This is a genomic window from Alteromonas sp. G5_S2_22_S1, from assembly GCF_054968525.1.
The window spans coordinates 1-115343 of record NZ_JBQKUJ010000009.1; the positions used below are offsets into that span (position 1 = coordinate 1).

102 protein-coding genes, 1 tRNA gene, 1 pseudogene and 1 riboswitch are annotated in these 115343 nt (G+C 44.6%); of the genes and pseudogenes, 41 read left to right on the top strand and 63 right to left on the bottom strand.

What is annotated here, in order from left to right; all coding sequences use genetic code 11:
* Positions 1–41: 41 nt before the first annotated feature.
* A complete protein-coding gene (locus ACTRWF_RS10985) occupies positions 42–230 on the top strand; it encodes a hypothetical protein (RefSeq protein WP_015067913.1) in 189 nt (62 codons plus the stop codon).
* A gap of 39 nt (positions 231–269) precedes the next feature.
* Here the strand turns inward: ACTRWF_RS10985 and ACTRWF_RS10990 are convergent, their stop codons facing one another.
* Positions 270–971 (bottom strand): UPF0149 family protein, encoded by a 702-nt coding sequence (locus ACTRWF_RS10990; protein WP_024016849.1) that lies wholly within the window; start codon positions 969–971, stop codon positions 270–272.
* A gap of 240 nt (positions 972–1211) precedes the next feature.
* Between ACTRWF_RS10990 and ACTRWF_RS10995 the strand changes: the two genes are divergently transcribed.
* Positions 1212–2408, top strand: a complete 1197-nt coding sequence (locus ACTRWF_RS10995; RefSeq protein ID WP_015067915.1) for an Nramp family divalent metal transporter — start codon at positions 1212–1214, stop codon at positions 2406–2408.
* A gap of 183 nt (positions 2409–2591) precedes the next feature.
* Here ACTRWF_RS10995 and ACTRWF_RS11000 read toward each other — a convergent pair whose 3' ends face one another.
* The 3 genes from ACTRWF_RS11000 to typA all read right to left on the bottom strand — a co-directional run bounded on the left by ACTRWF_RS11000 (position 2592) and on the right by typA (position 6356).
* Complete coding sequence (locus ACTRWF_RS11000; protein ID WP_012519615.1) at positions 2592–3767, bottom strand: MalY/PatB family protein; 1176 nt, start codon at positions 3765–3767, stop codon at positions 2592–2594.
* 141 nt (positions 3768–3908) lie between these two features.
* Complete coding sequence (locus ACTRWF_RS11005; RefSeq protein ID WP_012519616.1) at positions 3909–4286, bottom strand: response regulator; 378 nt, start codon at positions 4284–4286, stop codon at positions 3909–3911.
* Between the two features lie 237 nt (positions 4287–4523).
* A complete protein-coding gene (typA, locus tag ACTRWF_RS11010; protein ID WP_012519617.1) occupies positions 4524–6356 on the bottom strand; it encodes a translational GTPase TypA in 1833 nt (610 codons plus the stop codon).
* A gap of 458 nt (positions 6357–6814) precedes the next feature.
* Between typA and glnA the strand changes: the two genes are divergently transcribed.
* The 4 genes from glnA (at position 6815) to glnG (ending at position 11751) form a co-directional block, all read left to right on the top strand.
* Positions 6815–8224, top strand: a complete 1410-nt coding sequence (glnA, locus tag ACTRWF_RS11015; protein ID WP_015067919.1) for a glutamate--ammonia ligase — start codon at positions 6815–6817, stop codon at positions 8222–8224.
* A 284-nt stretch (positions 8225–8508) separates the two neighbouring features.
* Positions 8509–9135 carry a DUF4124 domain-containing protein gene (locus ACTRWF_RS11020; RefSeq protein WP_020744182.1) on the top strand — a complete coding sequence of 209 codons (627 nt, stop codon included), beginning with the start codon at positions 8509–8511 and terminating at the stop codon, positions 9133–9135.
* Positions 9136–9266: 131 nt separating this feature from the next.
* Positions 9267–10352, top strand: a complete 1086-nt coding sequence (gene glnL / locus ACTRWF_RS11025) for a nitrogen regulation protein NR(II) (protein WP_012519621.1) — start codon at positions 9267–9269, stop codon at positions 10350–10352.
* On the top strand, positions 10342–11751 hold the full coding sequence (gene glnG, locus ACTRWF_RS11030) for a nitrogen regulation protein NR(I) (protein WP_015067921.1): 1410 nt from the start codon (positions 10342–10344) through the stop codon (positions 11749–11751). Before glnL ends, glnG begins: the two co-directional genes overlap by 11 nt.
* 90 nt (positions 11752–11841) lie before the next feature.
* On the opposite strand, the gene ACTRWF_RS11035 is transcribed toward glnG, so the two are convergent.
* A complete protein-coding gene (locus tag ACTRWF_RS11035) occupies positions 11842–12981 on the bottom strand; it encodes an HD domain-containing phosphohydrolase (protein WP_462835549.1) in 1140 nt (379 codons plus the stop codon).
* Between the two features lie 205 nt (positions 12982–13186).
* Between ACTRWF_RS11035 and ACTRWF_RS11040 the strand changes: the two genes are divergently transcribed.
* The 5 genes from ACTRWF_RS11040 (at position 13187) to ACTRWF_RS11060 (ending at position 16821) form a co-directional block, all read left to right on the top strand.
* Complete coding sequence (locus ACTRWF_RS11040; RefSeq protein WP_015067923.1) at positions 13187–13912, top strand: 1-acylglycerol-3-phosphate O-acyltransferase; 726 nt, start codon at positions 13187–13189, stop codon at positions 13910–13912.
* A 32-nt stretch (positions 13913–13944) separates the two neighbouring features.
* The gene (rraB, locus tag ACTRWF_RS11045) at positions 13945–14343 is read left to right on the top strand and encodes a ribonuclease E inhibitor RraB (protein ID WP_287151914.1); all 399 of its coding nucleotides are present in this window, start codon (positions 13945–13947) and stop codon (positions 14341–14343) included.
* Between the two features lie 113 nt (positions 14344–14456).
* Entirely contained in the window at positions 14457–15269 is an 813-nt protein-coding gene (locus ACTRWF_RS11050; RefSeq protein ID WP_287151916.1) for a choice-of-anchor H family protein, read from the top strand.
* A 174-nt stretch (positions 15270–15443) separates the two neighbouring features.
* On the top strand, positions 15444–15680 hold the full coding sequence (locus tag ACTRWF_RS11055; RefSeq protein ID WP_052326910.1) for a PAS domain-containing protein: 237 nt from the start codon (positions 15444–15446) through the stop codon (positions 15678–15680).
* Complete coding sequence (locus tag ACTRWF_RS11060) at positions 15598–16821, top strand: diguanylate cyclase (protein WP_462835550.1); 1224 nt, start codon at positions 15598–15600, stop codon at positions 16819–16821. Before ACTRWF_RS11055 ends, ACTRWF_RS11060 begins: the two co-directional genes overlap by 83 nt.
* Positions 16822–16925: 104 nt before the next feature.
* On the opposite strand, the gene ACTRWF_RS11065 is transcribed toward ACTRWF_RS11060, so the two are convergent.
* Positions 16926–17147: a type II toxin-antitoxin system antitoxin gene (locus tag ACTRWF_RS11065; protein ID WP_012519628.1), complete on the bottom strand. Its 222-nt coding sequence runs from the start codon at positions 17145–17147 to the stop codon at positions 16926–16928.
* Positions 17148–17214: 67 nt separating this feature from the next.
* Positions 17215–18063, bottom strand: coding sequence for an SPFH domain-containing protein (locus tag ACTRWF_RS11070; protein WP_012519629.1), 849 nt, complete (start codon positions 18061–18063; stop codon positions 17215–17217).
* 186 nt (positions 18064–18249) lie between these two features.
* Here ACTRWF_RS11070 and ACTRWF_RS11075 point away from each other — a divergent pair, with 186 nt between their 5' ends.
* Together ACTRWF_RS11075 and ACTRWF_RS11080 are read left to right on the top strand one after the other, a co-directional pair.
* The gene (locus tag ACTRWF_RS11075; protein WP_462835551.1) at positions 18250–19533 is read left to right on the top strand and encodes an extracellular solute-binding protein; all 1284 of its coding nucleotides are present in this window, start codon (positions 18250–18252) and stop codon (positions 19531–19533) included.
* 50 nt (positions 19534–19583) lie between these two features.
* Complete coding sequence (locus tag ACTRWF_RS11080) at positions 19584–22259, top strand: response regulator (RefSeq protein WP_462835552.1); 2676 nt, start codon at positions 19584–19586, stop codon at positions 22257–22259.
* A gap of 144 nt (positions 22260–22403) precedes the next feature.
* Here the strand turns inward: ACTRWF_RS11080 and ACTRWF_RS11085 are convergent, their stop codons facing one another.
* The 3 genes from ACTRWF_RS11085 to pepA are packed head-to-tail and all read right to left on the bottom strand — an operon-like array spanning position 22404 to position 27148.
* Positions 22404–25178 (bottom strand): valine--tRNA ligase, encoded by a 2775-nt coding sequence (locus ACTRWF_RS11085; protein ID WP_462835553.1) that lies wholly within the window; start codon positions 25176–25178, stop codon positions 22404–22406.
* Between the two features lie 35 nt (positions 25179–25213).
* Positions 25214–25636 (bottom strand): DNA polymerase III subunit chi, encoded by a 423-nt coding sequence (locus tag ACTRWF_RS11090; RefSeq protein ID WP_020744188.1) that lies wholly within the window; start codon positions 25634–25636, stop codon positions 25214–25216.
* 6 nt (positions 25637–25642) lie between these two features.
* The gene (gene pepA, locus ACTRWF_RS11095; RefSeq protein WP_020744189.1) at positions 25643–27148 is read right to left on the bottom strand and encodes a leucyl aminopeptidase; all 1506 of its coding nucleotides are present in this window, start codon (positions 27146–27148) and stop codon (positions 25643–25645) included.
* Between the two features lie 263 nt (positions 27149–27411).
* Between pepA and lptF the strand changes: the two genes are divergently transcribed.
* Together lptF and lptG are read left to right on the top strand one after the other, a co-directional pair.
* Entirely contained in the window at positions 27412–28512 is a 1101-nt protein-coding gene (gene lptF / locus ACTRWF_RS11100; protein ID WP_278383878.1) for an LPS export ABC transporter permease LptF, read from the top strand.
* A complete protein-coding gene (lptG, locus tag ACTRWF_RS11105) occupies positions 28513–29574 on the top strand; it encodes an LPS export ABC transporter permease LptG (protein WP_020744191.1) in 1062 nt (353 codons plus the stop codon).
* Between the two features lie 110 nt (positions 29575–29684).
* On the opposite strand, the gene ACTRWF_RS11110 is transcribed toward lptG, so the two are convergent.
* Positions 29685–30269, bottom strand: coding sequence for an RDD family protein (locus tag ACTRWF_RS11110; protein ID WP_012519637.1), 585 nt, complete (start codon positions 30267–30269; stop codon positions 29685–29687).
* Between the two features lie 201 nt (positions 30270–30470).
* On the opposite strand from ACTRWF_RS11110, the gene ACTRWF_RS11115 reads away from it, so the two are divergent.
* From ACTRWF_RS11115 to ACTRWF_RS11150, 8 genes are all read left to right on the top strand, one after another.
* Positions 30471–32531, top strand: a complete 2061-nt coding sequence (locus ACTRWF_RS11115; protein WP_462835554.1) for a TonB-dependent receptor domain-containing protein — start codon at positions 30471–30473, stop codon at positions 32529–32531.
* Between the two features lie 169 nt (positions 32532–32700).
* Complete coding sequence (locus tag ACTRWF_RS11120) at positions 32701–33234, top strand: sigma-70 family RNA polymerase sigma factor (protein ID WP_012519639.1); 534 nt, start codon at positions 32701–32703, stop codon at positions 33232–33234.
* Entirely contained in the window at positions 33231–33965 is a 735-nt protein-coding gene (locus ACTRWF_RS11125; RefSeq protein WP_020744193.1) for an anti-sigma factor, read from the top strand. The genes ACTRWF_RS11120 and ACTRWF_RS11125 overlap by 4 nt, the downstream gene beginning before the upstream one ends.
* A 162-nt stretch (positions 33966–34127) precedes the next feature.
* Complete coding sequence (locus ACTRWF_RS11130; RefSeq protein ID WP_020744194.1) at positions 34128–35720, top strand: DUF4331 domain-containing protein; 1593 nt, start codon at positions 34128–34130, stop codon at positions 35718–35720.
* Between the two features lie 11 nt (positions 35721–35731).
* Positions 35732–36298 carry an Ig-like domain-containing protein gene (locus tag ACTRWF_RS11135; protein WP_020744195.1) on the top strand — a complete coding sequence of 189 codons (567 nt, stop codon included), beginning with the start codon at positions 35732–35734 and terminating at the stop codon, positions 36296–36298.
* Positions 36299–36395: 97 nt separating this feature from the next.
* Positions 36396–37460: a tetratricopeptide repeat protein gene (locus ACTRWF_RS11140; protein ID WP_462835555.1), complete on the top strand. Its 1065-nt coding sequence runs from the start codon at positions 36396–36398 to the stop codon at positions 37458–37460.
* Positions 37453–38586: a HupE/UreJ family protein gene (locus tag ACTRWF_RS11145; RefSeq protein WP_462835556.1), complete on the top strand. Its 1134-nt coding sequence runs from the start codon at positions 37453–37455 to the stop codon at positions 38584–38586. The genes ACTRWF_RS11140 and ACTRWF_RS11145 overlap by 8 nt, the downstream gene beginning before the upstream one ends.
* 330 nt (positions 38587–38916) lie before the next feature.
* A tRNA-Leu gene (locus ACTRWF_RS11150) sits at positions 38917–39003 on the top strand.
* A gap of 75 nt (positions 39004–39078) precedes the next feature.
* Here ACTRWF_RS11150 and ACTRWF_RS11155 read toward each other — a convergent pair.
* Genes ACTRWF_RS11155 through ACTRWF_RS11185 form a run of 7 tightly spaced genes read right to left on the bottom strand, consistent with a single transcriptional unit; the run spans position 39079 to position 48017 of the window.
* Positions 39079–39678: a hypothetical protein gene (locus ACTRWF_RS11155; protein ID WP_273071388.1), complete on the bottom strand. Its 600-nt coding sequence runs from the start codon at positions 39676–39678 to the stop codon at positions 39079–39081.
* Between the two features lie 5 nt (positions 39679–39683).
* Positions 39684–40631, bottom strand: a complete 948-nt coding sequence (locus ACTRWF_RS11160) for a DUF4747 family protein (RefSeq protein ID WP_069944849.1) — start codon at positions 40629–40631, stop codon at positions 39684–39686.
* A 31-nt stretch (positions 40632–40662) separates the two neighbouring features.
* On the bottom strand, positions 40663–41838 hold the full coding sequence (locus ACTRWF_RS11165) for a GIY-YIG nuclease family protein (protein WP_273071394.1): 1176 nt from the start codon (positions 41836–41838) through the stop codon (positions 40663–40665).
* A gap of 10 nt (positions 41839–41848) precedes the next feature.
* Entirely contained in the window at positions 41849–43858 is a 2010-nt protein-coding gene (locus ACTRWF_RS11170; protein WP_462835557.1) for a DEAD/DEAH box helicase, read from the bottom strand.
* Positions 43855–46545 (bottom strand): DNA methyltransferase, encoded by a 2691-nt coding sequence (locus ACTRWF_RS11175; protein ID WP_462835558.1) that lies wholly within the window; start codon positions 46543–46545, stop codon positions 43855–43857. Before ACTRWF_RS11175 ends, ACTRWF_RS11170 begins: the two co-directional genes overlap by 4 nt.
* 15 nt (positions 46546–46560) lie before the next feature.
* Complete coding sequence (locus ACTRWF_RS11180) at positions 46561–47127, bottom strand: DUF6933 domain-containing protein (protein ID WP_150141129.1); 567 nt, start codon at positions 47125–47127, stop codon at positions 46561–46563.
* Positions 47124–48017, bottom strand: a complete 894-nt coding sequence (locus ACTRWF_RS11185; protein ID WP_150141131.1) for a WYL domain-containing protein — start codon at positions 48015–48017, stop codon at positions 47124–47126. The genes ACTRWF_RS11180 and ACTRWF_RS11185 overlap by 4 nt, the downstream gene beginning before the upstream one ends.
* 267 nt (positions 48018–48284) lie before the next feature.
* Between ACTRWF_RS11185 and ACTRWF_RS11190 the strand changes: the two genes are divergently transcribed.
* Positions 48285–49394 (top strand): AAA family ATPase, encoded by a 1110-nt coding sequence (locus ACTRWF_RS11190; RefSeq protein WP_462835559.1) that lies wholly within the window; start codon positions 48285–48287, stop codon positions 49392–49394.
* A complete protein-coding gene (locus ACTRWF_RS11195) occupies positions 49387–50121 on the top strand; it encodes a hypothetical protein (protein WP_049588284.1) in 735 nt (244 codons plus the stop codon). The genes ACTRWF_RS11190 and ACTRWF_RS11195 overlap by 8 nt, the downstream gene beginning before the upstream one ends.
* 73 nt (positions 50122–50194) lie before the next feature.
* Here the strand turns inward: ACTRWF_RS11195 and ACTRWF_RS11200 are convergent, their stop codons facing one another.
* The 7 genes from ACTRWF_RS11200 to ACTRWF_RS11230 all read right to left on the bottom strand — a co-directional run bounded on the left by ACTRWF_RS11200 (position 50195) and on the right by ACTRWF_RS11230 (position 56330).
* Complete coding sequence (locus ACTRWF_RS11200; RefSeq protein WP_080986439.1) at positions 50195–50491, bottom strand: RNase H1/viroplasmin domain-containing protein; 297 nt, start codon at positions 50489–50491, stop codon at positions 50195–50197.
* A gap of 65 nt (positions 50492–50556) precedes the next feature.
* Positions 50557–50964 (bottom strand): DUF2787 family protein, encoded by a 408-nt coding sequence (locus ACTRWF_RS11205; protein ID WP_462835560.1) that lies wholly within the window; start codon positions 50962–50964, stop codon positions 50557–50559.
* A 200-nt stretch (positions 50965–51164) separates the two neighbouring features.
* Positions 51165–51611: a DUF6641 family protein gene (locus ACTRWF_RS11210; RefSeq protein ID WP_150141031.1), complete on the bottom strand. Its 447-nt coding sequence runs from the start codon at positions 51609–51611 to the stop codon at positions 51165–51167.
* Between the two features lie 18 nt (positions 51612–51629).
* Entirely contained in the window at positions 51630–53663 is a 2034-nt protein-coding gene (locus ACTRWF_RS11215; protein ID WP_462835561.1) for an AAA family ATPase, read from the bottom strand.
* 7 nt (positions 53664–53670) lie between these two features.
* Positions 53671–54567, bottom strand: coding sequence for a tyrosine-type recombinase/integrase (locus ACTRWF_RS11220; RefSeq protein WP_462835562.1), 897 nt, complete (start codon positions 54565–54567; stop codon positions 53671–53673).
* Between the two features lie 160 nt (positions 54568–54727).
* Positions 54728–55744, bottom strand: coding sequence for a hypothetical protein (locus ACTRWF_RS11225; RefSeq protein ID WP_049588296.1), 1017 nt, complete (start codon positions 55742–55744; stop codon positions 54728–54730).
* Position 55745: 1 nt separating this feature from the next.
* Positions 55746–56330 (bottom strand): hypothetical protein, encoded by a 585-nt coding sequence (locus tag ACTRWF_RS11230; protein ID WP_015067949.1) that lies wholly within the window; start codon positions 56328–56330, stop codon positions 55746–55748.
* A gap of 720 nt (positions 56331–57050) precedes the next feature.
* On the opposite strand from ACTRWF_RS11230, the gene ACTRWF_RS11235 reads away from it, so the two are divergent.
* Positions 57051–58121, top strand: a complete 1071-nt coding sequence (locus ACTRWF_RS11235) for a helix-turn-helix domain-containing protein (protein WP_150140716.1) — start codon at positions 57051–57053, stop codon at positions 58119–58121.
* On the top strand, positions 58105–58620 hold the full coding sequence (locus tag ACTRWF_RS11240) for a PIN domain-containing protein (protein WP_150140718.1): 516 nt from the start codon (positions 58105–58107) through the stop codon (positions 58618–58620). Before ACTRWF_RS11235 ends, ACTRWF_RS11240 begins: the two co-directional genes overlap by 17 nt.
* A 23-nt stretch (positions 58621–58643) precedes the next feature.
* On the opposite strand, the gene ACTRWF_RS11245 is transcribed toward ACTRWF_RS11240, so the two are convergent.
* The 18 genes from ACTRWF_RS11245 to ACTRWF_RS11330 all read right to left on the bottom strand — a co-directional run bounded on the left by ACTRWF_RS11245 (position 58644) and on the right by ACTRWF_RS11330 (position 78612).
* Positions 58644–59930 (bottom strand): site-specific integrase, encoded by a 1287-nt coding sequence (locus tag ACTRWF_RS11245; RefSeq protein WP_150140720.1) that lies wholly within the window; start codon positions 59928–59930, stop codon positions 58644–58646.
* Positions 59931–60584: 654 nt separating this feature from the next.
* Complete coding sequence (locus ACTRWF_RS11250; RefSeq protein ID WP_061095220.1) at positions 60585–61796, bottom strand: permease; 1212 nt, start codon at positions 61794–61796, stop codon at positions 60585–60587.
* Between the two features lie 203 nt (positions 61797–61999).
* On the bottom strand, positions 62000–62632 hold the full coding sequence (locus tag ACTRWF_RS11255; protein ID WP_150140722.1) for a cation diffusion facilitator family transporter: 633 nt from the start codon (positions 62630–62632) through the stop codon (positions 62000–62002).
* Positions 62633–64169: 1537 nt separating this feature from the next.
* Positions 64170–64991: an IclR family transcriptional regulator gene (locus ACTRWF_RS11260; RefSeq protein WP_069944862.1), complete on the bottom strand. Its 822-nt coding sequence runs from the start codon at positions 64989–64991 to the stop codon at positions 64170–64172.
* Between the two features lie 67 nt (positions 64992–65058).
* Complete coding sequence (locus tag ACTRWF_RS11265) at positions 65059–65772, bottom strand: ABC transporter ATP-binding protein (RefSeq protein ID WP_069944863.1); 714 nt, start codon at positions 65770–65772, stop codon at positions 65059–65061.
* 1 nt (position 65773) lies between these two features.
* Positions 65774–66532: an ABC transporter ATP-binding protein gene (locus tag ACTRWF_RS11270; RefSeq protein ID WP_069944864.1), complete on the bottom strand. Its 759-nt coding sequence runs from the start codon at positions 66530–66532 to the stop codon at positions 65774–65776.
* The gene (locus tag ACTRWF_RS11275; protein ID WP_069944865.1) at positions 66529–67497 is read right to left on the bottom strand and encodes a branched-chain amino acid ABC transporter permease; all 969 of its coding nucleotides are present in this window, start codon (positions 67495–67497) and stop codon (positions 66529–66531) included. Before ACTRWF_RS11275 ends, ACTRWF_RS11270 begins: the two co-directional genes overlap by 4 nt.
* 9 nt (positions 67498–67506) lie before the next feature.
* Positions 67507–68370 carry a branched-chain amino acid ABC transporter permease gene (locus ACTRWF_RS11280; RefSeq protein ID WP_069944866.1) on the bottom strand — a complete coding sequence of 288 codons (864 nt, stop codon included), beginning with the start codon at positions 68368–68370 and terminating at the stop codon, positions 67507–67509.
* A gap of 48 nt (positions 68371–68418) precedes the next feature.
* Positions 68419–69603 (bottom strand): ABC transporter substrate-binding protein, encoded by a 1185-nt coding sequence (locus ACTRWF_RS11285; RefSeq protein WP_462835563.1) that lies wholly within the window; start codon positions 69601–69603, stop codon positions 68419–68421.
* A gap of 31 nt (positions 69604–69634) precedes the next feature.
* The gene (locus tag ACTRWF_RS11290) at positions 69635–70804 is read right to left on the bottom strand and encodes a DcaP family trimeric outer membrane transporter (RefSeq protein ID WP_462835564.1); all 1170 of its coding nucleotides are present in this window, start codon (positions 70802–70804) and stop codon (positions 69635–69637) included.
* A 434-nt stretch (positions 70805–71238) separates the two neighbouring features.
* Positions 71239–72432, bottom strand: coding sequence for a benzoate/H(+) symporter BenE family transporter (locus ACTRWF_RS11295; RefSeq protein WP_371342391.1), 1194 nt, complete (start codon positions 72430–72432; stop codon positions 71239–71241).
* An 86-nt stretch (positions 72433–72518) separates the two neighbouring features.
* On the bottom strand, positions 72519–73298 hold the full coding sequence (locus tag ACTRWF_RS11300; protein ID WP_462835565.1) for a 1,6-dihydroxycyclohexa-2,4-diene-1-carboxylate dehydrogenase: 780 nt from the start codon (positions 73296–73298) through the stop codon (positions 72519–72521).
* Positions 73295–74317, bottom strand: coding sequence for a benzoate 1,2-dioxygenase electron transfer component BenC (benC, locus tag ACTRWF_RS11305; protein ID WP_462835566.1), 1023 nt, complete (start codon positions 74315–74317; stop codon positions 73295–73297). The genes ACTRWF_RS11300 and benC overlap by 4 nt, the downstream gene beginning before the upstream one ends.
* A 15-nt stretch (positions 74318–74332) precedes the next feature.
* On the bottom strand, positions 74333–74815 hold the full coding sequence (gene benB / locus ACTRWF_RS11310; RefSeq protein ID WP_202943168.1) for a benzoate 1,2-dioxygenase small subunit: 483 nt from the start codon (positions 74813–74815) through the stop codon (positions 74333–74335).
* Positions 74816–74827: 12 nt separating this feature from the next.
* The gene (locus ACTRWF_RS11315) at positions 74828–76195 is read right to left on the bottom strand and encodes an SRPBCC family protein (RefSeq protein WP_462835567.1); all 1368 of its coding nucleotides are present in this window, start codon (positions 76193–76195) and stop codon (positions 74828–74830) included.
* A gap of 25 nt (positions 76196–76220) precedes the next feature.
* Complete coding sequence (catA, locus tag ACTRWF_RS11320) at positions 76221–77159, bottom strand: catechol 1,2-dioxygenase (RefSeq protein WP_462835568.1); 939 nt, start codon at positions 77157–77159, stop codon at positions 76221–76223.
* A gap of 49 nt (positions 77160–77208) precedes the next feature.
* The gene (locus ACTRWF_RS11325) at positions 77209–77487 is read right to left on the bottom strand and encodes a muconolactone Delta-isomerase family protein (protein WP_014977317.1); all 279 of its coding nucleotides are present in this window, start codon (positions 77485–77487) and stop codon (positions 77209–77211) included.
* Positions 77488–77496: 9 nt separating this feature from the next.
* Positions 77497–78612, bottom strand: coding sequence for a muconate/chloromuconate family cycloisomerase (locus ACTRWF_RS11330; protein ID WP_168476881.1), 1116 nt, complete (start codon positions 78610–78612; stop codon positions 77497–77499).
* A 103-nt stretch (positions 78613–78715) separates the two neighbouring features.
* Between ACTRWF_RS11330 and ACTRWF_RS11335 the strand changes: the two genes are divergently transcribed.
* Positions 78716–79624 carry a LysR substrate-binding domain-containing protein gene (locus tag ACTRWF_RS11335; protein ID WP_462835569.1) on the top strand — a complete coding sequence of 303 codons (909 nt, stop codon included), beginning with the start codon at positions 78716–78718 and terminating at the stop codon, positions 79622–79624.
* Between the two features lie 6 nt (positions 79625–79630).
* Here ACTRWF_RS11335 and ACTRWF_RS11340 read toward each other — a convergent pair whose 3' ends face one another.
* Positions 79631–80410, bottom strand: a complete 780-nt coding sequence (locus tag ACTRWF_RS11340; RefSeq protein WP_014977320.1) for an IclR family transcriptional regulator domain-containing protein — start codon at positions 80408–80410, stop codon at positions 79631–79633.
* 196 nt (positions 80411–80606) lie between these two features.
* On the opposite strand from ACTRWF_RS11340, the gene ACTRWF_RS11345 reads away from it, so the two are divergent.
* The 4 genes from ACTRWF_RS11345 to ACTRWF_RS11360 are packed head-to-tail and all read left to right on the top strand — an operon-like array spanning position 80607 to position 84240.
* Positions 80607–81419: a CoA transferase subunit A gene (locus ACTRWF_RS11345; RefSeq protein ID WP_168476879.1), complete on the top strand. Its 813-nt coding sequence runs from the start codon at positions 80607–80609 to the stop codon at positions 81417–81419.
* A gap of 2 nt (positions 81420–81421) precedes the next feature.
* Positions 81422–82240, top strand: a complete 819-nt coding sequence (locus ACTRWF_RS11350; RefSeq protein WP_168476877.1) for a CoA-transferase subunit beta — start codon at positions 81422–81424, stop codon at positions 82238–82240.
* Positions 82240–83442 (top strand): 3-oxoadipyl-CoA thiolase, encoded by a 1203-nt coding sequence (gene pcaF, locus ACTRWF_RS11355; protein ID WP_462835570.1) that lies wholly within the window; start codon positions 82240–82242, stop codon positions 83440–83442. The genes ACTRWF_RS11350 and pcaF overlap by 1 nt, the downstream gene beginning before the upstream one ends.
* A gap of 9 nt (positions 83443–83451) precedes the next feature.
* Positions 83452–84240 carry an alpha/beta fold hydrolase gene (locus tag ACTRWF_RS11360; protein ID WP_462835571.1) on the top strand — a complete coding sequence of 263 codons (789 nt, stop codon included), beginning with the start codon at positions 83452–83454 and terminating at the stop codon, positions 84238–84240.
* Positions 84241–85024: 784 nt separating this feature from the next.
* Here ACTRWF_RS11360 and ACTRWF_RS11365 read toward each other — a convergent pair.
* The 4 genes from ACTRWF_RS11365 to ACTRWF_RS11380 form a co-directional block, all read right to left on the bottom strand.
* On the bottom strand, positions 85025–85318 hold the full coding sequence (locus tag ACTRWF_RS11365) for a type II toxin-antitoxin system RelE/ParE family toxin (RefSeq protein ID WP_012519645.1): 294 nt from the start codon (positions 85316–85318) through the stop codon (positions 85025–85027).
* On the bottom strand, positions 85305–85565 hold the full coding sequence (locus tag ACTRWF_RS11370; RefSeq protein ID WP_012519646.1) for a type II toxin-antitoxin system ParD family antitoxin: 261 nt from the start codon (positions 85563–85565) through the stop codon (positions 85305–85307). The genes ACTRWF_RS11365 and ACTRWF_RS11370 overlap by 14 nt, the downstream gene beginning before the upstream one ends.
* A 481-nt stretch (positions 85566–86046) precedes the next feature.
* The gene (locus ACTRWF_RS11375) at positions 86047–86403 is read right to left on the bottom strand and encodes a type II toxin-antitoxin system RelE/ParE family toxin (RefSeq protein WP_012519647.1); all 357 of its coding nucleotides are present in this window, start codon (positions 86401–86403) and stop codon (positions 86047–86049) included.
* Positions 86381–86584 carry a type II toxin-antitoxin system prevent-host-death family antitoxin gene (locus ACTRWF_RS11380; RefSeq protein ID WP_232362874.1) on the bottom strand — a complete coding sequence of 68 codons (204 nt, stop codon included), beginning with the start codon at positions 86582–86584 and terminating at the stop codon, positions 86381–86383. The genes ACTRWF_RS11375 and ACTRWF_RS11380 overlap by 23 nt, the downstream gene beginning before the upstream one ends.
* A gap of 243 nt (positions 86585–86827) precedes the next feature.
* Here ACTRWF_RS11380 and ACTRWF_RS11385 point away from each other — a divergent pair, with 243 nt between their 5' ends.
* From ACTRWF_RS11385 to ACTRWF_RS11395, 3 genes are all read left to right on the top strand, one after another.
* Entirely contained in the window at positions 86828–87184 is a 357-nt protein-coding gene (locus ACTRWF_RS11385; protein WP_020746550.1) for a RidA family protein, read from the top strand.
* Between the two features lie 197 nt (positions 87185–87381).
* Positions 87382–88170, top strand: a complete 789-nt coding sequence (locus ACTRWF_RS11390; protein ID WP_157316547.1) for a lipase family protein — start codon at positions 87382–87384, stop codon at positions 88168–88170.
* A 90-nt stretch (positions 88171–88260) separates the two neighbouring features.
* Positions 88261–89334, top strand: a complete 1074-nt coding sequence (locus tag ACTRWF_RS11395) for an ADP-ribosylglycohydrolase family protein (protein ID WP_462835572.1) — start codon at positions 88261–88263, stop codon at positions 89332–89334.
* A 113-nt stretch (positions 89335–89447) separates the two neighbouring features.
* Here the strand turns inward: ACTRWF_RS11395 and ACTRWF_RS11400 are convergent, their stop codons facing one another.
* The 3 genes from ACTRWF_RS11400 to ACTRWF_RS11410 form a co-directional block, all read right to left on the bottom strand.
* Positions 89448–90536: a Gfo/Idh/MocA family protein gene (locus tag ACTRWF_RS11400; RefSeq protein WP_015067977.1), complete on the bottom strand. Its 1089-nt coding sequence runs from the start codon at positions 90534–90536 to the stop codon at positions 89448–89450.
* Between the two features lie 134 nt (positions 90537–90670).
* The gene (locus ACTRWF_RS11405; protein WP_015067978.1) at positions 90671–91570 is read right to left on the bottom strand and encodes an ATP-binding response regulator; all 900 of its coding nucleotides are present in this window, start codon (positions 91568–91570) and stop codon (positions 90671–90673) included.
* A gap of 27 nt (positions 91571–91597) precedes the next feature.
* Complete coding sequence (locus ACTRWF_RS11410) at positions 91598–91747, bottom strand: histidine kinase dimerization/phospho-acceptor domain-containing protein (protein ID WP_232362979.1); 150 nt, start codon at positions 91745–91747, stop codon at positions 91598–91600.
* Positions 91748–92034: 287 nt separating this feature from the next.
* On the opposite strand from ACTRWF_RS11410, the gene ACTRWF_RS11415 reads away from it, so the two are divergent.
* Positions 92035–93198 (top strand): AI-2E family transporter, encoded by a 1164-nt coding sequence (locus ACTRWF_RS11415; protein WP_462835573.1) that lies wholly within the window; start codon positions 92035–92037, stop codon positions 93196–93198.
* Between the two features lie 202 nt (positions 93199–93400).
* Here the strand turns inward: ACTRWF_RS11415 and ACTRWF_RS11420 are convergent, their stop codons facing one another.
* From ACTRWF_RS11420 to ACTRWF_RS11450, 7 genes are all read right to left on the bottom strand, one after another.
* Positions 93401–93847: a Dabb family protein gene (locus ACTRWF_RS11420; protein ID WP_015067980.1), complete on the bottom strand. Its 447-nt coding sequence runs from the start codon at positions 93845–93847 to the stop codon at positions 93401–93403.
* Between the two features lie 191 nt (positions 93848–94038).
* Positions 94039–94770 carry a DUF2470 domain-containing protein gene (locus ACTRWF_RS11425; protein WP_462835574.1) on the bottom strand — a complete coding sequence of 244 codons (732 nt, stop codon included), beginning with the start codon at positions 94768–94770 and terminating at the stop codon, positions 94039–94041.
* Between the two features lie 37 nt (positions 94771–94807).
* Positions 94808–95638 (bottom strand): ATP-binding cassette domain-containing protein, encoded by an 831-nt coding sequence (locus ACTRWF_RS11430; RefSeq protein ID WP_462835575.1) that lies wholly within the window; start codon positions 95636–95638, stop codon positions 94808–94810.
* A gap of 5 nt (positions 95639–95643) precedes the next feature.
* Positions 95644–96804 carry an iron chelate uptake ABC transporter family permease subunit gene (locus ACTRWF_RS11435; RefSeq protein ID WP_462835576.1) on the bottom strand — a complete coding sequence of 387 codons (1161 nt, stop codon included), beginning with the start codon at positions 96802–96804 and terminating at the stop codon, positions 95644–95646.
* A gap of 2 nt (positions 96805–96806) precedes the next feature.
* Positions 96807–97763, bottom strand: a complete 957-nt coding sequence (locus ACTRWF_RS11440; RefSeq protein WP_462835577.1) for an ABC transporter substrate-binding protein — start codon at positions 97761–97763, stop codon at positions 96807–96809.
* A complete protein-coding gene (locus ACTRWF_RS11445) occupies positions 97764–98906 on the bottom strand; it encodes an HmuY family protein (RefSeq protein WP_462835578.1) in 1143 nt (380 codons plus the stop codon).
* Positions 98907–99133: 227 nt separating this feature from the next.
* Positions 99134–101077: a TonB-dependent receptor domain-containing protein gene (locus ACTRWF_RS11450; RefSeq protein ID WP_462835579.1), complete on the bottom strand. Its 1944-nt coding sequence runs from the start codon at positions 101075–101077 to the stop codon at positions 99134–99136.
* A 234-nt stretch (positions 101078–101311) separates the two neighbouring features.
* On the opposite strand from ACTRWF_RS11450, the gene ACTRWF_RS11455 reads away from it, so the two are divergent.
* The 3 genes from ACTRWF_RS11455 to ACTRWF_RS11465 all read left to right on the top strand — a co-directional run bounded on the left by ACTRWF_RS11455 (position 101312) and on the right by ACTRWF_RS11465 (position 103607).
* A complete protein-coding gene (locus tag ACTRWF_RS11455) occupies positions 101312–101503 on the top strand; it encodes a hypothetical protein (protein ID WP_015067986.1) in 192 nt (63 codons plus the stop codon).
* A 299-nt stretch (positions 101504–101802) separates the two neighbouring features.
* Positions 101803–102672, top strand: a complete 870-nt coding sequence (locus ACTRWF_RS11460) for an MIP/aquaporin family protein (protein ID WP_020744217.1) — start codon at positions 101803–101805, stop codon at positions 102670–102672.
* A gap of 71 nt (positions 102673–102743) precedes the next feature.
* Positions 102744–103607, top strand: a complete 864-nt coding sequence (locus ACTRWF_RS11465; RefSeq protein ID WP_012519674.1) for an EamA family transporter — start codon at positions 102744–102746, stop codon at positions 103605–103607.
* An 18-nt stretch (positions 103608–103625) separates the two neighbouring features.
* On the opposite strand, the gene ACTRWF_RS11470 is transcribed toward ACTRWF_RS11465, so the two are convergent.
* Together ACTRWF_RS11470 and ACTRWF_RS11475 are read right to left on the bottom strand one after the other, a co-directional pair.
* A complete protein-coding gene (locus tag ACTRWF_RS11470; RefSeq protein WP_020744218.1) occupies positions 103626–104108 on the bottom strand; it encodes a DUF6314 family protein in 483 nt (160 codons plus the stop codon).
* A 73-nt stretch (positions 104109–104181) separates the two neighbouring features.
* Positions 104182–106056: pseudogene (locus tag ACTRWF_RS11475) on the bottom strand (TonB-dependent receptor plug domain-containing protein).
* A gap of 286 nt (positions 106057–106342) precedes the next feature.
* Between ACTRWF_RS11475 and ACTRWF_RS11480 the strand changes: the two are divergent.
* On the top strand, positions 106343–108505 hold the full coding sequence (locus ACTRWF_RS11480; RefSeq protein WP_462835580.1) for a TonB-dependent siderophore receptor: 2163 nt from the start codon (positions 106343–106345) through the stop codon (positions 108503–108505).
* A 151-nt stretch (positions 108506–108656) separates the two neighbouring features.
* Here ACTRWF_RS11480 and ACTRWF_RS11485 read toward each other — a convergent pair whose 3' ends face one another.
* Positions 108657–111812, bottom strand: a complete 3156-nt coding sequence (locus ACTRWF_RS11485; protein WP_015067991.1) for a WD40/YVTN/BNR-like repeat-containing protein — start codon at positions 111810–111812, stop codon at positions 108657–108659.
* A gap of 215 nt (positions 111813–112027) precedes the next feature.
* The gene (locus ACTRWF_RS11490) at positions 112028–112585 is read right to left on the bottom strand and encodes a manganese efflux pump MntP (protein ID WP_015067992.1); all 558 of its coding nucleotides are present in this window, start codon (positions 112583–112585) and stop codon (positions 112028–112030) included.
* A gap of 40 nt (positions 112586–112625) precedes the next feature.
* A riboswitch (yybP-ykoY riboswitch) is annotated at positions 112626–112768 on the bottom strand.
* Between the two features lie 337 nt (positions 112769–113105).
* On the opposite strand from ACTRWF_RS11490, the gene ACTRWF_RS11495 reads away from it, so the two are divergent.
* On the top strand, positions 113106–113663 hold the full coding sequence (locus ACTRWF_RS11495) for a YceB family lipoprotein (protein WP_015067993.1): 558 nt from the start codon (positions 113106–113108) through the stop codon (positions 113661–113663).
* Between the two features lie 28 nt (positions 113664–113691).
* Here the strand turns inward: ACTRWF_RS11495 and ACTRWF_RS11500 are convergent, their stop codons facing one another.
* Positions 113692–115107 (bottom strand): MBL fold metallo-hydrolase RNA specificity domain-containing protein, encoded by a 1416-nt coding sequence (locus ACTRWF_RS11500; RefSeq protein WP_071952594.1) that lies wholly within the window; start codon positions 115105–115107, stop codon positions 113692–113694.
* Between the last annotated feature and the right edge of the window lie 236 nt (positions 115108–115343).

Below are 115343 nucleotides of genomic sequence, written 5' to 3' on the forward strand. Positions count from 1 at the left end.
CTTCTCGGTTTTAATGAATTGTTCAGATCGGAAGACTTACCATGGATGATAGTAATCAGCACCTTAAACATTTGCTAAAGCAAACCGACCTCGCCTTCAAGGCGCTTATGAGAGAGCCTGCTTCTAGCCTGCTTAACGAGCAATATGAAAAAGCGAAGCTAGAGCTAGACACCTATACCGCTTCGCTTAAGCACACGCTAAATCAACGTCAGCATCAACGGCAGCGTTAATTTACTGCAATCAGCTACAGCACCATATAATGCTTTTCATTAAGTTATTTTGGTATACATTTCAAATTGATTAGGTAAGGAACTTGCAAGCTCCCCTGAAAGGTTCGTGTAATCTGCGAGTACCGATGGCAACTGCTTTACAAGCAGCCCCATGTTGCCTTTGAGCTCCTTCGCTTGCTTCTCATTTCGATATGAAAGTGCTAATTCCACATTCGCCAGTGTAGAAAACAACTTTAAACACCGTGATAACCTTGCTTCCGCAGGCTCTGCCTGCTCAGATGAAGCCGGTTTATCGTCTGGAGGCACTTCTTTACTAGCAGTGCTGTTTTTCTCTAAGTGCTGCCATGCATCTTCCCACACCGGTTCTAACTGTTTATGCACCTGTAATAGTCCATTTAACCAATTTTCTAGTGCGGGGGATGGGTAGGCGCTACCTTCTATTTCTAACGTTTTTAGCAATTCGCAAGGAAGGGGAGACTTTTCTTGACGCATAAAGTCTAAATGCGCGCGCAGGCCGTTCATGAGAGCGTCGGCTAACTTATCTACATCTTTATCGACCAGTTGGCTGTTGCTAGACTGAATAAGCCAAGGCATCCATTGTTCCGGCATCGGAATTTCAGGCGCCGATGCCACAGCGAATATCATTCCATCAATATGATGGGGACTTGGCAGAACCTCTCTTAAGCTAGGTAATGAAACAATATCGCTGATTGTATTTATTGGAAACCCGTCATTCACCATTACAGTCCTATTTTAATTTGCGTTCTCTTTCATGAAACGGTAGTCTGCGCGGCCACTTTGCAAGGGGGCGTTTTTAAAGCCTTATATCATTCATATAAGGCATAAAGTAAAGCACGACACTTGCATTGGGCACGCGACAATAGGTTTAAAACCAATCTGTTACTGTATTGGTTTAGCGGTACTGTTGCGTGCTCGCCTACCTATTGTCATGATAGCAAAACTTAACTAAGAGTCGTTGCAATGGCAAAAGATAAATCAGGATATATCATCGCGGCCGCCTTTATAGGCCCTGGAACAGTAACTACAGCCAGTTTGGCGGGTGCAAACTTTGGTTTTCACCTGGTGTGGGCACTGCTATTTTCCATCTTCGCAACCATCGTACTGCAAGACATGGCCGCTCGATTAGGCGTGGCAAGTGGTCAGGGCTTAGCCAGCGCTATGAAAAATATGGCGTATAAACCTTGGCTTAAAAACGCATTTATTGTGTTAATTGTTAGCGCCATTGGTATTGGAAACGCCGCCTATGAATCAGGAAATTTAACCGGCGCGGCTATTGGCTTAGATGCCTTTATTAGTATCGGCATAGGTCCATGGGCCAGCATCCTCGGCACAATTGCCATTGTTTTGCTTTGGTCCGGAAGCTACAAATGGATTGAAACCGTGCTTGTTTACCTGGTATTTATCATGGCGGGCGTGTTTCTGGTTACGCTTTTAGTGGCCAAACCTGACATTGCAGCCATGTTTAGTCAGCTTCTTTCACCGCGCCTCGACGCAGACGCCATTACGACAGTACTTGCACTTATTGGCACCACTATTGTTCCTTACAATTTATTTCTACACGCCAGCCTTGTTGCCAAGTCATCTCGGGGCCAGAACAAACAGGACGCGGTAGTAGCCTGTCGCAATCAGTCGGCGAAAGCCATAAGCATGGGCGGGCTAATTACACTTATCGTAATGGCAACGGCTATGATGGCGTTTTTTAATCAAGCCGCCACTATGGATGCCTCGAATATGGGCGAGCAACTTAAGCCTGTACTAGGTGATAAAGCGCAGTGGTTCTTTGCGCTTGGGTTATTCGCAGCAGGCCTTACCAGTGCTATCACAGCACCATTGGCCGCAGCTTATGCCGTAACGGGGGCACTGGGGCTGTCTGACGACATGCAAAGCAAGAGCTTTAAAGCGGTATGGTTTATCATCATCGTGGTAGGCGTAAGTGTGGCAGCGCTGGGCTTTAAGCCCTTACCAGCAATCTTGTTTGCACAAGCTACTAATGCCCTTTTACTGCCTATTATTGCCATTTTCTTGTTGGTTGTTATGAATAAAAGCACCGCACTAGGCGAATTCAGGAATACGTGGAAGAGTAACCTAGCAGGCTTTGTTGTAGTGGGTACCGTTATTGGGCTAGGTTTGTATAAGCTCATTGGGGTGTTTAGCTAACGTCAAGAAAACAAGAAAGGGGCAGAGTAATTTAGCCCCTTTTTTGGGTTATCGTCGTGAGTAACCAAGGTAACTGTGAACCCATGTGACCGATAGCCTCGCTGCATATGAGAAGGGCCAAAGGCATACTTTGGCCCTTTTTAACAACGCTCATAAGTTAGAAAAGTACTCTTACCCCTTCTCTTAGCTGGCGAGGCGTTGAAGAATGTCTTGGAGCATGGATTTGCTGCAGCCAAAGTTAATTCTAAAGTGGTCGGCTTTATGGAAATCAATACCTGGAGATGGACCAACGCCCTTCTCTTGTGCCCATTGCTGAACATTTTCTACGCCTAACCCACTGGCATCTACCCAAGCTAAAAATGTCGCATCGGCTTTAAGCATACGCAGCCCGTCTATGCTGTTAATAGTGTTAAATACCATGTCTCTATTTTCGCGAAGGTATGCAATTTGCGCCTGGTGCCAGTCGTCACACTGGGTAAATGCCGCTTCAGTCGCTGCCAGTCCTAGCACAGTAACCCAGGGCACAATGCCCGCCGCCGCATTAGTAAATGACTGGCGCAGTTGCCTGTTAGGAATAATGGCGAATGACGTGCCCAAGCCTGCAATATTAAAGGTCTTACTTGCAGCCATCAGCGTAACGCTATTATCGGCAAGATTGACTTCACGCCCAGCGGGTATGTGCTGTTTGCCCTCTTCAAGAATTAGGTCACAGTGAATTTCATCTGAACAAAGCGTAACGTTATTTGCATTACAAATGTCGGCAATGCGATCTAACTCTTCTTTAGAAAGTACCGAACCCACAGGATTCATTGGGTTACACAGAATAAACAGCTTACATTTAGGGTCTGCCGCTTCTCGCTCTAGTGCATCAAAATCTAGTGTATAGCGCGCGCCTTCCACTTCGTTAATCGTCTCTGAGCTATCGCCGTTATCATGTTGAACCACCGTACCAATATCAACGCGCTCTAAGCCGTTTAGTTTAGGTGCAGCTAACAATGGCGGATAATTGGGGGTCTGGATAAGCACCTTATCCCCTGGCTCGCAGTAAGCCTTGCAGGCGACATTAAAGGCAGGAACTACACCTGGTGTCCACACAAGCCACTCAGGCTCGATTTCCCAATTGTGTTTATCTTTAAGCCACTTAACTACCGCCTGAATAGCGCCTTCGTGATGCGCGGGCAGTATGTATCCCATATTTCCGTGGTCTACATAGCTTGAGATGGCGTCTAGAATTGGCTGAGCACAACGAAATTCGGTATCAGCAACCCACGCAGGAATAATGTCTTTTCCTTTGTACTTTTGCCATTTAAACGAGAAGGTATCTTTTCGAGGGGGAGTATTATCGAATAACGTGCTCACTTTACATCCTGTTGCATAAAAACTTGTGGCACCAGTGTAGAAGTTTCCTGCGCTATAAACTAGGGGGAGTACGGTGAATTAACACAATTTTGCTATATCGAATTGAACTTAAATAGAGGCGAATCCATGTACCTCGTATAACTAACTCGCTTGTGATACTGCATCTTTGGACTTTTGAATTAACTCATCCATATTTAAAGGTTTAGCTAAAAATCCGGTCACTTGCAATTTACGGGCTTCCATCACTAATTCCTTATTAGGGTCTGCGGTAATGAGTAAAAAGGGCACGTCTAAGCCATACGCTTGACAAGTTTTTAATAAGCTTAACCCGTCATAGTCAGGCATTACCTGGTCGCTAATGATAAGGCTTATGGAATCTGTCGTTTGTTGGAGTAAAAAGTCTCTAGCGAACTTGCTGCGGGTAAACGGGTACACGGTAGCATCTAACTGCGTTTCCAACGCATCGGTGATAAGGTCGAGTGTAATAGGGTCATCTTCAACTACAGCTACTGAAAACACGTTTTTCCCCTTAAAAGTTAGTAGTTATTCACTATCATACAACGACTTAGATAATGAATTAAATCAATTGAACTTGCAGATGTAAGCATAGAAGTCATACGAGAGTTTGACCACTAACCTTTGGTCGATATTTGGGCCGTTGTGGCCGTATATAGCCCTAAATGCGAAATAGTAGCTCAACAAAAAATGCCAGCATAAGCTGGCATTTTAAAATGATATTTTTTGTCTTGTTTTATATTAAGACTTAGGCGCTCGTGACGCGCGCTTACGCTCGTTTTCAGTAAGAAGCTTCTTACGAATACGGATAGACTCAGGCGTAACTTCTACTAGTTCGTCATCGTCGATGAACTCAAGCGCTTGTTCAAGTGACATCTTGATTGGTGGAACTAGAGTTTGCGCTTCATCAGTACCCGATGCACGAACGTTCGTTAGCTGCTTACCTTTAAGTGCATTTACGGTAAGGTCGTTATCACGGCTGTGAATACCGATAACCATACCTTCGTAAACTTCTACACCGTGACCGATAAATAGGCGACCACGCTCTTGAAGGTTAAACAAGGCGTTGGTTAGTGCTTTACCGTTTGCGTTAGCAATTAGAACACCGTTCTTACGCTTACCAATGATACCGCCTTTGTACGGTCCGTAGTGATCGAACGTGTGGTAAAGCAGACCAGAACCCGACGTCATTGTCATGAATTCAGTTTGGAAACCAATTAGGCCGCGGCTTGGAATAACGAAGTCGATACGTACACGACCTTTGCCATCTGGAGACATGTCTGTCATTTCAGCTTTGCGAAGGCCAAGCTGTTCCATGATAGAGCCTTGGTGCTGCTCTTCACAGTCGATAGTCAGTGTTTCGTACGGCTCCTGCGTTTCGCCATCAACTTCTTTAAGGATTACTTCTGGACGAGATACAGCAAGTTCATAACCTTCACGACGCATATTCTCGATAAGAATACCTAAGTGAAGCTCACCACGACCAGACACGCGGAATTTATCAGGATCTGGCATTTCTTCTACGCGAAGCGCAACGTTGTGTACTAGCTCGTCTTTAAGACGCTCAAGAATGTTACGTGAAGTTACGTATTTACCTTCTTTACCAGCAAATGGTGAGGTGTTTACTTGGAACGTCATGGTTACGGTAGGCTCATCAACCGTTAATGGCGGAAGCGCTTCAACAGTGTTCACATCACAAATCGTGTCGGAGATCTTAAGTTCGCCTAGACCTGTAATGGCAATAATGTCACCCGCGTGAGCAGATTCAACTTCGTGGCGAGCTAGACCAAGATAACCGTAAACTAGACCAACTTTACCATTGCGTTTTTCACCTTCAGCAGTCACCACGGTTACTTGCTGGTTAGGCTTAACAGACCCACGCTTAACACGACCAACACCGATTACGCCAACGTATGAGTTGTAATCAAGTTGAGAAATCTGCATTTGGAAAGGACCGTCGATGTCTGCATCTGGAGCAGAAACTTGTTCAACGATGGTTTCAAATAACGCCGTCATATCTTCTTTTGGCTCATCAGCGTCATGTGACGCCCAACCGTTAAGCGCTGAAGCGTATACAACTTGGAAATCAAGCTGCTCGTCCGTTGCACCTAAGTTGTCGAACAGGTCGAACACTTGGTCCATAACCCAGTCAGGACGTGCGCCTGGCTTATCAATTTTGTTGATAACAACAATAGGCTTAAGGCCTTGAGCAAACGCTTTTTGAGTTACAAAACGGGTTTGAGGCATTGGACCTTCTTGTGCATCTACAAGTAGAAGTACAGAGTCGGCCATTGACATAACGCGCTCTACTTCACCACCGAAGTCAGCGTGTCCTGGAGTATCTACAATGTTGATACGGTAGTCGTTCCAGTTAATCGCTGTGTTCTTAGCTAGGATGGTAATGCCACGTTCTTTCTCGATGTCATTCGAGTCCATTACGCGCTCTTCTTGCTCGCCTCGTGATTCAAGGGTGCCAGACTGCTGTAACAGTTTGTCTACCAAGGTGGTTTTACCGTGGTCAACGTGGGCGATGATTGCGATATTACGCAATTTACTAATATCAGTGGTATTCATGCTTATATAGAGCCTGTGTAAATCGATGCCAACTTAATTCGGGAATCGAATAAGTCTGCATTAGATTTGTTGCAAAAAAATGCAGATAGAAAAATTTGCGCGGATTGTACAGAAAAACCACGACGTTTGCGCATCTTTTTTTAATTAGAAGCAAGTTTTATCACTTTAACCCACCCAGTTTAAAAAACGACCACCTCTATTGCACCGAATTGATCAGATTCGGTGGTGATGTGCTACAAACTAATCTAGGCTAAATGACGTACAAACCAGTACAAAGCACCAAAAAGAAGCATGATTGCACATTTTTGGTGCAAAAACTATCAAAAGGAAGTGATATATGCCTGTCTATGCCGCTGAAATCGGCATGCATATAGATGGCATGATAATCGCTTTCACTTTTTCCACTGTTGGAGTGAAGCTGATCATTCCGCATTTTTACATTAAACCTGGAGGACACGATGTCAGTAGATAAGGCATTAGAGCTGATTAAAGAAAGTGAAGCGAAGTTTGTAGATTTACGTTTTACCGATACTAAAGGTAAAGAACAACACGTATCTATCCCTGCGAGCGTTGTTGATGAAGAGTTTTTCGAAGAAGGTAAAATGTTCGACGGTTCTTCAATCGCTGGCTGGAAAGGCATCAACGAATCAGACATGGTTCTTCTTCCAGACGCAGACAGCTGCGTTGTAGACCCTTTCGCAGAAGAGACTCAGGTAAACATTCGCTGTGACATCGTTGAGCCTTCAACAATGGAAGGTTACGAGCGTGACCCACGTTCTGTTGCACGTCGCGCAGAAGAATACTTGAAATCAACAGGTATTGGCGACACATGTTTCTTCGGCCCAGAGCCAGAATTTTTCCTTTTCGACGATGTTCGCTTCCACACTGACATGGCAGGCTCGTTCTACAAGATCGATTCATCAGAAGCCAAGTGGAACTCAGGTGAAGAGTTTGAAGGCGGTAACATGGCGCACCGTCCAGGCGTTAAAGGCGGTTACTTCCCAGTACCACCAGTAGACTCTGCACACGACATTCGTGCTGCTATGTGTATGGTAATGGAAGAAATGGGCCTTGTGATTGAAGCTCACCACCACGAAGTAGCCACAGCGGGTCAAAACGAAATTGCTTGCGAATTCAACACGCTAGTTAAAAAAGCGGATGAAATTCAAGTTTATAAGTATGTTGTGCACAACGTAGCACACGCATATGGCCAAACTGCGACCTTCATGCCTAAGCCACTTGTTGGTGATAACGGTTCTGGTATGCACTGCCACCAGTCTATCTCTAAAGATGGCGTAAACATCTTCGCGGGTGACAAGTACGCTGGTCTTTCTGAAGAAGCACTTTACTACATTGGCGGTATTATTAAGCACGCACGTGCAATCAACGCCTTTGCTAACGCTTCAACTAACTCATACAAGCGTCTAGTTCCTGGGTTCGAAGCGCCGGTAATGCTTGCATACTCTGCACGTAACCGTTCTGCATCAATTCGTATTCCTCACGTAACTAGCGATAAAGCGCGTCGTATTGAAGTACGTTTCCCTGACCCAACAGCTAACCCTTACCTAGCGTTCTCTGCTATGCTAATGGCTGGCCTTGACGGTATCAAAAACAAGATCCACCCTGGCGACTCGATGGATAAAGACTTATACGACCTTCCACCAGAAGAAGCGGCTGAAATCCCAACTGTTGCAAGCTCGCTAGAAATGGCACTTGAAGCACTTGATAACGACCGTGACTTCCTTAAAGCGGGTGGCGTTATGACTGACGACATGATTGATGCATACATCGACCTTAAGTCTGAAGAAGTCACTAAACTTAACATGACAACTCACCCTGTTGAGTTCGACATGTACTACAGCGTGTAATTACACCCTGTATAGCAACTTATACTAAAGCCCGCTTTGCGGGCTTTTTTTATGGCTGCTAGTTATCAACTACGTTTTCGAGCCTGATATTTACTCAACGTTTTGCTGCACTATAAGATCAATTGACTGTATCAGCGCCTACGTAATTTACTTCTGCGTGTAGTAGCTATTGCACTCTAAGCTTGTTCACACTATGTTAGTTACTAGCCCACTGTCGTCATACTTAAGGCCTTCAGTGGAAATAAGGCTAAAACTTATGACTATCGCGAACAGGTAAACCACACGTGCGAAATAAAACGGGAAAGATATTCTTCATATTATTGCTATTAACCTCGGGCAATTTACCGTTTAACGTTTATTCTGCAGCGCAAAACCAAGCCAATGACCAGCAAGCGTCAGAACGACCCGATGACGAAATAAATTCCAGCGATTCCGCGACACCGTCAAACATGCCACCAAAAATCTACAAAGTGGTGGATGAGAACGGCGTTATTACCTTTACCGATAAACCTCAGCCAAACGCAGAGCCCCTATCATTTGATGGTCAAACACAGAATGTTGTAAAGGCAGCGAAGGTTCCACCTCCCCCGCCGGCGCCCCAGAAAGCCCCAAAGCCTAAGTATAAGGTGGTAATAAAAAGTCCGGCCCCCGAAGCGACCATCCGCAACAACCTAGGTGATCTCACCATTTCAGCGGCTCAAACTGGTGCACCTAAAGCCCCAATTTACCGATTAATTTTTGACGACGCCCCAATAGCTAGCAACAGTTCTGGCATTTTTAAGCTATCCGGTATCCATCGTGGGGCACATACTTATAAAGTTGAACTAACTAACAATACGGGCAAGACTCTTGCATCGTCTCCAGTACAAACCCTGTACCTTCATCAGGCATCAGCGTTAATTAATAACTAATAGCGTGCAATCACTGCTTTGTAAGCGCACCACAGAGGTTCAGTGACAATAATTCATTGACCTCTTTCATTCGCGCAACGCATCAATGCAAGCTACAATGCACAATAATGGTGCAAAGGAGACGAGCTCGGATGCATTCAACCGAGTTAGAGACACAACAGCTAATTAATAGCCTTAATACCGCGTTAGTGATGGTGGATAATAAGCTGACTATTGTTTACGCCAACCATGCTGGCGAAGCCTTGTTTGAAACGGGCTTAAAGCAACTTATCGGGCACCCTCTTCAAGATTTTTTTCTGCCAGGCACAATAGAAACAACGCGCCTAAAAGCCGCAATAAGAAAAGGCGAAGACTTTACAGAAAATGAAATTAAATTAGCATTCAGAGATAATCGCTATGTATCTGCCGACCTCACGGTGACGAACTTACATTTCGAAGACGGGCCTAGACTGCTTTTTGAAGTTAAAAAAATTGACCAACAAAAGCGTATCTCACGGGAAAACCTACAAAATGCACAGCATTATGCTGCTCGAGAGCTAGTGCGAGGACTGGCTCATGAAATTAAAAATCCGTTAGGCGGAATTCGTGGTGCAGCCCAGCTGTTAGAAAAAGAGCTATCAGAAGAGCATAAAGAATTTACCCGCATGATCATTGAGCAGTCTGATCGTTTGCGCAATTTGGTGGACCGTTTATTAGGGCCAAATTCACTTCCTAGATTTGAAGAAAGCAATGTACATCAAGCGTTAGAGAAAATACGTAGCTTGATGCGCTTTGACTCAGACAACCCGATTACTATTGTGCGCGATTACGACCCGAGTATCCCCCCGTTATTGCTTGATCCAGACATGATTCAACAAGCGGTTCTCAACATTGTTCGCAACAGTGTACAGGCGCTAAACGAAAGTCAAACACCACATCCAGAAATTAGGTTGGTTACACGTATTGAGCGCCAAATGACAATTCAAACCAAACGGTATGCACTTGTCGCGAAAATAAAAATTATTGATAACGGCCCAGGTATACCTCCCGAAATCAAAGACACGCTTTTCTACCCCATGGTCACAAGTAAACAAAATGGCTCTGGGCTGGGTTTGTCTATTTCACAAACCCTTATTAACCACCACGGCGGCAAAATAGATGTAGACAGCTACCCTGGTCACACTGAGTTCGTAATTTATCTACCAATAGATCGTAAGGAGACAGACGATGACGAATGAGTCTGTGTGGATTGTCGATGACGACAGTTCTATTCGTTGGGTGCTGCAAAAGGCCTTACAAGCAGCAGATATAAGCTGCTTAAGTTTTGAAAACCCTGAAGATTTATTGCTTCAACTTCAAAGCGGTCAAGCACCTGAAGTCATCATTTCAGATATTAGAATGCCACAAATGGACGGCATGACATTACTGAACGAAGTGCATACTTCGCACCCCATGCTGCCTGTTATCATTATGACGGCGCATTCGGATTTAGATAGCGCGGTTAACGCCTATCAAAAAGGCGCATTTGAATATTTGCCAAAGCCATTTGATATAGACGAGGCGGTAACGTTAACCCAGCGCGCGCTTGCTCATTCCAGAGAGCAATCCACGGTTTCCAAAGCGCAAGTCGAAGACGTGGTAACGGAAATTATTGGCGAAGCCCCTGCCATGCAGGAAGTGTTTCGTGCCATAGGTCGCCTGTCTCGCTCTTCAATCAGCGTGCTTATCAACGGTCAATCGGGTACGGGTAAAGAACTCGTCGCGCACGCTCTTCACAGGCACAGCCCCAGAGCCAGCAAACCCTTCATCGCCCTTAACATGGCCGCCATTCCAGCAGACCTTGTAGAGTCTGAGTTATTTGGCCACGAAAAAGGCGCGTTTACCGGCGCACAAGCCGCCCGCCAAGGCCGCTTTGAACAAGCCGACGGCGGTACATTATTTTTAGACGAAATTGGTGATATGCCCCTTGATGTGCAAACTCGCCTTTTGCGCGTGTTGGCCGATGGGCAGTTTTATCGCGTGGGTGGTCATCAGTCAGTAAGTGTGGACGTGCGCATAATCGCCGCCACACACCAAAACTTAGAACAAAGGGTTGCTGAAGGTAAATTCAGGGAAGATTTATTTCACCGCCTAAATGTTATTCGCGTGCATCTTCCATCACTCAACGAACGCCGCGAAGATATTCCGCTGTTAACACGCCACTTCCTGCGCCGCGCAGCCAAAGAACTTGATGTGGAAGCCAAGAGCATATCGAAAGACGCTGAGCGCGTAATGTCTCAACTACCTTGGCCCGGTAACGTACGGCAGCTAGAAAACGTATGCCGCTGGCTAACGGTTATGGCGAGTGGGCAAGAGGTCCTTCCCAGCGATCTACCTCCTGAAATCCACAGCGATAGCTCGATTGAAAAACCAAGTGCAGAATCAGGTGATTGGCCAGACTTATTAGCAAGTTGGACCGACAAACAGCTGCGCGACGGCCATCACAACATCTTAAACGATGCCATGCTTACCTTTGAACGCGTGATGCTTGAGCGCGCGCTACAGCATACCCACGGCCATAAACAAGACGCTGCTAAGCGGTTAGGTTGGGGGCGCAATACATTAACCAGAAAGCTTAAGGAGCTTGGCGTTAATTAACCATTTACTCCCTGAGCGTTTATATACCAAGCGCTAATGCACTTAATCATTATGCATTAGCGCTTACGTACACAGCGACCGCGAATTAGGCTACTGACCTTTGGTTAAAAGTGCCGTCATGCCCTGGTTAAACAATCTTACCCACTTCATACTGAACTGCCCTTTTGCGCTGCGGTTAATTTCAATCACTGCGTCTTTCTTAGATAGTACGTTATCTTCATTGTGCGCCCTTGGATGTGTCATTGCATCGTAGGTATCAACAATGGCAAGTAGTTTGGCGCCATCGCAGATATCGTCTTCCTTAAGGCCAAGGGGATAGCCAGTGCCGTCTGTGCGCTCGTGGTGTTGCATCACAATCTTGCGTGCCATGTCCCACTGGTCCAGGTGTTCCAATAGCCGAGCACTTTTGTAAACGTGAGAGCGCATAAGATTAAACTCAATCTCACTTAACGTGTCGCCTTTGTGCAGTAGTTTCAACGGCATAAAGGCCATGCCAAAATCATGGACATAGCTGGCAACAGCAAGCTGATCTTCATCAATGGGATTTTCAGCCACATCATTTATATACATCGCCAATTTCGCAATACGATCACCTCTACCAGCCCAATAGTCTGATCGACGCTCTATCGATTGCATTAGATCGCGAAAGAACAATATATCTTGTTTTTTCTCGCTACTGATATCTTTTGGAATACCTGTAGCCGCTAAGGTTGGTGGCTTTATTTGAACACGTTGCGGGTCGTCGTCGCTGCTTACAACATCAAGTGCGGGGTTAAGTAAAAGCACTGCTTCGGTAAGGCGCTTTTCATGATCAGCGGCATTATCAGGCGTGACTCGGCTAATTGCTAAGACGAGCTGATTATGAAGGCTATCATCATAGTCGGCTTTGCCATTGGCCATGACATTTTCAACGAAGGCTTTTACCCTATCCATCGTTAGCAGCACTAAGTCACTCATGGTGCTGGTATAGGCAACCTGCCCTTTGCGAAGGTAGTCTAGTAGGTCTTCAACATGCTGTAGAAGCGGGATCATAGGCGAGAAGTTAACTAACCCCAGATCGCCTTTAATGGTATGAATTGAACGGAAAAGCGCGCGCTGCAACTCGTTATCTTCAGGGCGAAGCTCTAACTCAATCAACGTTTGCTCACTTGATTCATAGAGTTCGTTAATTTCCTCCATTAGGTCAGTAAGAATATCCTCTTCTAGGTCATCTGGAGTAAATGTCTGCATATTGTTAATTACCGAGTTAGGTTCGCTTAAGCTTTCTATTATTGTAATCGGGTATCGGCAAAATTTCCTCATACTAAAGGTGATAAACACAACGACTTTTTCAACTTATGACCGAATGCATCAATAGACCTATAAAAACTCATCGGACAAGTGTACGCTGAAACTTCATCTATACTGCGCGCGTCAATTGTATCTAGGAGTTGTTTTGATCGCTTTATTCCGCATCCCCGCACTATTTATCGGATTCTTACTAATAAACATCGTGTTGCTGCTTGTTTGTATTGTAAGGCCATTTCATAAAGATAATGTGCATGCTGCAGGTAGCCTATATTCGCTAATGGCGAAAATCGTTGGGCTTAAGATTATTATTAGAAAAGATCCTGCCGTAAAAATTAACGAACCTTATGTATTTATTGCTAATCACCAAAATAGTTTTGACGTCATCACCATATGCAAAGCGGCCCTACCGGGTGTGGTAACAATAGGCAAAAAAAGCCTTAAGTGGATACCTATTTTTGGTCAAATTTACTGGCTATCGGGCAATATAATGATAGACAGAAAAAATTCAGGTAAAGCCCGAAATACGCTGGATATTGCAGCTAAACGTATTGCGAAAAAGAAGACGTCAGTGTGGTTATTTCCAGAAGGTACGCGCAGTTATGGCCGTGGAATACTGCCTTTCAAACAAGGGGCCTTCCGGTTAGCAAAAACCACTAACGAACCCGTAGTTATGGTTACTGCAAGCAACCTACATAAAAAAGTAAAATGGAATCGCTGGGATAATGGCATTGTGCTCATTGATATTGCAGCTCCTCAGCCGCTTACCGACGCGCATACCATTAAAGAATGGATGACCCATTTCAACGATGAAATGAAACAAAAGTTCGACGCGCTCAATACTCAGGTCGATGAACTGGAAAAAAGCAGGTAAACTTGCGTCAAAATTGCTAATGAGTATTTATTATGAATCAGTTCGATGAAAGAGAAGAGTGGTACGCGTTTAACCAAGAAACCATCGATGCCCTTCTAGAAGATGGCAGTCAAGCCGATGCCGACTATACCATTGAGCATCACTTCGCGAGTACCGACTTTGACGTGCTTGAAAAAGCCGCCGTCGACGCCTTCAAAGCGGGCTTTGAAGTCACTGATGCAGAAGAGTTAATGTTAGATGATGGCGAAACCATTTTTTGTTTCGATGCCGTGGTAGAAAGAAAGCTTGATATTGAAAAGCTCAATGCCGACGCTGACGCGCTGCTCAAAATTGCCGATAAGCACGACGTTACCTACGACGGCTGGGGAACCTATTTTGAACCTCGCGAAGAGGATGAGTATGAGGAAGAGGAACATCACCTGAACGATTAACCATCTTGGGTTACACCCGATTGCTGATTAAGCGTTAAGTTAGCCTTCAGCTTTTGTTCATCTTTTTCCGTCAACAATGACAGGGTCATTATCGATTGGAAAAGGATGGACAGATGAAGAATTTACTTTGTGCACTAACCACATACCCTGCTGTGGCGGCATTGCATCTAGCACTCGTTACACCTGTGCATGCAAGTACCGAACTTGAACCACAAACTAAGACCGTTGAATCGAAAGAGTATCGTTACGATAAGCCCTTTACTCCTTCAGCTTCTCTTGAGCCTAAAACCACAGGCATTGTAGAGAGCGACGAGGCAGTATCACAACGTGTTGATGAAGCCACACAACAAAGCACTCACTTAGTCAAAACCCAAACACATACGCAGCATCTCGGCGTAAATAAATCTTCTAGCGATATCGTGGTAAGCAGTATTAACGAGTTTTGGATTTATGAAAGCTGGGTAACGCTAAGTCAGGACATCGACTATGATGGCTATCATTCAACATTTTCCATCGAATTTGATGCCGATACGATTTTCACTCGAGCGCCAGTGTACGCCGTACTGTATTTAGGCAAGAATGATGTCTATGAAGCCATTCACGTCACTTCAGATTTCTACATCTACTCAGAAGACTCTACCGACACTTTTACCATAGAAAGTGCGTTAGTCTCTGGCTACCCGTCGGACGAGTACGATATTTTATTAGAGCTTTATGATGCGGACACTGAAATGCTTGTCGCCTTTACCGACCCTTATGATGACAGCGCACTGGCTTACCTTCCCCTTGAAAGTGAAAACCACGAATTTGTTCAAGAGGACACGATTGTCATCGTCGAGGAACATGGCGGTACTTGGACCTTTCTTACGTTGTGCTTGCTAAGCGGCATTGCACTTATCCGCAGAGCCCCAACAGCGCGTCTTTAATAAACCGCTACAAACGCGAATGTTTTTTTAAAAAGCTGTGCCAAGACACAGCTTTTGGCTATTTCTTACACTAAAGTCTGTTATATAAGTTAAACCTTCTTTATCAATTAACGTTGATTCGCCAATGTACCCATAAAAACAGTACATACTGACGCTTTCAATTGGTGTAATGCTATGAGCATCGACAATGTTAACTTGTTTAATCTTCTGGAAAATACGCACATTGGCGTGGTTATTCACAATGAATCAGGTGCCGTGGAGTACGCTAACCCTGCGGCGTTGGCACTTATTAACCTAAACATAGAGCAACTCAAAGAAAAAAGTTTGGATGTGGACGCTTGGGAGTTCACAGATATGCAAAATCGTACCGTACAGCGAACTTCCCATTTCCAAGGTATTAAACGCTGGTAGTGCTATTAATGAACAGATATTAGGTAAAACCCACCATGAAACGGGCCAGATTACATGGCTTAGCGTCAATGCCTACCCAGAGAAGTATGAAGTCAATGGCAAGACGCCGTCATTTGTAGTGGTTTACTTCGTCGATATTACGAAAAAAGTAAACAACTTTTCTTATAAAGATATCGTGCCAAACGCACAGGATATGATTTTAGTCACTGAAGCACTGTGCGGGCATACAGAATATACGCTTGAGGAATTAATTGGTGAAACGCCGCGAATATTTCAAGGCACACTTACCGACAAAGAGGCGACTCAGCGCATAAGGCAAGCGCTACTTGAGCACCGACCATGTACTGAAACACTGCTTAACTACACAAAAACAGGTAAGCCTTTTTGGGTTCAAATGAATATATTTCCACTCACAAATGACTATGGCGAAGTTACCCATTTCGCGGCGGTACAGCGCGATGTTAGCGAGACGAAGTTTCAAACCGAGCAATTAGATAAGCGAAACGCAGAACTTAAAAGAATTAAAGATAATTTAGAGCAGCTCGTTAATAACCGCACTAGGGAGCTGCGCTCTGCTAACCTGAAGCTAGAGAAATTAGCTTATGTTGACGCGCTAACACACATACCGAATAGAAGAGCATTTTTAGACAGCCTTAAAAAATTCCTACATCTTGCCTGCCGAAATAAACAGGCGATTTTAGTTGGTATTGCCGATGTCGATCATTTTAAATCGATCAATGATCAATTTGGCCATGCATTCGGTGATGATGTACTCGTTACTGTTGCACAAACTCTACAAAAGCTATTTCGTCAGGAAGATTGCATAGGACGAATTGGCGGAGAGGAGTTTGCATTCTGCATGTCGCTACCTACACCAAGGGCTGCCAACCAGTTGCTTGAAAGATTTCGCGAAACGATATGTCACCTTCATACCACCCAACCAATATTAAAAGGCCGAAACGTAACCGTGAGTATTGGCGCGGTGTATACGCAAAAAACGGAAAATACAGAGATAAAAGCATTACTTAAAGCCGCAGATGATGCGCTTTATAAAGCCAAAAATAGCGGTCGAAATGCTGTTGAATGTACGCTAGATGTAGATGTTTTGGTGACGCCCAAATTAGTAAAAGAATGTAATTAAGGGTACGAAATAACAAGCCCTACCTACTTTATAGAAAGCAAAGCCCCGCAAACGCTACGGTGAACAAGCATAAATGGGGCATGCAAAAGGTTTAGAGACTGTAACTAATTTTGTGTGCTGTCATCTGAGTGAATTGAAGTGTCCACGTCTTCTACTTCTACGACAACTTTTTCAACGAGTTTGACTCGCCCGTGACTGACTAATGCCTGCCTCAACACATACTCTATTTGCGCATTTACACTGCGTAAATCGTCGGCTGCCCACCGTTCCATGGCGGCAAGCACATTTTCATTTATCCTAAGTGGATACGCTTTTTTCTTTGCCAAAACAAAAACCTTATGCGCCGCAGTACGCTGCGGTACGCCACTGTGACGCGGTAGATACAAATGTGAATTAGTAAATTGTGCCTGTGTTAATCACAGGTTGCGTTGATTTATCGCCGCACAAGACGACTAAAAGGTTGCTTATCATTGTTGCTTTGCGCTCTTCATCAAGCTCAACTACGCCCTTTTCATTCAAACGTTGAAGAGCCATTTCTACGGTTCCTACCGCCCCATCAACAATTTGTTTTCGTGCAGCAACAATAGCCGATGCCTGTTGTCGTTGTAACATTGCACTGGCTATTTCTTGTGCGTAAGCAAGGTGACTAATACGAGACTCTAGAATAGTTATGCCCGCCTTGGCTAAACGAGCCTGTATTTCTTGCTGAAGGCGTTCTGATATTTCAAGTGGATGACTGCGAAGCGCCACTTCTGCTTGTTCGTCGTCTCGCGGATCATACGGAAAACTGCTCGCCATATTTCTAATAGCCGATTCACTTTGTATTCTTACAAAGCTTTCGTAATCATCAACATCAAATACCGCTTCAGCGGTATCTGTTACTTTCCACACCACTATGGATGCAATCTCGATAGGATTACCCTGATTGTCATTCACTTTAATTTTTGCGCTTTCAAAGTTACGAATGCGAAGTGAGATATTTACTTTGCGAAAAAATGGAATAGTCCAACGTAAACCCACATCCGACACCGTACCTACATAGCTGCCGAAAAAGGTCATCACTTTGGCCTGATTTGGCTGAACCATAAAGAAACCACTCCACAAGCTAGCTACTAATAGGCTTAGCACTCCACCGGCTTCTGCATTCCCTCCCACCGCATAGAAGAACGCAGCGCTTTGCGCCAGTAACAGTACGCCAATCATCAAATATCCATTTATTGAAAACCCATTCTTTTCTTGCATAGCTCTTACCTTTGATATCATTTTGATATCTTTATAATAGAAAAAAACGAATTTGACGAACAATGAAGTGTTTCCATATGTGTCAAAATAATTTCTATTTTTAACTTTCCATCAACATTTTTTGGTAACTCTATGAAATAGATGCCAGAATAAACACAGGTCATCGTTTATTATGGACGTACGCATATGCCTGAAAAATCTAATAGCGAAAACAGCGCTTCTCCTATTCGCCGAACCCTATTGAAAGGCGGTCTTGCCTTAGGTTTAACGGCAGGCGTTACGCCATTTGCCATCGGAAAAGCGAAACCCACCTTGCGGGTAATGGGTACCCACGTAACTCTTCAAGAGACTATTCGCCAGCGCGCTATGGAAGACTTAGGCATTAACATAGCGTTCGAACCCGGAGGCAGTGCTGCCGTCCTACAAAAAGCCTCCATGATCCCAACATCATTTGATTTATATGAGCAGTGGTCTAATAGCATAAACGTATTATGGCGAGCCCGTGCCATTCAGCCAATTGAAAAAAAGCGTCTTCAATATTGGGAAGAAATTAACGATTTAAGTAAAACCGGGAAACTAACCAAAAATGCGCGCATGGGCGCAGGCGATGCGCCTCATAAAATTTTAAACGTTCAAGATGATGGCACGTTAGGCGAAAACCACACTGATGGCATTAGCTTCCTACCCTACGTTCACAATGTAGACTCTTTCGGCTACGATACGTCGAATCTCCCTACCGAACTTCAAGGTCAAAAAGAAAGCTGGGGGTGGTTACTAGACAGCCGCTACTCTGGCAAAGTAGGCATTGTAAACGACCCAACCATTGGCTTGTTCGACTTGGCGTTAGCAGCCCAAGCTAAAGGCTTCATGCAGTTTCAAGATATAGGAGCTATGACTGAATACGAGCTCGATGACTTATTTAATCTCCTTATTGAGCTAACCCAGTTAAACCACTTTAATGGCTTTTGGACATCGGTGCCCGAATCTGTAGAATTTATGAAAAGTGGTCGTGTTGCCATAGAAAGTATGTTCTCGCCCGCAGTATCTGCACTAAACGGTCAAGATACCCCCGTTACATTCGCGGCACCGAAAGAAGGGTACCGCGGCTGGCACGGCGTAATGTGTTTATCCTCGGCAACGAATGGCAGAATGAAAGATGTTGCATATGAATACATGAACTGGTGGCTTTCTGGCTGGCCAGGCGCGTTTATCGCCAGACAGGGCTACTACATCTCAAATCCACAGCGCTCTGCGAAATATTTATCACTGGCAGAGTGGAACTATTGGTACGAAGGAAAGGTTGCCTCGGAAGCGTTAAAAGGAACCGATGGCAAGATAAGCGTTAAAAAGGGAGCACAGCGAACGGGGGGCAGCTATGAATCGCGACTCAGTAACGTTGCGGTTTGGAATACGGTTATGCCAACCTATGAATATAGCTTGCAGAAGTGGTACGAGTTTATTACCGCTTAAATCTACAAAATTGGCCATTCGCTAAATAAAATAAGGTCTCGACAGCTCACATGTTATCGTCAATTCGAATACAGCTTATCACGGTATTTCTTGCTTTGATCACCTTAATATTAGTGCAAGGTTTCATTGCGAGAAAAAACCAAGAGGTACTGAACGAGGGAATTTCTTTTGCCTCAAAAGCCGTTAACGACGTAGGTATAGTAAAAGAATTAGAGCGTGATGTGGTAGACCTTCAGCGCAACGTACTTATCTTTAAAGAAAATGCCAGCAAATCTGCAATAACGCGGTTTAGTCGGCTCATGGTTACCATTAACGCGAAACTCGATAAGCTGGCACAGGTTGATGAAACGGGCGAACTGCAAGATGGAAACTATATCCTTACGAGGATGAAAGAGCACCTTAATGCCTATCAACAAAACTTCACCCAGGTTGTCGACGCGCGCTCAGAACGAGACAACTTAGTTGCAAGGGGGACCCTTTCAGATATCACGGCGCTCGAGGCAACCCTGAACGACGCCCAAACCCAAGGAAAAGTGTCACCTGCAATGGTAGAAGAGGCAAAAATAACACTGGTTCGAGCCGAAAATGCCATGTTGAAATATATAATGAAGCCTGACATGCAGTACATAAAATCTTTCAACGAAGCTGCGGACTCACTAAAAGAATTAAACCTTTCCTCGGAACAGAAACTTACGCAAAGAATTGAACGCCTTACCGATAGAATAAAGAACGACTTTTTTAAGTTAACGCAAATAACCCAGGGGAATTTATTTCTCGTCAATGTTGTTATGGCCGGCTCTGCTAACGAGTTTCTTTATCTAAGTGGAGAACTCGCGAAGAAAGTCAGTACCGACTCTGAGGTAATAACTAAGCGAACCTATCAAACTGCCGAACAAACTCAGCGCAATGGCGAACTTTTTTCATTTATCGCTATTTTGCTCGCATTCGCTGCCGCACTCTTTTCCACATTTCGAATTCTTGAACCCATACGCTCTATTACAGAAGTGTTCAATAAGCTTTCTAAAGGCATTCAGATATCTAATATACCGGGAAGTAGACGCAAGGACGAAATAGGTAAGCTCGCCAAAGCAGCGCTTGTTTTCAGCGACAAAAACCGCCAGACCGAAAAGCTCTTAGATGAGTCGCGTAGCATGAACTCGCAGTTAGAGGGCTTAAATAAAGCGTTAACTGAATCAAAAATAAAAGCAGAGAAAGCGACTGCCTCAAAAAGCATATTCCTTGCGAACATGAGCCACGAAATTCGAACGCCCATGAATGGCATTATTGGGCTAATTGAACTTGCTCAGCAACAAGAGCTATCGCCCACTGTAAGGGGCTACCTTGATAAAGCGGCATACTCAGGGCAAATTCTTATTAGTGTAATTAACGACATACTCGATTTTTCCAAGATAGAGGCTGGTAAGCTGAAAATAGAAGAGGTGAGCTTCTCTTTACATTCACTGTTCGATAATTTGATAGCCGTGATTGCGCTGCGCGCAAAAGAAAAGAACTTATCGGTTCATTTTAACGTTAACCCTATGCTCCCGCCTCAGGTCATTGGTGATCCTCTGCGCATTGCACAAATCATTATGAATATTGGCAACAATGCAGTGAAATTTACCGAGCAAGGCCGCATTGAAATAGCCTTCGACGGGACGCTGAATGAAAAAGGCAACCGCCTTAACCTTACTATGCGTATTACCGACTCGGGTATCGGCATGAGTAAGTCTCAGTTAGACAGGATTTTCAAACCTTTCACTCAGGCTGATGGCTCTACCAACAGAAAATACGGCGGAACCGGTTTAGGGCTTGCGATTGTAAGTCAATTAACTGAACTGATGAACGGCCGAATTGATGCGTCATCGACAATGGGCAAAGGCAGCACCTTCGAGGTAAACCTTCCGCTTAGAGCATTTAAAAACCAGCCTGGCGTATTAGAACAAACGCCTCAACTTCCTGTTGGTAGCGTGTATGTGACTGATGCGCCCTTACTGCCCACCTCTTATTGTACGCAAATTCAGCTTTCGAGCGAGAATGTACTGACGCTTGAAGAGGCGCAAAACACTCCTTCTTTACCCGACTATATTATTGTGGATATCCATGAGTTTGGTGCCTTTAGACAGAACATTAGCTGGCTAAACAGTCTACTCGACACAGGTAAATCTGTGGGGCTTGTCATGGAAAGTGCAGGTAGCGCATTACAAGCTAAATACGATACGCTTTGGAAAGGCCCGTTAATCATGCATCCTTTTACGCCTGCGCAGTTTGAGCGCTTTGTGAACCAGGTTATCTCTAAAGATTCGAATTACGAGGGACAACACTTTAATGAGGAAGCTGAAGAAACCCCACTTGAAGGCCACATATTGCTAGTAGAGGACAATAATATAAACCAACTCGTTACGGGTGAAATGCTTACTAACCTAGGGCTTACTTTTGACATTGCCGAAGACGGGAAGCAAGCGGTACAAAAACTCGAAAATGCACCTCAATACGACCTCGTGCTAATGGACGTACAAATGCCGGTAATGGACGGATATGAAGCGACCCGTCAACTTCGAGAGAGAGGCTTTACTGATGTTCCGATTATTGGCCTATCAGCAAATGCCATGAAAGAAGACCGGCAAAGTGCTATGGATGCCGGTATGAACGACTACTTAACAAAGCCGATTAAGCAGAAATCGTTAATTGGCATGGTCAGGCGATACCTTGTGAAGACGGAAAGGTAGGTATTCACCGCTATTTTATGCAACATCGTTAAATAGCGAACTAAACGTTGTGCTGCTTTTTTTTTCAGCAGCTAGGAAAATAACAAAGCAAAAAAAGGTTGCCTTGGTTGGCAACCTTTTTCGCGTTTACTTCACTGTAATGGCTTACAGCGCTTTTATGGTGTCGAACTGCTCTTTAAGTTTGGCTAGGGCTTTTTCGCCCTCTTCTAACTTACCGCGTTCTTTTTCAATAACCGCTTCTGGCGCATTACTTACGAACTTCTCGTTACCTAATTTGCCACGAGTACGAGAAACATCTTTCTCGATTTTCTCCATGGCCTTAGTAATACGAGCAAGCTCTGCGTCTTTATCGATAAGCCCTGCCATTGGGATAAGAATTTCCATCTCGCCCACAAGCGCTGTGGCGCTGGCTGGTGCTTCTTCACCGTCTTTCAATATAGTTACGGTTTCAAGCTTAGAAAGCTTATCGAGGAACGCTTTAGCCGCATCAAGACGACGCGCGTCTTCATCGCTTACGTTTTTAAGTAGCGCGTTAAGCGGTTTGTTTGGCGAAATGTCCATTTCACCGCGGATATTACGAATACCCACGATAAACTTCTTCACCCACTCGATATCAGCAAGTACTTTGTCGTCTTGTTTTGCTGCATCAACCTCAGGGAATGCCTGAACCATAATGCTGGCGCCCTCTTCCACCTTAAGCGCACTTTGTGGCACAACGCGCTGCCAAATAGTGTCGGTGATAAATGGCATTAGCGGGTGCAACAAGCGAAGCAGGCTTTCAAGTACGTTAATAAGCGTATGACGTGTACCGCGCTTTTCAGCGTCGGTGCTGGCATCGTTGCTAAGCACAGGCTTAGTCAGCTCTAAGTACCAGTCGCAGAACTGGTTCCAGGTGAACTCGTAAACCGTTTGCGCAGCAATGTCGAAGCGGTAGTCTTCAAGGGCCTTTTCAAACTCAACCAGGGTTTGTTGGAACTTCGCCCAAATCCAGCGATCGGCCATGCTAAGTACCATTTCGCCACCGTCACGACCTGTGTCGTGCTCTTCAGTGTTCATCAATACGAAACGCGATGCATTCCAAATTTTGTTACAGAAGTTGCGGTAGCCTTCAACACGGGCCATATCAAAGTTGATATCGCGGCTGGTTGACGCCATGGCTGCAAACGTAAAGCGCAGTGCATCTGTACCGTATGCCTGAATACCGTCAGGGAACTGCTTACGCGTGCGCTTGGCAATCTTTTCAGCCAGCTGCGGCTGCATCATGCCTGCGGTACGCTTAGTGACTAGCGACTCAATATCAATACCATCAATCAAATCGATGGGGTCAAGCACGTTGCCCTTTGACTTTGACATTTTATCGCCGTTCTCATCGCGAATAAGACCAGTAATGTAGATGTCTTTAAACGGAATTTTGCCGGTGAACTTCTTGGTCATCATGATCATTCTGGCAACCCAGAAGAAGATGATGTCAAAGCCAGTTACTAGCACCGAAGATGGCACAAAGGTTTCAAGATCTGGCGTTTCTTCTGGCCAGCCCATGGTCGCGAACGGCCATAGTGCACTTGAGAACCAGGTATCTAATACATCATCGTCTTGTGAAAGGGTTACGTCACTGCCAAGGCCGTGCTTTTCACGCACTTCTTCTTCGGTGCGACCAACAAAAACCTTGCCGTTTTCGTCATACCACGCCGGAATGCGGTGTCCCCACCACAGCTGACGTGAAATACACCAGTCTTGAATGTTATGCATCCACTGATAGTAGGTTTTGTTCCAGTTCTCCGGCACAAAACGAATTTCGCCACTTTCTACCGCTTCAATAGCCGGCTTAGCAAGAGACTCAACCGCCACATACCATTGATCAGTTAGGTATGGTTCGATAACCGCACCCGTTCTGTCGCCACGTGGCACTTTAAGCTTGTGCGGCTCAATCTTAACCAACGAGCCTTGGGCTTCTAAATCAGCCACAATTTGCTTACGCGCGTCGAAACGGTCTAAACCACGGTACGTTTCTGGCGCATCATCGTTAATTTTCGCATCGTCGGTAAGAATATTGATCATAGGTAGGTTGTGACGCTTACCCATGTCGTAGTCGTTGAAGTCGTGAGCAGGCGTAATTTTAACGCAGCCTGTGCCGAATTCTTGGTCGACATAATCATCGGCAATCACAGGAATTAAACGGCCAGTAATCGGCAGCTTAATTTCTTTGCCGATAAAGTCTTGATAACGCTCGTCATCGGGGTGAACCGCAACCGCTGTATCACCTAGCATGGTTTCAGGGCGGGTAGTGGCTACCACTAGCTCACCGCTACCGTCAGCTAACGGGTAGCGCATGTGCCACATGTGGCCGTCTTCTTCTTCGTTCAGTACTTCTAGATCTGATACCGCCGTGTGAAGCACAGGGTCCCAGTTAACCAAACGCTTGCCGCGATAAATAAGGCCTTCTTCGTGTAGTTTCACGAACACTTCGGTTACGGCTTTAGATAGGTCTTCATCCATGGTGAACACTTCACGAGACCAGTCAGGAGAGGTACCTAAACGGCGCATTTGGCCGGTGATCGTTCCGCCGCTGTGCTCTTTCCATTCCCACACTTTTTTGATGAAGTCTTCGCGGCCTAAATCGTGGCGCGTCTTGCCTTGTGCGTTAAGCTTACGCTCTACCACCATTTGGGTAGCGATACCGGCGTGGTCAGTACCCACTTGCCATAGCGTATTATCGCCCTTCATGCGGTGATAACGGGTTAAGGCATCCATAATGGTTTGCTGGAAACCATGGCCCATGTGAAGGCTACCGGTAACGTTCGGCGGCGGAAGCAAAATACAATAAGGGTCGCCGCTGCCTGAAGCTTTAAATAAACCCGCCTCTTCCCATGACTTGTAGCATTGCTGCTCGATGGACTGCGGTTCGAAGGTTTTATCCATTACACACTCTCAAATTGAAGCTAAACGCGAATGAGTTATGCAGATTTAAACTGCATGTTGCATCCAGCTTGCTGATAGTTTTTGTATCTTACCCGCGCGGCCTGTTTGGCGTTCTCATCCACGGGTACAAAATCGATGATTTGACGATGTTGATTAGGTGAAGGCACCATACCGGAGCCCACATTCACCACCATTTGTCGTCTGGCTACCTGCTGCGGTTGCCAACAAATCTCTACCGGCGTGCCCGAATGCGGCCCTTCACCATAAAGGTTGTGAGGCACAAAGCGGTCAGCCGGCAGCTGCCACAACAATTCATCAACTTCTTCAGCTTGCGCCTGTGTATCACACAGCACGCTAATTTTTTGCTTGTTGGCAAACGCTGACGCAATGACTTCACTGGCGCGGCCAGCCACGCCATTGTCGCTATCAGTGAGTTGATAAAATATCACTTGTGGCATGGATGATTAATCCTCTAACTTGATATCAGCGCGGTTCATTAAGAACTGAGACAGCATAGGCACTGGACGGCCTGTAGCGCCTTTGTTCTTACCACTGCGCCATGCCGTACCGGCAATATCAAGGTGCGCCCAGTTATACTTCTTAGTGAAGCGCGACAAGTAGCAACCGGCAGTGATTGAGCCCGCTGGGCGGCCACCTAAGTTGGTCATGTCGGCAAACGGGCTTTCAAGCTGCTCTTGATAGTCGTCCCATAGCGGTAAACGCCATGCGCGATCTGAGCTTTGCTCTGATGCATTAAGTAGCTCGTGAGCAAGCGGATTGTGCGTGCTCATCACGGCTGTTGCATGGTGACCAAGAGCAATAATGGCCGCGCCAGTTAGTGTGGCTACGTCAATCACTAGCTCTGGGTCGAAGCGCTCTACGTAGGTTAGCGCATCGCACAATACCAAACGACCTTCCGCATCAGTGTTTAGCACTTCAACGGTTTGACCCGACATGGTAGTTAGAATGTCACCCGGACGGTACGCTTTGCCATCTGGCATGTTTTCACAGCCTGCTAATACGCCAATAACGTTAATTGGCAGGTTAAGCGCCGCGATAGTGTGCATAGTACCTAGCACACCTGCCGCACCACCCATGTCGTACTTCATTTCATCCATGGCTTCGCCAGGCTTTATTGAAATACCGCCCGAATCAAACGTAAGGCCTTTACCTACAAGTACAATTGGCGCTTGATCAGCAGGACCACCGCGATGATGCATAATACTCATCATGCTTTCGTTGTCTGAACCACGACCAACAGCTAAATACGCTTGCATACCAAGCTCGGCCATTTGGGTTTCATCCACCACTTCAGCGGTTACGCTATCGTATTGGCTAGCCAGTTCTTGCGCTTGCTGCCACAGGTACGCTGGGTTACAGATATTTGGCGGCATGTTCGCCACGTCTTTGGTTACTTTGGCACCACGAGCAACGGCCAGGCCATGCTCAACGGCACGTTCACCCACGGTAAGTTCACGGCGAGTAGGCACGTTAAATACAATTTTACGCAGCGGACGACGAGGCTCGCCTTTTTTCGTTTTAAGCTGCATAAAGGTGTACAGCGTGTCTTCAGTTGCTTCTACCGCTTGGCGCACTTTCCAATAGGTATCGCGACCTTTAACGTGAAGCTCGGTTAAGAAGCACACCGCTTCCATTGACCCTGTTTCGTTCAAAGTTTGGATAGTTTTCGCGATAATGTTTTTGTACTGGCGCTCGTCTAATTCGCGCTCTTTACCACAACCGACTAAAAGCACGCGTTCGCTGAGTACGTTCGGTACATTGTGTAGCAACAACATTTGGCCCGCTTTACCTTCTAAGTCGCCGCGGCGCAACAAGTTGCTGATATAACCTTCACTGATTTCGTCTAGTTGTTCTGCCACTGCCGTAAGGCGGCGCGGCTCAAAGACGCCCACAACAATACATGCACTGCGTTGCTTTTCTGGACTGCCACTTTTTACACTAAACTCCACGATATCACCTCGCTTTTCGTCGTTTATAGTTTGCACGATGACTAAAAAATCACGTAACGTTTCGCGCTGCTTTATGTTTTAATACGCAGCATAACTTTTTAGTTCGCTGCAATTTACGCTAACACCTATTGAATATAGGTTAAATTTGCGTCAAAACACCATGCAAACGGTTTATGATTGCAGGCAAAACTTGTAAAAACGGTAAGTTTAAACAAAATTGTGCTTTCTTTCACTAAAATTCCTAATTTTCCGGAAGGGCTGAGATGCTGATATTCCGCTATTTACTTAAGGAAACGCTGAAATCTCAGTTAGCGATTTTCTTTATCCTAATGGCCATTTTTGTCACCCTAAGATTTGTGCGCGTTTTAGGCGACGCATCAGACGGTGATATCCCTGCTGGCCTAGTACTTGGATTCCTAGGCTTATACGCCCCTATTCTCTCATCATTGGTACTGCCCATCAGCGCTTATTTGGGGATCATGTTGGCGCACGGTAGGCTGTACGTAGACAGTGAAATGACCGTGATGCGCGCCTGCGGCATTAGCGAATGGTATGTCACGCGAGTGATGCTGTTTCTGTCGCTACTTATTATGATTGTGACCGGCGCTATTACCCTGTACTTCGCGCCACTGGCTGCCGAGAACGAATATCAACTGCGCGAAAAAGCCCGTAACGAAGCGGGTATCTCCGCTCTTATGCCGGGTCGCTTCCAGCAAACGGGTAACGAAAAAGCGGTTATCTTTGTCCACGATGTAGACAAGAACGACAAGCTTCAACGGGTGTTTCTATCGCAAAATCAAACCAGCGATAGCGAAGGTGATGTGCGCGTAGTCTACGCCCAAACTGGCGAAGTGGCGAGCAACCCCGATGGCACCCGAAACCTTGTTTTGAAGCAAGGCGTGCAGTACGAGGGTAAACAATCTGAAAAGGCCTACCGCAAAGTTGAATTTGATGAATACCAAATTCAGATTGCCGATAAGCCTGCTGATGAAACCCGTCGTAAGGTAAGCGTGCTGCCCACCAGCGAACTGTGGGAAGACGACAGTATTGAAGCCAGAGCAGAGCTTCAATGGCGAATTGCTATTCCGCTGTCGATTCCATTTTTAATACTTATTGCGGTACCACTTAGCGCCGTCGACCCTCGACAGGGGCGATTTGGCAAGATGTTCCCCGCCATTTTGTTGTACCTAGGCTATTTCTTACTGTTGTTGGCCAGCAGACGTGTACTGGAAGACGGAAAGATGCCGCCCCAACTAGGACTGTGGTGGGTACATACCATTATGTTGATTATAGGCATTACGCTTATCGTGCGAGATAGGAAAACTGGCACGCAGTTACGCGCATGGATATTGGGGAAAAAATAAATGTTTAAGATCCTCGATTTATACATCGCTCGAACGTTATTAGGTACGATCACTGTCACGCTAAGCGTACTTATTGGCTTAAGCGCGTTAATCAAGTTCGTTGAACAGCTGCGTAAAATTGGTGAAGGCGATTACGACATGCTCGCCGCCTTTATCTACGTGTTATTAAGCCTTCCGCGAGACCTAGAACAATTCTTTCCCATGGCGACGTTGCTTGGCGGTCTTATTGGCATGGGCGTCTTGGCCAGCAATAGCGAACTGGTGGTAATGCAGGCTGCGGGCATGAGCCGCTGGAACATCATTAACTCGGCCATGAAGTCTACCCTTGTCATGATTTTAGCGGTCATGGCGGTGGGCGAATGGGTCACGCCGTTCAGCGAGACCAAAGCTAAACAACTACGCACTGAAGCGATTTCTGGGGGCAGTTTATTTTCATCTGACAAGCTTGTTTGGGCCAAAGACGGCGATAGGTTTGTGAGTATTGGTCAGGTTATCAGCCAAGACTCCCTTAAAGACGTGAGCATTTTTAACTTTAATTCAGACCTGTCACTACAAAGCATTACCTATGCAAAAAACAGCACATATGATGGCGATGGCTGGTGGTTAAGCAACGTAGAAGTCACACAGTTTACGGAAACGCAAGTCTCGGTTGATGACACCGACCGTATGCGCTGGAACTCAACGCTAACCCCAGATAAGTTAGGCATTGTAGCGGTTAAACCCGAGGCCTTATCCATTACTGGCCTGCTTGATTACGTAAATTACTTAGACAATAACGACCAAGACCCGTCTCGCTATGAATTGGCACTATGGCGAAAAATATTCCAGCCTATTTCAGTGGGCGTGATGTTGTTGATGGCGCTTTCGTTTATCTTCGGGCCGTTACGCAGCGTAACTATGGGAGCGCGCGTGATCATGGGCGTACTCACAGGCTTTGGTTTCTTTATTCTAAACGAGGTTTTCGGCCCAGTAAGTTTGGTTTACCAATTGCCGCCCTTCCTTGGCGCATTGCTACCAAGCCTACTGTTTGCTGCTGTCGCCGGTTTGATGCTTAGACGTTGATAAAGCTATCGGCGCTCGGCTAGTTAAACGGTCAAGTCCTATAAAAAGAGGCATGTTGACGCCTCTTTTTTTATGACTTTTTAGCATCCTTTAATGCTTACAATGCGTTATCACCAGCTCTTATGGTCGTTCGCTTCTTTAGTCAGCTTCAACACTTCTGTTTGTGCCAAGCGGTCTTGCAGCGATTGCTTGTTCTTGTAATCAAACAAAACAAGCAAAGTCCCTAAGCCGCCCAACGACGCAACAAGGCGTATGAACAAACGTGGCCAGGACATTGGCTCTTCTACGGTGCTGTAAATACGTAAACGCCATGCACGCATGCCCAGCGTTTGCCCGCCTCTTCGCCAAAACCACAAGAAGAAACCCGCTATCCATAAACCTACCCAGGTCTGAATAAGCAGTTTATAGCCTGAAGAAGCTTGAATTAAGTCGGCAGGTTCAGCATAACCTTGCAGATCAAGCGCACCATTTTTCAACATAACAACCAAGGTTATTATCATCACCATAGCCGCACACATTCCAACAGCTGTGGCCACTAGCGTATCGTAAATCATTGCCAATAAGCGTCTAACGAATCCAGCTCGCTGAAGCGCCGAGCTATCCGATCCCGCGCTGTTTGTGCTTAACTCATCCTTACTCTTTGGGCGGTTAGATGAGGAGGAGTTCTTCTTAGCTTTTTTATCGTGACGCGCCACAGGTTTCTCTTTACTTCAATAAATGACAATGCGTATTTTGACACAAGCCGCAGATAGCTTAAACAATATAAATGACACTTACTGGCTTTTAATAAAGTTGCAACTACCCGGTTTGCCCCAAGAAAATTTACTGCTTTTTGCATCTAAGTGTCATTGTTAAGCGTTATTACAATTACAAATGGATGACGGAAGTAGATTGCGGTGACGAATATAACTCTAGTAAAAACACTTATAGCAAGTTCAATTGCATTTAGCATTTCCCCTGCATTGGCACTAGATGACCTAGAAGGCGATATCGAGCACATTAGAGTGCGTGGTGATGCTTCCATTAAGGACGGAGAGTTTATTTCCGCTTCACAGGGATGGGTTTCAGGCGATACGCTTATCGAACGGCCAATGCTTCGCGCTGGTGAGATACTTGAGTTTATACCCGGCATGATGGTGACTCAGCACAGCGGTTCGGGAAAGGCCAATCAGTATTTCCTTCGCGGGTTTAATCTCGATCACGGAACCGACTTTACGGTAAGTGTTGACGGCATGCCTGTGAATATGCGAAGCCACGGTCACGGGCAGGGTTATAGCGACCTAAACTTCATCATTCCAGAATTTATAGACAACCTTAGCTACTTTAAAGGCACGTATTACGCCAACATTGGCGACTTTTCTAGCGCTGGCGGCGCGTTCTTCAACTTGCGAGACGCTCTTGAACAGAACCAGCTCTTTTTAGGCTTAGGTGAATATGGGTTCAAGCGCGCCGTTGCTTTGAATCAGTTTAACGCTGGTGAGAGTCGCGTTGTTACTGCTCTAGAGTATCAAAGCTATGATGGCCCTTGGACTGACATTGATGAAGATGTAAAAAAGAAAAACGCACATATCCGTTATATTACGCCCTTGCTAGACGGCCAACTCACAGTAACAGGCATGGCTTACGACAACAGCTGGAATGGCGCTGATCAAGTTCCTGAGCGCGCTATTCAAAGCGGCTTAATAGACCGGCTTGGCTCTATCGACACTCAAGTTGGCGGTGAATCCTCTCGCTATAGTTTATCTGCAAACTACACCAGCGACACTTGGAACGCCTCGTTTTATGCTATCGATACCGACCTCAGCCTTTTTTCAAACTTCACTTACTTTTTAGATAACCCTGCTCTAGGCGATCAATTTGAGCAAGCTGACGACAGGCAAATTTATGGTGGCGAACTATTTACCACCCTCCCCCTCGCTATTACCGAAGGCAGTAGCCTGACCTTAGGCGGCCAGTGGCGTTTTGATGATATTGATAACGTAGGCTTGTACCGCACGCAAAACCTTCAGCGTTTTGGCACGATTCGAGAAGATGCCATAGAAAGCAACAGCTATGCGTTATTTGCTCAGTCAAACATTGTATTAAGTGATGCACTTAGTCTGTCATTAGGTGGTCGTTATGACTACTTAGATGTAAACGTCAATAGCGATGTAAACGCAAACAGCGGTAGTGCTGACGATGGTATTTTTACGTTAAAAGCAGGCCTGAAATACTTGTTGTCTGAACAGCTCACCGCGTTTGCCAATATCGGTCAGGGCTACCACTCAAACGACGCTCGGGGTGCGACTATTACCGTAGATCCGGTAAGTGGGGATGCAACCGAACCTTCACCGCTATTAGTAAAGTCTCTTGGTTATGAAGCCGGAGTCAATTTTACCGATAACAAAACTTATAACGTATCAGCTGCATTGTGGCGACTAGAACTAGACAGTGAGCTGGTTTACGTCGGCGACGCAGGTTTTACCGAGGCGAGCCGCCCATCGGAAAGACATGGCATTGAAGTAAGTGCCTACTATTGGATTAGTCACCATGTTACAACTGATATTGAAGCCGCATGGACAAAAGCGAGGTTTAGCGACAGCGTAGAAGGCGAAGGCCGCCATATTGACGGTACAGTTCCGGGCGTTGTGAGCGCGGGCCTGACGTATTTTCAAAACAGCAACCAGCTTGGGTTTAGCTATACGCTGCGAGGTCGTTATTTAAGTTCTCGCACCGTTGAAAGCTTCGATAAAATTTCACCGCCATCAACGTTTTTAATGAATGCACAGGTCGCTTATCGTCAGCCTGAGTGGGACCTAACTTTAGAAGTGCTGAATGCCTTAGACAGTGACGACCATGACATCGACTACTTTTACGCATCAAGGCTGCCGGGCGAGCCAGACGAAGGCGTGGAAGATTTGCATTACCACCCTGTCGAACCAAGAAATGTTCGACTTACTTTTACCCTGAAATACTAACCAGATAATAGTATTCAATAGCCATAGCGGTGCTGGCACTCTCGAGTACCGTTATTTTTTATGTGATTGTTCAAAAAGAGTGCTAGTTTAAATACTTAGAGGCAAATACCTGTGTTAACAGCACGTCTCTTTGTGAAGACAGCCGTAACAATAAAAGGTAGGAGCAACGATGGAACATGAAACTTTGTTCCCTCTGCTGTGTAAAACGGCAGACGGCGACAAAAAAGCCTTCGCAGAGCTTTATAAGATAACCAGTCCGCAGCTTTATGCGGTTGCTTTAAAGCTGTTAAAGCGACCCGAGCTTGCCGATGAGGCCACACAAGATGCCTATATTAAAATCTGGCATAACGCAGGAAATTACCAGCGTGGAAAAGGCACAGTACTTACGTGGATGGTAAGCATTGCACGCTATCGCGCACTAGATTTAATTCGCTATCACAATGTGAGAAACGAAGTTGAGCTTCACGATGACGCGCCATCGGGCGTTGAAGCCACTCAAGCTGTTAAGCTAGGTGCTGAACAAGCAAAATTAGCGACCTGTTTAGATGAACTTGAGGGCCCCCAACGTCAAGCTATTCACTTGGCTTACGTGAATGGCATGTCGCATCAAGAAGTGGTGAATCACTTAGCATCACCACTTGGTACAATTAAAAGCTGGATAAGACGAGGCTTGCAAAGTTTGCAGAGGTGCCTATCACTATGAATTATTTGAAAGAAGAACGACTTAATGCACTAGCAGCGGAATACGTTGTTGGCACCCTTCGCGGTAAAGCGCGCACACGCTATCAAAAGTTGATGATGCAATACCAAGCGGTGAGCGATGCTACAGCACAGTGGGAGCAATATTTAACCGGCTTTGCAGAAACCCTTCCTCCGGTTACACCACCTGCCAATGTATGGGAGAGCATTCAAATAAAGCTTGGACACAAAGCGGCTAACGACGCTGGTATCGCTACTGGTGTAAATACGCCGAGTGATTCGGGTCAGGTGCTCGACTTTGAGAAAGAAAAACAAAAACGCTGGAAAAATCTATCGTTTCTTTCTACCGCTGCCACATTGGTGTTGGCAGTATTGCTTTTTGTTATGCAGCCTATACCTGCACCAGAGGTATCGCATATTGCCGTGGTCAACAATGCGGACAATACGCCTTTGTGGGTGATAGAGGTCTCTGACGAAACTATGAACGTAAAAGTGACAGACGCCTTTGTTGCACTTGCAGATAAAGATTATGAACTGTGGATGGTGCCAGCAAACGGTGAAGCCCCAATTTCGCTAGGCCTTATGCCTGAAGCTAATGGTGATACAAGAGTGACACCAGATATATTGCTTAGCCAAAGCATTGCAGCACTGGCCGTTAGCCTAGAGGCGCCAGGTGGCTCGGTAACGGGAGCTCCTACAGAAGTGCTTTATATCGCGCCTATTGTTTCAGTATAATTTTCAAGAAAAATCTTACACTTATAAAGGCCACGCAATGTGGCCTTTCTTGCTTTTAACCTTTTATAAAAACTTTTCTCTATTTTTTTAAACATTTTTGCATCCAATCTAAAACCTCGGTCGTTTGGTCTTTTGAACTCATAAAAAACAGAGAGACCCAACATGATTCAATTCAAACGCAAAACTTTGTCTGTAGCCGTCGCTGTGACTTGTGCTGCCATTACCGCTGGTGCTATGGCTTCTAGTCACAGAGAAGCGCCTAATATCACGCGCCACCCAGCACTGGACAGCACTGACTTCTATGCTTTTAATAGCTACGAAGAAGGCCGTGAAGGTTACGTAACCTTCATCGCAAATTATATTCCACTACAAGATGCCTACGGCGGCCCTAACTATTTTGCTATGGACCCTAACGCACATTACGCCATCCATATAGATAGCGACGGTGATGCGGTTGAAGATATCAGCTTTGTTTTTAACTTTAACAATACGCTTGCTGCTGACAATGAAGGTATTGCGCTACCGGTTGGCCCAGAAGGCGAGCAAAAAATGGTGAAAGTACCGCTTAAAAACGTAGGGAGTATTAGCGCTGATGATTCAAGCGCTGCAAATTTCTCTGAAATGTATAGCCTGACGATGGTTAGTGGCGATATGCAAACAGGCACACGCACCACGTTAACGCCAGCTATGGGCGATATGTTTAAAAAGCCGCTAGATTATATCGGTAACAAAACCTTCACGAGCGAAGCTGAATACGCCCGCTATGCCGAGAGCTTTATTTATTCATTCAACATTCCAGGTTGTGACGACATGGCTAAGGTGTTTGTTGGACAACGTAAAGACCCCTTCGTAGTTAACTTGGGTAAAACATTCGACCTTGTGAACTATGTACCTGTTGAAGGTGACAGCTCGCCTGGTGCTGGTGATGGCGAAGGGTTCCCGGGCGGTATTACACAAAGCCCGATGAACGATGATTTGGGTGACAAAAACGTGACCGCGCTTTCTATTGAAGTGCCCTCAGCGTGTGTAACTGGTGAAGGCAATGGCGTTATCGGCAGCTGGACAACAGCAAGCTTACCACAAGCGCGCATACTTAACCCAGATGCCACCTTTGAGAAGCCTGAAACGAATGGCGGTGCCATGACGCAAGTGTCTCGTTTAGGTAACCCACTGGTTAACGAACTCGTTATTGGCATTGGCGATAAAGACAAGTTCTCTACATCTCACCCAAGTGCTGACGGTCAGTTTGCTGATTATGTCACTCACCCTTCACTACCTGAATTGCTAAATATTCTGTTTAAAGATGCGGTGAATACTACGTTAGGTACTGATATCGAAACCCTTGCACCCACTAACTTCCCGCGTATGGACTTGGTTACTGCGTTTTTAACGGGCTTCCCGGGTGTGAACCAACAAGCTACCGTAACCGCGTCTGAAATGCTTCGTCTGAATACAGGTATTCCAGCAACGCCCGCTGAATCACAGTCTACATTTGGTGTAGCAGGTGATGACTTAGCTGGCTTCCCTAACGGTCGTCGTCCAGGTGATGACGTGGTAGATATCGCACTTCGCGTAGTGATGGGCCGCTTATGCTACCCCATTCCGGTTGCAGGTGAAGATACAGACCTAGGGCTTTGTGCCCCCGAAGATGCAAGTGTAGGTAACGTACCTTTCACTGATGGCGCACCTGTGGATGCAAGTATGATTGACAATTCATTCCCGTACCTTAAAACACCGCTTGCGGGTTCTGAATAGGGAGTACCATTATGCCCATTACAACGAGTTTTTTGAAAAATAGTGCTGATCAACGCCATTCAGTTAACCAAAGACACACACATCGATTGTGGATAGTTTCATCGTTGGTTCTTGCACTATCGGGCTGCTTTGATAGCGACGATGATGACGACTATCAAGCACCTGAAGAGAATGTAGCACCAGTAGCCGTTGATGAAATGTTGACGACTCAGGCTGATATTGCTTTTGACGGAACCTTAACGGCGACGGATGAAGACGGCGACCCGCTAACGTTTGGCTTAGGAGAAAATGGCAGCTTAGGCAACGCCGAAGTGAATGCTGACGGTAGCTTTACGTACACGCCTAATGCTCAGGTAACAGGTAGCGACAGCTTTACCTTTACCGTTTCTGATGGTGTAAACCCTGAGGTTACAGCTACAGTTTCTGTAACTATAGAAGCACAGCAAGTGTCGTTCTCAAGCTATACCCGAGACGCCTTTAACCAAGCGCCGACAGATGAACCTTTACCGATAAACGGCAGAGAGTTCACCCAAGATGCTGACGATTCTACATTCGATGACTTGTTGATTGATCAATAACAAGTACCGAATGCGTGGCATTCGCTAGCGGGTTACCAATAGCGAAGAACCCGTGTCAACCGTGAAGCCAGGGACGGCTTTTTTAAGGGAAACATTAATGAAGTTTATTAACACGTTTACTTTACGCTTTCTTATTGCTGGCTTAGGGCTCGTTTTACCGTCTGCAGGAAGTTACGCTAGCTCGCAAGATGAAGCCATGAGCTACGACACCGTTATTGCCACTTGGCAGCCGCGACATGAATCGATTGCGCACTTAAATGAAGCTGAAAAAATACTTACCTCAAGCCGATACTTAACGGCGGGTGGAGATGAAAGAGAACGCGTGACGCGTTTTACAAATAGGCTACGCAACAATTTCGACACATTGAACGCAGGCCAAAAAGAGCGCCTTATTATTCTAGAAGCCCGGCTTCTTCAAGGTGTACACAAGTTTGAGCAAGCCAAACAACACTTATCTCAAATAACACATTATCGCTCTCCTGCCGCGCAGTTGCTGCTGGCAGACATTAATATTCAACAGGGCAATACCGAACAAGCAAAGCACTATTGCGAACAGCTAGTGGGTCAAACCAGTTTTTTAATTGCCTTTACCTGCATGGTAAATGCCGATTTCTCGGAAAATAAAGACGCGAAGTTGCTCGAAAAACTCAACGCTTTCGAGACATACACAAGCGCAGCTATACCTAATGAAAAACAGTGGTTTTATGAAGTACTGGCAGACATGTCACTTCAACTCGGTAACGCCGAAGAGGCCATTCGCTACCTAAATCAAACGGCGTTTAACGCCCTCCCAATCAGCGCATTACTGGTTTGGGCTGAAGCTCATTTTAAGCTAGGCGAGTTTGACACCATTACGAACACTTTAGCGGCAGCAGTTTCTGATATATCAACGGTGGATGATGGTTTACTTTTAAAGTGGGCTAAGGCAGAACGTGCTCAAGGCATTACGTCTTCAAACGTGCAATCTCGCTTAGCGAAAAATATGGAAATACGCGTATGGCGCGAAGATAGTTCCCATGCTGCACAGGTCGCCACCTACTTCTTAGAGGTGCAACCTAACTACGCACTCGCCTTAAAATTTGCCAAGCTTAACTGGGAATACGCACAAACAAACAACGACAAACAATTGCTTGAACGCGCCCAAAAGGCAGTGGATGCCTAATCCAACTAACTATTTCAGTGACCGAACCATGATTAGACTTATCGCATTTTTCATTCTTACCGCTCTTAGCTTTCAAACGGTTTCTCATGAGTTAAGTAACGGTTACTTAACGCTTAAAAGCGTGTCTGAAGATACACTTTCAGGGGAGCTTTTGTTAAAGCCTGAAGACATCGGCCGTGTTGCAGGCTTAGACGTTAATAATGACGGGAGTTTGACATGGGGCGAGGTCAACAGAAACCATAATCTGGCAAGTCGCTATATTCAGAATAACGTCAAGGTAAGCAATAGTGGCACTTACTGCGCCATAAACGTTGCATCGCCAAGCATGCGAGATATATCTGCCGAGTCGCTTCTGGTATATCCATTAGAAGTGAGTTGCGCGTATTTAGAAGAGGTGAGAGTACAGTACACGGGTATTGTTACAGACTTCCCGACCCACAAGTTGCTCACCTCCATAACCATAAACGATCAATCCTTCGTATATGTGCTTGACAGTGAGCGCGCAGCCATTACTGTTTCAGCCCAAGACAGCGCCTGGGCCTCTCAGTTTGGTGAAATGGTATATCAAGGTATCTGGCATATTTTCATAGGGCTCGATCACATTCTCTTTTTAGTCGCTACACTGCTGACCGTAAACCTTTACAGAAAAAATAAGCGCTGGGTGAAAGAACAGAGCAAAAAGCTCATTTTTAAGAATACCGTAATTTTAGTAAGCACATTTACGCTGGCGCATTCAATCACCTTAACCGCTACGGCTCTTGACGTTATAACCCTTGATAGCCGTATTGTTGAACTAGGGATAGCTATTTCCGTCGCAATTACCGCACTAAACAATGTATACCCAATGATCATGCGGGTAGGCTTTATAACCTTTGGCTTTGGCCTGCTACATGGTATGGGCTTTGCCAGCGTATTTGGTGATTTAAATGCCCAGTCGGGGAGTTTAGTGATAAACGTGCTGGCCTTTAACTTAGGGGTTGAAATTGGTCAACTTGCCATTGTTGCTATACTTCTACCACTACTGTTAGCACTTCGAAATGTGAAGGTTTACGCCAAAGCGATAATGCCAATTGCATCATCTATCATTGCCGTTGTTGCACTTAATTGGACATTGCAAAGATGGTAAAAGTGAATTTCACACCGAACATTCAGCAAATAGCCAAGACAATATGCGGTATTGAACAATCTTTCGGCACTTAACGATAAAAACCATAAAAAGTAGTTGTATAGGCGCGCCGCATCGCTATAATGCCAAGCATTGATAGCATATCTATCTACGCCAGAGTGATGAAATTGGTAGACATGACGGATTCAAAACTAATCGCGTCTAACAATTATGATGTGGCAAGTCATTGAAAGGTATAGCACCTTTTGACTTTAACAAGCTAAAAATTGCTTGCAAAGATTTGCAAAGAAAATTAGAAGTAATTATGCTTTGCAAGGCATGGATACCAAAGCCAGAGTGGCGGAATTGGTAGACGCAGCGGATTCAAAATCCGCCGCCCGCGAGGGTGTGCCGGTTCAAGTCCGGCCTCTGGTACCATCCATCTAATCTTTGCACATGATAAGCCGACCTTTGAGTCGGTTTTTTTGTAGCTTGCTTAACCTTCAAACAAACCTATTCCTTTTTAATTCTATTTTTAAATGGTCTTCTTTGATTAGGCTTCCGCTTATACAAAGTTACCAATGCTATAGAAGACACATAAATGCCTCCCAATAGTTCTAAGACTAAAAGAAAGCCATAAGTGACCAGAAATAATTCTACGCCAAGCACAAACTTAATTTCTTCAAAAGGCGCTAAGAAAAAGCATGCAGCCCAACTAGAGGTAAGAACTACTAAAGGGTAAAACATTTCTGCTGCTATTATCTCAGGACCAAACCCGATAGCTTTCTTGTTTTTTTCTATAAGGGTTATGAGCCGTTCAGGTATCACAAAAAATAGCGCATAAACACCTATCGCAAACCCAAGTAAATCGGCGTATGAATCACGGATAAATGCACCAGGCCCTAACTTATCGAGAAGACCTGGAAAGAAAAAATACACAACGAGAGTTATAACAAAAGCTGCGCATAACTCTTTCAGTAACTTAAGGTAATTTTTTACGCGCGCAAAACGCACTAGCGCATAAGGTTCTCCATCTGCTACATATGCATTTAACGACTGTATCAATCGTCCTAAAAATGGAAGCTTACAAAGTCCTTTGAAGAAGCCAGACATGTTAATTACTCATTTTCTTCTATTTTATATTCATCAAGTAATTTCTTATTGGTTTCCTCTGCTGTCCTCGCTGTAAATTCTGCATTAGTTATTGAAGTGAAAATTTGGCTGTAGTAATCATCATCAGTCATTTTACTATCACGCCCAACCCGTTTTTTGACCGGATACTCCCGCATATGATACGTGATCTCCTTATTATCTTTCATATACGTTATGTCGGAGTTCCCTAACTTTGTTGAAAGTATAATAAGGGGCATTAGTACCATAGAGATAGCCTTACTACTCCTATCCTTTGGAGGCTTCTGCTCCGCTTTAATTGTGTGAATGTTGTTCTCTCTAGAGTTTTCATCTATTAGAGACAAAAGACCTCTCTCAAGTTTGTCAGAGTTCGAGAAAGTGACCTCAACTGATACTTTTTTATAGTAGTCAGCTTCATCAAGTACCTTTTCAAGACTAGATGCATCTGTGAGCTCGATGATTTTGATGTAGTGAGATGCATACTCATCTGTTACTGTTGAAGCAAGAAGCGAAAGAATTGATTCGATTAATACTTTTGTTGATGGGAGGCCTTGTTTTGCCTCTACTGCGAGTATGTGTTTTTTAAAGTCAAAAACGAAGTCAAACTCAACTCGTTTGCTACTCGCGATACTCTGTTCACTTTTATTTTCGTAAAGTTCGTCATTAGTGTATACCTCAACAAGCCTATCAATATGGTCAAACTTTATTAGTTTGCCTTGAGCGTATTGGTCTTTTATCTCGATTTTCTTAAATGAAAACTGCATGTCGTTCATCAGATCATGTGAAATAGTAGGCAGTTTTCTTTCCCTGAACGCTTTATTCACGACTTCACTGTAAGATGAAAATATTTTTTTGTATCCATCAGAGCCAATGAGGTTTTCTTCTTTACCGTCTAAAGGTAAAACTTGTAAGTTGTAATACTTGAATGTTGCCATTGATATCCCTTTTCTTTAGTTCCTGTTCTTATTATTTACGATCGACAATTCCAATTATTTGCGGGTCATATCTGCAATTGTTTATAGCGTTTTCCCTCAACAACTTAATTGCTTCTTTGATAATGTCTAAAGGCAAAAAGAACCACTCTTTAGGCTTTACCATGTTACCGAAACGATCAGGTATCTGGATGTCAGCTTGAGCCTCTCGAAAGAATGTGTGAAGTAACTTTTCAGTGGCCTGAAGGTTCATATTGTAGAGCGTAAACTCGGCAACGACTTCGACGTCCGCAAGGAGGTAAGTCGCGTCCTTAGCCGCGTTTGAAACTCTTTTCTTAACATCTGAGGTCGTCACTCCAATTTTATGGAGGTAATCACGATGTTTGGCTATTGAAGGTTCTTCAGATTTTGAGCGCAGCACGTAAACGATACCTGTTTTGTAAAGTGGAGAGTCCTCTTCAACAAATAGCGGCCCTGAATCTTTTGGTACAATTGCTCTGGCTGATTTATCTTTGTAAAGCGCAGCACCGAATGAACGTAGGAGCAAGTTACTCTCCATGCCGTTTGAATAAACTACTCGCATACGTGCGTTATGATGCCCTTTACGACGCTCGTGTTTTTCGCCCATTTCAGCCACATAAGCAATTAGGCCAGATAAGATAAATGCTTGGCCTTTTTGTATCTCAGCGATACCATTGATGCCCGTCGTCTCCAATGTACCTTCATCAAGTTCCTTTTGAATTCTCACAAACAAGGGCTTAAACGAGTCAAAGTCCATGCATTTTTTGCGAGTTGCCATGTCAGCACTTGCAGTCTGGCTTTTGGTTCCAACGGTCACATGCTTTAAATTGAAAATATCGTCATCATCGGCAAGTAAGTCACTCGACAGGACATCATCGATTGTTAATTCAGTTTTTTTTTCACCTAATGGCTCATTGCCTAATAAACCTTCCGTATCAAAAGGTGCCAGAGCCTCAAGAGCTTCTGGTGTTGAACGAAGCTTGGACAATCTTGCGGCGAGCTTTGCTTCATGAATGTTACTAGCTTCAATGTCCGGTTCACTACCATTGTTCTCAATAAAGCTCTTGAGCTCTTCAAATGTTTCATAGTAAATCGCGTAATGACTGAGCCTTTTCGACTTGGTCACTGAAACTTCAAGTAACCCCAATGGATCATCGTTAAATACGTCATCTAATGTCCGTTTAGCCATACTTATATCCTTAAGCTCTCATCTGTTCCCGTTTCTTATTCTTGAGCCACTCCAATGCTTCACCTAATCTACGTTCTAACGCGATATCACTCTCAAAGCTAGGTGGGCGACCATTGTCACGTGCGAACTCTTGAATTCTCGGCCACAAAGCTAGGGCCTCTTCTTCGGTCATCTTTATTTTTTGCGTTGAGGCAACACCATGAACTTTCTGAAGCAGTTCAGAAGTTAGTCCCTTACTAAGCACTTCATAGGCGTGACCGAATGGATTAACACTGTCAATTAGATCAACTGATAGGTCATTAATGTTTATAAACTTGCGAACAAGTCCAACGAAACTGCTACTCCCAGCCTGTTGCTCATCTTCATCATCGGAAGCATTCTCATTGTTTCCAACGGACGCCATCGCCATCGTTGCAGCTACCCGTTGCCTTATCGCTTCAACGTCTTCTTCAGATTCATTCGGATATTTTTCTTCGATTACCCGACGAACATAAACATCCTGAACGAGTTCTCCCGGCATATCTTCATTAGCCATGGCCTTAATGACATCAGAGTTTTGGCATACGGCTGCGACCAGCTCGTCCATTTCTTGCTCAATAATCTGCTTGGCGCTTTCTGACTTAGGTTCTTTTAGATCTTTCACACCAATGACAATTTCGCCTGTAGTCGGGTCTTGTTCACCTTTACCAACAGAATCATCATTCGACTTTGGAACGAACTTGAACTTAGGTGCAAGTGCCTGCTCCATTGCCAGAGACACAGAAATTGCTTTGAGCATTTGGTTGACTGCGTTCACTACCAACTCGTCGTCAGCTCGGGGCTCTGCTATTAAGTTTGTAAATGTTGCCGTTGGTTTGCCTTCATGGTCACGGGTGACTCGGCCTATGATTTGGATTATCTCGGTTAATGAACCTCTGTAACCCACGGTAATTGCATGTTCAGCGGGAGGCCAGTCGAATCCCTCTTTTGCCATACCCAGTGCAATGATTACGTCAACTCGCTCTTGTTGTGTTTTATCACGTAAAGACTCTTGCAGTTTACTTCTGAACTCTGGGTCATCCTCTACAAGGTTGGCAACAATTAATGTATGACCATCCTTTGTTACAACTGGATAGAAGTTTGTTTCTTCCTCAACGTCTTGCATATCTCCGATGATATCAATGATCGCATCGACTTCGTCATGTTTGCTGCCAGCCGTCTCGGGACTCATGCGGTGCGGAATATGAATGATTGTTTTCTTCGACAGGTCGAACACTTTTGGCAATGCCTGTAAGTAACTTCCATCCAGCGCACTGTAAAAACTGTAGTTGATCTTAAGCGTTTTAAGGTGCTTGTAGGCGGCCATCTGTTCCCAGTATGTATAAGACACATGGGTAAACCGCGCTTCGTCTTCAACAGACATGATAGCCATGTCATCGCCTCGGAAATAGCTCCCAGTCATAGCGATCACATGAGCTTTATCTCGCTGTAATACACAACGAAGCAACTCTCCCAACTTGCTTTCTTCACTGGAACTGGAGTGATGAAATTCGTCGATAGCAAGGACACAGTCGTCGAATACTTCTTCACCGGCTTCTTGGAATGCAAATCGTAACGTTGCATGAGTGCATACGAGAGCGACATCATCGCTCTCAAGAAAAACCAATAACTTCTTAACTTTGCTTCTGGCCCCAGCTCCATGGTCTGCACCTGGGCTACATAAATCCCATTCAGGTTTTACTGTCCAGTTCGCAAAAAAACCTTGACTGACTAAATCTGTATCAGCAAAGCTTGAGCCTATTGAAACTTCGGGAACGGCAACTATCACCTTGTTGCAGCCTTGGTTTTCCAGCTTGTCCAACCCAAGAAACATTAGTGCGCGCGACTTACCAGAAGCAGGAGGTGACTTTATAAGTAGGTATTGCGCTTCGCGCTTGTCGAATACTCTGCGCTGCATCGGGCGCATACCCATTGGGTCTGATTCAATCGGTTTACGGTTTGCTTCAAGGTCAATTCTTACAGCCGTGACATTCCCGGTCATTTTGTTCTCCCTTGCGTCATTTGAACATATCTATTAAAAAGGTGTTCTAGCCTTTCTTCATCAGTATCAAAAGGTTCTTCCCTATAAAATTTCTCAAGAAGGAGATCATTCGCATTGTGTGCAGATTTTAAATCAGCTGGCATACTCTCTTTATCGTAAAGATCTGCGATAGATTTTGGGAAATGCTTTTCACGAACAATTAAGATTTTTCTTGCTGACTCATTCAACTGTGACAACTGCTCTTCGTTTAAGGATGGGAACGGGAAAGTATTCCAGCCCAAGGTATTTGAATACCTAATTCGAGTTTCCAGTTGCCCGCACACAGTTCTAACCCATAAAGAATGTAAGGTCGAACAGATTATCGCTAAAACCCACTCGTCAGAATCATAAATACCAAAAGCAAGGTTGGATATGACGGTATCGTTTTGACGTAAATCAACAGGCAGGTATTCTCTATTTTCAGAGGATACGCTTGGTACCACAAACAAGTCCTTCTTTGCTTCTCTGAACTCTCTGAATTGATAAGGTACCTGAGCTAGTTTCCTTGCTCCAGAGTCTCGACTGTTAAGACGCATTTCTTTGCACGCCTCAATCCGGCATCGTACCTCAGGAATGGATGTAGCGAAATCCAATTGGGCTTCATCAATCCAAAGACAATAACGTTTAGTTCCTTTTATCAACTCGTTCGAGCCGATAAACTTCTTAATTATTTCTTTTGATTTCGGATACTTTTCTACGAGCTGATTTTTTTCCGCCTCACTAAGAATTAAGTTACCTCCATCAACTGGCTTATTACCATACTCCATTTCTGGAACTTTGCTTATTGGTTTGCCAGACTTTTTTATTACTATGTTAGGTGCATCTAATAGATAACCATTAATGTTTTCACAAGCTTTTCCTTCGAATTCGTCGAATAAAAATTTGGTCTTCGAGCTATCTTTTCCCAGTCCAAGAATTACGCATGTTACACCCGCGTTGTTGGCAGCATTGTTTTTCCATTTAAATGATTTATGAGCAAAAACAATGGAGATACCGATCGTGTCAAGAATCGGCCATAGGATAGGAACATGACTTCCTTGAACAACCGAGTTTGTTGAAACAAATGCCAAGAATGCCCCGTGCTGTGCGCAGTACTCGCTGCCTTTTATCAACCAACCACAAACATAGTCTAGAGTTTTGTAATTATTTGAATATGGCTTGAAAAGTCTTGCGATGTCCCCTTTTTGTTCAGCATCCATCCAAGTAGAGCCTAGATAAGGAGGATTACTCGCTAGAAAGACTTGTTTATCGTCAGTTGGGGAGCAAAATTCAGACCATTCAACCGCCAAAGAGTTCGCACAAAGGATTTTTCCAGAGTCTCTCAAAGGTAATGCTGGAATTTCAGTTCCAAACGCAGCTCTGAATCTTGCATTCTGTTGATATTCTGCAATCCACAAAGCCAATTTCGCTGTTTCAGCCGCGAAATCTGCGTACTCAATTCCATAGAAGTTTGACAGCGAAATCACCGAGCTAAATCCGAACGCTAATGACGCTCCGCCTTCCAAGTCTCTAAGCGCATCGAGAGCCTGCAGTTCTAACTTCCTCAGTTCGCGGTAGGCTATTACAAGAAAGTTGCCACTCCCGCAGGCGGGATCAAAAACGACAATCTTTGATAAACGCTCTAAGAAAGCATTAATCTGCTTTTTGGAATGTCTTGCCTTGAGCAATTCATCTCGAAGTTCGTTGAGAAATAGCGGCTCTAATGTTTTAAGAATATTGGGCACTGAAGTGTAGTGCATACCCAAATTGCCGCGCATCGTCGGGTCAACAATTGCTTGGATGCTTGATCCAAGAATATCGGGATTGATATGTTTCCAATCCAGCGCCGCAGTTTCCAAAAGGTATCGATATGCTTTCGAGGTAAATACTGGAACAAGAGCTTCCCCACTAAAAAGCCCACCGTTTACATACGGAAACTCAGCTAGCCAAGGGGCGATATCTTTACGATGAGGTTCATCTAAATCTAAAACGCCAAAGATTTCGGTAATAACTTGGGTTGCATGCTCTCCGTCACTACCCGCGCGGTTTTTCAGTGCTTTTGTAAAAATATCTTTCGGGAAAATACCGGTATCTTCTGCAAACAAACAGAAGATTATCTGCGTCATGAAGTGGTTAAGTGCATGGCGTTTATCACCTTCCAGCCACTCAGGATTCCTCTCAATAAGCGCATCGTAGACTTTAGCCAGTTTACCAGTAGCTTTGATGTCGACTTCACTTTCTACTTCTCGACGAAAGCCTTCTTGCCCGGCCAATGGCAAGAACAGTTGAGGTTCATCTTTAATCTTATCGATAGTGCAGTCTGTCAGCTCGTCATACTTTCTATCGTAAACAAGAATGTGAGAGCCATCGTTAGCTACCACCAGTCTTACTTTGGCTTTGAGTGTTTTATCGGACTTTTTAACCGCGTCAATAGTTGCGTTAAGTTGTCCTAGAGCGCATGGGACATAATGAATTTTCTCGCGCCACAACAGCCCATTTTCAAATTCAGATGTATTCGCCTTACTTGTACCCAATCGTTTAAGCGTTGCTGAAGAACTAAACAATGCAATGAGTTCTTTCCCATACTCTGCTGGTGATAAGTTTCTATTCGCTAGCTCTTCAAGCCCGTTTTCTATATCGACGATGTTTAGTTTTTTAACTGCTGACATACATCTCTTCCTTGTTTAGTGCAGTTGCTCTGCAGCATTGTTATTTTTTGTATCTAATGTTTTTAGAAGCTGGGCCATTTCTCTATCTGGCCAAATATAATCTTTCTTACCTTTTACGCCGCACGGCCTGTGGCTTAAATCTGCGCTGTATCTGTACGGGCAGATTTCCGCTACCGACGTGTTCTTGTAATACAACCCATAATCAATTTCCTGAGCTACCTGATTCATCGTACCTTGTACCGAACGATTACAGATTGTATCGAACGTAAGTGGTTGGTAGTTCGTCGCAGCGGCATTCACCAACTCAGGCGGCATATCACTTTTCAACAAGGTGTTAATAAACACATCGTTAAAATACCAATCAAGGTTTGCGAAGTCTTTCTTGGTTAAGCATGGAATGAACAGCGTAAAACGTGTGGCGTCATGCACCGCGATAACACATTGCCTGCGCTGAATAGTGATGAGGTTCGCATGCCAGTTGAGCCACTTCGCCTGAATGCCTATAGCAGTCGCAGGTTGCTCTGTGGCTTTCATCTTCTCTGGCAGCTTGGCGTAAAGCTTCTTGGTGCAATGGAGGATCACTTACTGCCTCCGCTTACTCTTTCTTTCGCTTCATACCCCGGTGCAATCGCCAAGTTTTGCACGTTGTTTAGCGTAAAACGGTTTTGAAGCCAAAGTTGATATTCTGGACCTTTCAACGTACCCAGCTCGGTACAGTCCACATTCCAACGTCTTAATAGGTAACCAGCCATTGCCGCTCGCACCTCGATAAGCAATTGCTTGTTGTCCATGCCGTAGTCCATTTCTATTGCGGTAGGATGTTCAACATTCTTGGGGTGCGGCACAAGCTGAAGCGGAATAAGGCGCTGCCATTCTGTATCTGCTTGGGCGCTTTCATCGTCATTAGGCGTGTCTTTAATTGTTACTTTACTAATGCGAGTTAACACGAAGTCTCGGAAGCTTTGACTCTTACGATCAAACGCACGAACGTGCCAGCGTAGGCCATTGTCGACTATGGAGTGCGGTACAAGCTCTCTGGCATTCGAACCGCTAGAAAGTGACGTGTAGATAACGCTAACCGCTTTGTTATTAAGAATGGCCTGAACAAGGCGCGCAACTATAAAGATGTCCGGTACATTCAGACTAGACGGTGCTTCTACTGGGAAATGAATATCGCCTATTGCATCAAACCCGTCGGAGATATCGTTGGCGAGTTTATTTAAGGTGCGTCTTGCGTCGTGTTCAAAAACAGGCTTGAACTGGGGTGTCTGGAAGTATCGCTTTTCTCGCGAATCGTAAGACAGGTTATCCGGCGCAAGCTCTTTGTAAATGCCGAAATCGCGTGAGCCTGCCGATAAGCCGACCTGAAAACGATTAATTAAGTCCTGACGATAAATCGCACCTTTGAATAACAGGCAAAAGTCGATGTAGGCAAGGCGTTGTTTTTGAGCAAAGCTGATAGAGTCGAGCATCGTCCCTGTGTACTTTTCTATACTTTAGTCCAGTGTGGTTTATTTTGAGACGGTTGTAAAGCAGATACATATTTAACTGCTCATGAATCGGCGCTTAAACTCCCTCTTCCTTTCTTCAAGTTCTACTTCTGTTGAGGCCAAGAAGGAGAGTAAATATCGTAGGGCGACTTATGAAACAACTAAAATTCAAAAGATAAAAACTGTACCGTAATTTTTTTACGGCACGATAAAGCTGTGCTATCTTGACACAGAATATTGGAGACTACGATGCTTACTTATTTTTCGGTGCAAGGATTTAGGAATTTTAAAGACAAACTAGAATTCGATCTGCGAAGCACTAACAAGTATGAATTTAATACACATGCTCTCAAAAACGGCACTGTAAACCATAGTGTCATCTATGGTGAGAACGGGAGTGGGAAATCAAATGTCGGTTTAGCGATATTAGATATCGTTTCACACGTCATACCTGATTCAACCGTGCAAATAAATACATTGAAAGATAACTTTCTCAATGCGGATACGGATGAGCAACACGCAAACTTTGAGTATGAGTTTGAGATCGAAGGACATGAGGTGGTATATCGCTATGGGAAAACTGACGATTTGAGCCTTGTGTATGAATCACTCCATATAGACAAGCAACTAGTTGCGGAAATAAACAGAGACGAAGGTCATAAAGCTTTCTTTGATTTAGATGGTAGTGAAAATCTGAAAACTGACATATCCAGAGCTGATATCTCCATCATTCGTTATCTCAGTATGTCTGTGCTAGATGAGACTAGACTTAACTATATTTTTGATAAGTTTATTGAATTTGTAGGCGGCATGGTGTTCTTTCGAAGCCTCAATCGAACTGAATATCAAGGGCAACGGATGAGCTCAAGTAAACTTTCAGACGAAATAATAGGAAAAGGAAAAGTCCAAGAATTCGAAAAATTTTTGAATGAAGTGGGTGTAAATTGCAATCTCGACGTACAGGGAGCATCAGACGACCAATATATTGTCTTTAAGTATCGGAACAAGACAATAGAATTTTCGAGAATAGCCAGTACGGGAACATTATCCTTGGGTATTTTTTATTATTGGTACTTGCAGTTGTGTGACAAAAAAATAAAGTTCGCGTTTATTGATGAGTTTGACGCTTTTTATCATTTTGAGCTGTCGAGAAAAATTGTAAACAAGCTCAGCGAACTAGAATGTCAGACTGTTTTAACAACTCATAACTTATCACTACTCGATAATGATCTTCTCAGGCCGGATTGTTATTTCGAGGTTAGCGACAACAAAATCGCTCCTTTCTCAAGCTTGGTTCATAAGGAACTACGGAAAGCTCATAATATAGAGAAAATATACAGAGGAATGAGGATTGAGTAGACACGTTTTACTGATTTTTGAGGGAGAAAAAACCGAGCTTAATTATTATCAAAGTCTGAAAAAAGCTTTTTTCGATCAAGACGAAACTGCGGTTTGCGTCTGTGTTTTTGGAAATGATGTTTACGAGCTTTCCGAAGAGCTTTTGGAGGACCCTGATCTAGACGTGGTTGAGTTATTACGGGAGTCGAAAACCCAACCAAAGAATCAGGAGGCCTTAGCTGGCATATCTCGACATAAATTCACAGAAATTTATTTGTTCTTCGATCTTGAATACAATGATGATAAATTTTCCTTTGAAACGCTAGAGACATTCATTAATCTTTATTCAGATGAGACTGATTTAGGATACGCTTTCATCAACTATCCTATGGTCGAAGCTACAAGGCATGTAAAAACTCCAGAATCATTTTTATCGAGCCAAATTAGCGTAAGTAGCTGTAGAGGCAAAATATACAAACGCCTTTCAGCTGAAGAGGGAACAAAAGAGTTAAGTGATGCGAGAAAGATAACTCATTCTGACTGGATACAATTAGCGTGTATAAATCATAAAAAAGCTTGTCTTATAACGAACGAAGAGCATGAAACACTTACCAGTCAACTGTCGATATTATTATCACAGAAAAGAAAGGTACAAACGTCAGAAATCATCTTCATTTTGGCAGGTTTACCTCTATTTCTCGTCCATCATTTTGGACTATCGCTCATAAACTCATTATCTACCGAATAACCGAGCGGTTGTAATATAGACGGCATGGAACGACAGAGGTTATCTGTACAGCTCCATGCACTTGACGTTCTAGCTAGTCCAAATTCCAAGGTGGAACGTCAACGCCGGTAATAACACCCGGCTTTGTCTTTTTAACTTTTTGGGGTTTGTTTTCTGATTCAGTCACTACCTTAGCCTCCTTGAGAAAGCATCTATAGGCACGCCTTGCCTCTAATAGTGACGGAAAACCTTTATAACGGTTTCCGCTGTAACCTTTGACTTGAGCTTCAGCTTCTTTCCACGTTTCGTACACTCCTGGCTCTCGACCCACAAAGACAGAATAGGCCGCTTTCTTACTGGTAACATTGAGATTGGAAACACATCTCGACACAATATTTATCCTCACTGTTTTTCAATGCTCCTTATCTGTTTACAGTTTTAAAAAAAGTGCCTAGTCTATTCTGAGATGTTTATCGAAAACGCTTCCAACTCAATCCAGTAATGCAGAAAATTACCCTCCCATATCTGATACATATCGGTTGCCTGTTCGATAGGAAAAACGCCGAAAAGGTTTTGAAATACGCCTGCTTGGAAATCAAAGTCGAGGTCTTTTGCTAACTCTGCATAAGGGCCACTCCCGACGTAAACGAAGTCTGTGATATAGCACAGGTGCCAAGTGTTATTTTGCCGTTCCAGTCTAATTTCGACAGGATGAAAACCTCCACTCTCAGCTGAGTAAGTCGGGTCACGAAAGTTAATAGTTACACTATTACCCGAAATGCCCTTTTCGTTCAGCATAACCGTTATTGCGTTAGTAAACTTGTGGGTAACAGGCAAAGCTAGCCCTTCGCTGTGAATGCGCATAATTTGGTTCCTTGATGTTAATTTGAAATAGGTCGGCTTTTTTGTCGAAGCGAGCCGCATAAAAAGCTAATTTAGTTGTATAGGCAGCGTTAAGTTGCTTGTTGAAATAAGGGTTGATTGTTCGTTATTTGATTTATTACTGCCGCATGATTGAAAGAGAAAGGGCGACACTGATTATCACCCTTTCAACGGCTCTACTTTTATTGACTTTTTGGCCCCGCCTTTTTAGGAACAACTGGTTTGAGTAGAGCACTATCAAGCTCACCTTTTTCAATCGCCTGTATAACGGTATCTATAATCTCGGGCAGCTTGGCTTTATCGCCAACATCTATCGCAGGTTTACCTTTTTGAAGTTCAATAGGTTTATTACCTACTTTTATTTCAAGATAGTAGTATTCGTCGCTATCGTAATACCACGGTCGAACAGTGGTGGGTCTGCGCTGAATGGTGATTTCACCTGTTTCAGGGTTCTTAACTTTCTTTTCCTTAAACGCCTCAAAACGTTTGTTATCGATAAGGCATTGCGCCATCTCTCTCTGTTGCTCTAGTCTCTCAATAAGCTTTAAACGCTTACCGATAACGGGAGGCTTAGGCTCAATTTTAGGGCGAGCGATGACCTTGAGCGAACTCAATACGGATGTAGACATAATGTTTACCTCTATGGGTTAGTGAGGGCGAATAAAGCCCGGTTGGGGTTTTGCTTGCTTACGTTGGTTTTCATCTGCCAATAAGTTGATGGCAAAATCTCGAATTGATGCGTTAGGGCTAAACTTAGTGCGGCGCGCTAAGATGGCAAAGTCACCTGGAGTTAGGTATTTCAGTTGAAGCAGCGTTGCACTTTCTGACTCGCTTAGCCTTTTAACTCTTGTTATTTGTTTATACAGCTCTAGCACTTGCACTGAAGTTAAGTACTGACAATCAAGCTTGAAGTCGAAACGACGTAACACCGCTTTATCTAGTTTGGTGACAAAGTTTGTAGCGGCAAATAAAGGTTGAGTGAAACACTCTATTTGCGTTAGAAACTCATTAACGAACTGAAGCTCATGTTGAGCACTTAGCCCTTCCCGAGCACTGAGCAAGCTGTCAACTTCATCAAGAAGGATAACCTGCTCCTCTGCGTGTGCGCGTTGGAAGAGTTCGGCAATTTTCTGTTCGCTTTCACCCACCCATTTACTTAATACGTCCGAGCATTTAACCCGCAAGAGCTTTCTATTGTTTAACTCAGCAAGATAATGCGCATAGGCGGTTTTACCTGTACCTGGCGGACCTGAAATTAACGTTCGACTAGGTAGGTTGTGTTTCAGCGCATAAGTAATATCATCAAGGTAGGCTCGTGGTTGTTTGATATTAAGGTAGCTTACTTTAAATGGGATTTCGCCTTTGTAGTTAAGCTTGTCTTGCCATTGCTCTGTCGCTCGGAGAGAGTACTCAACGACATCGTTTACCACTGCTTCTGCATCGCCGCTCTTTGCTTTAACTGTGTGCGCAATGTGAGTAGCATTTGCCACTATCGCAGGCGTGATATTCTCCACCTGACTGATTCGCTTTCGAACAGCAAGAGACAAACCCAAACCGCGATAGTAAGAGCGCGTAACGCTTTCTATCTCTTCGGGTTTCAATGACGGTACATGAACGGCGAGTTTGAACCTTCTGATAAAGCTGACTTCAAGACTCTGCACATAATTAGTTATCCAAATACAAGGGATGTCGTTTTGCTCGATGAAACGCTGCAGGTGCTCTTTACTGTACTGGCTATCAACATTTTCAAATAAGCCCTCACACTCGTCGACTAACAACATAGCGTTAGATTTATTAGTGAGTAATGAGTTAAGTAACGAAAGATAACGAAGCCTGTCCTTGTTAGGGAAACGGCTGTTAAATTCATCATCGGCATAGTTGCTTGCTAGCGCCGTAGAGCGGATTTCATAAAGCGTTCTGCCACAACGTTTCGCTAGTGCGCGAGATAATTCCGTTTTGCCAGTTCCAGAGTCACCGTACAGCAATACACTTGTACCCACGCTTCTGGCTTGCGTAGCAGCATTTAAGTATCGCGTTAAAAGCTCTGTATTGACATGCGGAAAATCCTTGAGCCCAAATGCAGCGTTAGGAGACGGGTGAAGCAGCGGCTCGACCAGCATCTCTCTAGAGGTTATTTTTTCAGTAAGTAACTTACGGATAAGCACCTTAGGCATTTCACCAATATCATATGATGAAAAATCCACATCCGGTAAGAAACCATATTGATTCAATCGCGCTGTAGCATGAGTAAACTGCTCGTCATTAACACCTGTAATGTCTTTAATAATTTCATTCAGAGACAAATGGCTAGCCTGTAAATGCACAGATGAAGCTAACGCCCTCAACCACTGATTTACTTGAGAAAGTAAAGCGAACTGAACAAGCGAATCGGTTTGTTTCGGTAAATCCATTAGGCTTCTAATGAAGCTACAGTTGTCTAGAAACGTTTTGGTAACCTTAGGTTGCCTATCACTTATAGTTAAGCATGCTTTATAGTTGACGCTTTCATTTCTGCCTTTGAAAAACGGTACGCTAGAAACACTGCTCCCGCGCAGATTAGACGCAAGACTTTTACTGAGTACATCGGTATCAACTGATGGCAAGTATCGAAGTAACCGCTTACCCCACTCACACGCAAGATAATGCAGCTCACCAGACTTTCTTAATACTTTATGAGACATATAAACCTCACAATTTATAGGAAAGTAAGAAGGCAGCTTGCTGCATGACCTTTTCACTACGTTTGTCATACATAATCGTGGTACTGATATCTGCATGCCCTGCCATCTGCCGAACGGTATTTAAATCGACATTCTGCTCGAGTAAACGTGTGATAAAAGTACGCCGGAGGTCGTGCGGTGACACCCCCTCAATGCCAATGGCGGACAATGATTTACGAATAAGTGAATAAACAGCACATGAAGACAAGTGAGTATCATGTTGAATATTCCCACCTCTCGCTACTCTATGAAACAAATAACCTTCTTGTTTACCACGTAGCACTAGCCATTCGTTTAAGGCGTGTCGCGCCCACTCCGGCAAGTGAACGGTACGGCTCTTGTTCCCCTTCCCTTTTCTCACGATAAGCGCCGAGCCTGCTGCATAGTCTTGAAGTAATAGCGCAACTAGCTCACTTCGCCGTAGCCCCGTTCCTAGAAGTATTGCCAATACAGCATAGTTGCGGATACCGAGTACGGACGTATTTTGTTTCAAATGTGCGAAAAGCGTTTGAACCTGCTTAACCGAAAGCGGCTTACCGCTATGCGCGCCGTGGGCGACTTTGCTGATAGCGCGGAGCTGAACTAATTGTATTTCAGGCGCAAGACCTGACATAACAGCCACGCTTACAATACTGCGTATTGCTGTCATTGCTCTGTTTATAGACCGTGCAGACCAGCCATTAGCGACAAGCAATGCTTTTATATGACTAGCCTGTTGAAAGTCTATTTGGTGATACATCATTTCGCGTTTATTTTCGGGCCAACTTAGCAAATCAGCGATACTATTGAGCTGTGAAGCAATAGAACGCTTACTATTGGGCGCAAGTCGACCTAAATACAGCGCATAGGGGCAAGCTGCATTCATAAAATGCTCCGATATTTAGTTTAAAAGTGTTGAAATAGAATGGGATTACTGTCAAAAGCTAAGTATATGATAGCGAGGGTTGGTGAGAGGTTATACGGCTGTTTTGTACCAGTATAGTGAAGCTAAGGTACGCAGGCACCTTAGCTTTAATGGTTTGTTGTTATTGCTTCAAGAAGGTTTCAACGAACTCCTTTTGGGTACATCGCCCCCTATTACTAACCCACTTACGAAAAGGGCTGCAAAAGTGCTTGAGGTACTTGATAGAAGGTCCATAATCCCAGCTGAATTCCCCGGAATGAATATCTATTCGATGACGAGCCATCAACCTTCTCAGCTTTCTCCGCTCATTATCACTTTGCTGAGCAGCAATAACTTGATGAGCACCTAAGTTCTTAATACAGTTTAGTAATCTGAAGTCTAACTGAGTCGATGTACATAACTTATCGAGGTCGTAGATAAACAAATTGTCGAGAGCTATATGCTTATCAACTAGTGAAATCAGCTCCTCCCAACAGGTTGCATTCTTCAGTTTTACTTTCTTCTCGATGCGGGTGCAAGGCTTGTTTAGACTGGGTGCACTCGGTCTGCCAGACCTCAAGAGTTTTTCGTTTCGGCTGTACGCTGTGACTCTAACTGTGGACCGCAAACTTCCGATACCTACTCCTGTTAGTGATCCATTTTCAACATAAAACGCACTTTTTTTGCTTCCGCGTAGCTCAACGCCAATTGACCCAAGCGGGCGAAAGAAATCAGTCGCTAGATGAAACATTGATATACTGAACAAGGGAGTAAAGCCTTGCCTCTTATTACATTTTCGGGTGAGATATTTAAACCAGAAACGAGCAACGTCATAGTGATATCTGGTTAGCGGAAAACCTTTCAACTGAATTAGAAGCTTTTCATCGATAGAGTATCTGTAACCAGTGCTTATAACTAAACAAGGTGTTTCAGTGTTTATCTTTCCATATTGAAATTCTTTGCACAGCGGCAGAATTACACTCTGCTGGTAACTTCTAGAGCGCTTCATGATGGCGTATGGTGAACAATGGTTCTTGAACGAAAGCTTTTCCACACATTTGAACAAAGATTGCTCAAATTGGGCCAAGTTTTCATTTGATAGCCCGGTCACTAAGATGTTTAGGGCGTCTATGTCTACATTGATTGTATTTCCGCGCATATTAAAGTTCCTCCTCTGATTCTTCCAGTTCTATGAGGCAATTCTCGAGGTCTTCAATTAGCGCTTGCACTAGCTCTTCGTCGTCAATTAGCGTAAATATTATTTTTGCAATTGCTTTTTCATCTTTGACCGTTAGCGCTTCTTTCAACCGAGAGAAGTCAACATCCTTAGTTGGCCCACTTTTGGGGGCATCAACAGTTTCGCTAATACATTGTTCAACAAATTTCTTTGTGACGCTTTCCGGTGAGGGCTTAGATTTTATTTTCAGATTTTCACAGACCTTACGCCATACTCGATACCTTACATCAACATGAAGTTTGCGCATTGCTAGTAGTGATGAATTGGAATACTTACCAACAGGTAGAGATAAGCTTAAAGCTATCTCACCTGCTTTTGCGTGTTCAAACAGCATTGAGTAACTTATACTCGGAAAGGTTTCAGTACAGAAACTCTTGAAGTTTGGGAAGCCAATAACACTATAAGCCTGATTGATGTAAAGGGTTGTAACACTTTCTGCAAAATCGCAGTGTGAATCATTTATAAGATCGATTAGGTCGTAAATTTTATCTTCATTTAATAAACTCATTATAATCTCCGTAACAAATTGACTGACTATCAGCGACACAAAATTGCCGCTCACGGAGGAATTAGAAAAAACGACAGCGATCTGCATAAAAAAATAAATAAAAAGCTAGAACAATTAGAAATAACAACAAATTAAATAAATATAAGTTTATTAATCATAACCTTACACCATTATTTAGAAGTAAATCCTGAGCTCAGGATTAGTAAGCACCCTTATAAATTTGAATTACACAACTACGCATTAATGATAATCGACTAAAAGTCACCTTGAACATCAATTCCATTATCAAAATGTACTCTATTAAGCACGCTGCACAGTCATATTAAGATTATTGTGGTCTATCACTCATAACGAAGCATTGGCTTGATTTACTTCTTTTAAGACAAAGTGATAAACGTATTTCTCAAAGTTATGTAACAAAGGATCTTAACTCTGATGTTCTGCCGTGCATGAACAGCCTTGCCTGGAATAGCAATTTTCTTTACTGGGGCACCACAGAAAGTCATATAAAGTATCAATTGGCCAAGTTAGATATATCTTTTCTCTTTAGCTCAAATAGCGATAAAAACCGATGGTGATAAGCCATAGAGTCGTAGGTCTCAGTAGAGGTACTAGCACAAGTTCACTAATTGCGGCCTAGTTAAAACATCGACATCGACTCACCCGTGGTTTATAATTTAGTGAGAATAATCAAATTTATAAACCCTTGGGAGATTGACTATGTTTTCAGAACGTTTGATGCGAGCTCGTAAAGCTGCAGGTATGTCTATGAACGCTCTGGGCATTGCAATTGGTGTATCTGCTAATGCTATTAAGAAGTACGAACATGGCGAAGCAATGCCGTCATCAGGGAAGCTTTATAAGCTCGCAAAGACTTTAGGAGTCCGCTCAGAATACTTTTTTCGACCAACAAAAGTGGCGTTGGGACATGTTGAGTACCGAAAACGTTCTAACACCCCACAGAAAACTCTCGACCGTATAAATGGCGATGTTCTAGATCAAGCCGAACTATGGACTGAATTGCTAGAACTTTTTCCAGATTCTGTCCGTCCGATAAGTAAATTTACTCTACCAAGTAATTTACCCGAGACAGTTGATTCTGAAGAAGCAATTGAATCTATTGCTGAACAAATGCGGAAAGAGTGGCAGTTAGGTCTTAACCCTATTCCTGATATGATCGACTGCCTTGAGTCTCGAGGTATTATGGTTATCTGTACCGATGTCAATGTAGGTAATAAGTTTGATGGATTAGCCGGCCAGATCAATGGGTCACCGGTTATTGTTGTATCAACAACACAACCTGGAGATCGACAGCGGTTTACACTAGCTCATGAGCTAGGTCACTTAGTGTTGCACGGTCGATTACCTGATACAATCGACGAAGAGAAAGCATGCAACCACTTTGCAGGTGCCTTTTTACTACCTTTGATAGCAATCAAACAACACCTTGGCACATATCGGCAGGCTCTTGAGCCGCGTGAGCTATTTATGCTTAAGCAAGAGTTTGGCATCAGTATGATGGGCATTTTGGTTCGTGCGGGTCAGGCAAACGTAATTTCATCATCTTTGCAAAAGCAATATTATATGAAATTCAATAAGCTCAAATGGCGTACACGAGAACCAGGCACGGCCTACCCTCAAGAAACAACATTTCTTTACAAACAGCTCGTCTATCGAGCGTTAGCGGAAGATTACATCACAGAATCAAAAGCTGCTGAATTTTTAAAAATGCCACTTTCAGCATTCCACAAAGAACGTAAGCTAGGAATGGCTGATGCAATTACTAATTAGTGACGCAAACATCCTAATTGATATGGAAGAAGGGGAACTGCTGCCACAAATGTTCCAACTTCCTTATAGCTTCTCCATCCCCGATATCTTGTTTTACGAAGAACTAGAGCAAGAACACAACCACTTAATTGAGCTGGGTTTGAGACTTGATGAACTTGAGGGTGAGTTAGTAAGTTATAGCTTAGCGCTTGTTGAGCAATATCGAAAACCTAGCCGCAATGATTGTTTTGCGCTTGCGTTGGCAAAACATCATCAGTGCCCACTTCTTACTGGAGACAAAGATTTACGAGCCGCAGCAGAAAATGAAGCTGTTGTTGTCATGGGCACAGTGTGGCTTTTAAAACAACTTGTAATACTACAGCTTATAACAGGAGACGAAGCGAGGAACTCATTAACTCTAATGAAAAATGCTGGCCGCAGGCTGCCATGGCGGAGAGCTGAAGAGTATATTTTAGAAGCAGAACAGCAAATATTGAACGAAGATACACTTGAGCCATGAGTATCAGGAACTATACCGTTGCTTTAAATACAACCACGCCTTCTGTACCCAGCCTCCCAAGCCTTGAAGCGCTGTGTAAGTAGCTCTTTGGTTTTTAAACCTCGTGCGAGCGCACGTTTGCTTTTTGCCCTTTCTTCTTTATTTTCGAACGTTACTCCGGATAGCTCCTGCTCAAACATACTAGGTACGACATGACTGTAGTGTTGCTCTATCATCGCAATGCTAGTACCGCATTGTCGAGCAAGTACATCAACCCTTAAAGTTCGGCTAAGTAATTGCCAAGTTATGTAAGTATGGCGCAGCGAATAGAGTGTTCTAAGTCCATCTGGGCTAGTCTTCAGTTCTGCTTCTTCTAATGCTGATACAAAGGTTCTACCTAGTTCGTTGGTACTCGATCCGTCAGCTAATACAAATATTTTGTCGGACGGTCGGCGATTAGGAAAACGATCCATTAAATTCATTAGAGGAAAGACAAACTCATCTTTGCACACGACAGTTCTCGTGCCAGTATGTTTCGTGGTCTTGCCTTTTCGTACTTTAATTTTAAAAATGACTTGGTGCTCTTGTCTCGTCATTGATATGTCAGCCCAAGTCAGTTCTTCCATTTCAGTGCCGGGTCGAATACCTGTATTGACGACTACGTCAGCATAATCTAGTAAGAGTTCCCTTATTTGCCTGGTCTTTTCCTTACGGCTGTTGTCTCTCATACTTTCGAGAGTTTCTACGACCTTCTCATATTCAACTTCGCTGAAAGCAGCACGTCTAGCCCCCTGCTCTCCTTTGTTACTTAATACTGGCACCTGAACTGGCAACATCCATTGGTTTTCAACCGCAGCTTTAAACACCATTTGTAGCGCAGCGTTATGATTTAGCAGAGTGGATTTGTTAAGAACCTTACCAGCCTTTTGTATTCGCCAAATGTCGAATTCTTTGAGCTTGTCTTGGTCAATAGAAGTGATATACGTGCGGTCAAAAAATGGAATATGATATTTTTTCAAAGCCCCTATGTAGTCTTTGTAGCTAACTTTTCCACCGCCGTGCGCAAGCTCATGTTCCATAGCTAGAATACTCTTCGCAGCTACATCGCGAAAACGCTTGCTTGTTGTGAGAGTTCCTGTTTCCGCTTTTATTTTCCACTCCATACGTAGCAATCTAGCCGCTGCTACAGCTTCTTCTTTATCAACTTGTTTAGTTGACTTGCAGTGCCATTTCCCGAAAAGCTGAAAACGGGCGTACCATTTTTTGCTGTTATCTTGCAGGAAAACGTAGAGCGTGTCGTCGATGTCGTGTCTTGCTAACTGCTTAGCCATAAATACTCATTTGCAAAGAAAAAATAATGCGCTTACTCCGAGTATATATGGCTTAGTGACAATAGCTACCTGTTTTATATGGATATTTTTAGGTTATGTTAATACACATTAACGTGACCTATTAGTCTGAATCTAGAAACCTGGTGGCGGTTCAAGTCCGCCCACTGGTACCATCTCTTTTCTTACCAATGAAAGAGATAACAATAAGCCGACGCAAGTCGGTTTTTGTGTCTGAAATTCGTTGAACGCTTTATTAACGCATAACCTTCGAATCTTCAGCGTTCGCTGCGACCGACTAAGCCATAGTTTCACTGTGAAAGTAAATAGGACAGTCACTTTCCCTAGCTATATTTGATAATGGCAGCTGATTTTATAAATCCCCCACACAGCCGAAGTTCTTAGCCTTTTAATATGAACAAAGATCTAATTGAGAAATGGGCTAACAATTAAAATGAAGAGCAGTCGCTATATTGAAGCTGAGGATATTATACTGTCACAATACCAGTGAAAGGCGTTCCAAGCGTCTTTCACTGGCTCCTTGTTTTAAATGAAAGAAACTTTGCTCGTTTATGGGACTGATTTGAAACTTAGAACAACTTCTAATATTAAAACTCAAAATGAAAGTTAACTAATTCATAAAGTTGCGCTTGTAAACTATAAAAATGGAAGCACAGCAATACCAATTGCAAGCCATACATACGCGATTATCGAAAGCGTCAGCAATACCCAATCGCCAAGGCTTTTACTGCCTGAGGTCGATTTCTCTTTTTTGGAGTAATGCCAAAAGATGAATGCGCCGGTTAATGTAAGAAAGGCCACATTCAAGAAAAAAGCGTAATCAATGTTGAAGAACTCCCGATCGGTCATCGACTGAAACCCGGAGGCATCTGGTAAGTGCCCCAAGAGATCGAGTCCGTAGTGCATGACGAGCGAGACTCCTACAAGGGCACATAGAAATACAATCAGTATATAGATAGCCATTTTCCAGCCATAGTACTGCGCCTGAATCCGCAACACTGGAAATACCACCAAATCACTAAAAATAAACGCCATTACTCCGGCGAAACTGACCCCCTGCCCGAATAACACCGCCGCTAGCGGAATGTTGCCCATTGAACCAATAAACGTAAAAAAAGCCGCGACTGGGCCTACGATTGTCTGTGCGAGAATTTGTAAAAAGGAATTCGACTCCTGTCCGGCCCCTATGAAGAGAGATTGAAAAAATTCAGTGGGAACGAATACCGCGATGATACCGGCAACCGTAAATCCAATGGTTACATCTTTCCATACCATCTTCCATTCCATTGTGTAACGGCTGGCAACTTGGTGCCATCCTGCTTTACTCATTATTTTATCTTTCCAGCCTTTTTCCTTACTATTTGCCTGGCTGTCGCCTCCCTCTGCTTTTTTCGCGTGTGATTGCGCTTTTTCCTCAAGCTCTTTTTTACACGTCAGTTTGACCAAAAGCCACACGGCCAGGATAAGCAGAATACCACCGACATATTCTCCTACAACGAACTGCCACCCAAGAAAAATAGAAATGATTATGCCTAATTCCACCACCAGGTTGGTGGACGCCAACATGAAAGCAAGCGAAGGAACTAAGCCTGCACCTTTTACAAATAGGGCACGCGTCGTCGATAACGCAGCGAAGGAACATGAACTGGAAATAAAACCAAAGAAAGTGCCCAATGCCACACTTTTAGGGCCGGCTTTTCCCATGGACTTTTGCATGCGCTCTTTGGTCACAAAAACTTGGATCATTGAGCTTATTAGGTAACCAAGCGCGAAAGCCCAAAAAGCCATCCAAAACAGACCCAAGGTAGTGTGAGCCGCCTCTTGCCATTGCGTTAAAAACTCACTCATTGTTCTCTCCTTTAAGACAATGTTAATCAATCGCCGATTCAATTAATGGCTTTATGGATTGCTGCGTATTTGTATCTCAACCATCGGTGCATGGAACATTACATTCTGTGCTGTATCATGATGCCTGAGCCTGAAGCACTTGGTTGATACGTGCCGAAACAAGTCAGTGCTAAGAGAATGAATTATTTAAGGTGATGCGGGTATTACTTCTCATCAATACTGATGTCTCTTGCTTTAGTGTAAGCTTCCCAACCTTCTTTTGCTGCATAAGGTACAATGAGCAATGCCGCCACAGGATCAGCCCACCACCAACCAAACCAATTTACCAATAGCAAACCGGCAAGGACAACGATCGTTTGGTATAAGCAGATAAAGGTATCTTTAGCATCGGCGAGTAACGCCGGGCTATCCAGCTTGCGGCCATATTTTCTTTTGAAATGAATCAAAATCGGGTTGATAAGCAAGGAAGTAACTAAAATGATTAACCCCATAGTGCTCCAGCTTGACGTTTGCTGACTAAGAAGTTTTGTAACGGAATCATAAGATATAAATATGCAGACCAAAGTAAATGATATGGCAATCACGTAGAGAGTGATTTTCTTCCGTCTATTTACTTGTTTTTTATCAATTCCCTTAAGTTCGCCGTGTAGACGCCAGCCTAGCGTGGTAGCGCTTAACACCTCTATTGTACTGTCCAATGCCCACCCTATGAGCGCTGAACTATTAGCAATTATTCCTGCGATTAAAGCTACTATGACTTCAATTGCATCATAGATGACATTTAATATTTGAAGCGTTCTGGCCTTTTTTAAATCACTTTTTCTTGTTGGTTCCATGTTTTACCTTTTATATATTCCATCCAATAAAATCTTCATATTTTTTCGCACTCGTTCTATACTTGTTTCTTTAGAAGTCAAGTAAGCTAATTACGCCATTTCCAAAACTTGCCTGAGTACAGATAAGCACTGCGTACATGGGGTCCATTGTGACCAGGTTTTATAAAAGGGGCCTACCACATTTTCCAGACAACATTTACTAAAAAGGAAAAGAAATGACATTTGCTTGCGGGCTTGCAGACAAATGTTTAATTCTATTCATCACGCGCTTTATCTGAACGTAAGTATTTCCACAACGCAGCCACTGCCCCGATTAGGACCATCACTACCAGTAGCCAGATCAAACCCATACCTATCATCATTTCAACCCCCATCGTCTCTCCCATACAATTCATCATGATTTATGTACTCCCTAATTGAACCACCCGCATTTATGTAAACCGGCAAAGCCATAATGACGTCAAATTGAACCATCATAGGCCTTAGAGTGCAGTACCCTTAGACTAGAGGTAGGCGGGCACTCTTGGCTCCAATTTTTCCATAGGTTTTTGCGTTCGCTTTTTGTTGACAAAGACTTGGCTCATTGAGCTTATTAGGTAGCCAAGCACGAAAACCTAAAAAGCCATATAAACAGTGCCAAGGTAGTATGAGCAGTCTCTTGCCATTGCGTTAAAAACTCACTCATTGTTCCCACGTTTTTGGCGATGTTAATCCATCCCTGATTCAATTAATGGCTTTATGGATTGTTGCGTATTTGTACTTTAACTATTGGTGCGGGGATCATTTGGCAAGGCCTGACTTTCCTAGACACTTTCTATGTCCTTAAAATACTGCCTGTCATATTCTGTTGGTGACGTGCTTCCGTTGGCAGGATGAGGTGTTCCGGAAGACTATTACATTTGATGATTTTTACTATTACAACCTGATAAGTAAGCGGAAGAGATTTCTTGACATTGTTCGTAGGAATGAGGCCTGACTTTGCAAAGAATTTGCAAAGCTTCTCAATGTAAACATATACCCATGATTTCAATAAAGTAATGTATGCGCATTTATTTCAAAATCCGTTGCTAGCGATAGCGTGGCGGTTCAAGTCCGCCCACTGGTACCATCTCTTCTTTTTGAAGTAGATACTGAAACCGGCTCTACCCCATAAACGGGGGATCAGCATTCATCTCACTCTGTTGATAACACCATCCCATCCACAATGGGTCATCACTCTTATTCGATAAACCGACCTTTGAGTCGGTTTTTCTTTTTTGATTTCACTAGTTTCAATGAATGATAATTTATCAAACTCATCTCATAACTGAACCCAAGTTTTAAGTCCCTTTATCTTTTTCGTTTGCATGCTCCTTTTGGCTCAGATATCTACCTTCTAGGACAAATGCTAATTTTAAGAGCGGTATTATTAGCGCATTGAATAAATGTAGTTGGAGTATTAGTGTACACCACTTCTACAAAGTCACACATGCATAACTTCATGTCTAAAAAAGCCAAGTTGGGAGTAAAGCCGTTTTTTTATCATTAAAGGCTGAACTTAAAAAGAGTAACATTCTGAGGTTGCTCTAAGCTGTCCAGATATCTTACGGGTAGCTTCATTACTAGCCTTTTTCACGGCTTGTACATATATACTTTTTGCATTAACTGGGGTTTCCTTGCTGTTGCCCACCAAGCTAATAACAGTGCTTACCGAACCATCTAAACTAAAAATAGGTGCACTTACAACATTAATGTCTGGCAAGAAATCTTCTTTAAAACAACACAAGTTGCTTTTTTTTATTTCTTCTAGCAATTCGTAGAACATCGCTTTTTTTATAGGCTTACCCATGTAGCGTGGCATAGGTGCAGGGGAATCGTAGTAGTGTTCAACTAGCGTCTTACATCGCAGTTTAGGTAGGTGGGATAAGAAAATACGCCCAGCGGCAGAGGTAAATGGCGACAACTCTGAGCCCAAACGAATATTCACCGCCAAAAAGTGACTAGAGTCTAACCACTTTATCACTAACGGTACATCACCATTCCAAATGGTTACAGTAATGGTTTTATCTAATTCTTGGTGTAGCTTGTCTGCATATTCAAAGGCCACTTGAACGGGGTTTGAATGTTTTAGTGCCGACATCCCCAAGCGAATACTGCTGTTTGAAAGCATGTATTTGGCATTGTCTAATTGCGACACATAGCCAAGCTTGGTCAAGCTAACCAAGTATTTATGAAGCCGACTGGGGCTCATTTTTGCCAGCTCAGATAACTTGGTTAGCGAGATAGGGCCGCTGTGCTCAGAGATTAACTCTAATACCTCAAGCCCTAGTTCAAGAGAGCCAATGCCTTTTCGGGTTGCAATTGCTTTGTCGTCATCCATTGTGTTGCTGCCTCTTCATCCAAGTGGGCGTCATGCTACCCCAGCTTTTCACCGTATTACAGCGCAATTAAACCGCAAGGCTTGTTTCAATAAATGCGCGATTTTCCTCAAGGGCTTGCGAGTCACCGTTAAATTGCACTTTCCCTTTCACAATAAGAATGTGCTGGTCGCACAGCGTCTGCAATACCTTAATGTTTTTATCCACAATAATGGTCGACACACCGGTTTCTTTAATTTTGCGAATAACATCCCAAATCTCTTTGCGAATAAGCGGTGCTAAGCCTTCCGTGGCTTCATCAAGTATCAGCAAATCTGGGTTGGTCAAAAGGGCCCTACCTATAGCTAGCATTTGCTGCTCACCGCCAGAGAGTTGAGTGCCTTTATTGGTCAAGCGCTCTTTTAAACGAGGGAATACCTCAAGCACCTTGGCATAAGTCCAGTGCGCTTCACCTCGCGAATTTTTGCGCGCAGCCATTTGCAAGTGCTCTTTCACTGTTAAGTTGTGAAACATGCCCCGCCCTTCTGGCACATAAGCAATGTCGTTGCGCATGCGTTTCCACGTGGGTAGTAAATCAATTTCTTTGCCCTTGTACAACACAGTGCCACTACGCGGCTTTACAAGACCTAAGATAGATTTCAACGCTGTGGACTTACCCATTCCGTTGCGGCCCATAATACTTACTGTCTGCCCTTTTTTAATGGCAAAAGATACCCCGTGCAGAATATGGCTTTCCCCGTATAAGGTATGAATGCCTTTTACCTCTAGAATGTTGTCTGTCACGTTAAAATACCTCGTCATCGTTGCCTAGATAGGCTTCTTGAACTAAAGGGTTTGCTCGAATGTTATCGACCACATCGGTAATCAAATGCTGCCCGTCCACCATCACAGTCATTAGGTCAGATAGCTCAAAAACGGCATCCATGTCGTGCTCTACCAGCACAATGCAATAGCGCTTTTTCAGCGACTTAAGCAGGTCAATAATGATCAGCGACTCTTCATGGCCCATGCCCGCCATTGGCTCATCGAGCAATAGCACTTGGGGGTCGGTCGCCAATACCATGGCTATTTCAAGCTGGCGCTGCTCACCATAACTAATGGCGCTGGCTTTGGTATTGGCTTGTTTCAATAGCCCTACCTGTTCAAGGGCATCTTCGGCAATCGCAGTTACATGCTTACTTGAATGCTTCGACTTAAACATATTGAAGCTGCTACCCACCCGTTGCTGTGCGGCAATGCAGCAGTTTTCCAAGCATGTGGCATCTTTGAAAATATTGGTTTTCTGAAAGCTTCGCCCTATGCCTTTGCGGCAGAACTGATGACTTTTAAGCCCCGTAATATTTTCACCGCGATACAAAATTACACCCTTAGTTGCCGGATACGTACCACACAATATATTCAGCATGGTACTTTTGCCCGCGCCATTAGGGCCCACAATGCTATGCAGTGACTTGTCGTAAAACTTAATATTAAATTCGTTGAGCGCCTTTAACCCGCCCCAGTGCTTTGAAAGGTTTTCAGCTTGTAAAATACATTCACTCATTTGCGCTTCCCTCCAACCAACTGTTCAATTAGTCCAGCAATACCACTTTTAAGTAGCAATACCATTAAGATGATGAGCGAGCCCATCCAGAACATCCAATACTGTGTCATGTGTTCAATGCTGTAGTGCAAGCTCTCGTAAACGAATACACCTAGAATTGCCCCAAAAATAGTGCCTAGACCACCTAAAATAGCCATTACTAATGCAGAGGCTGAGACTTCCCAACTCATCATGGTTGGATTTACAAAACCGTATTGAAGCGAGAACAAGTAGCCTGCATAAGCTGCTAGTGATGAAGACAATACATACGACACTAAACGGAAGTGAAAGATGTTGTAGCCAAGTGCAGTGGCACGCTCAGGGTTTTCTTTTATTGCGTCAATCACACGCCCAAACCGAGAATGCAAACTAACTTTACAAAACACGTAGCAGTTAAATAGCGATAGCAAGCACAGGTAATAGAAGTGCTTCTCGTTATCTAAATCTAAGAAATTCAAACCAAAAATGCTGGTTTCGGGTTTTAGATATATAAATAACCCGTCTAAGCCGCCGTATTCCGTTGAGTCGGCAAAGAAATAGAATGTCATTTGCGCCAATGCCAGCGTGATCATGATCATATAAATACCGCTGGTTCTGAGCACAATCAAACCAACAATAAGTGCGATAACACCGCTAGCGGCCATGACATAAAAGGTATACAACCAAAAGTTAACCACTTCGTATTCGGGGATCATAATGGCAAATAAGTATCCGCCTAATCCGTAGAACATGGCGTGACCAAGGGTGATAAGGCCAGTTCTTCCCACCAAGTAGTCCAAAGACATAACAAAAATAGACAAAATCAGCATGGTGGAGATTTTGTTTACGTAAAACGTGTTCTCATTGAAAAATAAGGGAATACCCAATGCAATAAAGAAAAACGCAAAAATAAATACTTTTTCAGCTTTGCTAGAAAATACAGACATCGTACAACCTTAACTTTTGAAAAGCCCTTGTGGTTTAAAAATAAGGATAAGTGCCATTAGCAAGTAAATTGTCATGCTCGACATGCCGGGCAACAGCACAGATGCGAACGTATCAACAATGCCTACTAGCAAGGCCGCCACAAAAGCCCCTTTTATTGAGCCCATTCCCCCAATAACCACCACAACAAAACATGAAATGAGTACGCGTTCGCCCATACCAGGTACTAAACTCACCACAGGCGCAGAAACAATACCGGCCAAGGCAGATAAGGTAACGCCAACGGCGAAAACGACGGTAAATAATGTGCCGATATTCACGCCCAAGTTCTCAACCATTTCACGGTTAGACTCACCGGCGCGGATCATCATGCCAAGCTTGGTATTGTTGATGACGTAATACATGCCTACGGCAATACCCACACACAATACCGACAGGAACAAGCGATAAACCGGATATTCAACAATATCGGTAATTTGAATAGACGATGACAGCAGCTCAGGTACATCAACCCCTAGAGGGTCGTTACCCCAAATGAAGCTTTGTGCGGCGTTAAAAATAAAGATTAAACCAACCGTTAGCAGCACCTGATCAAGGTGGTCGCGCTTGTATAAATGCACTATAAGAAAGCGCTCAATAATTACGCCTATGACCATAGCAATACTGCAAGCAATGACCACAGCTAACCAAAAGCTGTCTGTCATGGCGGCAAAGTAATACACCAAATAGGCGCCAATCATATACATAGAGCCATGAGCAAGGTTCAAGATACCCATAACGCCAAAAACTAATGTGAGACCTGATGCAACCAAAAACAGTAACAGCCCATACTGAATACCGTTTAGTAATTGCACGAGGAAAAGCGACATTTCCATTTTTATACCTCTATGGGGAAGCCCATGGGCTTCCCTACTTGCAATAACTTATAAACGACAACCACGTGCTGGGTCATTCAGGTTCGCTGCAGCGGTTTTAACCACCATGTTTTCTCCGTTCTCAACCTTTCTTAAATAGATGTTTTGAATTGGATTGTGCGCCTTAGAGAAATGGAAGCTGCCGCGCGGGCTATCAATTTCAACACCTTCCATTGCCTTTATCAGAGCTTTTTTGTCAGCGGTATTACCCTTGGTTGCTTCCACGGCTTGAATAATCAATTGACCGGCGTCATACCCTTGAACGGCATATAAGTCAGCAGGCTTGTTGTACAATGACAAATACTCGGCTCTGAACGCTTTGTTCTTAGGGTTATCCAAGGTATCGGCGTAGTGTAGTGTGGTGAATAGGCCGTCAGCGGCTTCACCTTGCGCTTCAATGGTGCCTTCTGTTAAGAAACCAGAACCAATAAGTGGAATTTTGCCTTTAAGCCCCATGGCGTCGTAGTCTTTAACAAACTTAACCGAGCCACCACCGGCAAAGAACACAAATACAGCATCTGGCTTTATTGAGGCAATTTCAGTTAGGTAAGACTGAAACTCTGTTTTTGGAAACGGTACGAAAATTTCCTTAACCACTTCGCCACCAGCAGCTTCAAATGATTCTGAAAACGCGGCAAGCGACTCTTTTCCAAACCCGTAGTTCCAACTTAGTGTCACCACCTTTTTATAGCCCATTTCAATGGCTTGATTACCCATTGGGTAAGCAGTTTGCCAAGACGAAAAAGATGTGCGGAACACATTCGGCTGACAGAATGCACCTGTTGCAGCGTTAGCACCTGCATTGGGAATGATCATGATAGAGTCTTTGTTTCTAACCGATTTGATCATGCCCATTGCTACCCCTGAGTGAACTGGGCCAATAATGAAATCGGCATCGTCTTTATCGGTCATTGCAGAGGTTAACTCTGGAGCGCGTGCTGGCTTTGCTTCAGTGTCGCTAATGATGAATTCAACAGGACGACCAGCAATGGTATTACCCTTTTCTTTTAAGGCTTGTTTTAGGCCGTTAGTAGCAGCCTCACCCAACCCGGCATAAACACCACTATATGGCAGCATTACGCCAATTTTTATGGGAGATTCGTCGGCATGTGCAGACATGCCTGACAACATACTTGTCGCCATCACACTACTGGCCAAGACGACTTTTCTGAACGTTTTATTTTTAAATATCATGGTAAGTTACTCGTTTTGTGGTAGGTGAATGTTAAAAAGCGTATTTCGCCATTGCTTGAATGCGGCTCATGTCACCGTCAAAACCGTCAGCGGTTTCACGCTTTGCGTAGGTATATTCCAAGCCAACCGATAGCGGCTTAGTAATGTTGTAGATGTAGTTAATGCGCGTGCTGTACACGTCATGTGTGCGCGAGCCCACCATGCCTTCAACGGTATCTACATCTAACGAGGAGAAAATAAGGTTGGTGCGACCGCGCTCGCTCCACAAGTGGCGGTAAGCTACAGTAACCGCGGTAGCATCGATGGCATCGAAGTTACCTTCATCGTCAAGGAAGGCACCATTGGCCGCATTTACGCCAACATAACGACCTAAGCCCGAACCACTTGCTACTTGAATGCGAATGTCATCGCCATTGCTTAAGTTAATGCGTGATGAAAGTGATAGCGCAATACCCGTGTCTGAGTAATCTTCGCCTTCGGTCTCATAAGCAAGCTGACGCAAAATACCGCCCACTTTCACATGACCCCAGCTGGCTTTCATCGTATAAGTACCAATGAGATCAGGTACAGAGTTATCATCAGTAGCAATTTGCGCGGTTGTGGTAGTGCCAACGGTTGTCTCGGGGTTTTCCAGCGCCACTTCAAAACCGTTATTTGAATAGCGAATTTGCGGCTGGCGGGTAAAAGCCACACCGTCTGTTGTACCAATAAAGTCTACTGACTCAACCAAAGCGCCCAAATCCATGATGGTTGACCAAGTTTGACCAATAAGCCAGTTGTTGTATTTCAAGTAAGCATGTCGCATACGAGGCGTATAGGAGTTGCTCACTCGCTCGTTACCACCAGATGTCAATAGAAAGTCAAATTCAAACACACCGGTAATGACGTCTTCACCGCCTACTGGCGTATTGGTAGTAAATCTGAAACGAGACTGTTTGGCGTGTGCATCAAATCGGCCGCCTAGCCCATCGTCGGTAGCGCCTGTTTGTACCAAAGACGGTACGTAAATATCACGACCAGGGCCGACACCTTCACCGTTTGAGTAGTCGCTATACATTGCGTCAACTTTGATATAACCAGAGAAATTCACCTCGGTGTCAGCTAGGTTGGCTGCTTCTGCGCCAGTAGCAAGCGCTAAACCAACCGACAGTGACGAGGCAAGTAGGGGCTTGATGAGTGTTTTTTGTTTTAAAGTATTCATTCAGTTCTCCGTTGTAAATGTGCCAAGCATGTGTGTGATAAACAGAAACAACTGACGTGAAGGCAACCCACCTTTGTAAATTTTGTGTTATGCAATTGTTTCTAAGCAAGGAACTTACTGTGAAGATAAATCACAAACCAATACCAAATGAGTGACTCGCAATACTTAACGGGTATGGCTTTGCGGTATATAGGTTGAACAACAATGCATTGAAAAACATATAAACCATTGTTATTAATTGATAATTACAAGCAGATTTGGAAGAGCATTGATAGCTCTTGTAGACAAAAATTACCCGTCACAACTTGTTTATTATTTATAAATTAATTCACCAATAATTAAAAATGAGCAAACATAAAGAAAAAAACAAGTAAAAAACCCGCCATTTGGCGGGTCAAAATTGCTTGGGAGCGGTGTTGCTTTTGTTGCTGGTGTTACTTTTTAAGATAGCGCTGAACAACAATGATAGTGCCGCCAATGACTAGCCCCCAAAACGCGGAGGAAAGCCCTAATAACGACAAATCCGATGCGGTAATAAGAAAGGTACACAACGCCGCTTCTCGGTCTGCAGGTTGGCTTAATGCTGTAGAAAGTGACCCTTCCAGCGCCCCCAAAAGTGCAATACCGGCCACCATTGCAATAAACGCAGCAGGAAACGCTTGAATCACACTCACTAGCGCGGCGCTAAATAGCCCAAACACAATGTACCACAGCATGGCGACAGCAGGGCCAAAATAGCGTTTTTTAGGGTCGGGGTTGGCATCTGGGCCGGTGCAAATGGCAGCGGTTATTGCAGATAAATTCACCCCATGACACGCCGTTGGAGCAAACAGAATACTCATAAGCCCACTACCTGCAACAATCTGATTTGACGGTGGTGAATACTTGTCTTGCCTTAGTATGGCGATACCAGTAATAAATTGGCCACTCACAGCAACTAGCATGAGCGGTATTGAAATACTAAATAATGCAGTGAGTGAGAAACTAGGCATGTACCAATGCGGTGTTGATATTTGCCAGTCAACTTGTTGAAATGACAAATCATAGTTTAAGGCCAGTACCCCTACCCCAAAAGCAACGGTAAGCATGATGGCGTAACGCGGCAGCAAGTGACGCAATAAGATATAGCCTGCGAACATCACCAGCCCCAGTAAAGGCGCTTGTGTCATCTTAGAAAAGAGATCGAGAGAAAAGTTAACCAATATTCCTGCCAACAGTGCCGCAGCTAAGGCCAAAGGCAATCGATTCACTAGCCGCTCAAATGCCCCTGTTACTCCTAATAACAACAAAATGCCACCAGACATAATGTACGCGCCTATCACATCGCTCCACGGCATACCCGGCACTAAGGTGACGAGCAAGGCAGAACCCGGTGCATTCCATGCAAAAAGCAAGGGCATGCGATAGCGCAAGCTAAACCAACCACATAGTAAACCGCTAGCAATAGACATCCCCCAAATCCAAGAAGTCAGTACCTCACTGCTCAAATTCGCCGATTCGGCAACTTGAAACAAGATAACCAGTGGACCTGCATAGCCCATTGTCGAAGCAAGGATCCCCGCTACTGCGGCAGACAACGACCAGTCTTTTAACGGTGGAAAAGAAATGAAAGTAGGCTGATTTTGCATAAGTCACTCCATTGGTTGCCGTGCTACCCGCAAGAAATTACCTGCGAATAGCACAGCTTGGGAACGCGGTATTCTATTTTTGTTACTTAACCACAATCTCCACCAGCAACAGGCAAAATAGTTCCTGTAATATAGCTGGCTTCATCTGAAGCTAAATACAAAATGGCAGATGCTTGTTCATCTAGCGTGCCGTAACGAGACATAAAACTGGTATCAATGGTCTGATCGACAATTTGCTGATACCAAATTTTTTCCTGCTCACTTTGTGTAGACTCGTTGCGCGGAATAATGCGCTGAGGCGCATCGGTTCCACCTGGTGCCGTGGCATTCACACGAATATTGTGCTGCGCGTATTCAAAGGCAAGTGACACTGTCAGTGCATTCACGCCCCCTTTTGCCGCGGCATAAGGCGCGCGGTTTACACCACGAGTAGCAACCGAAGATACGTTCACTATGGCGCCTTTTCCGTTGTCTAACATGGCAGGTAGTACAGCGCGACAACACCACAACGTGGGGAACAACGAGCGACGAACTTCTTTTTCAATTTCGTCAGCTTGATAATGCTCGTAGGGTTTGGCCCAAATGGTCCCCCCCACATTATTGATAAGCTTATCGATTCGCCCAAAATGCGCCGATGCCGTATTCATAGCATTAAGCGCACCTTCGTAGGTTTCTAAATCAGCCTCTACAGCAATAGCATCCACACCGTTTTCATTGAGTGACTGGGCAATCTGTTGAACATGCGCTGAGCGGTCCACCAATACCAACTTTGCTCCCTCAGTAGCAGCTCGTTGTGCAACGCGAAGGCCAATGCCTTGCGCTGCGCCGGTAACTACAATGACCTGCCCGTCGAAGCGCAAGCTCATGCGGCTTCCTCTTTAGGCTGGCTGGGGTTAAATTTTTCGTAGTGGAACGAATATGGGTTTGTGCCCGCATCTTTGAAGTATTGACGCACGGCATCAACCATTGGCGGAGGCCCACATAAATATGCATCGGCGTCAGCCAGTGCAAATGGAACACTTTCCATATGATCAGTAACAAAACCCAACTTCTCATGTGCGCTATCTGGGTTAACGACGACTGTAGCGTAGCTAAAGTTGTCCAATGCATCGGCATATTCTTGTAAGGCTTCAAGCTTCACCAAGTCATCCACATTGGTCACACCGTAGAGTAAATACACAGGTTGACTGGTTGGGTTCTGCACAAGCGACGCCAGCATAGAAAGAATAGGTGCAAGCCCTGTTCCGCCTGCTAGCATAAGTACTGGGCGCTCTACTGCGCGTAAGTAAAAACTACCGAGTGGACCGGTTACCGGAAGCACGTCTCCAGCACTTGCGTTTTTGCTTAAGTAAGTACTCATCAAGCCATTAGGCACATTGCGAATAAGGAAGCTTGCATCTTTGCTTCCCGGGCAAGAGCTAAATGAATACGCACGGGTCTCATCAGAGTTTGGCAGCCCCAAGTTAATGTACTGACCAGGCAAGAAATCAAGTGGCTCAGACAAAGCGACATTTAATTCAATGGTGGTGTCCGACAACGCATTTACACTGGTAATGGTGCTTGTAATGCTTTGCGGGCCTGATGCGCACAGCGATGAGGCCGCAGGAATAGAAACCACCACATCTGATTGAGGCAGCATCTGACAGGTAAGAATTAACCCATCTTCAGCTTCATCATCGGTTAACGCTTCATCGATGTATTCATCACCTAAGTCGTAACTACCTTGCTTGCAGCTACCTTTACAGGTTCCACAAACACCATCAGAGCAGTCCATTGGCAGTTTCACTTGATGGCGATAGGCAGCGTCGAGCACGGTCTCGCCATCATTACATTCGATAACGCGCGTTACGCCGTCTTCGAAATTAAGAGCTACTTTGAAAGACATAATAATTCTCCGTCTTTACAGGTGATATACATCAATAACTTGGTTGATATAATCGTTGTTCAACACCACTTTCTTGCGTGTAATTACAGGCGTTTCACCACTGATATCCAATGAGCAAAACACAGTTCCGAAGAAATGTGATGTCTCGCGATAGCGATGGCTAAGGGTGTTGAAGTTGTAGCGGATTTCCGCTGTTGTCTCGTCTTGGCTCAGTACTTCTAAATTACTGCACTGATGCGTGGTTCTCGGCTCTGGCATACTCGCACCCGAACGCTCAGTCTTGATGCGGTAAACCCTGTCTTCCAAGCCATTGCGATTGGGGTAATAAATGAGTGAGATTTCTTTTTGAGGATCGTTAGTTAACTGATCATCATCATCCCATGCTGGCATCCAGTATTCACATTTTGGGTGATAGCACGTCAGCCACTCATCCCATTGACGGTCGTCAAGTAAACGCGCTTCGCGAAATACAAACGCCTGAATTTCCTGATAAGTCATCACTGCCACCTCTTAATCTTTTTGCACAACAGGAATATGACTGGCTCTTTCTAGCTCAATCGCATTTAGCATTTCTTCAACCCAATGCTTGTGGTGATGAACGTATAGGCCTTCATCTTCTGGTTTGATACCTGACGCAACTGTGTCCATACCAACACCTTTAGCATAATCATCTGGGCCTTCCATCCAGTGCGCTGCACCTCGGCTCATATCGTTCCAACGCATATCACGCGCTTCGTAGCCTTGCTGACAACCTCTGAATTCTTCTAGGTCATCCGGTGTTCCCATACCAGATACGTTAAAGAAATCTTCGTACTGACGAAGGCGCTTTTGACGATTTTCAGCAGACTCGCTCTTAGGCGCAAAGCAGTAAATAGACACTTCAGTTTTATTCACAGAAATAGGGCGAAGTACGCGAATTTGTGTTGAGAATTGGTCCATCACGTAAACGTTAGGGTACAAACACAAGTTACGCGTTTGGTTTACAATGGTGTCAGCGCGCGCTTCACCCACTTCCTGCTGAAGGCGTTCTAGTTGGCTGTAAATAGGACGTGCAGCTGGGTTTGTTAAACGTGTCCACAACATCATGTGACCGTTTTCAAATGAATAGAAACCACCCTCACCCGACCAGCTTTTCGCATCAACCGCTTCTGTACCGCCTTCTTCGTAATTGCGGTGGCTCATCGTTGATAAGTAGTTCCAGTGAACAGTTCCAACGTGGTAGCCATCGGCACCGTTTTCTGCAGTTAGCTTCCAGTTACCTTCGTAGGTGTAGGTTGAAGTACCACGAATAACTTCGATACCTTCTGGATCTTGATCCACAATGTTGTCGATAACCTTGGTGGTTTCACCTAAATATTGCTCTATCGGTAATACATCGGCATTCAAACTCCCGAACAAAAAGCCGCGATACGATTCAAAACGAGCAATATGCTTAAGGTCATGAGAGCCATCTGTGTTGAACGACTCAGGGTAACCACCTTTTTTCTGATCACGCGCTTTTAAAAGTTTGCCCGAGTTGTTAAATGTCCAACCGTGGAAGGGGCAAGTAAAAGACGTTTTGTTACCGCGTTTACGACGACATAGTGTGGCACCGCGGTGCGAGCACGTATTTAAAATGGCATTTAGGTCGCCGTCTTTGTTACGCGTAATAACCACCGGCTGTCGGCCAATAGTGGTAGTGTAATAATCACCGATTTCGGGAATTTGGCTTTCATGTGCCAAAAATACCCAGTTACCTTCAAAAATGTGCTTAATTTCTAAATCGAATAAATCTTGATCGGTAAAGATCCCACGGTCACAGCGGTAATGACCCGTCTCGTCGTCGGCCTCAACGGCACCACGGATCTTCTGTTCTAGTTGATTCAATGTTGCTGACATAATTTATCTCCCGAAGGTAGCAGGCTTACGCCTGCTCCACAGTTGCGCGGGCACGAGCATGCTTGTCTTGCTTCTCGTCGTTCTTCGTTGCCATTAATGTGATGTTGAATTCCACATCAAGGTAGTTGTCTTTGAAACCCATGGCTTTAATTTGCTCTGGCTCAGATACAGTTTTTGCTTCTACAACCAATTCGTCACGCGTTGCGAAAGCGAAATCGTCATAGGTGTATTCATCGCCGGCTAAGTTAATTTGCGTAGTAAGATGCTTAAAGCCGTCTTTTGCTACAAAGTAGTGAATGTGCGCAGGACGATTACCATGTCGGCCAAGGCTTTCTAGCACTTTCATCGTTGAACCACCTGGAGGGCAACCGTAGCCGCTAGGTACAATACTGCGTGCGCGATAGCAGCCTTGCTCATCAGCAATGATGCGGCGACGTAAGTTAAACGGTGTTTGAGATGGGTCAAAATGCGAGTAAGCACCTTTCACGTCGGCATGCCAGATATCAACAACTGCGCCTGCAATTGGGTTTCCTTCTTCATCAACAACCTGACCATGTAGCCACATTTCTTGGCCAGGTGACTGACCGTCATCCATTCTTGCTTCGCCTTCGCTTGTCGGCGCGCCTTCAACATACAACGGACCTTCAATAGTACGTGGTGTACCGCCTAGCTCACCAATGGCAGCGTCTTTGGCGTCTTCACGAACATCAAGAAAATGATCAAAACCTAAACCTGGAGCAAGCAGCACGGCTTCGCCATTAGCACCTAATTCATTTAGGTAGTTAACGCCTTGCCAAAACTCTTCTTGTGTAATGTCGAGGTCTTCAATCATCTTGAACACGTCAGTTAGCAAGCGGTGCATAATTTCTTTAGTGCGAGGATTGCCTTTGTCGTTGTCTAGACCAGCGGCACGCTTAAGTAACGTTTGAACATGTTCAGTTTGTAAAGTATTGATAGTAGTCATAGTCTTAGTCTCCGCGCTGCAATGCAGCGAGTTTTTGCCTGTTAGTTTTTTATTTGATTGATGAAGGGTGCTGACACAAAGGCGTCACACTCATCGTCATAAAGGGGTACAGCGGTAAGCCCATTAGTACGTCGTGTAAATGCTGGTTATCCTTCACCTCAAATATGCTCACATTGGCGTATTGACCAGCCACTCGCCAAAGGTGTACCCAAATGCCTTCTTCCTGCAGTCCTTCGGCATAGTTTTTTTCTTTCAACTTAATTGCATTAAATTCTTCTTCGCTCAGATGTGCTGGCGGTATCACAGTCATTTCAACTTTGAATAACATATTTGCTCCTTACTTCGCCTTGCGGGTGTATTGACGTAATTTGTCCTCATCGATTTCGAGCCCTAGCCCGGCTGTCGTAGGAACTTCAACGCCAAAGTTGTGATAATTTAGAGGGGATTTAACGATGTCATCGCACTGCAGAAGTGGGCCAAACATCTCTGTGCCAAATTCAATAACAGGTAGAGTCGACCATGCATGTAACGCGGCAGTGGTACCCACAGTGCCTTCGAGCAGCGTACCGCCATATAGCCCAATACCTGCCGCGTTGCACACAGCAGCCACATCAAGTGCACCAAACAGTCCGCCTGCTTTGCCTATCTTAAGGGCCACTGAGCCTGTGAAGCCTTGCTGAGCCAACAAAAGGGTATCTGTGCTATCAGCAATAGATTCATCAGCCAAAATGCCGATGTTAAATTTCTTAGACAGACGTACAAGGCTGGCAAAATCTTTTGCAGGAGTCGGTTGCTCTACTAAATCAATACCGGCTTCTTGTAGTGCAGCCATACCATAAGTAGCTTGAGACTCGCTCCACGCTTGATTAACATCAACGCGAATACTTACGTCATCGCCTATCGCTGCTTTGATCTTGCCCACATGCGCTACATCATCACGTACTGAACGAGAGCCAATTTTCAGTTTGAAAATGTTATGGCGCTTTTCGGCTACCAGGCCTTTCGCTTCTTCAATGTCTTTTTCGGTATTGCCTGAGGCCAATACCCAAAGACAAGACAAATGATTATTGCAAGAACCACCGAGTAAGGTTGAAACTGGCACACCAAGTTGTTTACCAAGCAAATCAAGCAGGGCCGTTTGCACCGCAGACTTGGCAATAGGGTTACCTCTAAAAGCAAGTTGTAACTTGTTAATTAATGCTTTAGGGCTGGCAACTGACTGTCCAATCAAATAAGGTGCTAAATAAGTATCAATGTTGGTTTTGATACTTTCTGGGCTCTCAGCGCCGTACGCAAGGCCACCTATTGTTGTACCTTCGCCAATACCTTCAAGGCCGTTGTCGTCGGTAATTCTTACGATAACCATCGACTGAACCGCCATAGATGTCATGGACAATTTGTGTGGTCGTATCGTAGGAATATCGACAATGTAAGTTTGAATTTGTGATATCATGTAAATGTTAATTTTGTGTTGCCAGTAAATGTCTGTGAGTAACCTACAAATATTATTTGTTAACAACCAATATTGATTTAGTTAGTATCGATACCTAGGAGGTATGGTGGAGTTAAGGCATTTACGCTACTTTTGCGCGGTAGCAAAAGAAAAGAACATGACCAGAGCGGCCGAAAAGATATTCATGGCCCAGCCACCTTTAACTAGACAAATCAAACAGTTAGAGGAAGAAGTTGGCGTTCAACTCATTCAGCGAGAAGCCCGTGGCATTACCCTAACCCCCGCTGGCGAATACTTCTGGAAACAGGCTCAACTCATACTTGAAAAGTTAGCTTCATGTGTTGAAGAAAGTCGGCGAATTGATGCAGGAAAAAAGCGAATTTTCAGAATTGGCTTTGTTCCATCCATTTTTTACGGGCAACTTCCTCAGCTTGTTAGGCGCTTAAGACAGCAGCACAAAGTGGATGTTGAACTGCACGAAATGAAAACTGGTGAACAAATAGAAGCCCTCAAGTCAGGTAAAATTGATATGGGTTTTGGTCGGGTTGTGATGCCATCACTAGAAGCCGATGTGACTCAGAAGTTGTTGTTCAGCGAGCCTATCCTTGCCGCTCTACCTATCCATCATCCACTTGCTAATGACGATGTTGATATGGCAGAGCTCGCAACACTGCCATTAATTACTTACCCAGGTGGTAAGCCTCCAACGTTCGCTAACATCTGTTTGGATCTGTTTGCCAGTCGCGGGTTGAGAGTCAGAGTTGCCCAACAAGTTAATGATATAGGTACTGCACTGGGTCTTGTTGCCTCAGATATGGGCTTCACCCTTGTGCCTGAACAAGTGATGCGCATGAATAGAGATGGTGTAGCGTTTGTTCGGCTTAAAGACGACGGCATAAATAGCCCGGTGTTTCTCAGTAAACGTGAGGAAGCCGAAGATGACATTATGGCTGCGGCCATGGTGATATTAGATGAGTTGGTGCAAAACCGAATAGAAGGTCGCTACCCCTAAAAGGGGTTAGCGCAGATCTTGTTTTATTTGTTCAGCAGCATGCTTAAGTACTGGAATACAATGCTCGGTGATGGTCTCTAAGCTCACCCTTAATGCATTGGTACTTAAGTTCATCGCCCCCAGCAATTCACCTTTGCCACTAAATACAGGTACAGCAACCGAGCGCAACCCCGCTTCAAGCTCTTGATCAACAATACTAAAACCTTGTTGCTTAACCTTAATCAGTTCCTGTTCTAACGCCTGTGCAGTGGTAATACTCTTCTCGGTGTGTGGGTGTAACTGTGCTTCATTCACCCATGCTGTTAATTCTGAAGCGTCAAGATGTGCTGCAAGTACTCGCCCCATTGACGTATACGGTGCAGGCAGTCGAGTGCCCGTTGTTATGTTAATCGACATAAGACGATGTGATGCCGGAGAACGCGCCACGTACACCACTGACTGTCCATCTAACTTCCCAAGAGACGCCGACTCCCCTAATTCTGCGGTAATTGATTTAAGGTAATGCTCGACCACTGCTATATAACCATTGCTGCTAGTATAAGCTTGCCCTAACGACAGCACTTTAGGTGCCAAGGCGAAGAGTCGTCCCTCGCGACGGATATAGCCAAGAGAGTGCAATGTAAGTAAAAACCGACGGGCTTTAGCCCTATCAATTCCCATTTTTTCAGCTACTTGCGATAAGGTCATTTCTTTGTTTTGACCATCAAACGCCCCTAACACCTCTAGTCCGGTAGCAAGCGCGCTTATGTAATCGCGATGGGTTGACGGTATTTTTTCTTCACTCATGCACTATGTCTCTTGTTGGTTCTTGCGAATTATTTCTTATTGTTTAACGAAGTACCAGTTCTCTTATGAATTCAGCAACATAAATTGGTTTGACTGATCGCCCCAGCAATTTTTAACATTTATTACTTGACCTAAACAATCAAAGTTATTAATTTGTTCGCATTATGAATCAACATTCGTATTGCGAACTTTTATTATGACACTATTTACAACACTTTCAAAAGCTATTGAAGATGGCGTTAAGGACGGCGACATCGTTGCATTAGAGGGATTTACTCACCTCATTCCTTTCGCCGCAGGGCATGAAATTATTCGCCAAGGACGCCGTAACCTCACATTGGTAAGAATGACCCCTGATCTTATTTACGATCAGCTAGTCGGTGCAGGATGTGTAAGAAAACTTGTATTTTCATGGGGAGGAAACCCAGGTGTAGGTTCTTTACACCGCGTACGTGATGCCATTGAACACGGCTACCCCGCCCCACTTGAAATTGAAGAGCACAGTCACGCAGCAATGGCGAATGCTTATGAAGCGGGCGCATCAGGCCTGCCCATGGCGGTATTCAGAGGTTATGTAGGTAGTGATCTGCAGCACGTAAACCCCAACATCAAAACCGTTACTTGCCCGTTTACCGGCGAAGCGCTGGCAGCGGTGCCATCAATTAAACCCGATGTTGGCATAGTCCATGCGCAAAAAGCAGACCGCGCAGGAAACGTACTCATTGAAGGTATTTTAGGGGTTCAAAAGGAAGTTGTGCTCTCTTCGCGCTACAGCATTGTCACCGTTGAAGAAATTGTGGACGACTTAGAAGCAGGTCCAAATAGTTGTGTGCTTCCCGCTTGGACTATCAACGCCATTGCCACCGTGCCGTTTGGCGCTAAGCCGTCTTATACACATGGTTACTACCCGCGCGACAACAGTTACTACAAGAGGTGGGACAGCATAAGCCGAGAGCGCGAGCCATTTTTAAAGTGGTTAGATGAAGAAGTATTTCAAGCAGGAGAATAATTATGACCGAACAATATACTTCAGATGAAATGATGACGATTACCGCGGCCCGTGCTTTGAATAACAATTCGACTTGTTTTGTGGGCATTGGCTTACCAAGTGCTGCAGCGAACTTAGCACGCCTTACTCATGCCCCTGACATAACACTTATTTACGAGTCAGGTACTATAGAAACCAAACCGCAGGTTCTACCCTTATCTATTGGTGATGGCGAACTTTGCGAGTCTGCACTCACCACCGTTTCAGTTCCCGAAATGTTTCGTTATTGGCTGCAAGGTGGTCATATTGATGTGGGTTTCCTTGGCACCGCACAAGTAGACCGATACGGCAACATTAACACAACAGTCATCGCTGCATCACACAAAGACAGTGGCCCCGATGGCGCTCACAGTTATGCCAATCCTAAAGTTCGTCTTCCTGGCGGTGGCGGTGCACCAGAAATTTCAACCAATGCCAAAGAAGTGATCATTACCGTAAGGCATTCAAAGCGTACTTTTGTTAAAGATGTCGACTTCATTACTACTTTGGGTTTTGGTCGAGACGGTCAAAGCCGCAAAGGCAAATCTACGCTGGGTAAAGGCCCAACTTTGGTGATTTCTGACCTTTGTATATTAAAGCCAGAAGAAGAAACCAACGAACTTATTGTAGTGAGTTTGCATCCAGGCGTTACAAAGCACCAGGTAATTGATGCCACTGGCTGGGACATTCGCTTTGCTGACACACTTCAAACCACTGACGAACCCACCAGCAGCGAAATAGAAGTATTAAGAGAACTAAAGCGCGTTACTGAAGCGGCGCACAGCCAAACGGAGACTGCGTAATGAACGTTTATTTATGTAACCCTAACCGCTCTGCCATTGGCCGGTATGCAGGTGGGCTAGCCAGCATTCGCCCTGATGATTTGCTCGCGCAAGTTATTCGTGCAGTACTAACACAGTGCCCTCAGTTACCAGCAGAAAGTATTGATGATGCGTTTTTCGGCTGTGCGAACCAAGCTGGTGAAGACAATCGCAACGTTGCTAGAATGGCCACTTTGCTTGCAGGCGTGCCATTTTCGGTACCAGCCACCACAATTAATCGTTTGTGTGGTTCTGGTATGGATGCCATTGGCCTTGCCTATCGTTCAATTGCATCAGGTGAAGCAGACCTTATTCTTGCTGGCGGCGTTGAATCTATGTCACGAGCTCCATTTGTGATGGGCAAAGCACAAAACGGATTTGACCGCTCACAAATACTTGAAGATACCACCATGGGGTGGCGCTTCATTAACCCTGCGTTAAAGCAGCAATATGGCACAGAAACCATGCCTGAAACTGCAGAAAATGTAGCAGCGAAATTCTCGATTAGCCGAGAAGCACAAGACAACTTTGCGTATCAGTCTCAACAAAAAGCCGCAGCTGCTCAAGCGTCTGGCCGTTTTGCTAAAGAAATAACACCTGTGACCTTTCAGCCAAGAAAAGGCGATGCCATCGTCATCGACAAAGACGAACACATACGCCCTCAAACTACATTAGAGGCATTGGCAAAACTAAAAGCACCATTTCGTGAAAACGGCTCGGTTACCGCAGGTAATGCATCGGGCATTAACGATGGCGCATCTGCCATGCTTGTCGCAAGTGAAGCAGCCGTTGAACGTTATAACTTAACGCCTGTTGCTCAAATTAAAGGGATGGCTACCGCTGGCGTTGAACCCACTATCATGGGTATAGGCCCAGTACCTGCGATTAATAAATTGCTTGCAAAACAAAAGTTGACCCTAGACGATATTGGCACAATTGAACTTAATGAAGCATTTGCTGCACAAGCCTTGGCCTGTATGCAGGAACTTGGACTTAGTGCAGATGATCCAAGAGTAAACCCCAATGGCGGCGCCATTGCACTTGGCCATCCACTCGGTATGTCGGGGGCACGCCTGCTGCATACTGCCGCATTACAATTTGAACAAACCTCGGCCGATTACGCACTATGCAGTATGTGTATTGGTGTTGGCCAAGGTATAGCGACACTGCTAAAACGCATTTAGGAACTCAACATGGCGACAATATCAGAGCAAGGTATTCACTACCAGTTCATTGAGACTAAGCACAAACCTGTTGTAGTGCTAGCTCACCCGTTGGGTATGAATATGCGTGTTTGGGACTACTTAGTACCAGACTTAATGCTGAACTTCAGCGTTTTGCGTTATGACCTACCTGGACACGGTGACAGTAAAGCTTACCCCGCAAACACGAAAAGCCTTGTTGAATCACAGTTAGTTGACGACTTATTAACCCTGTGTAACTCGCTAGGTATAGATAAGTTTCATTTCGTGGGTACGTCAATTGGTGGAATGTTGGGGCAACAGCTATTAATTTCCCACCCAGAACGCTTGTTAAGCACAGTGTTAACGAATACTGGTATGAAAATAGGTTCCGCTGAAGCATGGCTGGAGCGCCAGAAAAATGTGACTCAGCAAGGGCTTGAAACCCTCGCAGCCAGCTTAGTTCCAAGATGGTTTAGCCCGGTTAGTACCAAACGTTTCCCCACGTTACTGTCACAATGGGAAGGTTTGCTAGCGAACGTTGACGATCACTCTTACGGTTTATTGTGTGCGTGGTTAGGCGAAAGAGACACACATACAAAACTTAAACCTAATGGTGCACCTATTTTGCTTATTGCAGGTGAAGATGATGTCGCTACACCCACCTCATCATTACAAGCATTGGGAGAAACCCTTAGTGCACCTGTGACGGAATTAAAACAAACTGGGCATGTGCCTTCGGTTGAAGCAAGTCGCGAGTTTACGTCATTGATAAGAGAACACTTAGAAATGATTAAATAACTTGTTATTAATACTAAAATCGCTTTAGTAGTAAACAACACGGGAGGATATTCTTTATCAAAGACAAGTGAAAGTTCAAAATAAAGGCATGTTACCTTGCGTAAACTAATTATAGGTCGATGTATACGTACCTATTCACCCCGCATGTTGAGTTTTTTACTTAATTTAAAAAGCAAATGAATATGACTTAAAACCTTAGCTAAGGTACCAAGCTATTGAAATAATTTTAAAAAGGTCGCGAGCACTTTTCGTTCGAACTCGGTTGAATTGAGTTTAACTAAAATCGCTTTGATGCAACATTACTCCGTTTTCGACTATTTCCTATATTGGACACTTTAGACGTCAAAAACACTATGGAGAAGTTATGCAAAGAACTTGCAAAGCTAATTTTTAACCCTTTAAACACTTGATATAAATAAACTAAACTAGACACATTTTTTTCAAAATCCGTTGCTAGAAATAGCGTGCCGGTTCAAGTCCGGCCTCTGGTACCATTCTCTTTTTATTTACTAAGAAGAGAAACAATAAACCGACCTTGAGTCGGTTTTTTTGTGCCTGAACGAAATTGAATCGGCACGCCTAAAGCGCGCCGTCCGAGTGTCGGTCCAATCAAAGCCCGGCCTCTGGTACCATTCTCTTTTTATTTACTAAGAAGAGAAACAATAAACCGACCTTGAGTCGGTTTTTTTGTGCCTGTGGTTCTAACTTTCTCGTTAAACCACTCCCACAATAAACACTAGGCAAACCTTAACTATTTTTGGGTAGGTACGTTCTAGCTCGGTCATCACTCAAACGCTATAAGTACATCCATGCGCTGGTGCAATATTCTAGCGACCTCTATTCCAGCTTCGGTTTGCCAATAATATACAATGTGCTTTTGCGCGGGAAAGCTTCTAGCCGTTTCAAACAGTTCAGGTCTGTTTCTTCCCAAAGTTGGAGTAGTCGCAATCTGAATCATAGTTTCATGTAGCAGCGACACGTATTTTTTCGCCTGAGACAGACCCCATTTTTCGATGGTCTTGGCGGATATGAGTCGCAAGTCTTCCTCAGCAAGCTCAGATAATTTATACCTTGCCATCGATTTCTTTGCTCACTTCAGCAAAAATATCCAGCGCAGACTTATCGGAAGTTTGCCCATCAGACAACTGTTTAAAGCCCTTGCCAACCTCTTCTCTTAGTATCTCAAGTTGCTGTTGCTTCGATACATCTTTTTCAAACAACAACCGTAAACCATCTCTGATCACCTCGCTTGCAGATGTGTAAAGTCCTGATGCAACTTTTTCATTTATGCGTTTTTCAAATTCAGAGCCAAGAGTAACGTTCATAAACACCTCCACATGTTATGCTTATATTATGCGCATGTTATGATCATTTTGCTAATCTAAAGGTAGACTTTTTACAAAGCAGTACTAATTGCGCAAATTGGCTGGAATCTTGGTTGAGAATCAAAGTAGTTATGTAAAGAATTTGCAAAGTTTCTTTTTCGTCTGATAGGTAATTGATTTTATAAAACTAAAATAGCCACCGTCTTTTCAAAATCCGCTGCTAACGATAGCGTGGCGGTTCAAGTCCGCCCACTGGTACCATCTTCTTCTTTACAGAAGCAGATACTGAAACCGACTTTTGCGTCGGTTTTTTTGTGTCTAGAATTCAGCAAATCGCCACGCAAGCGTGTCGGCCGAGTGTCGGTCCAATCAAAGCCCACCCACTGGTACCATCTTCTTCTTTTAGAAGTAGTTACTGAGACCGGCTCTACACCATAAACGGGGGATCAGTATTTATCCTGTTCTATTAATTTGGGGTAAATCAGACGAGTAAATTAACTTCAAACAAAAGCTTTTTCAGGTCTTGTCTAGAATCAAAAACTAGAAGAAGAATGACTGTCTTTGTAGACTCTTCAACTCGGTAAAGCACCACATTATGACTATCGACAAGAAGCTGCCTGTATTCGGTTAACCCTAACTCCAGGAGCCTGTCACTATGAGGCGCAGAATACGGATTTCCAGAGAGTTGAGACTTAACTTTCGATTTAATAGCTCGCTTGGCCTCGTTTGCAACATTGTGATTAAATTTTCTGATTAAAAATGCATCCAGTTTTTTCAAACAAAGTTTAAAAACCGGTGTCACTTTTATGCTGTATTCAATCGTCGTCAAATGCTTCATCCAGATCCAATAGCCCGTTCTGTCGCGCTCTGCGTTCTGACAAATTTATGAGTTTTAATAATGCTATAGTTTGTTGCTGTTCTTCGTAGTCATTCGCATCCTGAATAACATACTTTGGCTTGCCATTTTGCGTGACCAAAATGGGGTTATCCAATTCCAGATGATTCGCATGTTCCTTCATGTAAGATACAGTTTGAGTTTTCATGACAATTTCTATTGGTCTAAATATAGACTTATTATAGTCCGATAGACGAAAAATGAAACGGATAGATTTCCGAGTGGACCGCAATATTTTTATGATATGCCTATACCGGAACATTTATTTAATACTTCATTTCGCACTGCCTAACAATTGAAGAAACCAAACAAACCAACTAAAGTCGCTCAACATTAACTCTTCAAAACTCCTTAAAGGCTTTAATTAATGAATATCGAACGGATGGAAACCAAGCAGCGCATGAGTCGCATTGTAAAGCACAATGGCGTTATCTATTTGTGCGGGCAAGTGTGCGCAGATGCCACGCAAGATATTACCCACCAAACCCAAACCATGTTAGATAAAGTAGATAGCCTGCTTATTCAGGCGGGCAGCGATAGAAAGCATATTCTGTCAGCTACCATTTATCTAAAAACCATGGATGATTTTGCGAAGATGAATGAGGTATGGGACAACTGGGTTCCAGAAGGTTACGCACCCGCGCGAGCTTGCGTTACTGCCGATATGGCACGCGAAGCTCTTCTTGTAGAAATCTCGGTTGTTGCTGCTGAGATTACAGATTAAGCATTAAAACGAAGAACTGATTTTAGGCTCTATGATTGATGGTATATCACCACTGCATAGAGCCAACCATGCTAAATTTACTCAAGTATCCCTCACCGTCATATCTCTGAAATATATATCCTATAGCGTATAAAGTTCTCTGAAAGTGCCGTCAAAAGCACTATTTCAAAATGCACATTGCTCCGATATGAGTTTTCATGAAGAAATTGAAACGCTATCAATACGAACGATATGCCATTCTCTGTCAACTTGCCTACCCCGACGCCGATGCGCAATACCATAAAGTATTAGATCCTTTTCACGAACGGCATCTCGTCGATAAATACGGCAGAATGAGCGTAAGAATATTGTGGGTCGAAAACAAAAAAGAGGTCATCATCGTTTTTCGTGGCTCGTTGGGCTTTAAAGACTGGCTAGCTAATTTGGTTTTTATACCTTACAAACTGAACCAGTTGGATAGGCGCTTTTTTGTGCATTGGGGCTTTGCAAGGTTACTCGCACAACCGATGTATTCAAGCACGAAGACTTCAGATGACGCATTACCGCTTAGAGAATTACTGGTTAAAGTGTTAGAACCCCTTCGCGACCAAGGTAAGCGATTTTCTTTTATTGGTCACTCATCGGGCGGTGCGGTCGCTGTGCTGATGGCTGATTATTTTCAAAGGCGATTCCCAAAGTCAGTAAAAAGAGTAGTGACTTTCGGGCAGCCCGCCGTTGGCACGCGCTCGTGGTATAAACATTACACGTTGCACCACAGGACCTACCGTATTTGTTGCGACCTAGATGTCATCACCTTTATGCCGCCCTTCCCTTTTTACTTTTGGCACGTGGGTAAAATGCTTTGGCTGCACGACGATAAAATATATGAAAACACGCCTACACATAAGCGCTTTTTTATGTCGCTTCAAAGTTGGTTGTTGCGTCCAATTACCTACCACTACATGCGAAAATATATCCGCAACAAGTCATTGTTTGACGAGCATTAAAACGATCATTTTTAGCCATTTACTCGTAATTTAAATGAGTTATTACACGCATTCCCACCCAAACGGCTTAGTTGGTAGGCGAGAGGAAGTATGGCTTCATTAATGATAGAGCGCGCAAAAGCAGCACTTAAAAACGCATTTGTCGGCGATGCACTTGCTATGCCGGTGCACTGGTTTTACAACCCAGCTGATATCTACAAAGCGTTTCCGTTAGGAATAGAGCAGTTTGAGGATGCTCCCTCCTTTCACCCATCTTCAATAATGTCGCTGCATTCCACACAACAAGGTGGCCGCGCAAACAAAGTATCAGCCAGCCAAAAAGAGATAGTGGGTGAGATCATTCTAAAAGGCAAAAGACAGTACTGGGGTAAAGACAATATTCATTACCATCAAGGTATGAAAGCAGGAGAAAATACGCTTAATGCCCACTGCGCCCGTATTGTTCTAACATGTGCGCTCAAAGGCTATGACACCGATGAGTTTTTAAACCAATACATTAGCTTTATGCGCGCCGATGAACCTAAACACCCTGACACGTATGCCGAGTCTTATCACAGAGGTTTTTTCGCGAATATTGAGCAAGGCACTCCAGCCGAAAAATGTGGTGCTGTTACCCATGATACAGCTTCAATAGGTGCGCTTGTGTCGGTAACACCTCTTGCTGTAGTAGAAGCAGCCAAGCACACTGCGCTTGAGGATGTAAAACGCCTGTGTCGTAGTCACCTATATTTGACTCACCCAGATGAATCCCTGGCGTCAGTATGCGATTTCTATGTTGAGCTGATATACAAATTAATGCACCGCGAAGATGAACCACCCAAGGACATTTTGGGTGAAATTGCACGTAGTTCAGCAGGTATGAACTTGGCCGAGCTTACCGCAAAGAACAAAAGCGATATCGAAATTGTTGGGCGTATGTATTCACCAGCGTGTTATATCTCAGACGCTTGGCCAGCCGTTTTATATTTTGCTTACCGCTATGCTGATACCCCAAAAAAGGCGTTGATGGCGAACACCAATGTGGGAGGTGACAACGTACATCGCGGTTTTGTATTAGGAGCCCTGCTAGGCTTAATTCACGGGGTTGAGATAACCCCGTGGTTTAGCGAATTAACCGACGCTAAAAAGCTAAACTCACTAATTGACTCCCTTGATATACAGTAAATCAGATACAAAGGCTGCGTGATTTTACCGGTGAAGTGAACGGTAAATTATCAGTATAAGGGCTACCGTTCATTGGTACTTCGCTTTACCTTAATTAGCATTGAGGCAAAACCTTACAGCGTCACTGTTTCACCAGTTCTCGCAGCCTTAAATATCGCGTTTACAATTCTAATATCAGCCAGTCCTTCACTACCGGTTACCATTGGCTGTCGCCCGGCTATTATGGCTAAAGCATCGTTATCCATTTGAAGGGTTTGCTGCATACCGTCAATAGGTGGCAGTGTTTTCCCATCAGACGTTGTACCCGTTACACCGTTGTAGCTCTGCATTGGTTTTAGCTGATACCAACCGTCTTCACAGTCAGCTTTGAAATGATTAAACCCTTTTACTACGCTAGTGCCGCAATCCGCCACCAGTCCGTCGCCAAAGTCCATGGTAAATAAGGTAGTTTCATCAACTTCGGTAAACTTATCAGGAAAACGTTGTGGAGGATGGCTGCCGGTAACAGCTACCGGCTCTCTGCCTGTTAAAAATCGGGGACCGTTTATCGCATAAACGCCCATGTCATATAGTGCGCCGCCGCCCATGTGCTTTTGCATACGCCAGTTGTCTGGCGACCTCCCCTGCCCTGAGTAACCGGCAAAGCTCGACACGGCCGTGATTTCTCCATAAGGCTTCGTATCTATATATTGATGAAAAGTACGGGTGTTAGGCTCGTGCTGCATACGATAGCCAATAGACAAGGTAACGTTATTTTTATTGCAGGCATCAATGATAGCTTGGCACTCCTCGCTATCCATCGCCATTGGCTTTTCACACCACACGTGCTTACCTGTATTCGCGGCCTTTACCGCGAAGTCTTTGTGCGTACCGGTTGGTGTAACAACGTAAATAACATCAATATCATCATTGTTCGAAATATCATCCATTGTGCGATAGGTATACACATTGCTTTCTTTAATACCGTGCTGGCGTTGCCACTTGGGTATTTTACTTTCAGTGCCCGTGATAATGCCGCGCAATTCACAGTAATTGGTGTGCTGAAGCGCAGGCGCGAGCAAATTGGTACTGTAATTACCTAGCCCAAGCAGCGCAATGCCCAGCTTTTTTTTGGTGGGCTGGGCCAGCAAATAAGGGCTCTGAGCGACTAACAAACCTGAACCGGCCAATTGAAGAAATCGACGACGAGAAATGCGAGGCATTAGTACCCTCCACTAAGAATTTAACCCTGTATGGTTTAAGTAGTGCCCTTGTTGCCTAGAAAGATCACTACTGTTTTTTATTCAATAGGATAAGCAACAATGTAAAACTTGGCTTATGCCGTCGATAATACAGCTTAGTTCCTTCGTATCGCTTTCGCTTGCCTAGCCTCGGCAACGATGCGTTCAAGATCACTTAAATCTAAAGGTTTTTCAAGGTGATGGTCAAACCCTGCCTCTTTAGAGCGCTGAATATGCGAAGGTTGTCCCCACCCGGTTTGCGCTACAAATATGGCAGGAGCGAGGGCGCGCTTTTTGCGAAGAGCGGCACATAAATCGTAACCATTCATGCCCGGCATGCCAATATCCAACATTACCAAATCCGGAGTGAAAGATTCTACCGCTTTTAATGCTGAAGGGCCGTCTTCCACCACCTGCACCTGACACCCCTTTGCCTCCAAAATCCAGCCCATGGTAATAGCAGCGTCTTGATTGTCGTCTGCTATTAATACATTGAGTTTTTCTGAAGGCGCTTCTGGTATGTATTCGACTTTTTGACTCTTACTGGGCGATGAAGAAACATTGTTTGAGATGGGAAAGGTAACCTCAAGTTTTGTGCCTTTGCCTACCCCATCACTATATACATTCACGCTACCGTCGTGCATTTCCGTAAGCCGTTTTACCAAGGTTAACCCAATGCCTAAACCGCCCTGCGAGCACTCGATTCCGCCTTCTACCTGGCTAAACATATCAAAGACGGTTTCTAACTTATCGGTAGGGATCCCTTCACCATTGTCTTTAACTGTAATGGTAACCTTGCCACCGACGGTAGTGATAAGAACTTCTATAATTCCACCAGACGGCGTGTATTTCGCGGCGTTATTAATGATGTTTGAAAAAATTTGGGACAAGCGTATAAGATCGCCATCAACCCAAATGGGAAACGTCACTTTTTCCAATAATAACGTATGCTGCTTTTCATCAATTAGGGGTTGAATAGTTTCTATCGCCGTACCCAGAATTTCACACAAGTTCACGGGTTTACGGTGAATTCTTATTTTCCCCTAGGTAATACGAGACACATCCATAAGATCATCAACCAGCCTTGTCATCTGGCTTACTTGACGTCCGACTCGCCCAAAAGCCTCACATTTTTGGCTCTGGCTATAATCATCCGACTGTAGAATCTCTAATGCGTTGCGAATGGGTGCCAACGGATTACGAAGGGGTTCACGGTTTTCGCTGTGTATCTATAAAAGTAAACAGAGGCAAAAAGCGATGAGTTCCAGTGTTCAGGTGCCATGTAAATATTTATAGGCATAACACCTGTAAACGCGAAACAGTGTATAGTGAACCCAAACAACCGAAAAGATTGAAGAGACATCTAAGCAAGTGAATTACCTGCGCGCTTAATGAACTTTAATAATTAAAACGTCGTAATATTTACACCTTTTTTCTCAGTAAATATTAGCGAAAATCACTTCTCACCAGAGGCTAAGACATGGATAACGCTGGCTCTACTCAAGACAAACAAAAAAAGAACTTAGCTGGCGCATACCCAAAAATAGCTAAGCAAACTAGGCTATTAAATATGCTGGTGGTCTTCGCTTTTATCTACACGTTATATTTAGCGAAATCGTTACTTATCCCGCTTTTCTTTTCAGCGTTTATCGCCCTATTGTTGAGTCCTCTGGTTGCTTTTGCAAGAAAGCTGTTTGTACCCCGAACTATTTCGGCAGGAGCGTTAATTGCGATACTGGTGACGCCGTTCACCCTACTTACGCTAGAACTTGCTGAACCCGCTGAGCGTTGGATACACGACCTTCCTAAAATAGCCGCCGAGATCACGGAAGAAATAGAAGAAATTAGTAAGAGTATAGACGCCTATACTGCGCCTGCGGAATCTGCCCCCGTAGAAAAAGAATCTTCTTTTTTCGACTGGTTTCGCGACAATAACGCGTCTGAAAAGCCCGCTACTCAATCAGATGCTACAAATTCAGTAACCGACAAAATTAAACAAAGTGGTATTGATATGGGCCTAACACTTTTTAGTAGTGCACCATTTTTGCTAGCGCAAATTCTAGCCTGCATAGTGTTAATCTTTTTTTTATTAGTCTTTGGGCCTAACCTGTTTCACGTCTTTATAAGAGATTTTCCAGTGGTGACCAACAAAAGGCGTGCACTGGTTCTAGTAGATCAAATTCAACGGCAGCTTTCCTCATATATCGTAACGATCAGTATCATAAATACGTGTTTAGGGCTGGCTACAGCTGGTGCATTCCATTACTTAGGCATTGAAGATGCGCTACTATGGGGAGCACTCGTAGCTTTGATGAACTTTGTGCCTTACTTAGGCGGCATTGCAAGCTGTTTGGTGTTGCTCGTTGTAGGGCTCGTTCAATTCGGGCTTACTAGTGGTGCATTTTTGCCTGCAGGCATCTTTTTAGCGCTGAATATTATGGAGTCTCAGTTGATTACGCCAGCCGTTCTGGGTCGAAGCATGCAGCTAAACCCGTTGATCATCATAATCTGGATAGCCATCACAGGCTGGCTCTGGGGCGTGGTGGGCGTTTTACTAGCAGTGCCTATACTAATGTGCGTTAAGATTATTCTAGAAAATCTAGGTGTTTTTAACCACTGGATTAGGCTTATCGAATCCAAGTAAACGTTTAATCACTGCTAATTTGCTTATGGCAATAGTGTTGCCTGAAATGTTTTGACGCGCTTCCTAGCGACTCTAATCGGGGTACGTATCACCCATGGGGTGGTAGCACGTTTACCGGCATTAGGTTTATACGTTCTCCCAACAAAGCTAAGCCATCAAGCCTCTGTAGTAGCGAGTCTATTGTTCTTACTACATACATCGCCTACACAGAAACAGAGTCTCGCACTACGACTTTGCGCCACAAACCAGCGCATTGCTCAACAAATTGTTTATGGATAGGGTGAGACTGGTATTCGTTTTGTGCCTCAACGCTTTCGAAAAACATGAGTTCGGACACATCAAACGAATTATCGATAACGTCACGCTTTAAGGTATTTGCCGGCACGCCAATGTGAATGGAGTGAATCTGCGGTATGGCTTTTAACGACTCTAACCCCGCAATCAACTTTGCTTTATCTTCGGTAGAACCCGGGTTATTAAGCCAAAAGTAGACCATATGAAGTACAGGAGGAAGCATGGCATCTGTTGCGCTAGACGTTTCGGTGGTTGCAGCCACAACCGCTGAAGGCGCAGCGCTTGCCGGTAAAGCGGCGATAGAAGCTAGCGCGCTAGCACGCGTAACAAACTGCCTACGTTTTATGTCTGTCATCTTTTACACTCCCTTGGTCGGCGTTGTACTTTGAGTTAACTTACCATGGCACTATGAGCAAGATGAAGCAACTTTACTTTGCGATTATGTTGAACAGTGCATTAGCTCTTGCTCGCACTACATGCAGTTCAAACTGTGCCGGCCCGCTTAACCCTTCTCTAACTGCACTTCATATTAAGGTTTAAAAATAACTATGAAACCGCTTTGGGCACATTAAGCGCTTCCCGTGCATCATTAGTCAGTTTAACCAACGCTTTTCGTACATCTGTTGACGAAACACACAGCGCCTCAAAAGGGACAAACCACGTTTGTTTTTCTGTACCGCAATGCATGCCTTCTGGAAATACGCTATGCATTATTGGCTCTTCAACGTTAACACCCTTTTTGTGCTGCAAAATAAGCTGCATCGCGTCTTGATGATCTTCGTTCATATGGTTAATCATACTCTCTGGCGCGCCATGCCAGTCTTGGGCTTCAACACTCCAATAGACTTTATCAACCCAATGGATTTTTCCGAAACCACCGATAAAGCGTACTCGTTCAGTGCGTATAACATAAAAATTAAAATCGTGGGTTTGCTCGTATTTTTTAGCTTGCGGAAACAAACGAAAATACTGCGCTTTTACGTCGTTTTGCTTCGCAAGCTCAGCACTTCCCATAATAGTAACGCGACCGTTCGCCTGAGAGTCATCCTCACCGGCATCGAAAATAGTTAAGCTTACCTTGTCGTTCGCTTTAATATTGCGAGTGTGAAGCGCGATATCGCTAATATAGATAATTGCGTCACCGGCTGGCGTTAGGTAGTAAGGTACAACCGAACCAAAAGGGTAGCCGGGCATTGATGTTGAATGCGTGCCCAATACACCGCTGTGATGGGTGCGGCTTAGCTGTTTTGTTTGAAATGCAATATCTTGCATGCTCATGGTTAACTCCGTTCTTGTTTTTCGGTTTTCGCGAAAATTAATGTGTCACGAAAACTTGTTTTTGTTCGTTTTTAATTAGGTTTAGCTGGGTGTGATAGCACCGAGATAGCATATCGGTAGTAAGAACCCGCGCGGGTGGTCCGTCGGCTAAGCACCGCTTTTCACCCAGTAAAATCAGTCTGTCGCAGTAAGGGGAAATCAAATTAAGGTCGTGGCTTACACAAACGATGCACAGCCCTTTTTCTCGTAGCGCGACCAGTTGCTGCATTACCCGTTTCTGATGCCGTAAATCAAGCGCCGAGGTGGGCTCATCTAACAGCAAAAGCTTGCCTTCCAAGCTCTCGTTCTGATCACTTGGTAATATTTGAAGAACAGCCTTGGCCAGAAATATCCTTTGCCTTTCACCGCCTGACAAGGTTTGTATATTTCGAGCAAGCAAGTGTGTAATGTCAAACTGCTTAGCTACAAGATTAATCAGAGGACTCTTTTGTTCTAACAACTCAATATGCTGATATCGCGCTAAGTGAAGTAGTTCATCGGCAATAAAACCAAAAGGCGTCGATGCGCTTTGTGCCATTACAGCACGCTGCAACGCTAAATGGATTGCGCTTAGCGAACTTATCGCTTGCCCGCCAAGGGTTAGCTCTCCATTAAACGGCGTTTCTACACCACTAAGCATACTTAATAGCGTAGACTTACCACATCCGTTTTCACCGGCGATAGCGGTAAACTCAGCGGTGTGGAAAGAAAGCGATAGCGGCTCTAGCAAGCGCTTCTTACCTCTGGCAATGACAACATCTTTTAATGTAAGCAACTCAGTGTTTAACCGTTTGCCATTATCACTTTGCTCTAGTCTTTCAATTTTCATATTAGCTACACCCCACCACTAAATATACGGCGCTGCTGCCACAGTAAGTAAAGGAAAAATGGCGCCCCTACTGCAGAGGTAACAATACCAATAGGTATTTCCATAGGCACAAACAGCGTTCGCGCAAGCGTATCGGCGACTATCAATAATAGCGCCCCTGTTAGCGCACTGGCAGGAATTAGAACCTGGTGATTTACTCCAAAGATTGCCCTGCACATATGAGGCACCACCAGACCAACAAAGCCGATAATGCCGCACAGCGCTGTCGCTAATGCCACGGAAAACGCCACCAACCATAAAACCCTTTGTTTATAGCGGGTAACATTTAGCCCCATGTAGGCTGCTTCTTTTTCACCCAGTGCCAGTAAGTTAAGGGCATTGCGTGACTTCATAAGACCAGTAAAAGCAATAAGCCCAGCAAGTGCAATAAGACCACAAAGTGTCCAGCTTGCTCCGGCTAAACTCCCCATAGTCCAGTAGCTTATTTGGCGAAGCGCATCGTCGCTTGCCACGTAACTAATAGCCCCTATGACTGTGCCGGTTAACGCATTAATGGCTACCCCTGCCAAAATAAGTGCTGCCACCGATACACCTTGCGGACCATTTGAAAACCGTAAGACCGTCCATACAGATAGTAGTGCCCCACCAAACGCCCACATGGCTACCCATACCGATTCAAGTGCAGGAAGAAGTGGAGGCACAATGGTCATACTCAGCGCCGCGGCGGCGGCTGCGCCACCGGCAATACCGATTAAGCCAGGGTCGGCGAGCGGATTGCGCACTAGACCCTGCATGGCGCAGCCAGATACGGCTAACAGCGCGCCAATCAGCATAGTCATGATCACCCTCGGCAGCCGTATTTCAGACAGCACATACCAATGGGTGGTGTTTGCTGACGTATTTTCTACCGTATTTGCGCCGCTAATGAAGTATCTAAGTTGCTGTTCAATATCAATTGGTAAACTGCCGCGGGTTAACCCCACATAAGCACAGGTCAACAGCAATAAGAGCAGTATTCCCATGCCAATACGTTTTCGCTGTGCGCGGGCATTAATAAGCTGAAGTACCACAGGCACCGATGAGTAATCGCTTGGGTTATCGCCTAGGTTACCGCTTGGGTAATCGCTTGGGTTATCACTGTGCTTAGCTGCGGAAGATAACTGCATTATTAACTCGTTCCACTATAAGCAGCTTTTTGCGTTTGCTTAATTTCAATGGCTTTTTCTGCATACTCTGCAACATGCTGAAGCGCCACATGAAAGCGCGGGGAAAGGCCCAAGCTTATGCTGCTATCCATGGCTTCAACTAGGCAATGTTTACCAGCAAACGTGGCAGCTAACGCGTGATGTGTACAAAGGGCCTCCTTCGCACTTTTGCCACGAAGCATGTGCCCTGCTGCAATTACAACATCGGGGTTTTGCATAAGCACAGACTCTGCATCCATCACTTTGTAACCTTCCACAGCTGAACCAATATTAACGATACCAAGAGTATCGAATAGCGCTTGAGGCACGGTATCTTTACCAGCTACCGTTATCCCTCTGTCATTGTTCGCCACCACAAAGAGCGCTTTGATGGGCGTGTTGAACGCAGAGGTTTTATCGGCGTACCGCGCTTTTTGTTGCTCTACCTTCTTTTCTATATGGTGAATTAGTTCAATAGCCTGCTCGCTAGAGGCAAGTTTTTTGCCAATGTCTAGCACCAAGGCTTTCAAGCCACTAAGGTTTTTATCCACTTCAAAAGTAGTAACGTCTACGCCGGCGTGGGCTATTTGTTCAAGCGCAACACTTGGGCCTGCTGCCTCAGCTCCTAATAGCATTGTGGGCTGCTGGGCCAATACCCCTTCCGTGCTAAGCTGACGAAAGTACCCAAGCTTAGTCAAACTTGCTGCTTCTTGTGGAAACATACTGGTACTATCGGTCGCGATTACCCAGTCGCCTCGCCCTAACGCGAACACAATTTCGGTGATACTGCCGCCAGCAGTGATTATTCGAGGCGGCGCAGTTTGCGTTTCATTTAAAGGGGCGCTAAACGCCCCTACAGCAAACAAACACCACCCTACCATCACCGTAGAAATAGCTTTTGCGGCTATTGAAGAAAATGAGAGTGTGTGTTGCGGCATCATTTACTCTCCGGTCACAGGGTCAACGCGGAAGCTATAGGCACCTGATGTACCCTCTTCATCGTAATAGCTGGTAATTTGAAACTTATACGTGGTGTCGCCAGCCTGAATTAAATAAACCCCAAACTGTGAGTAAAGTAAGTGGCTGGTGCTGTCGTAGAAATACCAGTTGTTCGTACTCATCGCGTACTCACTGACCGTCTCTTCACTGAAGCCATAATACTGCGCCGCTTCTGTGTCCACGCCGTTATACGTTTGTGCATCGGTGCGAAGTACAGTGGCGTCATCCGCAATAGTCAGGGCAAATTCCCCCGCGCCGTCTGCGCACGGAATAGTGAGGTCCCAGCCGTCAGCTTGTGTAACCACCTGCTGCAAATCAAAATCTACGTAGACAGCGTCGCTACAACCTACCGCATCAAGGGTCAGCGCGACTTCTTCGGCAAAGGTAGTTTGCCCATCAAGAACGCTTTGGTGCATAACGCCAAGGGTTATTTCACCAATACCTCGCCCTTCAGTGACGATATCGGTAACGTGAAATTTTGTGTAGTTGCTGTCTGAAAACACGATGTAATACGTCTCTTCATTTGGCGTTACTACGTGAGTGGTAAAGTCGTAATTGTAAAAGGTATCGCCGATGACTTGGGTTTCTGTATCTGTGCTGAACGCTTCAGCTTCTGGGATATCGCTTTGAGTAACAGCCAAGTAGTCGTCTAGTTCGCTGTCTGCGGTCGCATTTAGGAACAGTTCAGATGCTGGCGCGCCAGTATCATCATAAAAGTCGCTGTTATTTCCAGTAAAATAAAGGCTTACTGGCGTGTCTTGATGCGTATTTAAGAACACATTAGTACGTTTAAAACCAATATCCCATGTGGTATCCGTTGCGGCTTCTTCATCGGTAAGCGTAAGCTGCGTCTGTGTATCTAAGTCAAAGTAAACTGCAACAGGCTCTGATGTCGAGCCCGTACTGTACGGCCCATAAATGGTTGCTTCTTCGTTTCCACCGTCAGAACTTCCATCATCTGAACCTCCGCTACCATCGGTTACTTCATCAGGTGTTTCAACTGGGGTGTCATCGCTACTTGAGCCACCACACGCAGTTAGGCCGAATGTCATAGCAAGCAATAACGCTAAATAGGTCTTATTCATGTGTTTTCCTTATTTTAAATTCGCTGTGTTAAGCAGCGGGTTTTATTTATTGGTTTAATTTGTTGGTCTAGGTTTTTAACCTAAGTTTTTGGGCCGTTTTTTTTGGGCCGATTTTTTTGGGGCCGTTTTTTTTGAAAGTGGCGCCTTGTCAGTTTGATGTCTGTCGCTAGGTGTTTTTTTGTTCTCAAACGTTTTTTCTATGTCAGTGCTTTCGTTTTATGGTTATTTCAATACTGGTAACTCACGCCCAAATACAATCGCCTTGCAGCAATCGGTCTAGCGTCGAAAGCCCCCGCTAAAAGTGCCTCGGTTGAGCGATGTTCATCGGTAAGGTTTTCAAGTCCGAGGCGCGCTTGCCACTGAGGCGTGAACTGGTGCTGTACGACCGCGTTTAGCGTGGTAAAGCTATCTTTCGCTATTGAGTTATAGCCAATAGAAGGTGACACATTTCCCTCATGCACACCGTAAAGCTGTAGACTGGTGTCGGTATGACTAAACTGATAGGTAACGGACGCTTTAACTAAGTGGGTAGGACGTTCAGGCAAGCGCTGCGAACTGCCGTCTTCGGAAACTAGGTAGCTGTAATTCAATTGCCACTGCCAATTGTCATCTTGCGCGCTAGCGCTTAAATCAGCACCGTACAGGGTGGCTTCATCGAGGTTCTGATAGACTGAAATATCCAAACCCGCGTCTTGCGATGCATCCACGTCTACCGCCGTGGTAATGAAATCATCAGCTTTGGTGTAATGAAGGTTAATATCGACCTGATATAACCAGTCACTTTTGGTAGGCGTTAATCTAAGGTTTGTGCCTACGTTAGCATTTAGCGCTGTTTCAGGCGTAAGTGCGTCGTTGCCAAGCACCATGTAACCTAAGTTACTGTGGTCGAATACGTAATAGCGCTCCTTAAGGTTGGGCACGCGATAGCTGCTGCCCACGCCAGCACGAAGTTGCCAAGAAGTATTCTCAGCGTTAAACGACTGGCTTGCACTTGCTTTAAACGCAGTATGCCAGCCAAAATCAGAGTCGTTCTGTATTCTTGCGCCCGCTAAAAGCTGGGTGTGGTTTTGCTGCCAGTTCCCTTGTAAATAGAGCTCGGCACTTTCACGACTTACATCATCAACTTCAACCGTGCCCGTGCTGAGGTTTAGCTGGTCCAGCGAGTCGCCATGTAAAACAACGCCGCCTACCCACTCAATATCTTTGGTGGAATAAATTTTCTGCGCTTCCATTTCCGCAAGCTGGATATCGGTTTGACGCAACCCGTTGCTGTTACCGCTTTCTTCATTATGTGAAAGATAGCGCGTATTGATATGCCAATCGTATTGTTGCTCTAAGCGGACATCATGCTGCCATTGGGTAACATTAGAAAGGTAGCTGATGATAGTGGCTTGACCGGGTATTGATGATTGAGGCTTGTCTTTTTGTTCATCCAACCACTGCCCCTTGTATTGCACGCTCACGCTATTTATCAATGTAGATAACGACATTTGCACGAAGGATTTGTCTACCGCGCCTCCATCTTGTGATGTAGTTTCGCCGTCGTAATCAAAACCCGGGTTGGTAATGTTCTGAGCCGTTATGCCAAGCTGCCAATCACTAATTGCTTTCGCAGCAGTTATCCTAGACGTGTGCCCGATTTCATCACCTTCAATTGCATCATCGGTAAAGTATGATGCCTCGTAGTCTGCTGAAAACTGCGACCCTTCCACCTTCTCGGTAATGATATTGATAACACCACCCATGGCAGAGCTGCCGTAAAGTACTGATGCCGCGCCACGCACTATTTCAATTTGTTTAATATTGGCAACGCTAATTTGGTCAAGGTCGACGGAAGAGCCTGTGGGAGAAATGATGGGCTGGCCGTTGATTAACACCAACACATGATCGCCATTGAACCCGTTTAGCTGAACGTTGTAGCCGTCTTTTTGACTTCGCCTCACCACAACGCCCGGCATCACCTCAAGCACTTGGCGCAAGGTACCTTTACTTAGTCGCGCAATCTCCGCTTTATCTACTACATCAATTTTTACGGGCGAAGAAGCCAATAGTTTAGGTGTCCTAGTACCTGTCACCACAACGCGCTCAAGGGCATCTTCTGCTAATACTGGAAAAGACAAAGGAAGGCTAGCGGCTACCACAAAGAAAGGGTCAAAGCGGGCTCGTTTCATTGATAATTCTTTTAATGCAAATGATAATGATTTGCGTTTGATCTTATTTATTTAAAACCTTTTTGCAAGGAAAATTGTTAACCGCTCTCATGAAAAATGTCTAAGCCTCTAATAAATAAGACTTTTAAAATGCTATTTAGAGGGTGAAAAAAGAAATCGAGGAGTAAACAAACTTGGCAAGATAATTGATTTACAAAGTAGATATTAAGGTAACAACAACGGGATTTTGACACTATGCGCCTACCTACTAAACAACTTATCAATAAAATCGAAAATTTGTCTAATGGCCTAACACCAGAGCAGCTAACAAGCTTTCTCGATATTATTGACGCTATGACGGCACTGGTTGAGGAAGCTGGAGAGTTAAAAGCTGATAGCGACACCAAAAATAATAGCCCCAGTACAGGGTTGTCCGTATTCCACTAGACTAAGGTTTACAGTGTTCACTGCCTTCAAGTAAGAGCGCTATAGCAATACCAAGAATGATGAATATTCGTTTTTGCTCACTTGCAGTTCGTTTATGTTCGTTTTATGATACGTCCCAATTAAATGTACATGGGAAGTTGCGTCAGAATAAGAACTAAACGGCCTGTTAGTTAGATGAACAGTTAGTGCAATATTGCGCAACATAAAACGCTTTTCTGCCTTCATTTTCCCTAACATAACTCTGTCGTTTCTTTTTCTGCACAGCGCGTTGTACTGGTTAAAGATTTAAAGGATGAATTATGTTACCTCTCACGGAACCAACGCTTTTCCGCCAGTGTATTGCTGAATTCATAGGCACGGCGATTCTAATTTTCTTTGGTGTTGGTGCAGTTGCAGCACTGGTATTAACAGGTGCTTCGTTCGGTCAATGGGAAATAAGTATTGTCTGGGGGTTTGGCGTAGCTGTTGCCATTTATTGTACTGCTGGAGTTTCGGGTGCACATATTAATCCTGCGGTAACCATTGCGCTTGCTCTTTTTCATGGTTTTGAAAAGCACAAAGTAGGCCCCTTCATCCTTTCTCAGTTTCTGGGAGCATTCGCTGCTGCCGCACTTATCTACGGCTTATATCATCAACTTTTTACAGACTATGAACTTACTCACAACCTTTCACGCGATAGTGTAGAGGCTCTGGCGACCGCCAGCATTTTTTCTACTTTTCCTCACGAAGCCCTTTCATTCTGGGGTGCCTTTGGCGTTGAATTCGTTATCACTGCAGTGTTGATGTTTGCAATACTGGCATTGGGCGATGAAAACAACGGTGCATCACGTGGAGCCATGAACCCGCTACTAATTGGTATTGTCATCGCTGTCATTGGTTCCTCTTTAGGACCGTTGACCGGTTTTGCCATGAACCCAGCTCGCGATTTTGGTCCAAAGCTCTTTTCCTATATTGCGGGATGGGAGCATGCGCTCTCCGGCGCGAAAGCCACTCCTTACTTTATTGTACCTATTATTGCGCCTATATGTGGTGCATGCTTTGGCGCTTGGCTTTACCCTGTATTAATAGGTCGCTCTCTTTCCCAAGACAGTCGCGCCTGTACTATTCCTAGCGATTGCGAAACTTCCGTTGTTACACAAACTTCTCAAGAGAGTTTTGATAGAGGGTAAGCTGACTGTTGATATACGAGCGGCAATGGCCTATTTTACGCCGCAGTTGAATTTACAAAGAAGCATAGCGCGTGTTTTATTTAATAACAGTTACTGTCCTTTGGGCATTTTCCTTTTCGCTTATTGGCGAATTTTTAGCAGGCTCAGTAGACAGTTATTTTGCTGTTTTGACACGCATTGTGCTCGCCACACTGGTTTTCCTTCCCTTTCTTAAGCCGGCATTATTAAACCTTAAACAAAAGGCGATCCTGGCGAGTTTAGGTGCTGTGCAGTTAGGGTTAATGTACATCTTCTTTTATCACGCATTTTTGTTTTTAAGCGTGCCAGAGGTGTTGCTTTTCACCATTTTCACACCGCTTTACGTAGCCATTTTAAACGACGCACTCTTTAAGCGCTTCACCCCGTTTTACTTGTTGTGTGCACTTATCGCTACCACAGGGGCTGCCATTATTCGTTTTAACGGCATTAGCGATAATTACTGGTTTGGCTTTGCCGTTGTTCAAGGTGCTAACCTTTCCTTTGCGCTAGGACAGGTGGGTTATAAAAAACTCACCTCCACCTTCAAAACACAAGTGCCCTATCACAACGTGTTTGCGTGGTTTTATTTAGGCGCACTGGCTATAGCACTACCTGCTTTCTTCATTTTTGGTAACACTAGCCAACTGCCGCAGAATGCTCAGCAGTGGGGCATATTGTTGTGGTTAGGTATCGTGGCATCGGGGCTTGGGTATTACTTTTGGAATCAAGGCGCGCTGAAAGTATCAGGAGGCACATTAGCCATCATGAACAACGCGCTTATTCCAGCAGGGCTTGTGGTTAATTTACTTCTTTGGCAAAAAGACACTGACTTTTCTCGCCTATTTCTTGGCGGTGCCATCATTGCCATTGCGCTTTGGATGTCTCATCAATACAGCAAGAAACAGAAGCAGCTCTAAGCCTCAACAAAGCCGACTCTACGCAGGGCTATACTCGCTAATCATGGTGTAGTCTTTGCGCGGCCCTTTGACCTGCCATGTTGAGCGCCACACTGGCAACTTTGCGAAGTCATAGTGCACTACGTAGTTGTCATCGCCGCATAAGTGTTCGGCATTCGGGTTGCTCGCACTAAATGTATGAAAATAACGTTCATCGTCAAACAAAACATCGAACACACCATGCTGTGACTGTTGCCAAAAATAGCGGCGCTCGGCAGGCATAATGTTTCCATTTGGCGCGGTTACTTCGCCCTGCTCGTAATAATTCAGCGTCGGTTTCTCCCACGCAGGCTCCCAACAAAAAGCAGCTGTCCCAACAAACGAAAAAGTATCCCCGTTTTGCTGGATAATTTTCCGACGCAAATGCCAGCGCCCTGCGAAGTCGTCAAGATTCGCGGTGCCCTTAGAAGGCGCTGGCAACGTCGATACGCTGGGGCTAGATGACACCTTAGAGCCTGTCATATAATACATCCTATCACTTCATAATTAATCAGACCAAGCAATAGTAAGCACTTACAATAAGCGTACTTCCCTACTACCAAAAATAGGTCACGGTAGCCGAATACTGTTCGCCCCGCCCTGGCGTACCGGGAATTTCTTCAAATCGTTCATCCCAAAAGTTATCAACTGCCAGTACTAGGTTTAACCCTTCAATTTGAGCCGGTGAATAGGTGAGTGTAACGTGAGAGAAGAATGCCGAATCACTACCGTTTCTAAGCGCGTTGGTTTCTTGCTTGCGCCACTCGTTGTCTATGCGAACCTCAACCGTATCAGTTGCAAACTACACCAGTCCAAGGGTTGCTCTATGCGGTGGGTAGTTAAGCGCATAAAAACTCGCATCCACACCTTCAATGCCGTAGTCTTCCGACTTATCTAGATAGGTATAACTGGCAACCACATCCGCATTATCAAAGCGCTTAATCGCAATTAGTTCAAACCCTAGCGTCTCAATATCTACGGGGTTTGCGCTGCGTGCCGAGGTGGAATCGAAGCTGTAAGTCCAGTCGGTCAGCTCGTTATCCCAGCGATAGAAAACGGCGGTATCAACTTTCCATGATTGCTCATCAAACGACGCGCCAAGCTCGAGGTTTTTACTCACCTCTCGCTGTAGCTGATTGTTACTCCTGAACAAGCCACTCGTGGTGCTGCCGCCCACTGCAGTATAGCCGGCCACTTGTGTAGCTTCTGCATACGAAAGATATAAATTTCGCGAGGCATTATCGCCAGTTTGCGTGTACCAGTTAATATCGCCCACAAAAGACAGCCGATCTTCATCGCGATTAGTATCATCAAACGCGCCACCTAAGCGTACGGTAATCGACTCCTTAGTGTTTAGCTGGGTACGATACTCTGGCACCACACTAATGTTGTAGTAGTCGCGGGAAGTGAAGTTATTTTCTAGCGTGGTCGATTCAATGTCGTCTGCAGTAATTTGCGCGGAGTAGTTGATACCAAAGTCTGGCGAGAGGTTGTGAGTACCAGAAAGCGCGAGTGATTTTACCTGCGTTTCGTGAAACGCCTGAAAACTTTCTGGGTTTTCGCGCGAAAATACATAGTGGTCATCGTTTTCCCTGTAATAACCCGATACCTCAAAGGCACTTTCATTACCCTTTTCACCGTAGCGCTGCTTATGATTTAGCATTACCAAACGCGTTTCAATATCTTCGGTTTCGTTAACGTCAAAGGGCGTATACAAATTAGGCCAACCGAAGAACTTTTGCTGATAACCATAAAACAAGTCGGTTTGCGAACGTTCGCTTGCTAACTGAACGCGACCTGACGCGCGTTCAAATTGGTGATCACCATTAGCAATAGTGCCATCGCTTTCAGAGCGAGAATACTCTCCTTCCACACCCACAGACCATGCTGGATAGCTTTTAAGCTGTTGTTTTACTGCGCCGTGAACGCGCTGCAAATTGAAGTTATTGTTGCCCACGCCAACAGATACACTGCCCGCCTCTTGAATAGGTCGCCATCCGTAAGACACCGTACCAACAGAGCTATTTACACCATAAAGCGCGTTATCAACACCGGTAAAAATACTCGGCTCAGTCAACATTTCTGGCGCAATAGGAATTTCGGCAAAATAGTGTCCCGTTTGCGGGTCGATAAGCGTCGCGCTTCCCACTCGAAAGCCGGTGTTCTCGAAGATACCACCGCGGATGGTGACATCGGCCTGTGCTTCGGCCATGTTTCTTGATTGCAAATCTACCCGCGGGTCGTATTCCAAATTTGAAATGGGTGAATTAAACGTACCAACCGGCTTGTTATTCGCAGTCGCCGCCCCTTCAATCGTAATTTTTTCGACGTTCGCTTCAGCCGTTTCTGTAGATATAACATCTACGTTTTCCGTTGCGAAAACAGATAAAGGAAGCGCAGATAAAAATAGAGGAAATGTTTTATGAAACATTGAGTGTCCTAGTTCCTAGTGCTAGTTCATATTCACAAACGCTAAACGCTTTTCAGACACCTGACATTTGCAGGTGCGTAACACGTACTATCACCGATACAGACTTTTATTACGTCGGTTTATAGTGCGTAGTGTAATTTATGGTTAAGTGTTGGCTTATCGCTTAAATAAGGTCGCGAAGTGTATAGCATATGTGAGCATAGGAAAACGTCACTTCGCTGAGTTTAGACCAGTCTCCAACTATAAATCACCTTGCCAAAAGAAATGAGATAACATAACACCACCAATGTTTACAAACCCTGCTGAAGACTCGTTAAACCTTCTTATGCTTAACTCTAAAATACCGTTTTTATTTTCGTTAGTTGGACTATCGGTGAATGCCGCTGCGCAAAGTGATAGTACTCTAACTCAAAGTGCTCACGATGAACTAGAGCACATCGAAGTGAAAAGACACTTTCAGCCTTATCGTGGTAACGTACCGCTTATCGACACGCCGCAAGCAACTGACCGAATTACCGCCGATACATTAGCAAATGAAGGGATCACACGCTTCATCGATGCACTGGATTTTGCGCCGACTATCGTAAGGCAAAACAACTCGGGCGGTATGTTCGATAGCTTTGCTATTCGTGGCTTTTCTGGCGATGAAAACAATCCGTCGGGGTATCTGATAAACGGCTTTAACGTACGTGGCTACAGCGGCAATAGAAGTACGGTTAACGTTCAAACTATTGAAGTAATGAAAGGGCCAGGCTCTGTCCTTTATGGGCAAGGCGAGCCTGGCGGTACCATCAACATCATCACCAAAAAACCGCAGTTTGAAGAGCAAGGCTACGTTCAAGCCACCGTCGGTAATTTTGATAAGAAGCACGTAGAGTTCGATTATACGAACGGCATTAGTTCAGATATGGCGTATCGCGTTAACGGTTCGTACGAAAACTCTGATACTTATCGCGATAACGTGTTTTTCAAGAATTTAAACCTTAACCCTTCATTTATTTGGAACCTCTCTGATCACACCAGCTTAAGTTATCAGATGGAAATCTTAGATCAGGAAAAGCCTCTTGATCGCGGTGTATTTATCTTAAATAACAACTTTGACGCTGTAGATGCCGAAGACTTTTACGGTGATATCAGAGACGGTGCCCATGAAGTTAAAGCCTTTGGACATCAGCTAGTGTTAAATCACGAGTTAAATCACAACTGGCATTTACTCAGTGGCTTCGCCTATAGAGACTCTTCTTTTGAAGGGCAGTCTTCAGATACTGAACTATCGGAAGGTCGTCAGATTTTGTATACCGACCCATCTGTACTTTCAAGGCAGCGACGAACCCGCGACTATCAAGCGCAAGACTTATCGCTACGCTTTGAATTAAGTGGCGTGGTGGATGTGGCAGGCTTTGTAAACAACGTCTTATTTGGTTTGGACTACTACAACTACCACATAGATACAGACTATCGTCGTTGGCGCACGGCGTGGGGCGCGGGTGATACCACGTATAGTATCGACCCTGAAAACCCAGACTACACTATTTTTAGACCTGAGGTGACGCCCACTACACTCACCGCCGAAAAGCAAAAAGGGTTAGGATTTTATGCACAAGACGTTATAGAACTTACCGATGCCACCAAGCTTTTAGTCGGCTTTCGTGTGGACAAGTTCGAGCAAGACATTTTTAATAAGCTGAGCGAAGAAGGGCAAGAACAAGACCAAACGGAAGTGACGCCACGCTTCGGTTTTGTGTATGAAATCAATCACGCTGTAAGTCTATACACGAGCTATGCAGAAGGTTTCAGACCCAATCCAGGGCTTGATTCAGACCGCAACGCCTTTGACCCTGAAGAGACCACCTCTTTTGAGGTAGGTGCGAAGTGGGAAAACGTTGCTGATATGTTCTCAGGCAGCATTGCGATTTTTGATGCCGCAAAGACCAATATGCTAACCGCTGAACCTAACACTGGCTTTTCAGCGACGCTCGGTGAAGTTGAAAGCCAAGGGATTGAGTTTCAATTAACGACTGACCTTACTTCAGACATTCGCCTTGATATGGCCTATGCGTATACCGACGCTAAGACCGCGAAAGCAGTGAATGACTTAGATTTTGGCGTGCCTATTCCAAAAGGGTCGCGCTTAATCAATATTGCCAAGCATTCGGGTTATATCTCGCTTAACCATTTCACCCGCGTATTTGAAAAAGAAGCGTTCTTTGGTGTGACCATGCGTTACGTGGGTGACCGCTTAGGACAAACCACCGATCCAACATTCATTTTGCCGTCTTACACCCTTGTGAACCTTGCAGGGTCGGTGAATATTAGCGATGCGCTTTCTATGAGGTTTGACGTGAACAATCTGTTCGACAGGGATTACTTTGAGAACTCATACCACCAGCTTTGGATCATGCCGGGTTCACCGACTAACTATACGGTAAGCGTTAGGTATCAGTTCTAGCGGTTCATTGCGAACACTTTTTGTTTGAGTAATGTTTTTCAACTGCGCTAGATGCAGGTTTAAAACCGTAAATAAAAGCCGGAAGTGTCTTAATCACACTTCCGGCTTTTCAGTTTTATAGCTTCAGCAAGAATAAAATTCGCTCGCCTTGCTACAAACGCTCTAAATCAAACGCGCCTTGCTTTGACAGCTTTTCATTAAGCGGCTTCACTTCCTCACCAAACAAGGTTTCTAGCTGTACTTTATATTGCTGCCACTTTGCCTCTAAGTCTTTCAATCGTTTTAGTGCGCCGGCTTGTGCAGGCGCCCCCGTTCTGTCGAAGTTATCCATTAAGAAACGGACTTGTCTGTCGAGCATATTCGGCCAGTTAATATCGTCTTCAAAGGTTTGATGTTTAGGCTGTATAACTAATGCTTCCCAGTCGTCGATTGCGCTAACAATACGCTCGATTGACGCCGACACATCGCTTGCCAGCATGACGTTATCTTCCGAAACATCATTCAACTGCGCGCGCACATCACGGGCTTTTTGCAAGTGTGCAAACAAATCGTTTAACAAGGTTTCTGTTGCCTGAATGCTCTTTTCAACCACTTGAAGCTGCGCTTTGTCGGCCTCTTCTCTTGGGTCTGGAAGCACTTTAAACGCACGAGTTTGTGCAAGTTCTCCCACGGTGATCTTCGCCTTGTAGTCGCCCGGCATCACGCGAGCACCTTTCCAACCGCCAAACAGTTTTACATTCTCAATGCAGTTTAGTGGCTCACGGCGAAGGTCCCACACGAACGTGTTGTACCCTGCTTTGGTCGATGGGTGTTTAAATTTAATAGGGCTGCGAACGTCTTCGTTACCTTTCGCGCATTTCTCAAATGCACTCGGTGCTGATGACAGTGTGCGAACCAGCTCGTTATCTGCATTAAATATGTCAATGCGTAGCGTTTGGTCTTCTTCTAATGCATCTTTCAGGTAATAGCGGAAAGTCGCGCCACGCGGTGGATTTTTCGCTTGTGGCTGATCGGTCATGCCGCCGCCAGATAACAAGCGAACGCCATCAACCGGTTCAAACTGAAATAGCGCTTCATCATCAAGGGACTTATGCACTTCGCGCAGGGGGCTAATGTCATCTAAAATCCAAAAGCCTCGCCCTTGCGTTGCAACAACCAGGTCGTCACCCTTTACCTGCATATCGGTGATCGACACCGGCGGAAGGTTTAAATCTAGCTCTTGCCAGTGTTTGCCGTCATCGAAGCTAATAAACATGCCGCTTTCTGTACCCGCGAACAGCATCCCTTCACGCTCTGTATCTTCACGCACAACACGTACAAAAGCGTCTTCAGGGAGCCCTTCGTCAATACGCTTCCAGCGCTTGCCGTAATTATCGGTTTTGTAGATGTAAGGTGTGTAGTCATTTAACTTATAGCCTGCTACCGCAACGTAAGCTCTGCCTTGTGCATGAGGGCTTAGCTCAATAGCATTAACCTGCGCTTCTTTATTATGTGGCGTAACATCTTTCCAGTTTTTACCTTCATCACGCGTAATATGAAGCTTACCGTCATCTGCACCAACCCAAAGCTCGCCTTTGTTAATCGCTGACTCAGCAATATAGAAAACCGTATTGTAGTATTCAGCCCCGGCTTGTTCATTGGTAATCGGCCCGCCGTTTAACCCCTGTTTTTCAGGCTCGTTACGGGTTAAGTCTGGGCTGATTTCTTGCCAATTTACACCGCGGTCGGTGGTTTTTAAAATCATCTGCGTGCCGTAATACACCGTGCTAGGGTCGTGCTTTGAAACCAGCACTGGCGCATTCCAATTCGTGCGGTACTTTTGATCCCTCGCATTGCGTCCAAACACATACTCAGGGTAAGGCATGATGGGACGTGTAAGCCCGGTATCGCGGTTGTATTCGGTTAGTGTTCCATTAATGGTAGTGGCGTAAATAAGCGTTGGATCGTCAGGGTTAAACGCAATATGCGCACTTTCGCCACCGCCAACAGCAAACTGATCTTCTATACCCATACCGTCACCCCAGGTTTCAGACGGCGTTGCCATAGTTGAGTTATCTTGCTGGCCGCCATACACATAGTAAGGGTTTAAGTTATCAGTGATTACACGATAAAACTGCGCCGTTGGCTGGTTGTAAATGCTTGACCACGATTCACCACCGTCGAAGGTAACCGTTGCGCCACCGTCATTAGCGTTGATCATGTTTAAGCTGTTTTCCGGGTTTATCCACATATCGTGGGTGTCACCGTGGGGCAGAGATTTAATTTCGAAGGTTTTGCCGCCATCAATGGATTTATGCAGCTGCACATTCATCACATACAGGGTATTTTCATCTACCGGGTCAACCTTAATGTGGTTGTAATACCACGCGCGAGCTTTAAGAATATTGTCGCCGTTCATTAGCTCCCATGATTTACCTGCATCATCACTGCGGTATAAACCGCCTTCATCAGCCTCGATAATGGCGTAGAGGCGCTTTGGGTTAGACGCAGCAATATCAACACCTACTTTACCAATAAGCTTAGGCAGGCCCTTTTCTAGCTTGTCCCAGTTTTCACCGCCATCTGTTGACTTATAAAGGCCACCGCCTTCACCGCCTGATTTAATAAACCAAGGCGTTCTGCCGTGATGCCACATGCTCGCATAAAGAATTCTGGGGTTGGTTGGGTCAATAGCCAAATCAGCTGCGCCTGTGTCGGCATTCACTTTTAATACGTGCTGCCATGTTTCGCCGCCATCCGTCGTTTTGAATATACCGCGCTCTTCATTCGGCCCCCAGATATTGCCCTGCACTGCCGCCCAAGCTATATCAGGATTAGTGGGGTGTATGCGAATTTTAGGGATTTGACCCCGTTTATCTAACCCCATCAGCTTCCAGTTTTCACCGCCGTCAGTAGATTTATAAACACCTTTTCCATGGCTTGTGGTTACACCTCGAATAGGGCCTTCACCAGTACCTACGTAAATAACGTTAGGGTCTGAAGGCGCAACCGCGATAGAACCAATACTGCCTACTTTAAATGTTTTATCGGATATAGCTTTCCACGATAAACCCGCGTTTTCGGTTTTCCACACACCGCCACCAGCGGTGCCCATAAAATAAAGGTTGGTATTACCTTCAACCCCAGTGACCGCCACCGAGCGCCCGCCGCGATAAGGCCCAATGAAGCGATACTCCATTTTGTCGAAAAGTTCAGGGCTAACCGTATCTTCAAGTGCGAATGCAGAATGCGAGAAACTAGAAAGTGCGCTTACGCAGATAGCAAAAGCCGCAACCATTTTCCGAGAAACCAGTTTCTGTAAAACCATAGAAAGTGCCTTGTTGTGTTTTTTATTTTTAATAAGAAGAACTTCTTATACTGCTTTGTTGAAGGCGTTATGGCAAAAGTTTTTATACAAACGCTTTAAACGTTCATAGAAAGGGAATAGGAATAACGAAATATTGGATGCGGCGTCTTTTTACACCGCTGCTGGAAACTAATGACGCAACTGCGCTACGGCAGGGCAGTTGCGTCTATAGAAAACTAAAGTGTGTGGCTTGCGAAGATCCAAACACCTACCGAAACAAGCACAATTCCACCAAATGCCTCTGCTCGTTTGCCAATCAGTGTGCCTAAAGCGCTGCCCAGCATAATTCCCATGGTAACCATCGAAAACGTCGCAACGCCAATTAACGCTGAGGCTATCGCAATGTTCACATCAATTAACGCAAGACTCGCCCCCACCGCCATGGCGTCTATGCTGGTGCCTAGGGCAGTAATACATAGCAAAATAAAGGATTGTTGTTGAGACGTTGACTCTTCTTCTGCGGGTTGGAAGCTCTCAAGTAGCATATAGACGCCCAATCCAGAAAGAATAATTAACGCAATCCAATGGTCCCACGCCTCAACATAAGAAGACGCTGCGCGACCAATCAGCCAGCCTATTAATGGTGTTATTGCTTCTATCGTTCCGAACAAAAGGCCAATTTTAAGGGCAAAGCTTAAGCGAGGGCGGTTGATTTTCACACCTTTACCGATTGCCGCGGCAAACGCATCCGTAGACATGGCAAAGGCGAGCAAGATGAGAGCGAAGATACTCATAGTTTTGAAACTCCGGCCAGGCTAATTGAGTCCACGATAAAACCACACGCCTGACCTTTAGGCATGGAATTATCGATGGTCTCGCCAACCAAGAGGTGTTTGTACCATGGTAATGTGACCAATTATGTTGATACAAACTTTTCCATTAGAAACGGAAACAGGCTACTCCCCAACGAAGAGTGCAAATATAAAACCCTTGCTGTCAACTAATCAAGCTGATTGCGACAAAATGCCCACGTTGAGATATAAATGGCGAGATGTCTATGCCTTTGATTGGCGCATTTTTCTTCAAGCAACCTTAATATTAGTAATGTCAGGGTATGCATTTCTTTGATAGCAATATCCAGAGCAAAAAGAGGTCTAGCTAGTCTAAATACGGCGTTGCCTCAGCGCTTTAACGATTTCGTTGTGCATATCCCGTCTCAGCCCTTACAATGAGAGCTACTTAGTTGTTACAGCGTCAACACTTATCGCTAGCGTTGTGTAAATCAGCATTACTTCATTAAAAGAGATAATTTTTATGCTACGTCTAATTTCTTTAGCCTTTGCTCTAACTATTGCTGGCTGCGCCACCCTTTCTCAACTATCGGTTTATACCGTATCTAATGCTGAACTAGAGCAAGTGCTTGATAGCCAGATAAGTACATTACAAAAAAAGACATCACTTGCCGGTATACCTTTGTTTTTAGATGTTGAGGATATGACCGCAACCATAGGCCCAGATGGCAGAGACGTGGTGCAGTTAGGCGCTATTGCTACAGCTCGCGTGAGCGCGTTTGGTTTGAACTATCCGGCTAAAGTCAGTCTGTCTTTAGAAGGTACGCCTTATTACGATAGCGAAGAAAAGGCGATTTTTGTGCGGTCGCTATCGCTGCTTGACAGCACCATTGATGCGGGCGGCTTTAAAGGTAACCTAGCCCCGGTGAGCGGCGAGTTTATGCAGCTTATTAATGGGTACTTGTCGACTAACCCAGTTTACCGATTAGATTCTACCAATAAAGCCGTTAGCTTACTGTCAGCGGTGCCATTGCAGTTGAGCGTAGAGAACGGTCAGCTTGCGTTAAGACCCAAGCAGTAAGCGTTGAGCCTTAACCTACAACAAAGGTTTAGAACGATAATGTTTCGTTCAAATGAGGTATTGTTGCTTCCCATCCCTTTTCTTTAATGGCGCTACACAAGGCTTGTTTAGCGCCCTCTTCACCATGCACCAAGTATATCTTCGGTGTCTTTTCGAAATGCGATAGCCAATTGATAAGCTGAGATTGACTGGCATGGGCAGAAAACCCACCTAAGGTGTGGATTTGCGCGCGAATAGCAATATCCTCTCCGGCCATTTTGATACGCGTTGCGCCATCTACCATTTTTCGCCCCGGCGTGCCCATGGCCTGAAAGCCAACAAAAATCACATGAGATTGCTTGCGCCACAGGTTTTGTTTTAAGTGGTGGCGAATACGCCCGCCGTTACACATACCGCTGCCGGCGATAATTATTGCGCCACTCACCACTTTATTAAGCGCAATCGATTCTTCTGTAGAGGTGGTATAACTCAAAATAGGCAACAAGGAGTGTAAGCTTTGGTTGTGGCTGTGTGCTCGCTCGGCACTTTCTTCAATAGCGTCGAAGTCCTCTTCGTTGTACACATCTTGATAGCGATGGTAAATTTCCGTAACTGCAATGGCCATAGGGCTGTCTAAATACACTTTTTGATGGGTAAGTTTGCCCTGCTGATACAGCTCGCCCAGGCGAAAAATTATCTCTTGGGTACGCCCTACTGCAAATGATGGAATAAGAATGTTGCCGCCATTCTCACTGGCTTCAAGAATAACCTGTTCAAACTCATCGAGCGTCTCTTCCATTGAACGGTGATTGCGGTCACCATAGGTAGATTCAAGAAGTACCACATCGGCTTCAGTAACGATATCTGGGTCGCGAAGTAATGCAGCCTGTGAATTTCCAAGGTCACCAGAAAAGACCAACTTTTTACTCTGCCCATTTTCAGTGATAAATATTTCCACTATCGCTGAACCCAGAATATGCCCCGCATCGGCAAAATTTATTTCAACGTCTTGCGTGATTTTACGTTTGGTATGATAGCGAGTCGATTTACACTGCTTCATAACGCCGTCCACTTCTTCTTGCCGGTACAAAGGTTCGATGAGCGGTTTACCCGAGCGCTGGCGGCGTTTATTTTCCCATTCCGCGTCGCGCTCTTGTAAAGAAGCCGCATCCTTTAACAGCACTTCTATTAGCTCAACGGTCGGCCGTGTCATGTAAATAGGCCCGCAATACCCTTCTCGTAACAAAATAGGTAAACGGCCAGAATGATCTAGGTGTGCATGGGATAGAATAACAGCGTCAATTTGACTCACATCGATAGGTAGAGGCTCGTGATTTTTAGCTTCTTCATCTCGCCTACCTTGGTACAGACCGCAATCTAAAAGCAAAGTACTATGCTCAGTTTTTAGTAGGTGCATAGATCCTGTCACCCCCTCCACCGCGCCTAAAAAAGTTAGTGTTGCCATACCCGTTTCCTATAGACGCTTAGCGTCATGTTCGTCGGTTCGCGTTTGATATGATTAGCGTCGCTACATTATCCCTTGCTTACCCGTTGTGTATTTTGCAGTGTTAATTATTCGGCGCTTCCAGTTTCTAACGTAATTCGGCTTTGCGCGCCTTCATTAACGTATAGATAAGAGTACAATGCATAAATGCTGGTTTCCTTGTTCTTGGTCAATAAGCAATGGGAATAATCACGGCG

Coding starts and splice junctions, on each gene's coding strand:
- ACTRWF_RS11345 (WP_168476879.1), top strand. CDS start 80,607: ATGACACTATTTACAACACTTTCAAAAGCTATTGAAGATGGCGTTAAG.
- ACTRWF_RS11255 (WP_150140722.1), bottom strand. CDS start 62,632: ATGGAACCAACAAGAAAAAGTGATTTAAAAAAGGCCAGAACGCTTCAA.
- ACTRWF_RS11145 (WP_462835556.1), top strand. CDS start 37,453: ATGCCTAATCCAACTAACTATTTCAGTGACCGAACCATGATTAGACTT.
- ACTRWF_RS11400 (WP_015067977.1), bottom strand. CDS start 90,536: ATGCCTCGCATTTCTCGTCGTCGATTTCTTCAATTGGCCGGTTCAGGT.
- ACTRWF_RS11035 (WP_462835549.1), bottom strand. CDS start 12,981: ATGCAGACATTTACTCCAGATGACCTAGAAGAGGATATTCTTACTGAC.
- ACTRWF_RS11370 (WP_012519646.1), bottom strand. CDS start 85,565: ATGAACGTTACTCTTGGCTCTGAATTTGAAAAACGCATAAATGAAAAA.
- ACTRWF_RS11455 (WP_015067986.1), top strand. CDS start 101,312: ATGCGCCTACCTACTAAACAACTTATCAATAAAATCGAAAATTTGTCT.
- lptG (WP_020744191.1), top strand. CDS start 28,513: ATGTTTAAGATCCTCGATTTATACATCGCTCGAACGTTATTAGGTACG.
- ACTRWF_RS10985 (WP_015067913.1), top strand. CDS start 42: ATGGATGATAGTAATCAGCACCTTAAACATTTGCTAAAGCAAACCGAC.
- glnG (WP_015067921.1), top strand. CDS start 10,342: ATGACGAATGAGTCTGTGTGGATTGTCGATGACGACAGTTCTATTCGT.
- ACTRWF_RS11270 (WP_069944864.1), bottom strand. CDS start 66,532: ATGAGTGAATGTATTTTACAAGCTGAAAACCTTTCAAAGCACTGGGGC.
- ACTRWF_RS11230 (WP_015067949.1), bottom strand. CDS start 56,330: ATGAGTTTATTAAATGAAGATAAAATTTACGACCTAATCGATCTTATA.
- ACTRWF_RS10990 (WP_024016849.1), bottom strand. CDS start 971: ATGGTGAATGACGGGTTTCCAATAAATACAATCAGCGATATTGTTTCA.
- ACTRWF_RS11440 (WP_462835577.1), bottom strand. CDS start 97,763: ATGATGCCGCAACACACACTCTCATTTTCTTCAATAGCCGCAAAAGCT.
- ACTRWF_RS11290 (WP_462835564.1), bottom strand. CDS start 70,804: ATGAATACTTTAAAACAAAAAACACTCATCAAGCCCCTACTTGCCTCG.
- ACTRWF_RS11485 (WP_015067991.1), bottom strand. CDS start 111,812: ATGGTTTTACAGAAACTGGTTTCTCGGAAAATGGTTGCGGCTTTTGCT.
- ACTRWF_RS11155 (WP_273071388.1), bottom strand. CDS start 39,678: ATGTCTGGCTTCTTCAAAGGACTTTGTAAGCTTCCATTTTTAGGACGA.
- ACTRWF_RS11380 (WP_232362874.1), bottom strand. CDS start 86,584: ATGAAGGAACATGCGAATCATCTGGAATTGGATAACCCCATTTTGGTC.
- ACTRWF_RS11365 (WP_012519645.1), bottom strand. CDS start 85,318: ATGGCAAGGTATAAATTATCTGAGCTTGCTGAGGAAGACTTGCGACTC.
- ACTRWF_RS11170 (WP_462835557.1), bottom strand. CDS start 43,858: ATGACCGGGAATGTCACGGCTGTAAGAATTGACCTTGAAGCAAACCGT.
- ACTRWF_RS11325 (WP_014977317.1), bottom strand. CDS start 77,487: ATGTTATTCAAAGTTGAAATGACTGTGATACCGCCAGCACATCTGAGC.
- ACTRWF_RS11390 (WP_157316547.1), top strand. CDS start 87,382: ATGAAGAAATTGAAACGCTATCAATACGAACGATATGCCATTCTCTGT.
- ACTRWF_RS11340 (WP_014977320.1), bottom strand. CDS start 80,410: ATGAGTGAAGAAAAAATACCGTCAACCCATCGCGATTACATAAGCGCG.
- ACTRWF_RS11490 (WP_015067992.1), bottom strand. CDS start 112,585: ATGAGTATCTTCGCTCTCATCTTGCTCGCCTTTGCCATGTCTACGGAT.
- ACTRWF_RS11060 (WP_462835550.1), top strand. CDS start 15,598: ATGTGGACGCTTGGGAGTTCACAGATATGCAAAATCGTACCGTACAGC.
- ACTRWF_RS11330 (WP_168476881.1), bottom strand. CDS start 78,612: ATGATATCACAAATTCAAACTTACATTGTCGATATTCCTACGATACGA.
- ACTRWF_RS11285 (WP_462835563.1), bottom strand. CDS start 69,603: ATGATATTTAAAAATAAAACGTTCAGAAAAGTCGTCTTGGCCAGTAGT.
- ACTRWF_RS11360 (WP_462835571.1), top strand. CDS start 83,452: ATGGCGACAATATCAGAGCAAGGTATTCACTACCAGTTCATTGAGACT.
- benC (WP_462835566.1), bottom strand. CDS start 74,317: ATGTCTTTCAAAGTAGCTCTTAATTTCGAAGACGGCGTAACGCGCGTT.
- typA (WP_012519617.1), bottom strand. CDS start 6,356: ATGAATACCACTGATATTAGTAAATTGCGTAATATCGCAATCATCGCC.
- ACTRWF_RS11165 (WP_273071394.1), bottom strand. CDS start 41,838: ATGGCTAAACGGACATTAGATGACGTATTTAACGATGATCCATTGGGG.
- ACTRWF_RS11280 (WP_069944866.1), bottom strand. CDS start 68,370: ATGGAAATGTCGCTTTTCCTCGTGCAATTACTAAACGGTATTCAGTAT.
- ACTRWF_RS11395 (WP_462835572.1), top strand. CDS start 88,261: ATGGCTTCATTAATGATAGAGCGCGCAAAAGCAGCACTTAAAAACGCA.
- ACTRWF_RS11245 (WP_150140720.1), bottom strand. CDS start 59,930: ATGGCTAAGCAGTTAGCAAGACACGACATCGACGACACGCTCTACGTT.
- ACTRWF_RS11415 (WP_462835573.1), top strand. CDS start 92,035: ATGGATAACGCTGGCTCTACTCAAGACAAACAAAAAAAGAACTTAGCT.
- ACTRWF_RS11050 (WP_287151916.1), top strand. CDS start 14,457: ATGAAGAATTTACTTTGTGCACTAACCACATACCCTGCTGTGGCGGCA.
- ACTRWF_RS11185 (WP_150141131.1), bottom strand. CDS start 48,017: ATGCTCGACTCTATCAGCTTTGCTCAAAAACAACGCCTTGCCTACATC.
- ACTRWF_RS11300 (WP_462835565.1), bottom strand. CDS start 73,298: ATGAGCTTGCGCTTCGACGGGCAGGTCATTGTAGTTACCGGCGCAGCG.
- lptF (WP_278383878.1), top strand. CDS start 27,412: ATGCTGATATTCCGCTATTTACTTAAGGAAACGCTGAAATCTCAGTTA.
- ACTRWF_RS11275 (WP_069944865.1), bottom strand. CDS start 67,497: ATGTCTGTATTTTCTAGCAAAGCTGAAAAAGTATTTATTTTTGCGTTT.
- ACTRWF_RS11430 (WP_462835575.1), bottom strand. CDS start 95,638: ATGAAAATTGAAAGACTAGAGCAAAGTGATAATGGCAAACGGTTAAAC.
- ACTRWF_RS11210 (WP_150141031.1), bottom strand. CDS start 51,611: ATGTCTACATCCGTATTGAGTTCGCTCAAGGTCATCGCTCGCCCTAAA.
- ACTRWF_RS11235 (WP_150140716.1), top strand. CDS start 57,051: ATGTTTTCAGAACGTTTGATGCGAGCTCGTAAAGCTGCAGGTATGTCT.
- ACTRWF_RS11215 (WP_462835561.1), bottom strand. CDS start 53,663: ATGTCTCATAAAGTATTAAGAAAGTCTGGTGAGCTGCATTATCTTGCG.
- ACTRWF_RS11160 (WP_069944849.1), bottom strand. CDS start 40,631: ATGGCAACATTCAAGTATTACAACTTACAAGTTTTACCTTTAGACGGT.
- ACTRWF_RS11375 (WP_012519647.1), bottom strand. CDS start 86,403: ATGAAGCATTTGACGACGATTGAATACAGCATAAAAGTGACACCGGTT.
- ACTRWF_RS11460 (WP_020744217.1), top strand. CDS start 101,803: ATGTTACCTCTCACGGAACCAACGCTTTTCCGCCAGTGTATTGCTGAA.
- glnA (WP_015067919.1), top strand. CDS start 6,815: ATGTCAGTAGATAAGGCATTAGAGCTGATTAAAGAAAGTGAAGCGAAG.
- ACTRWF_RS11450 (WP_462835579.1), bottom strand. CDS start 101,077: ATGAAACGAGCCCGCTTTGACCCTTTCTTTGTGGTAGCCGCTAGCCTT.
- ACTRWF_RS11120 (WP_012519639.1), top strand. CDS start 32,701: ATGGAACATGAAACTTTGTTCCCTCTGCTGTGTAAAACGGCAGACGGC.
- ACTRWF_RS11260 (WP_069944862.1), bottom strand. CDS start 64,991: ATGGATGACGACAAAGCAATTGCAACCCGAAAAGGCATTGGCTCTCTT.
- ACTRWF_RS11140 (WP_462835555.1), top strand. CDS start 36,396: ATGAAGTTTATTAACACGTTTACTTTACGCTTTCTTATTGCTGGCTTA.
- ACTRWF_RS11445 (WP_462835578.1), bottom strand. CDS start 98,906: ATGAATAAGACCTATTTAGCGTTATTGCTTGCTATGACATTCGGCCTA.
- ACTRWF_RS11315 (WP_462835567.1), bottom strand. CDS start 76,195: ATGTCAGCAACATTGAATCAACTAGAACAGAAGATCCGTGGTGCCGTT.
- ACTRWF_RS11500 (WP_071952594.1), bottom strand. CDS start 115,107: ATGGCAACACTAACTTTTTTAGGCGCGGTGGAGGGGGTGACAGGATCT.
- catA (WP_462835568.1), bottom strand. CDS start 77,159: ATGACTACTATCAATACTTTACAAACTGAACATGTTCAAACGTTACTT.
- ACTRWF_RS11495 (WP_015067993.1), top strand. CDS start 113,106: ATGCTACGTCTAATTTCTTTAGCCTTTGCTCTAACTATTGCTGGCTGC.
- ACTRWF_RS10995 (WP_015067915.1), top strand. CDS start 1,212: ATGGCAAAAGATAAATCAGGATATATCATCGCGGCCGCCTTTATAGGC.
- ACTRWF_RS11295 (WP_371342391.1), bottom strand. CDS start 72,432: ATGCAAAATCAGCCTACTTTCATTTCTTTTCCACCGTTAAAAGACTGG.
- rraB (WP_287151914.1), top strand. CDS start 13,945: ATGAATCAGTTCGATGAAAGAGAAGAGTGGTACGCGTTTAACCAAGAA.
- ACTRWF_RS11335 (WP_462835569.1), top strand. CDS start 78,716: ATGGTGGAGTTAAGGCATTTACGCTACTTTTGCGCGGTAGCAAAAGAA.
- ACTRWF_RS11420 (WP_015067980.1), bottom strand. CDS start 93,847: ATGACAGACATAAAACGTAGGCAGTTTGTTACGCGTGCTAGCGCGCTA.
- ACTRWF_RS11225 (WP_049588296.1), bottom strand. CDS start 55,744: ATGCGCGGAAATACAATCAATGTAGACATAGACGCCCTAAACATCTTA.
- ACTRWF_RS11190 (WP_462835559.1), top strand. CDS start 48,285: ATGCTTACTTATTTTTCGGTGCAAGGATTTAGGAATTTTAAAGACAAA.
- glnL (WP_012519621.1), top strand. CDS start 9,267: ATGCATTCAACCGAGTTAGAGACACAACAGCTAATTAATAGCCTTAAT.
- ACTRWF_RS11470 (WP_020744218.1), bottom strand. CDS start 104,108: ATGACAGGCTCTAAGGTGTCATCTAGCCCCAGCGTATCGACGTTGCCA.
- ACTRWF_RS11070 (WP_012519629.1), bottom strand. CDS start 18,063: ATGCAAGAAAAGAATGGGTTTTCAATAAATGGATATTTGATGATTGGC.
- ACTRWF_RS11125 (WP_020744193.1), top strand. CDS start 33,231: ATGAATTATTTGAAAGAAGAACGACTTAATGCACTAGCAGCGGAATAC.
- ACTRWF_RS11135 (WP_020744195.1), top strand. CDS start 35,732: ATGCCCATTACAACGAGTTTTTTGAAAAATAGTGCTGATCAACGCCAT.
- ACTRWF_RS11220 (WP_462835562.1), bottom strand. CDS start 54,567: ATGAATGCAGCTTGCCCCTATGCGCTGTATTTAGGTCGACTTGCGCCC.
- ACTRWF_RS11080 (WP_462835552.1), top strand. CDS start 19,584: ATGTTATCGTCAATTCGAATACAGCTTATCACGGTATTTCTTGCTTTG.
- ACTRWF_RS11480 (WP_462835580.1), top strand. CDS start 106,343: ATGTTTACAAACCCTGCTGAAGACTCGTTAAACCTTCTTATGCTTAAC.
- ACTRWF_RS11175 (WP_462835558.1), bottom strand. CDS start 46,545: ATGTCAGCAGTTAAAAAACTAAACATCGTCGATATAGAAAACGGGCTT.
- ACTRWF_RS11130 (WP_020744194.1), top strand. CDS start 34,128: ATGATTCAATTCAAACGCAAAACTTTGTCTGTAGCCGTCGCTGTGACT.
- ACTRWF_RS11055 (WP_052326910.1), top strand. CDS start 15,444: ATGAGCATCGACAATGTTAACTTGTTTAATCTTCTGGAAAATACGCAC.
- ACTRWF_RS11350 (WP_168476877.1), top strand. CDS start 81,422: ATGACCGAACAATATACTTCAGATGAAATGATGACGATTACCGCGGCC.
- ACTRWF_RS11425 (WP_462835574.1), bottom strand. CDS start 94,770: ATGAGCATGCAAGATATTGCATTTCAAACAAAACAGCTAAGCCGCACC.
- ACTRWF_RS11090 (WP_020744188.1), bottom strand. CDS start 25,636: ATGCCACAAGTGATATTTTATCAACTCACTGATAGCGACAATGGCGTG.
- ACTRWF_RS11085 (WP_462835553.1), bottom strand. CDS start 25,178: ATGGATAAAACCTTCGAACCGCAGTCCATCGAGCAGCAATGCTACAAG.
- ACTRWF_RS11250 (WP_061095220.1), bottom strand. CDS start 61,796: ATGAGTGAGTTTTTAACGCAATGGCAAGAGGCGGCTCACACTACCTTG.
- ACTRWF_RS11205 (WP_462835560.1), bottom strand. CDS start 50,964: ATGCGCATTCACAGCGAAGGGCTAGCTTTGCCTGTTACCCACAAGTTT.
- pcaF (WP_462835570.1), top strand. CDS start 82,240: ATGAACGTTTATTTATGTAACCCTAACCGCTCTGCCATTGGCCGGTAT.
- ACTRWF_RS11435 (WP_462835576.1), bottom strand. CDS start 96,804: ATGCAGTTATCTTCCGCAGCTAAGCACAGTGATAACCCAAGCGATTAC.
- ACTRWF_RS11075 (WP_462835551.1), top strand. CDS start 18,250: ATGCCTGAAAAATCTAATAGCGAAAACAGCGCTTCTCCTATTCGCCGA.
- benB (WP_202943168.1), bottom strand. CDS start 74,815: ATGACTTATCAGGAAATTCAGGCGTTTGTATTTCGCGAAGCGCGTTTA.
- ACTRWF_RS11385 (WP_020746550.1), top strand. CDS start 86,828: ATGAATATCGAACGGATGGAAACCAAGCAGCGCATGAGTCGCATTGTA.
- ACTRWF_RS11240 (WP_150140718.1), top strand. CDS start 58,105: ATGCAATTACTAATTAGTGACGCAAACATCCTAATTGATATGGAAGAA.